The organism is Hymenobacter sp. R533113, from assembly GCF_056835965.1.
On the sequence record NZ_JAKWBD010000001.1, the window covers coordinates 980,418 to 1,095,760 of the forward strand.

98 protein-coding genes, 2 tRNA genes and 3 pseudogenes (2 of these 103 cut by a window edge) are annotated in these 115,343 nt (G+C 54.4%); 55 read left to right on the forward strand and 48 right to left on the reverse strand.

The features are described 5' to 3' along the window. From MKZ35_RS04575 to MKZ35_RS04590, 4 genes are all read right to left on the reverse strand, one after another. Nucleotides 1-419, reverse strand: partial view of a universal stress protein gene (locus MKZ35_RS04575; RefSeq protein ID WP_482512021.1) — the 5' portion only. 400 nt of this gene lie to the left of the window's left edge; only the first 419 of its 819 coding nucleotides appear in the window; its start codon is at nucleotides 417-419; its stop codon lies off the left edge, out of view. Nucleotides 420-565: 146 nt separating this feature from the next. Beyond that, nucleotides 566-1,060, reverse strand: coding sequence for a GNAT family N-acetyltransferase (locus tag MKZ35_RS04580; protein WP_482512022.1), 495 nt, complete (start codon nucleotides 1,058-1,060; stop codon nucleotides 566-568). 280 nt (nucleotides 1,061-1,340) lie between these two features. Continuing rightward, nucleotides 1,341-1,574, reverse strand: a complete 234-nt coding sequence (locus tag MKZ35_RS04585; RefSeq protein WP_482512023.1) for a hypothetical protein — start codon at nucleotides 1,572-1,574, stop codon at nucleotides 1,341-1,343. A gap of 81 nt (nucleotides 1,575-1,655) precedes the next feature. Further along, nucleotides 1,656-2,141 carry a hypothetical protein gene (locus MKZ35_RS04590; protein WP_482512024.1) on the reverse strand — a complete coding sequence of 162 codons (486 nt, stop codon included), beginning with the start codon at nucleotides 2,139-2,141 and terminating at the stop codon, nucleotides 1,656-1,658. Nucleotides 2,142-2,336: 195 nt separating this feature from the next. Between MKZ35_RS04590 and MKZ35_RS04595 the strand changes: the two genes are divergently transcribed. Further along, nucleotides 2,337-2,621, forward strand: a complete 285-nt coding sequence (locus tag MKZ35_RS04595) for a GNAT family N-acetyltransferase (protein ID WP_482512025.1) — start codon at nucleotides 2,337-2,339, stop codon at nucleotides 2,619-2,621. A gap of 70 nt (nucleotides 2,622-2,691) precedes the next feature. Here MKZ35_RS04595 and MKZ35_RS04600 read toward each other — a convergent pair whose 3' ends face one another. After that, a complete protein-coding gene (locus tag MKZ35_RS04600; protein ID WP_482512026.1) occupies nucleotides 2,692-3,063 on the reverse strand; it encodes a hypothetical protein in 372 nt (123 codons plus the stop codon). A 240-nt stretch (nucleotides 3,064-3,303) separates the two neighbouring features. Then, the gene (locus MKZ35_RS04605; protein ID WP_482512265.1) at nucleotides 3,304-3,804 is read right to left on the reverse strand and encodes a fasciclin domain-containing protein; all 501 of its coding nucleotides are present in this window, start codon (nucleotides 3,802-3,804) and stop codon (nucleotides 3,304-3,306) included. Between the two features lie 526 nt (nucleotides 3,805-4,330). On the opposite strand from MKZ35_RS04605, the gene MKZ35_RS04610 reads away from it, so the two are divergent. Next, a complete protein-coding gene (locus MKZ35_RS04610; protein WP_482512027.1) occupies nucleotides 4,331-4,810 on the forward strand; it encodes a hypothetical protein in 480 nt (159 codons plus the stop codon). A gap of 4 nt (nucleotides 4,811-4,814) precedes the next feature. Here MKZ35_RS04610 and MKZ35_RS04615 read toward each other — a convergent pair whose 3' ends face one another. After that, a complete protein-coding gene (locus tag MKZ35_RS04615; protein ID WP_482512028.1) occupies nucleotides 4,815-5,219 on the reverse strand; it encodes a hypothetical protein in 405 nt (134 codons plus the stop codon). A 322-nt stretch (nucleotides 5,220-5,541) separates the two neighbouring features. Between MKZ35_RS04615 and MKZ35_RS04620 the strand changes: the two genes are divergently transcribed. Further along, nucleotides 5,542-6,096: an NUDIX hydrolase gene (locus MKZ35_RS04620; protein ID WP_482512029.1), complete on the forward strand. Its 555-nt coding sequence runs from the start codon at nucleotides 5,542-5,544 to the stop codon at nucleotides 6,094-6,096. Nucleotides 6,097-6,195: 99 nt separating this feature from the next. Here the strand turns inward: MKZ35_RS04620 and MKZ35_RS04625 are convergent, their stop codons facing one another. Continuing rightward, complete coding sequence (locus tag MKZ35_RS04625) at nucleotides 6,196-6,681, reverse strand: phosphoribosyltransferase family protein (protein ID WP_482512030.1); 486 nt, start codon at nucleotides 6,679-6,681, stop codon at nucleotides 6,196-6,198. A 285-nt stretch (nucleotides 6,682-6,966) separates the two neighbouring features. On the opposite strand from MKZ35_RS04625, the gene MKZ35_RS04630 reads away from it, so the two are divergent. Further along, nucleotides 6,967-7,608 carry a response regulator gene (locus tag MKZ35_RS04630; RefSeq protein WP_482512031.1) on the forward strand — a complete coding sequence of 214 codons (642 nt, stop codon included), beginning with the start codon at nucleotides 6,967-6,969 and terminating at the stop codon, nucleotides 7,606-7,608. 220 nt (nucleotides 7,609-7,828) lie between these two features. Next, nucleotides 7,829-10,198: a sensor histidine kinase gene (locus tag MKZ35_RS04635; protein ID WP_482512032.1), complete on the forward strand. Its 2,370-nt coding sequence runs from the start codon at nucleotides 7,829-7,831 to the stop codon at nucleotides 10,196-10,198. Nucleotides 10,199-10,470: 272 nt separating this feature from the next. Here the strand turns inward: MKZ35_RS04635 and MKZ35_RS04640 are convergent, their stop codons facing one another. The 3 genes from MKZ35_RS04640 to MKZ35_RS04650 all read right to left on the reverse strand — a co-directional run bounded on the left by MKZ35_RS04640 (nucleotide 10,471) and on the right by MKZ35_RS04650 (nucleotide 12,624). Beyond that, complete coding sequence (locus MKZ35_RS04640) at nucleotides 10,471-10,701, reverse strand: hypothetical protein (protein ID WP_482512033.1); 231 nt, start codon at nucleotides 10,699-10,701, stop codon at nucleotides 10,471-10,473. A 1,242-nt stretch (nucleotides 10,702-11,943) separates the two neighbouring features. Beyond that, on the reverse strand, nucleotides 11,944-12,282 hold the full coding sequence (locus MKZ35_RS04645; RefSeq protein ID WP_482512034.1) for a hypothetical protein: 339 nt from the start codon (nucleotides 12,280-12,282) through the stop codon (nucleotides 11,944-11,946). A gap of 270 nt (nucleotides 12,283-12,552) precedes the next feature. After that, nucleotides 12,553-12,624, reverse strand: a tRNA-Arg gene (locus MKZ35_RS04650). Between the two features lie 134 nt (nucleotides 12,625-12,758). Here MKZ35_RS04650 and MKZ35_RS04655 point away from each other — a divergent pair. Further along, on the forward strand, nucleotides 12,759-13,295 hold the full coding sequence (locus MKZ35_RS04655) for an Ohr family peroxiredoxin (protein ID WP_482512035.1): 537 nt from the start codon (nucleotides 12,759-12,761) through the stop codon (nucleotides 13,293-13,295). Nucleotides 13,296-13,378: 83 nt separating this feature from the next. On the opposite strand, the gene sucC is transcribed toward MKZ35_RS04655, so the two are convergent. Together sucC and MKZ35_RS04665 are read right to left on the reverse strand one after the other, a co-directional pair. Next, nucleotides 13,379-14,581, reverse strand: a complete 1,203-nt coding sequence (gene sucC / locus MKZ35_RS04660; protein ID WP_482512036.1) for an ADP-forming succinate--CoA ligase subunit beta — start codon at nucleotides 14,579-14,581, stop codon at nucleotides 13,379-13,381. A gap of 87 nt (nucleotides 14,582-14,668) precedes the next feature. Further along, entirely contained in the window at nucleotides 14,669-15,781 is a 1,113-nt protein-coding gene (locus MKZ35_RS04665; protein ID WP_482512037.1) for a glycoside hydrolase family 113, read from the reverse strand. Nucleotides 15,782-15,965: 184 nt separating this feature from the next. On the opposite strand from MKZ35_RS04665, the gene MKZ35_RS04670 reads away from it, so the two are divergent. Together MKZ35_RS04670 and MKZ35_RS04675 are read left to right on the forward strand one after the other, a co-directional pair. After that, on the forward strand, nucleotides 15,966-16,619 hold the full coding sequence (locus MKZ35_RS04670) for an ABC transporter ATP-binding protein (RefSeq protein WP_482512266.1): 654 nt from the start codon (nucleotides 15,966-15,968) through the stop codon (nucleotides 16,617-16,619). A 407-nt stretch (nucleotides 16,620-17,026) separates the two neighbouring features. Then, entirely contained in the window at nucleotides 17,027-17,836 is an 810-nt protein-coding gene (locus MKZ35_RS04675) for a hypothetical protein (RefSeq protein ID WP_482512038.1), read from the forward strand. A gap of 82 nt (nucleotides 17,837-17,918) precedes the next feature. On the opposite strand, the gene MKZ35_RS04680 is transcribed toward MKZ35_RS04675, so the two are convergent. Both MKZ35_RS04680 and MKZ35_RS04685 read right to left on the reverse strand, forming a co-directional pair. After that, a complete protein-coding gene (locus MKZ35_RS04680) occupies nucleotides 17,919-18,251 on the reverse strand; it encodes a type II toxin-antitoxin system PemK/MazF family toxin (protein ID WP_482512039.1) in 333 nt (110 codons plus the stop codon). Beyond that, nucleotides 18,239-18,499 (reverse strand): AbrB/MazE/SpoVT family DNA-binding domain-containing protein, encoded by a 261-nt coding sequence (locus tag MKZ35_RS04685; protein WP_482512040.1) that lies wholly within the window; start codon nucleotides 18,497-18,499, stop codon nucleotides 18,239-18,241. Before MKZ35_RS04685 ends, MKZ35_RS04680 begins: the two co-directional genes overlap by 13 nt. 909 nt (nucleotides 18,500-19,408) lie before the next feature. Between MKZ35_RS04685 and MKZ35_RS04690 the strand changes: the two genes are divergently transcribed. Next, the gene (locus tag MKZ35_RS04690) at nucleotides 19,409-21,256 is read left to right on the forward strand and encodes a RecQ family ATP-dependent DNA helicase (RefSeq protein WP_482512041.1); all 1,848 of its coding nucleotides are present in this window, start codon (nucleotides 19,409-19,411) and stop codon (nucleotides 21,254-21,256) included. A 133-nt stretch (nucleotides 21,257-21,389) separates the two neighbouring features. On the opposite strand, the gene MKZ35_RS04695 is transcribed toward MKZ35_RS04690, so the two are convergent. The 5 genes from MKZ35_RS04695 to MKZ35_RS04715 form a co-directional block, all read right to left on the reverse strand. Further along, nucleotides 21,390-21,821, reverse strand: a complete 432-nt coding sequence (locus MKZ35_RS04695; RefSeq protein ID WP_482512042.1) for an organic hydroperoxide resistance protein — start codon at nucleotides 21,819-21,821, stop codon at nucleotides 21,390-21,392. Between the two features lie 209 nt (nucleotides 21,822-22,030). Further along, entirely contained in the window at nucleotides 22,031-22,327 is a 297-nt protein-coding gene (locus MKZ35_RS04700; protein ID WP_482512043.1) for a rhodanese-like domain-containing protein, read from the reverse strand. A gap of 107 nt (nucleotides 22,328-22,434) precedes the next feature. After that, the gene (locus tag MKZ35_RS04705) at nucleotides 22,435-24,246 is read right to left on the reverse strand and encodes a T9SS type A sorting domain-containing protein (protein ID WP_482512044.1); all 1,812 of its coding nucleotides are present in this window, start codon (nucleotides 24,244-24,246) and stop codon (nucleotides 22,435-22,437) included. A 109-nt stretch (nucleotides 24,247-24,355) separates the two neighbouring features. Further along, entirely contained in the window at nucleotides 24,356-25,141 is a 786-nt protein-coding gene (locus MKZ35_RS04710; protein WP_482512045.1) for a PASTA domain-containing protein, read from the reverse strand. A gap of 56 nt (nucleotides 25,142-25,197) precedes the next feature. Continuing rightward, nucleotides 25,198-27,912, reverse strand: a complete 2,715-nt coding sequence (locus MKZ35_RS04715) for a D-alanine--D-alanine ligase family protein (protein WP_482512046.1) — start codon at nucleotides 27,910-27,912, stop codon at nucleotides 25,198-25,200. A gap of 299 nt (nucleotides 27,913-28,211) precedes the next feature. On the opposite strand from MKZ35_RS04715, the gene MKZ35_RS04720 reads away from it, so the two are divergent. Beyond that, on the forward strand, nucleotides 28,212-29,408 hold the full coding sequence (locus MKZ35_RS04720) for a phosphoglycerate kinase (RefSeq protein WP_482512047.1): 1,197 nt from the start codon (nucleotides 28,212-28,214) through the stop codon (nucleotides 29,406-29,408). Nucleotides 29,409-29,583: 175 nt separating this feature from the next. Here MKZ35_RS04720 and MKZ35_RS04725 read toward each other — a convergent pair whose 3' ends face one another. The 3 genes from MKZ35_RS04725 to MKZ35_RS04735 are packed head-to-tail and all read right to left on the reverse strand — an operon-like array spanning nucleotide 29,584 to nucleotide 32,226. After that, nucleotides 29,584-30,207, reverse strand: coding sequence for a hypothetical protein (locus tag MKZ35_RS04725; protein ID WP_482512048.1), 624 nt, complete (start codon nucleotides 30,205-30,207; stop codon nucleotides 29,584-29,586). A 32-nt stretch (nucleotides 30,208-30,239) separates the two neighbouring features. After that, nucleotides 30,240-31,490 (reverse strand): site-2 protease family protein, encoded by a 1,251-nt coding sequence (locus MKZ35_RS04730; RefSeq protein ID WP_482512049.1) that lies wholly within the window; start codon nucleotides 31,488-31,490, stop codon nucleotides 30,240-30,242. Then, nucleotides 31,468-32,226, reverse strand: a complete 759-nt coding sequence (locus tag MKZ35_RS04735; protein WP_482512050.1) for an HAD family hydrolase — start codon at nucleotides 32,224-32,226, stop codon at nucleotides 31,468-31,470. Before MKZ35_RS04735 ends, MKZ35_RS04730 begins: the two co-directional genes overlap by 23 nt. Here MKZ35_RS04735 and MKZ35_RS04740 point away from each other — a divergent pair. The 5 genes from MKZ35_RS04740 to MKZ35_RS04760 all read left to right on the forward strand — a co-directional run bounded on the left by MKZ35_RS04740 (nucleotide 32,219) and on the right by MKZ35_RS04760 (nucleotide 35,456). Further along, a tRNA-Ile gene (locus tag MKZ35_RS04740) sits at nucleotides 32,219-32,292 on the forward strand. The two genes, MKZ35_RS04735 and MKZ35_RS04740, sit on opposite strands and share 8 nt — an antisense overlap. 181 nt (nucleotides 32,293-32,473) lie before the next feature. After that, complete coding sequence (locus MKZ35_RS04745) at nucleotides 32,474-32,926, forward strand: hypothetical protein (RefSeq protein WP_482512051.1); 453 nt, start codon at nucleotides 32,474-32,476, stop codon at nucleotides 32,924-32,926. A 215-nt stretch (nucleotides 32,927-33,141) separates the two neighbouring features. Further along, on the forward strand, nucleotides 33,142-33,318 hold the full coding sequence (locus MKZ35_RS04750) for an SEC-C metal-binding domain-containing protein (RefSeq protein WP_482512052.1): 177 nt from the start codon (nucleotides 33,142-33,144) through the stop codon (nucleotides 33,316-33,318). Between the two features lie 492 nt (nucleotides 33,319-33,810). Next, nucleotides 33,811-34,176: a hypothetical protein gene (locus tag MKZ35_RS04755; RefSeq protein ID WP_482512053.1), complete on the forward strand. Its 366-nt coding sequence runs from the start codon at nucleotides 33,811-33,813 to the stop codon at nucleotides 34,174-34,176. Nucleotides 34,177-34,316: 140 nt separating this feature from the next. Further along, nucleotides 34,317-35,456, forward strand: coding sequence for a DUF6268 family outer membrane beta-barrel protein (locus MKZ35_RS04760; RefSeq protein WP_482512054.1), 1,140 nt, complete (start codon nucleotides 34,317-34,319; stop codon nucleotides 35,454-35,456). A 148-nt stretch (nucleotides 35,457-35,604) separates the two neighbouring features. Here MKZ35_RS04760 and MKZ35_RS04765 read toward each other — a convergent pair whose 3' ends face one another. Next, complete coding sequence (locus MKZ35_RS04765) at nucleotides 35,605-37,308, reverse strand: ArnT family glycosyltransferase (protein WP_482512055.1); 1,704 nt, start codon at nucleotides 37,306-37,308, stop codon at nucleotides 35,605-35,607. Nucleotides 37,309-37,373: 65 nt separating this feature from the next. Continuing rightward, nucleotides 37,374-38,336 (reverse strand): GDP-mannose 4,6-dehydratase, encoded by a 963-nt coding sequence (locus tag MKZ35_RS04770; RefSeq protein ID WP_482512056.1) that lies wholly within the window; start codon nucleotides 38,334-38,336, stop codon nucleotides 37,374-37,376. Nucleotides 38,337-38,964: 628 nt separating this feature from the next. Here MKZ35_RS04770 and MKZ35_RS04775 point away from each other — a divergent pair. The 5 genes from MKZ35_RS04775 (at nucleotide 38,965) to MKZ35_RS04795 (ending at nucleotide 43,311) form a co-directional block, all read left to right on the forward strand. Next, nucleotides 38,965-39,642: a response regulator transcription factor gene (locus tag MKZ35_RS04775; RefSeq protein WP_482512057.1), complete on the forward strand. Its 678-nt coding sequence runs from the start codon at nucleotides 38,965-38,967 to the stop codon at nucleotides 39,640-39,642. Beyond that, a complete protein-coding gene (locus tag MKZ35_RS04780) occupies nucleotides 39,639-40,892 on the forward strand; it encodes a sensor histidine kinase (RefSeq protein WP_482512058.1) in 1,254 nt (417 codons plus the stop codon). The genes MKZ35_RS04775 and MKZ35_RS04780 overlap by 4 nt, the downstream gene beginning before the upstream one ends. A 77-nt stretch (nucleotides 40,893-40,969) precedes the next feature. After that, complete coding sequence (locus MKZ35_RS04785; protein WP_482512059.1) at nucleotides 40,970-41,779, forward strand: phosphatase PAP2 family protein; 810 nt, start codon at nucleotides 40,970-40,972, stop codon at nucleotides 41,777-41,779. Between the two features lie 206 nt (nucleotides 41,780-41,985). Beyond that, nucleotides 41,986-42,798: a phosphatase PAP2 family protein gene (locus MKZ35_RS04790; RefSeq protein WP_482512060.1), complete on the forward strand. Its 813-nt coding sequence runs from the start codon at nucleotides 41,986-41,988 to the stop codon at nucleotides 42,796-42,798. Between the two features lie 99 nt (nucleotides 42,799-42,897). Further along, entirely contained in the window at nucleotides 42,898-43,311 is a 414-nt protein-coding gene (locus tag MKZ35_RS04795; protein WP_482512061.1) for a hypothetical protein, read from the forward strand. Here the strand turns inward: MKZ35_RS04795 and MKZ35_RS04800 are convergent. Beyond that, nucleotides 43,265-44,392: an IS110 family transposase gene (locus MKZ35_RS04800; protein WP_482512062.1), complete on the reverse strand. Its 1,128-nt coding sequence runs from the start codon at nucleotides 44,390-44,392 to the stop codon at nucleotides 43,265-43,267. The genes MKZ35_RS04795 and MKZ35_RS04800 overlap by 47 nt on opposite strands. 67 nt (nucleotides 44,393-44,459) lie before the next feature. Here MKZ35_RS04800 and MKZ35_RS04805 point away from each other — a divergent pair, with 67 nt between their 5' ends. The 15 genes from MKZ35_RS04805 to MKZ35_RS04875 all read left to right on the forward strand — a co-directional run bounded on the left by MKZ35_RS04805 (nucleotide 44,460) and on the right by MKZ35_RS04875 (nucleotide 61,288). Then, nucleotides 44,460-45,035 carry a phosphatase PAP2 family protein gene (locus MKZ35_RS04805; protein ID WP_482512063.1) on the forward strand — a complete coding sequence of 192 codons (576 nt, stop codon included), beginning with the start codon at nucleotides 44,460-44,462 and terminating at the stop codon, nucleotides 45,033-45,035. 207 nt (nucleotides 45,036-45,242) lie between these two features. Then, the gene (locus tag MKZ35_RS04810) at nucleotides 45,243-45,926 is read left to right on the forward strand and encodes a hypothetical protein (protein WP_482512064.1); all 684 of its coding nucleotides are present in this window, start codon (nucleotides 45,243-45,245) and stop codon (nucleotides 45,924-45,926) included. Next, nucleotides 45,899-47,185, forward strand: coding sequence for a TolC family protein (locus MKZ35_RS04815; protein ID WP_482512065.1), 1,287 nt, complete (start codon nucleotides 45,899-45,901; stop codon nucleotides 47,183-47,185). Before MKZ35_RS04810 ends, MKZ35_RS04815 begins: the two co-directional genes overlap by 28 nt. A gap of 78 nt (nucleotides 47,186-47,263) precedes the next feature. After that, entirely contained in the window at nucleotides 47,264-48,463 is a 1,200-nt protein-coding gene (locus MKZ35_RS04820; protein ID WP_482512066.1) for an efflux RND transporter periplasmic adaptor subunit, read from the forward strand. 162 nt (nucleotides 48,464-48,625) lie between these two features. Further along, complete coding sequence (locus MKZ35_RS04825; protein ID WP_482512067.1) at nucleotides 48,626-51,724, forward strand: efflux RND transporter permease subunit; 3,099 nt, start codon at nucleotides 48,626-48,628, stop codon at nucleotides 51,722-51,724. Nucleotides 51,725-51,848: 124 nt separating this feature from the next. Next, nucleotides 51,849-52,262 carry an EamA family transporter gene (locus MKZ35_RS04830; RefSeq protein ID WP_482512068.1) on the forward strand — a complete coding sequence of 138 codons (414 nt, stop codon included), beginning with the start codon at nucleotides 51,849-51,851 and terminating at the stop codon, nucleotides 52,260-52,262. Nucleotides 52,263-52,568: 306 nt separating this feature from the next. Continuing rightward, complete coding sequence (locus MKZ35_RS04835) at nucleotides 52,569-52,715, forward strand: hypothetical protein (RefSeq protein ID WP_482512069.1); 147 nt, start codon at nucleotides 52,569-52,571, stop codon at nucleotides 52,713-52,715. 198 nt (nucleotides 52,716-52,913) lie between these two features. Then, nucleotides 52,914-53,852: a VIT1/CCC1 transporter family protein gene (locus tag MKZ35_RS04840; RefSeq protein WP_482512070.1), complete on the forward strand. Its 939-nt coding sequence runs from the start codon at nucleotides 52,914-52,916 to the stop codon at nucleotides 53,850-53,852. A 186-nt stretch (nucleotides 53,853-54,038) separates the two neighbouring features. Then, nucleotides 54,039-55,535: a GH3 auxin-responsive promoter family protein gene (locus MKZ35_RS04845; protein WP_482512267.1), complete on the forward strand. Its 1,497-nt coding sequence runs from the start codon at nucleotides 54,039-54,041 to the stop codon at nucleotides 55,533-55,535. 82 nt (nucleotides 55,536-55,617) lie between these two features. Continuing rightward, entirely contained in the window at nucleotides 55,618-56,295 is a 678-nt protein-coding gene (locus MKZ35_RS04850; RefSeq protein WP_482512268.1) for an SGNH/GDSL hydrolase family protein, read from the forward strand. Further along, a complete protein-coding gene (locus MKZ35_RS04855) occupies nucleotides 56,225-56,734 on the forward strand; it encodes a hypothetical protein (RefSeq protein WP_482512071.1) in 510 nt (169 codons plus the stop codon). Before MKZ35_RS04850 ends, MKZ35_RS04855 begins: the two co-directional genes overlap by 71 nt. Nucleotides 56,735-57,496: 762 nt before the next feature. Then, entirely contained in the window at nucleotides 57,497-59,002 is a 1,506-nt protein-coding gene (gene gndA, locus MKZ35_RS04860) for an NADP-dependent phosphogluconate dehydrogenase (protein ID WP_482512072.1), read from the forward strand. Nucleotides 59,003-59,041: 39 nt separating this feature from the next. Then, nucleotides 59,042-60,556 (forward strand): glucose-6-phosphate dehydrogenase, encoded by a 1,515-nt coding sequence (zwf, locus tag MKZ35_RS04865; RefSeq protein WP_482512073.1) that lies wholly within the window; start codon nucleotides 59,042-59,044, stop codon nucleotides 60,554-60,556. Then, nucleotides 60,543-60,965 (forward strand): 6-phosphogluconolactonase, encoded by a 423-nt coding sequence (locus MKZ35_RS04870; protein WP_482512074.1) that lies wholly within the window; start codon nucleotides 60,543-60,545, stop codon nucleotides 60,963-60,965. The genes zwf and MKZ35_RS04870 overlap by 14 nt, the downstream gene beginning before the upstream one ends. Continuing rightward, complete coding sequence (locus MKZ35_RS04875; RefSeq protein ID WP_482512270.1) at nucleotides 60,923-61,288, forward strand: 6-phosphogluconolactonase; 366 nt, start codon at nucleotides 60,923-60,925, stop codon at nucleotides 61,286-61,288. Before MKZ35_RS04870 ends, MKZ35_RS04875 begins: the two co-directional genes overlap by 43 nt. On the opposite strand, the gene rpiA is transcribed toward MKZ35_RS04875, so the two are convergent. Both rpiA and MKZ35_RS04885 read right to left on the reverse strand, forming a co-directional pair. After that, nucleotides 61,274-62,038 (reverse strand): ribose-5-phosphate isomerase RpiA, encoded by a 765-nt coding sequence (gene rpiA / locus MKZ35_RS04880; RefSeq protein ID WP_482512075.1) that lies wholly within the window; start codon nucleotides 62,036-62,038, stop codon nucleotides 61,274-61,276. The genes MKZ35_RS04875 and rpiA overlap by 15 nt on opposite strands. Nucleotides 62,039-62,180: 142 nt before the next feature. Then, a complete protein-coding gene (locus MKZ35_RS04885; protein ID WP_482512076.1) occupies nucleotides 62,181-62,516 on the reverse strand; it encodes a hypothetical protein in 336 nt (111 codons plus the stop codon). A 595-nt stretch (nucleotides 62,517-63,111) separates the two neighbouring features. Here MKZ35_RS04885 and MKZ35_RS04890 point away from each other — a divergent pair. The 10 genes and pseudogenes from MKZ35_RS04890 to MKZ35_RS04935 all read left to right on the forward strand — a co-directional run bounded on the left by MKZ35_RS04890 (nucleotide 63,112) and on the right by MKZ35_RS04935 (nucleotide 74,557). Beyond that, nucleotides 63,112-64,509 (forward strand): undecaprenyl-phosphate glucose phosphotransferase, encoded by a 1,398-nt coding sequence (locus tag MKZ35_RS04890; RefSeq protein ID WP_482512077.1) that lies wholly within the window; start codon nucleotides 63,112-63,114, stop codon nucleotides 64,507-64,509. A gap of 390 nt (nucleotides 64,510-64,899) precedes the next feature. After that, nucleotides 64,900-65,757: a glucose-1-phosphate cytidylyltransferase gene (gene rfbF, locus MKZ35_RS04895; protein WP_482512078.1), complete on the forward strand. Its 858-nt coding sequence runs from the start codon at nucleotides 64,900-64,902 to the stop codon at nucleotides 65,755-65,757. Between the two features lie 80 nt (nucleotides 65,758-65,837). Next, nucleotides 65,838-66,923, forward strand: a complete 1,086-nt coding sequence (locus tag MKZ35_RS04900; RefSeq protein WP_482512079.1) for an NAD-dependent epimerase/dehydratase family protein — start codon at nucleotides 65,838-65,840, stop codon at nucleotides 66,921-66,923. Nucleotides 66,924-67,032: 109 nt separating this feature from the next. Continuing rightward, nucleotides 67,033-67,529 (forward strand): annotated as a pseudogene (gene rfbC / locus MKZ35_RS04905) (dTDP-4-dehydrorhamnose 3,5-epimerase). 127 nt (nucleotides 67,530-67,656) lie between these two features. Beyond that, nucleotides 67,657-68,937: a methyltransferase domain-containing protein gene (locus MKZ35_RS04910; RefSeq protein ID WP_482512080.1), complete on the forward strand. Its 1,281-nt coding sequence runs from the start codon at nucleotides 67,657-67,659 to the stop codon at nucleotides 68,935-68,937. Nucleotides 68,938-69,044: 107 nt separating this feature from the next. Then, nucleotides 69,045-69,860 carry a glucose-1-phosphate cytidylyltransferase gene (locus MKZ35_RS04915; RefSeq protein ID WP_482512081.1) on the forward strand — a complete coding sequence of 272 codons (816 nt, stop codon included), beginning with the start codon at nucleotides 69,045-69,047 and terminating at the stop codon, nucleotides 69,858-69,860. 45 nt (nucleotides 69,861-69,905) lie between these two features. Then, nucleotides 69,906-70,502 (forward strand): PIG-L deacetylase family protein, encoded by a 597-nt coding sequence (locus MKZ35_RS04920; protein ID WP_482512082.1) that lies wholly within the window; start codon nucleotides 69,906-69,908, stop codon nucleotides 70,500-70,502. Between the two features lie 81 nt (nucleotides 70,503-70,583). Further along, the gene (locus MKZ35_RS04925; RefSeq protein WP_482512083.1) at nucleotides 70,584-71,924 is read left to right on the forward strand and encodes a DUF4910 domain-containing protein; all 1,341 of its coding nucleotides are present in this window, start codon (nucleotides 70,584-70,586) and stop codon (nucleotides 71,922-71,924) included. Between the two features lie 56 nt (nucleotides 71,925-71,980). Continuing rightward, on the forward strand, nucleotides 71,981-73,345 hold the full coding sequence (locus tag MKZ35_RS04930) for a glutamate-1-semialdehyde 2,1-aminomutase (RefSeq protein WP_482512084.1): 1,365 nt from the start codon (nucleotides 71,981-71,983) through the stop codon (nucleotides 73,343-73,345). 6 nt (nucleotides 73,346-73,351) lie between these two features. Further along, entirely contained in the window at nucleotides 73,352-74,557 is a 1,206-nt protein-coding gene (locus MKZ35_RS04935; protein ID WP_482512085.1) for a glycosyltransferase family 4 protein, read from the forward strand. An 88-nt stretch (nucleotides 74,558-74,645) separates the two neighbouring features. Here the strand turns inward: MKZ35_RS04935 and MKZ35_RS04940 are convergent. From MKZ35_RS04940 to MKZ35_RS04995, 12 genes and pseudogenes are all read right to left on the reverse strand, one after another. Continuing rightward, nucleotides 74,646-75,594, reverse strand: a pseudogene (locus MKZ35_RS04940) (GDP-L-fucose synthase family protein). Nucleotides 75,595-75,659: 65 nt separating this feature from the next. Then, nucleotides 75,660-76,778, reverse strand: a complete 1,119-nt coding sequence (locus tag MKZ35_RS04945; RefSeq protein ID WP_482512086.1) for a GDP-mannose 4,6-dehydratase — start codon at nucleotides 76,776-76,778, stop codon at nucleotides 75,660-75,662. Between the two features lie 392 nt (nucleotides 76,779-77,170). Next, nucleotides 77,171-79,879, reverse strand: coding sequence for an Ig-like domain-containing protein (locus tag MKZ35_RS04950; protein ID WP_482512087.1), 2,709 nt, complete (start codon nucleotides 79,877-79,879; stop codon nucleotides 77,171-77,173). Between the two features lie 1,028 nt (nucleotides 79,880-80,907). Continuing rightward, nucleotides 80,908-81,744, reverse strand: a complete 837-nt coding sequence (locus MKZ35_RS04955; protein WP_482512088.1) for a glycosyltransferase family 2 protein — start codon at nucleotides 81,742-81,744, stop codon at nucleotides 80,908-80,910. A gap of 27 nt (nucleotides 81,745-81,771) precedes the next feature. Beyond that, on the reverse strand, nucleotides 81,772-82,866 hold the full coding sequence (locus MKZ35_RS04960; protein ID WP_482512089.1) for a glycosyltransferase: 1,095 nt from the start codon (nucleotides 82,864-82,866) through the stop codon (nucleotides 81,772-81,774). A gap of 232 nt (nucleotides 82,867-83,098) precedes the next feature. Next, entirely contained in the window at nucleotides 83,099-84,052 is a 954-nt protein-coding gene (locus MKZ35_RS04965) for a nucleotide-diphospho-sugar transferase (RefSeq protein WP_482512090.1), read from the reverse strand. 4 nt (nucleotides 84,053-84,056) lie between these two features. Beyond that, nucleotides 84,057-85,382, reverse strand: a complete 1,326-nt coding sequence (locus MKZ35_RS04970; protein WP_482512091.1) for an O-antigen ligase family protein — start codon at nucleotides 85,380-85,382, stop codon at nucleotides 84,057-84,059. After that, on the reverse strand, nucleotides 85,379-86,599 hold the full coding sequence (locus tag MKZ35_RS04975) for a glycosyltransferase family 4 protein (RefSeq protein ID WP_482512092.1): 1,221 nt from the start codon (nucleotides 86,597-86,599) through the stop codon (nucleotides 85,379-85,381). The genes MKZ35_RS04970 and MKZ35_RS04975 overlap by 4 nt, the downstream gene beginning before the upstream one ends. Before the next feature lie 305 nt (nucleotides 86,600-86,904). After that, nucleotides 86,905-87,594, reverse strand: coding sequence for a hypothetical protein (locus MKZ35_RS04980; protein WP_482512093.1), 690 nt, complete (start codon nucleotides 87,592-87,594; stop codon nucleotides 86,905-86,907). Nucleotides 87,595-87,760: 166 nt separating this feature from the next. Next, nucleotides 87,761-90,409: an oligosaccharide flippase family protein gene (locus MKZ35_RS04985; protein ID WP_482512094.1), complete on the reverse strand. Its 2,649-nt coding sequence runs from the start codon at nucleotides 90,407-90,409 to the stop codon at nucleotides 87,761-87,763. 56 nt (nucleotides 90,410-90,465) lie between these two features. Next, complete coding sequence (locus MKZ35_RS04990; protein ID WP_482512095.1) at nucleotides 90,466-92,850, reverse strand: GumC family protein; 2,385 nt, start codon at nucleotides 92,848-92,850, stop codon at nucleotides 90,466-90,468. A gap of 102 nt (nucleotides 92,851-92,952) precedes the next feature. Beyond that, the gene (locus MKZ35_RS04995; protein WP_482512096.1) at nucleotides 92,953-93,735 is read right to left on the reverse strand and encodes a polysaccharide biosynthesis/export family protein; all 783 of its coding nucleotides are present in this window, start codon (nucleotides 93,733-93,735) and stop codon (nucleotides 92,953-92,955) included. Nucleotides 93,736-94,064: 329 nt separating this feature from the next. Here MKZ35_RS04995 and MKZ35_RS05000 point away from each other — a divergent pair, with 329 nt between their 5' ends. The 5 genes from MKZ35_RS05000 (at nucleotide 94,065) to MKZ35_RS05020 (ending at nucleotide 100,293) form a co-directional block, all read left to right on the forward strand. After that, nucleotides 94,065-94,742 carry a response regulator transcription factor gene (locus MKZ35_RS05000; protein ID WP_482512097.1) on the forward strand — a complete coding sequence of 226 codons (678 nt, stop codon included), beginning with the start codon at nucleotides 94,065-94,067 and terminating at the stop codon, nucleotides 94,740-94,742. Nucleotides 94,743-94,840: 98 nt separating this feature from the next. Next, a complete protein-coding gene (locus MKZ35_RS05005; protein ID WP_482512098.1) occupies nucleotides 94,841-96,244 on the forward strand; it encodes a sensor histidine kinase in 1,404 nt (467 codons plus the stop codon). A gap of 177 nt (nucleotides 96,245-96,421) precedes the next feature. Next, nucleotides 96,422-98,020, forward strand: a complete 1,599-nt coding sequence (locus tag MKZ35_RS05010) for a SulP family inorganic anion transporter (RefSeq protein ID WP_482512099.1) — start codon at nucleotides 96,422-96,424, stop codon at nucleotides 98,018-98,020. 82 nt (nucleotides 98,021-98,102) lie between these two features. After that, nucleotides 98,103-98,855, forward strand: a complete 753-nt coding sequence (locus MKZ35_RS05015) for a carbonic anhydrase (protein WP_482512100.1) — start codon at nucleotides 98,103-98,105, stop codon at nucleotides 98,853-98,855. Nucleotides 98,856-99,219: 364 nt separating this feature from the next. Then, nucleotides 99,220-100,293, forward strand: a complete 1,074-nt coding sequence (locus MKZ35_RS05020) for an SDR family oxidoreductase (RefSeq protein ID WP_482512101.1) — start codon at nucleotides 99,220-99,222, stop codon at nucleotides 100,291-100,293. Between the two features lie 165 nt (nucleotides 100,294-100,458). On the opposite strand, the pseudogene MKZ35_RS05025 reads toward MKZ35_RS05020, so the two are convergent. Both MKZ35_RS05025 and MKZ35_RS05030 read right to left on the reverse strand, forming a co-directional pair. Continuing rightward, nucleotides 100,459-100,722: pseudogene (locus tag MKZ35_RS05025) on the reverse strand (NADP-dependent isocitrate dehydrogenase); the annotation flags it as partial. A gap of 41 nt (nucleotides 100,723-100,763) precedes the next feature. Continuing rightward, nucleotides 100,764-101,156, reverse strand: coding sequence for a hypothetical protein (locus MKZ35_RS05030; protein WP_482512102.1), 393 nt, complete (start codon nucleotides 101,154-101,156; stop codon nucleotides 100,764-100,766). 24 nt (nucleotides 101,157-101,180) lie between these two features. On the opposite strand from MKZ35_RS05030, the gene MKZ35_RS05035 reads away from it, so the two are divergent. Next, on the forward strand, nucleotides 101,181-101,747 hold the full coding sequence (locus MKZ35_RS05035; RefSeq protein WP_482512104.1) for an IS630 family transposase: 567 nt from the start codon (nucleotides 101,181-101,183) through the stop codon (nucleotides 101,745-101,747). Here the strand turns inward: MKZ35_RS05035 and MKZ35_RS05040 are convergent. Then, nucleotides 101,744-102,988 carry an NADP-dependent isocitrate dehydrogenase gene (locus MKZ35_RS05040; protein ID WP_482512105.1) on the reverse strand — a complete coding sequence of 415 codons (1,245 nt, stop codon included), beginning with the start codon at nucleotides 102,986-102,988 and terminating at the stop codon, nucleotides 101,744-101,746. The two genes, MKZ35_RS05035 and MKZ35_RS05040, sit on opposite strands and share 4 nt — an antisense overlap. Nucleotides 102,989-103,272: 284 nt before the next feature. Next, entirely contained in the window at nucleotides 103,273-104,352 is a 1,080-nt protein-coding gene (locus tag MKZ35_RS05045) for an NAD(P)-dependent alcohol dehydrogenase (protein ID WP_482512106.1), read from the reverse strand. A gap of 238 nt (nucleotides 104,353-104,590) precedes the next feature. Here MKZ35_RS05045 and MKZ35_RS05050 point away from each other — a divergent pair, with 238 nt between their 5' ends. Together MKZ35_RS05050 and MKZ35_RS05055 are read left to right on the forward strand one after the other, a co-directional pair. Continuing rightward, complete coding sequence (locus MKZ35_RS05050; RefSeq protein ID WP_482512107.1) at nucleotides 104,591-107,140, forward strand: type IA DNA topoisomerase; 2,550 nt, start codon at nucleotides 104,591-104,593, stop codon at nucleotides 107,138-107,140. Between the two features lie 48 nt (nucleotides 107,141-107,188). Then, the gene (locus tag MKZ35_RS05055) at nucleotides 107,189-107,413 is read left to right on the forward strand and encodes a DUF2905 domain-containing protein (RefSeq protein WP_482512108.1); all 225 of its coding nucleotides are present in this window, start codon (nucleotides 107,189-107,191) and stop codon (nucleotides 107,411-107,413) included. Nucleotides 107,414-107,555: 142 nt separating this feature from the next. Here MKZ35_RS05055 and MKZ35_RS05060 read toward each other — a convergent pair whose 3' ends face one another. Then, the gene (locus tag MKZ35_RS05060; protein ID WP_482512109.1) at nucleotides 107,556-109,049 is read right to left on the reverse strand and encodes an SDR family oxidoreductase; all 1,494 of its coding nucleotides are present in this window, start codon (nucleotides 109,047-109,049) and stop codon (nucleotides 107,556-107,558) included. Nucleotides 109,050-109,255: 206 nt separating this feature from the next. Here MKZ35_RS05060 and MKZ35_RS05065 point away from each other — a divergent pair, with 206 nt between their 5' ends. Next, on the forward strand, nucleotides 109,256-110,827 hold the full coding sequence (locus tag MKZ35_RS05065) for an ArnT family glycosyltransferase (protein WP_482512271.1): 1,572 nt from the start codon (nucleotides 109,256-109,258) through the stop codon (nucleotides 110,825-110,827). 291 nt (nucleotides 110,828-111,118) lie between these two features. Here the strand turns inward: MKZ35_RS05065 and lysA are convergent, their stop codons facing one another. Both lysA and MKZ35_RS05075 read right to left on the reverse strand, forming a co-directional pair. Continuing rightward, complete coding sequence (lysA, locus tag MKZ35_RS05070; protein ID WP_482512110.1) at nucleotides 111,119-112,261, reverse strand: diaminopimelate decarboxylase; 1,143 nt, start codon at nucleotides 112,259-112,261, stop codon at nucleotides 111,119-111,121. A 195-nt stretch (nucleotides 112,262-112,456) separates the two neighbouring features. Beyond that, nucleotides 112,457-113,776, reverse strand: a complete 1,320-nt coding sequence (locus tag MKZ35_RS05075) for an aspartate kinase (RefSeq protein WP_482512111.1) — start codon at nucleotides 113,774-113,776, stop codon at nucleotides 112,457-112,459. Between the two features lie 376 nt (nucleotides 113,777-114,152). Here MKZ35_RS05075 and MKZ35_RS05080 point away from each other — a divergent pair, with 376 nt between their 5' ends. After that, nucleotides 114,153-115,028 (forward strand): DUF2911 domain-containing protein, encoded by an 876-nt coding sequence (locus MKZ35_RS05080; protein WP_482512112.1) that lies wholly within the window; start codon nucleotides 114,153-114,155, stop codon nucleotides 115,026-115,028. A gap of 109 nt (nucleotides 115,029-115,137) precedes the next feature. On the opposite strand, the gene MKZ35_RS05085 is transcribed toward MKZ35_RS05080, so the two are convergent. Then, nucleotides 115,138-115,343, reverse strand: partial view of a monovalent cation:proton antiporter-2 (CPA2) family protein gene (locus MKZ35_RS05085; RefSeq protein WP_482512113.1) — the end only. It continues 1,711 nt past the right edge of the window; only the last 206 of its 1,917 coding nucleotides appear in the window; its start codon lies off the right edge, out of view — the gene reads right to left on this strand; the stop codon is at nucleotides 115,138-115,140.

The window sequence follows — 115,343 nt, forward strand, 5'->3', positions numbered from 1 at the left end:
TTGGCTGGCGCCGTAACGGGTACTACCAGCAGCGGCACGGGCGTATGACGCAACAGGTTCAACGAAGTAGTATCAATTAGCTCATCGGGCTTGTTGTAGTCGGGGCGGCCCAGCACGATAAGCTGGGGCCGATGCTGAGCTACGGCCGCCGCTACCGCATCTTCCAGTAAATCATTGGAAATATCCACCGTGACCGGCACCATCAGGCCTGCCGTGCGACTACTCAGCTCCGTAGCAATTTCGCCCTCACTTCGATGCGGAATGCGGCCGGTCAACGCCTCCGGATCGAGCAGGGAAGTGCGGCGCACGTGCAGCAGTATTATGGGCGCCTGCAACTCCGTGGCAATAGCGGCGGCGTACGTCAGGCCGCGGTCGGCGGCGGGCGTAAAATCGGTGAGGAGTAGGAGGGGAGCGGACATACTAGGCGCGTAAGGAATCGGAGATATCTACTGCTATACGTCGCCGCTGTAGTCAGGATGCTTACCGGAGGCAGGCGGGGAGCAGTTTGAGCAGGAAAGCGCGTTAAGCTTCTGAGCAAGTAAGACAAAGAAACTCAAACGCGGTATTAAGTGCCCACCACGGCGCTGCGGCGCTCCAGCAGCACCGTGTTGCGCCACACGCCGGCCAGCTTGCCGATACGCTCGCGTTTCCCCACAACCCGAAAACCATTTGCTTCATGGAGCCGAATACTAGCCGTGTTTTCGGGAAAAATACCTGCTTGTAAGGTCCAGATGCCATTCTTCTCTGACTCATCTATCAGCGCGCTCAATAGCTGCCGACCCACGCCCTGCCCGCGGGCGGCATCGGCTACGTACACGCTTACCTCGGCCACGCCCCCGTACACGCACCGCCCCGATACCGCCGACAAAGCCGCCCAACCCAGCACTTTGCCCGCCGCATCGGTGGCCACCAGCCGGCTATGCGCCAGATGTCCGGCGTTCCAGGTTTCCCAGGTCGGGCTTTGGGTTTCAAAAGTGGCGTTGCCGGTAGCAATGCCTTGATTATAAATAGCTTCTACCGCAGGCCAGTGAGCGGCCGTGAGGGGTGACAGTGTCGGCATGGGCGTGGGAGTGGGAGTAGGCAGACAGCTAGCGGGCTTTTATGCGCTGTTGCTTGAGCAAAGTGTTGGGAGCAATGCGTAATCGGCACAAGTATACTTAGGACTTCAGACAGTGTGGTTTTTCCTCAACAACCTTTAAAATTCAGCTTGCTTACATGTGTATTATAAGCTGCGCCGACAGGCAAAGTTGGTTAGCAGCTTTAAGATTAAACTAGTATCGTGCACTCACAAAAAAGCCCCCCAGCATATGTCTGGGGGGCTTTTTTGTGAGTGCACGATACTAGTCTTCGTCTGACACCTGCTCCGCGCCGGGGTTCATGCGCTCATCGGTCATGTCGGAAGTGTCGGGGTCAGGGGTGGTGCCATCCAACACCTGACCGTGCGTGGCGGCGTCCAGCATGGCGGCTGAGCCGGCGCTTTCGTCGGAGGCGGCATCTACGCGGGGTGCGTCGGTGGGCTGAGTGGCGGCGGGGTTAATCTGTTGCTTACTGGCTTTTTCTTCGGGCGTTTTCATCGGAGTGCAAATTCAAAGTGAAAGAAAAAGCCGGGCCTCGCAGCTCGCGACGCCCGGCTTTTTCCAAAAAACAGAATCAGCTTAGTTGGCAGCGGGCCGATATTCTTCGTCCGTATCAATGTCAGCTTGGGTGGTACGGTTGGCGGGCTCAGCAGTTTCCCAGTTGCGGGTGCCGCTGCCGTAGCGCGGATCGTCGAGCTTGGCGGCCTCGCGCCGGTCGTCGGCTTCGTCGTTCATGGTAGCCTGCACGACCTCATTGTTTAGGTTTTGAGGAACCGAGCCACGCTGGTCGGGGGCTGGCGTACTCGGCGCAGCGGCACCGGCACCGTCGGGGTTCGTGCCGGCGGCCACCGGGCCATTCATTTCCTCATCCGAGAGGGGCGCGTGGCCAAAGTCGCCGTAGTTGGGCGTATCCCGCGAGGTCTGGGGCACGGCGTTTTTGCCAGCTGTTCTTCCGGTAGTGTTCTCCGGATTTTCATGGGCTAGCTTAGCGCCTAACTTCTCGTTTTCGGCCAGCGAACGGTTGTTATTGTCGTCCGTATCTGGCTTATCTTCTTGTGTTTTCATAGGGCAGGTGGTATGAAGTGTGAGAGTGAAGCAAGACACTTGGTATCAAGCAACTAGTTGGCTAGTACGCAAAAGGATGGTTTAAGGGTCAACAAAATTCCACCCATTTGGCCCCGGCCGCGTAATGAATAGCAGCCCGATCTGCTTGTTAGTCACGGCCAGGCTTACTTTTCTACAGTTACTATTCTTACGCACATGGCCATTTCCGTCACTCATAATGAGCAAGACCAGTCATTTTACGCTACCGTGCACGGCTATGAGGCGGAGCTGGCGTACAGCAAACCCACTGCCGACAGCATTGATTTCAATCATACGTTCGTAGATGAAAACCTGCGCGGCCAGGGCGTGGGTGAAGAAATGGCCCGCACTGCGTTGCAATACGCCCGCGACCAACACTTCAAGGTGCATACCAGCTGCCATTTTGTGGCGGCCTTCGTTGAACGCCATCAAGCCGAATACCAAGACTTAGTGTCAAAGTAAAGCCTGCCGGCAGCGCGAACTCCAGAGTTCGCGTTGCCGGCAGGCTTTATCCAACGGTAAGAAAAGCGGTTTACTCGCCGCGGTTATTGTCTTCGAGGCGGCTCGACTGCGCAATAAGCGGGTTGATTACGCTGTCGCTGATACCGGACTTGCCATCCGGCGCCGGCTCGTCGAGGAGCTGACCGTGGGTTTCGCGGTCCAGCATCGACGTTTGGGCATCGGCAGGCTCACTAGCCGGCGTATCCTGCGGCTTCGAGGGGTTGCGGGGCTGTGGCTCCTGCATCTCAGGCAGCGTATAGAGGTTTTCGCCGGGCCGATGCTCATCGGACGTTCCGGGAAATGCGGCGTTCGGGTCAGCGGTAGTGGCCGGCTGGTTCTGCGTAGTCCGACGTGGGGGCTTCTCGTCGGGGTTCTGGGGGGCGTTTTTCGAAGAATCTTTCATAGGTAGGTAGAGGTTGACAGCCTGTTTGGGACAGTATCCTCTTTCTACGCAAAACGCTTACTCAACAACTGTTGCCGCCCTAAAAAATATTTTGTTCGAGGGTAGGCTAGCAGAAACTTTCAACATGAAGCTAACCTTACAATAGCCTGGCTTGCCGCTGCATTGCCCCAAGCCGACTGATCACAAAAAAAGCCCCCCAGACTACTCTGGGGGGCTTTTTTGTAAATTACTAGCAGCAGACTATTTGGTCGGCATCAACACGCTGTCGATAACGTGGGTCACGCCATTACTGGAAATCACATCGGCGGTGGTCACGGTGGCCATGCCGCCTTTCGCGTCCTTCAGCATTACACTGGTGCCGCTTTTCATCACCGTCAGGGTTTCGCCCTGCACGGTGGTTAAGGTTTGGCCATTTTGCAGGTCTGCGGCGCGTACGGCGCCGGGCACTACATGATACGTTAGAATGGTGGTGAGCTTGGCTTTGTTTTCGGGCATTACCAAGGTGTTTACCGTACCAGCGGGCAGCTTGTCGAAGGCAGCGTTGGTAGGGGCAAAAACGGTAAAAGGTCCGGCGCTTTTCAGCGTTTCCACCAAGCCAGCCGCCTTTACAGCCGCCACCAGCGTGCCGTGTTCCGACGACATCACGGCGTTGTCGACAATGTCTTTGCTCGGCACCATCATGGCGCCGCCCACCATCACACCTTCGGCGCTGCTCATGGGCAGGTCGGCGGCGTTTACCATCGTTTCGGCGGCTTTGCCGGGCTTGCCCTTGGCTTTCATTTTGTCGCCGGCGGCCGTCTTCCCCTTCATTTTCATCTTCCCATCGTCGGCCATCTTGGTCTTCGACATGTTGCCGTCTTCCTTGGTTTTAATCTTGTCGGCGTCCGACTTGGTTTTGGCGTTGGTTTGGGCTAGGACCGGCGTAATCAGGCTTACAGTTAAAGCGAACGTGAGGGTAGTCAGCAAAGACTTTTTCATTACAATTGAATTAGGAAAAAAAGGATTTAGCCTTCTATACGGTAACTCGATAATATTGGATTATAAAAACAAGCTGAACGGATAGTAAAAAAGCGAACTAAAAGTAATAGCTAGTTGCTAAACGACTACTAAAACCTCTTATAGTAGCTTTTAAGTCAATTTTAGTCACTACTATAGTAAGTAATCGACTGCCTGATTTGTATTAGTTAACATTTGCTGCGACCCATAAAAATTATATATTTGCCCTTGCAAGACTGTCGTTCCTACCTATAATAACAGTAAAGAAGTAATGGTAGGCAGCACGCGCTATCTTGATCAGCAGAATGGCTTTCGTGAGGTTCGGTTTGGACAGAAAGTAAACGACCTGAGCGGGCTGGTGCTCGTATCGGTGCTACATGACCCGCGCATAGCCACTTATGCCCGTGAGCTGGAGGAGCCGCTGTACTTAAACTATCCGCTTCGGCAGATTCACTACCGCTTTTTCGACCAGCAGCTCTACCGCATCGACTTACTGGCCACCGGCAATGATGTAATAGCCGGTCTGCGGCAAGAATTTATTCGGCTCTACGGCTCACCTGCCAGCGGCCCGTTGGGGGAGGAGTGGGTAGGGCAGCAGGTAACGGCTTCTATTCTTCCGTTTCGCACCCGCACTGAGAATGCGTATTTTACCCTGAGCAGTCAGGCGCTTATGGCTAGCGTCACTGAATACGTGTATCATCGGGGCCTGGCGGCGGACGAGCAGAGCGAGGAAAGTTTGGGTATCAGTTAGTTTACTAGGCTTTTTGTAGCCATTCGGCCGCTTCCTGTACTGTTGAAAAAAAGTTGTAGCGCAACTTATGTGTCAGGCCATTGCCAACGGAGCGAGCCGCGAGCCTGCTTAGGGGCGCTTCGGCTTCTACTATGGCGCATCTGTCGTAGCCAGCCTCCGTAATAGCCCGCGGCACCCACTGAATGGTAAGCCACTCCTGAGTCTGCGTTGGCATAGGTGGCCGCTTCCCGTGCACACTCATAAGCTGCGTGGTGCTATAATAATGCATAGCTCGTAGTACGTGCTCATATATCGCCTGCAAATCGGCCATTGATATAGGCGTTGGTTGCCACGTAACACGCAGATAGCCCGGCGCGTGGTAGGTGATGGCGGCGGCAGCGTTGTGGAAATACTGAGTAGCGATGCTCACAAATTGGGAAGATAATAACAAGCAAAGAAGTAGCGGGCGTCAGCGCATCTACTGCCCGCTGGAGAAAGTTATACTTGAGGTTAATAGTCTGAAAGGCTCCGGACAAGCGCCAACAAGAACAACAATTCAATATACTTAGTTAGTCGCCATTGTTGCAGTAATCTAGCCAAAACGCCTGCGGATACAGCGTCGATTGGTGCTGCCTGGAGTCATCTGCACCAGAAGCAACGGAAAGAAATTGTCAATACAACTGATAGCGCTTCCTAATGCAGAGCTACAAACTCGTTTAGTACCTTGCCATTTGTTTTATAACAAACCCAACATGACCAAAAAGATTGAGCCTTGGAAGACGCTTAAATCGGAGCTGATCTTTGATCATCCGTGGTATAAAGTTCGTCGCGACCATGTAGAACTGCCCGATGGACAACAGCTTGACGATTATTATGTGAGTGTGCGCCATAACGTGGTGCTGATATTTGCCGTAACCGAGGACGAGCAAGTCGTATTGGTTCGCCAGTACAAGCACGGCATCGGCCAGATACTCATTGAAGTACCCGGTGGGGTGATAGACGATGATGAAAATGCCCCCCTGGAAGCGGCCAAGCGCGAGCTATTGGAAGAAACCGGCTATGCCTCCGACGAGGTAGAGCTGTTGCTGGAAGTAAATGACAACCCCACCAAAGACACGAACACTACTTCCTTCTTTCTGGCCCGCAACGTGCGCCTGGTAGCCCCGCAGCACCTGGACCCAACCGAAAACATTGAAGTACTGACCGCGCCACTCGCAGAAATAGAAAGTATGATTCTTAGCGGCCAGATCCGGGTGGCGGGCTCAGTGGCCTTGTGTCTGTTGGCCCTCCGTAAGCTCCAGCGCTAAAGTAGTGTGGCTGGTGTATAAAGCAGCGGATACGAATGGCTATAAAGGCTAACGCTCAGGAGTTAGCCACGCGCAATGCCTCGGCCACCTCGGCATCCGTCACCGGAAGAAACTTCTCATAAAATTCCCGCATCGCCTGGGCGTGCGGGGGCTTTGCAGATAGATCACCGCGTCGACCATAGTCCGTAGGCGCGCGGTAGTAGCGGGCGTCGCCGCGGGCAGAGCTACTACCAACAGCGCTGGCTTGCGGGCTCGGGCAATACGTAAAGCCGCTACCAGCTGCGTTTCAGCCGCCATGCCGTCGCCCACCACGATTAGCGTTTGGCCCTTATGTGATGAGGGCTGCGTAGGCGCGCCCGCAAGTAGCCCATTTGAAGCAGTATTCTCCTCCATTGTTTCACTACTTAAGCTATCCATAGTAGAAAGAAACTCCAGCGGGAAGCCCAGTAAGCGCGCGAGCACGGAGCCGATTGCAACGCCGCCCCGGTCAACGGCCAGCAGTAGGGCGTCGTCGCCGCGCAAGTGCCAGAGGCGGTCCGTTAAGTGTAAGGCGGCCGATAGTCGGTCAGATAAAATAGTAGTCATCGTTACGGAGTGCAGAGTGTCGGATAATACTGGGCTAAAGTGATATAGGTCAATCTTGCAGGTCTCCGGCCCGGTTACTTTAGTGCTGCCTATACTCGTTTTGAAAAGGGTGGGGGTGCTTATTTTAGTAACTTCAATCACTCTGATCTTTTAAATTGCCTACTGCTACGAATTGTTTTTTAGCTCATTCGCAATTAGTTATATTCATGTAGAAATGCGGGAGAAAAGGGTGGCTTAGCTAGCTGCTCTGTAGGGTGGTTCGGAAGTTTACTTACATTCCCTCCCATGATTCGCCTGTTCTTAGTCGACGACCACTCGCTTATTCGGGATGGAATGAGAGCCCTGCTAACGGGCGCTCCCGAACTGCTTGTAGTAGGCGATGCCAGCAATGGGCAAGAGCTACTAGACCGCCTAGCTACTACTTCCGCCGATATTGTGCTGATGGACCTGCAAATGCCGGTGCTTGATGGGTTCGTTACGTTGCCTTTGCTGCGGCAGCGGTTTCCGGAGGTGCGCGTGCTGATACTCACGATGCTGGCGCATGAGCGGTACGTGGGGCAGGTAATGGAGGCCGGCGCATCGGGCTACATGCTCAAAAGCGCGGATCAGGCCGAAATAATCGCGGCCATTCGCGCTGTTGCGGCCGGTAAGCGCTTTCTGTGCAGCGACATTGGTCTTGCACTGCTGCAAAAAGTCCTTCACCCGGAAGTTTCGACAGATACTAAGAAAGTTGATGGTTTGTCTTACCGGGAGCTGGAGGTTCTCAGGCTTATCGCGGAAGGACTCACCAACAATGCTATTGCTGAAAAGCTATTCGTCAGCAGGCGTACGGTGGAAACGCACCGCCAGAATATCCTGGAAAAGACGCAAGTAAAAAACACGGCGGCTTTAGTTAAATATGCCGTTGAGCACGGCCTGCTTGAATAATCGCAGCCTTACCTGGGTTTGGAAATAATTCTCAACTTAACTGCTTCATAAACCTGGAAATCAAGCCACTGTACGGTGTGCACTGACTACTTCAACAACTGTTATAACCCAGACTTGGACCTCAGCAGGTTCCCTTGCTGTAAACCTTGGGGGGCAAATTTGCCCGTACTTTAACTGTTTGGCTAATAATGGCCGCCGGCTGTAGCAAGTCGTTCCGATCATGGGTAGATTATTTCCTTCTCCATTATCCGCGGAGCTGAGCGCATTGCGCCAGCAAGCATTGCAGCGCTTGTCCGCTGCCAATCCCGCCGGTTTGGCTGAAAAGCTACCGGAAGAGCTTCTGTACCAAACCATGCTGACTTTGCAGCAGGAGGAGCTACACCGAGCTCAGGCGCAGATAAAGGCCCTACAACAAGCTGCCGCAGTGGCCGCCGCCCAATTAACAGCCGCCGCTGACCCCCATGCTGACAAGTTCCGCCGCCTGTTTGAGCACAGTAGCGACGCCGTATTTCTGCTGCTCGATAACTACTTTGTTGACTGCAATGCGGCTATGCTGGCACTGGTCGGAGCCACCAATAAACAGCAGATCCTGGGCCGACATATTGCTGAGCTAGCTCCCCCGCACCAACCCGATGGCCGCCCCAGCCGCGAGCTCGCCGACGAATATTGCCGCCTGGCCGTAGCCCAGGGACGCTATCGCTACGAGTGGTGTGGCCAGCGCTGTACGGGAGAAGAGTTTTGGGGCGAAATCCTGCTCACGCCGGTCCAGATGGATACCCACACGCTCCTGCATGCCGTGTGGCGTGATATTACTCCACTCAAAACAGCCGAGCAGCAACGCCGCGAGAGTGAGGAAGACCGTCGAAGGGCGTTGGAAGCTGCCGGCGTGGGCACCATCATATACTCGTTAGACAGTAAAGAAATAGTGCTCGATGAGCGTGCCCGGACCTTATTAGGCTTACCCCCCGGATCAGGACCTCTGCCCAGTAAGGAGGTTATCAGGCACATATACCCCGAGGATTTGGCCCCTGCTGGCGAGGCTCTGGCGCAGGCTCAACAAACCGGCCAACCCTTGGTATTGGAGTTTCGGGTGGTGCGGTCCGATAACTCAGTGCGGTATATCCGGTTTCGTGGGGAGGTAGAGAGGACTAAAGGCCAATTGGGGCAACTATTGGGAGTAGTACGAGATATAAGCGCCAAACGGGAAGCCCAACAAGAGTTAAGCTATAAAAACCGCCTTTTGGAGCGCGTACTGCATAATATGCCGGTAATAATGGGCAGGCTTACCCATACAGGAGTCTTTCTGGAACTGGTTGGGTTGGGCCTGCGCCGCTTAGATATCCAGGATAATCAGATGCAGGAGGTTAGCATGTATGCTGTCTTTCCCGCGCAGGCCGAGTTCATTGACCGCCTTCTGGCAGGCGAGGCGGTTAATTTTGTAAGCTTTTTTCTTAATCAAGGCGAGCGGGTATACTACCAGAGCTACGGCTTCTTCGACCAGGAAAAGCAGGAAGCTGTCATCTTCTCAATCGATGTTGCCGAGTCGGAACAGATGAAGGAAAGGCTCCGGGCCGAAAAGGTTTTTACCAAGCAAGTACTTGACCACAGCCTTGATGCCCTTATAGCGCTAGACCTGAACCTGCGCGTGACGGCGTGGAACCAGACGGTCGCTCAGTATTCTTCCATACCTGAAGATCAGGCGTTAGGGCATTCGTTTTTCGAACTCCTACCGCACTACCTCGAAACGGCTGAAATGCGCAATCTGCTGAAGCAGGTAAGTGAAGGCAAGCCAATTAATTTGTTTAACCAGCCTCTGAGGCAGCGACCCGGCAGCTACGATATTTACTTCATGCCCCTGCAGAATCCTGACAGGAGCGAGGTGACTGGCATTCTGGTTACCATTCGTGATATAACGGAGCGCACCCGCATGCTCACCGATGCTGTTCATCTTCAGCGCCAGCAGCAGCAAACAGTCGTGCAGGCTGTTTTTGCCGCCCAGGAAGCAGAGCGTAAGCGTATTGCTGAAGCGCTGCACAATGGCGTAGGGCAACTGCTTTATGTTACCAAGCTCAACCTGGAAAACGGAGGGCAGTCCGCTACGGATCCGGCTGTGCTACAAGTGCTGAACGAGGCCATTCAAGCTACCCGCAACGTCTCGCACCAGCTGACGCCCGGCATCTTAGAGGACTTTGGACTACAGGTTGCCTTACAGGAGCTGGTGAAGCACATTCCACCGGGTAAGCTCAACGTTTACCTGCATCTGACTGGCTTGCAGCAGCCCCGCCCGCTGCTCCTCGAACTAGCTGTATACCGCATTATTCAGGAGCTGCTGAGCAACGTCATCAAACACGCTCATGCCCAAGAGGTCCACATTCAGGTAGAGCACGAGGATAAGCAGGTTGTTCTCAGCGTACAGGACAATGGCCAGGGGATGCCCGAATCTCCAGTTCCCACCTCCGATCCGGGGATGGGCATCATAAGCATTCGCAATCGTGCAGAGCTTCTTGGGGGGCGTTTTTCGCTGGAATCACACCCCGAGCGCGGTACCACCGTGCGTGTAGCATTGCCCGTACCTGAGAGTAGCCAATAGATTCACTCTGGCTTTTATGCGTATAAAAACGCCACTTCTTTTGACCAGCTAAGAATTGGCTGTCCCCGGTACTTAGCATCGACCTTCGGGGCCACTGTATGCGAACAGCAGTATGCGCATCGTTGGCTGCACTGCTAAGCCAAGGTAACACGTGCCGCCAAAATCTGGCTTGTTTGTGAGCAGTTGGCTACCGTTGATACCAAATTTAAAGACTATTGAGCGTAACCAGGGGCATAACATAAAGCGCCCAGTAGCTAATCTCTAATCTGCTTTCAAACTGTAATTCGCTTAGTATCAGTTATAAAATTCGTTATTTCTACCTTTATAACTGAGATTGTGCGCTTATCTCCGGTAAAAGATAAAGTATTTGGCTTGCCCTGAATTGGATAGGCTCTATCCTTATCGCGGCCAGTCAAAACCCAAAAAATAAGTGCGGCTGTAACAGCAAAACAAGGTACAGCTATACCTAGCCAGTCTCTGTTTTCAATTAACCACTCAGTCATACTCTATAGGAAAAATACTAACCGTTATAAATATATGTCAAGTTAAGAAGGTTATAAGTGATTATCAAAAAAATATTGTATTAGTTATAAAGGAATATAAAATAAAGAAGTCATTTGCATATTTCCAACCTTTAAAAATAAAGCTATCAAGTGCAGATAAAAACGAATTCTATAAGGCTTGTTCACAAGCTTCAACCTACCACAGCCGGGGCTATAGCTGCCTAGCAGCAAACCCCGAGACATTACTATTGGTGCTGTACTTGTCCAGATTCAATGCTGCTTTAACAACTAGTGCCATATACCAAGCAAAAACCCCTTGAGAACGCAACATATCTGCCTGTTAGCTAAAGTGATAGGGCTAACTTCAGGGCAGCGCTTGAAGGATGGTTAATGCGCTGTTTACTCTGCCTTAACTGCCTTTCTTGTCCCAAGATTAGCTATCAGGACATCACCGTTCGGACGGAAAATATACTTGACTCTGCGAGCTGTCTCATTGTCCGTCACTATCCAATGTTGACTGGTTTGAGCAGATTTGTCCTCCGGATTCTTACTTAAGGGTTGCGAATCGGAGGTGATGTTTAGTAGAGATATTACCATAAAGTCAGTAAAATAAATAGGCTAGTTACAACGCTATTTGCAGACCTCCTAGCTAGTAAGCGCCGATTCAAAAATAATTCCCACTACCACCTTACTAGCCAATTAACCCAAGTTGCGGACTAGTAGCCACCTCGGTCAAGGGTATGGACTTTATCCCCTGTGACTTCGCTTTGTGGGGTCCCGACGATATGCCGCAGGGGAGACTATATTCTAAGGTTTAAGAGCTAATGTGGTAAGCAAGAGCACTTGCCCTGAAGGGCAAGTGCAGCAATGATTTATTGGTATTGAGCGTTGCTTGAAGGCAATGCCGCTTCAAAAAGCAGGATATAGGACAACGGTATTCTTTACCTTGGAAATCAATAAATATTACGCGGCACCCTAGCCGAAAAAGGCCCTGCACAAGCCTTCCTTGCGCTACGCTTGAACTGACTGGTGGTCCTTGCTCGGACGGAGTTTACTAGACCTTTGTACTTTAAGATAAAATGTAAGCTGAGTCGATCATCTTGATTAGTTATAAGAGTTACCTGATTAGGCAAGAGGAGTTTTTATTCCTTCCGTGCCATAAAAATTCCTCTTGCTATGCTCTTAAAAGATGACTAGGAGGCTTGTCGCCAATATGGTGCCAAGGCCAGCAAGTAGGGTTGGTCAGCAGGCCGATTGCCCGCGAGCGTAGCCATCCACTGATCCCGATGCTAGCCAGCAATCCATAGTACCCAATAGGAAGCCCAGCACCGTTAAGACTCGGGCTCCTGCCACCGGAGTGTGGCTGACATTAGCCGGCGCCTGAGGATGAAGGATAATACCGAGCTTCGTGGTGGCAACAGTGGTCACAATAAACGCCACGGCCGCGAAGGCGGCCGTGGCGATGGCCCAGGTAGTAAGGCGGCGCGGGGAGGTAAGCGTGAGCAACGTTCCTAGGAAGGCGGCAGCAAACCCACCGAGAAAGGCGTTGAGCGACCCTAATTGATGGGCAATTTCAGCCAAGTATTCCGGAGCAAGAGACTACATCAAATAGGGACTAGAGTAGGCCAGCAAAATAATAAACTCTCTGGTAAGTGCACCTTCCAACCCTAGAGCAACGAACTGGTACTTGGCCTATACATAGCCGGCTGCCGCGTTGACAGAGGCCTTCTACCTACTAGGTATTAATTCATCTGATGCTATCCGTAAACTTCTATTTGAAGCCACACTTACAAGTGTACTAAGTAAAAACCCTCTGTAAATGGTTTATTTACAGAGGGTTTTTGCTATAAGTGGTCACGCTAGGAATCGAACCTAGATCAAGAGCTTCGGAAACTCTCATACTATCCGTTGTACGACGTGACCGGAAGGTGGGCAAAAGTAGAGAGAAAAATACGCCTGGCCAAACGTGGTGGGCATTTTGCGCGGCTGGGTAGTAGGGTATAACCTTCGAGCGCTAAAATCAGTTAATTCAAACACACAACCCGAACCCTTACCTTATGTCTACTAACGAGAAAAAAACACTGTATACGGCCGATGCTGCGGCCATTGGTGGCCGCAGTGGCCACGTACGCTCCGCTACGGGCATCATTGACCTGGATATGTCGGTGCCCGAGGGCCTGGGGGGCAAAAAAGGTGCTACCAACCCAGAGGAGCTGTTTGCGGCTGGCTATGCTTCCTGCTTTCAGCAGGCGCTATTGGTAATAGCGCAGCGTAACGGCGACCGACTCGACTCACAAAGTGAGGTGAAATGCTCTGTAACTTTGTTTCAGGAAGGCAAAGCCTATGGCCTTAGCGCCATCTTGGACGTTGATTTAAAGATATTCGACGAGCAAAAGACTATCGATATGGTGCGTGAGGCCCACACCATTTGCCCATACTCGGTAGGAACGCGCGGCAATATGGAAGTGGAACTGCGCGTGATGGGCAAAGCCATTCCGGTGGAAGCGGAAGAAAATGCAGGTGTAGCGCAAAACGGCGGCGTAGAGGGCGGAAACCAAAACTCTACCACTGAAAATACGAGCGTTACTGCCTAACTATTGATTTGTAATCCTTCAAGCACAAAAAAGCCCCCCAGAATAGTTCTGGGGGGCTTTTTTGTAAACTAGTTGAGCTAGAACTACGCGTTCTGCGACTCCAGTACTTCCTTCACTTTCTGAGCGGCATCCTTCAGCAGCACGGCCGAAAATACTTTCAGGCCTGACTCGTCGATGATGCGGGCACCTTCCTCGGCGTTGGTGCCTTGCAGGCGCACGATGATGGGCACGCGAATGTCGCCGATGTTTTTGTAGGCTTCCACCACGCCGTTGGCTACCCGGTCGCAACGCACGATACCACCGAATATGTTGATGAGGATGGCCTTCACGTTCGGGTCCTTCAGGATGATGCGGAAGCCAGCTTCTACGGTTTGGGCGTTGGCCCCACCCCCTACGTCGAGGAAGTTGGCAGGCTCACCGCCCGACAGCTTGATAATGTCCATGGTGGCCATGGCCAAGCCGGCACCGTTCACCATGCAGCCCACGTTGCCGTCGAGCTTCACGTAGTTCAGGTTCGACTCAGAGGCTTCTACTTCCAAGGGGTCCTCCTCGTTGGTGTCGCGCAGGGCGGCGAAGTCCTTATGACGGTACAGGGCGTTCTCGTCGAGGGTTACTTTGGCGTCAACGGCCAGGATTTTGTTGTCCGAAGTCTTCAACACGGGGTTGATTTCGAACATAGCCGAGTCGGTCTCGTCGTAGGCTTTGTATAGCGCCGTCACGAACTTCACCATCTCTTTTTGCGCCTCGCCGGTGAGGCCGAGGTTGAAAGCGATTTTGCGGGCCTGGAAGCCCTGCAAGCCGACGCGAGGGTCGATGCGCTCACGGTGAATTTTCTCGGGATGCTGCTCAGCAACTTCCTCGATGTCCATGCCGCCCTCGGTGGTATAGATAATCACGTTCTGGCCCGTGGAGCGGTCCAGCAGTACACTCATGTAGTATTCTTTGGGCTCCGAGTCGCCGGGGTAATACACGTCCTGGGCAATGAGCACCTTGTGTACTTTGCGACCTTCGGCACCTGTTTGCTTGGTAACCAGCTGCATGCCAATGATCTGGCCAGCTATGTCCTTCACTTGCTCGAGGTTCTTGGCCAGCTTTACGCCGCCTCCTTTGCCCCGCCCGCCGGCGTGAATCTGCGCTTTGATAACGTACCAGCTGGTGCCGGTTTCCTCCGTCAAGCGCTTGGCGGCGGCTACGGCTTCCTCGGGCGTATCGGCCACGACGCCTTCCTGAATGCGTACGCCGTAGCTTTTGAGAATTTCTTTACCCTGATACTCGTGAATGTTCATAGAGGTCAGTTCAATGGGGATGATGGGGTGGTGTTCAGTGCACGAAAGTAGGCAAAAATGCGACGCGGGGTGTTACTAATCCCCAACCTACTTGCCAAACCACTGGGCCATTACCTGCGCGGCCTCTTTGTGCTGGGGCGTAAAGTCGGCGTGGCGCCGAGCGGGGCCATCGGCGGCCAGGCTGGGGTACCACTTCCAGACAAAAAGCCCCCCAAACCATTTCCTGGGCCAAAAGGTCTCGAACATGGCCGCGTAGCAGGCAGCTTGCGTGGCCTCATCGGGCTGGAGAAAGGCGGCTGTGCGGTCGGGCCACGCCCAAGGTTCTACGGCCGCATCGGGGGTACATTTATAGCCCATTTCGGTAAACACAACGGGCTTGTTGAAGCGTTTTTGGATTCGCTCAATGGCTTTTAAGTGTGGTTGCCAACCGGCCAGTAGCTCGGCTTTGGTAGGCTTGCTTTTTTTGGTGAGGGGAAAATAGGCCTGAATCCCAATGTAGTCTAGCGCGTCCCAGAAGCGGATATGCTCATACTCGCCGCTCCAGTTGGCGGCGTAAGTGAGCGGGCCGTGGTATACCTGACGAATTTGGCGGATGAGAGTGCGCCATTCAGCCTCGTGGGCTGCAGTGGTGGTTTGCTCCAGCTCGGTACCAATGCAGAGACCGTTGAGTTTCTGTTGCTCCGCGAGCTCCGCGTAGTGCAGAATAAAGGTAGAATAGCTTTGAAACCAAGCTTCCCAGTCGGCGTCGGAAGTCATGCGGATGTCGCCAGGCCAGCTGCCTTCGCCGCGCACCCAGAGGTGGGGTTTGAGCAGAATTTTTTGGCCGCGCTGGCGAGCGAGCTTCGCAGTCTGGATAAGACCCGCGTCGCTCTCGCCCCAGTACACGCGGCCGCGGCCGGTGTTCATGCCGATGGTGGGAGAGGTAGCGCCGCGCTGCCAGCCAAAGGGCGTTTGAGCCAGCCAATTAACATTATGCTGCTTTAGCGGCGCCAGCTCCGCATCAGTCACGGAGTCGCCGCCTACCCAGCTTACGCCCCGCATGCGGTTACCCAAGTTGGCCGCGACGGTAAAGCTGGCCGCTGTGGTGGAGGGTGGGTAGGAGGGAGCCATACGCGGCCACCACCAGCCGGCCGCCAGCACCGTTGCCAGGCCCAGAATGGTTAGCAGGGGCACAAAGGCCCACCAGCGGCGTAACTGCATGGAACTTGGCATAATAGATTATCAATCAATTATAAGCCTGCGGAAGCTAAAATGGTAACAGCAGAACGGAAATTTGCCCCCCGGCACTCCCTGGCAAGCTACAGATTACAAACCAGTGCTATCTATCTGCGATTCATCCGTAGCTTTGCTTGTTCCCAACTTGCTCACCCAATCCGCTTATCGTTTGCTGCAGGCCATCAATATTCGCAAAAGCTACAACACGCTGGAAGTGCTCAAGGGCATCGACCTGACGATTGAAAAGTCGGAAATCGTGTCCATCGTTGGTTCGTCGGGGGCGGGCAAAAGTACCTTGCTGCACATTCTGGGCACCTTGGATAACCCTGATACGGGGGAGGTGCTGTTTGATGGTCAGTCGGTTAGCTCCCTGGGGCGCTCCGACCTAGCGCGCTTCCGCAACCGGCACATTGGCTTCATCTTTCAGTTTCATAACCTACTGCCGGAATTCACGGCGCTGGAAAATGTGTGTTTGCCGGCGTATCTGGCGGGCCGTTCAGAGAAGGAAGTGCGCGTACGAGCCCGCGAACTGCTTGGCATGTTGAACCTGGAGCGCCGCGCCGACCATAAGCCCTCGGAAATGTCGGGCGGGGAGCAGCAGCGCACGGCCGTAGCGCGGGCGCTTATCAACTCGCCCGAAATCATCTTCGCCGACGAGCCCAGCGGCAACCTCGATTCGCAGAACGCCCAGGAGCTGCACCAGATCTTTTTTCTGCTGCGCAAAGAGCTGGGGCAAACCTTCGTTATCGTTACTCACAACGACCAACTCGCCGACATGGCCGACCGCACCATCACGATGAAGGACGGCTACATTACGGGGTAGATCTCATATAATTGAGGAATTGAGGTGTTCCTTTCAGGCGGTCATGCTGAGCGGAGTCGAAGCATCTCTACCGCTTCGCCTGCAGGATTACTCAGGCGAAGCAGTAGAGATGCTTCGACTCCGCTCGGCATGACGTTCTAAATATTTGCATAGCTTCAAAAAAGCCCCCGGAAAGCGCTTCTGGGGGGCTTTCTTATGCCGCGAAATCTTGCTTTATCACCTCGAAAAAGGAGTGATTCGAGGTCTACGAAAGATCATTTTTTTAGTTTTCTAATATTTTTGGGAAATTGATTCGTAACTATCTGATAATCAAATAGAAAAATTACATAGAAAAATGACGCTTCTTGCACCTTTCGTGCGGCTACGTAGTTATATACCCAAATAACAAAACGTATCACAGGACACTTATGGAAACCGCCATGAACGAAGTAACCAAAACCGCCAAAGACCAGGCTCGCAAGAGCAAGATTGAGAGCTACGACATTTCGCGCTCCGATGAGACGTTGCACTTGGCTACTGATCTGGCGAAGTTTATCAAAGAAAACAAGCTCTCGACGACTGTGCAGGGCAAGGAGTTTGTGAACGTGGAAGGCTGGCAGTACGCCGGCTCGCGCTTAGGCATCGTGCCTATTGTGGACCACGTCATCAACGTCAGCACTGAGACGGAGTTAAAATATCAAGCCAAGGTGACCTTGTTCGACCTGCGTTCGGGTCATACGGTAGGCGCTGGCTTTGCAGTATGCTCCAATAAAGAGTCGGGCAAGAAGTTCTACCAGGAGTTTGCCATCATGAGCATGGCGCAGACGCGCGCTATCGGCAAGGCCTACCGTAATATCCTCGCCTGGATCATTCGCGCGGCCGGCTATGAGCCAACGCCTGCTGAGGAAATGGATTACGGCGGCAATCAGCCTGAAGCAAAGCCTGCGCTAACTGTAATCCCGACTGCTGCTCCCGCCGTTGTAGCTGCTGAGGCTACGCCTATGAAGGCCGTACCCGCTGAGCCAGCCGAGGCCCCAACTCCCGCAATTGCGTACGCTACGGCTGCGCAGAAGGAAGAAATCATCCGTCTGCTCAACCACCCGGTGATTACGCGCCAGGAGAAGACCAAGATGTTGCTCAACATCAACCGTCTGGACGAGGAGCGTGCCAACCAAGCCGTAGCTAAGCTGCGCAAAGCCATCGAAGACCGTGAGAACGGCGAGTCGGCTGCCGCTTAAGGTTTAGCTCACTACATATATAGAAAGCCCGGTTCCGTTTGGAACCGGGCTTTTTTGTGTTGGTAAGGCCTGCTGTATATCGTTAGTATTGAAACATCTCCTGCAATCGGTCACAGACTTCTTGCGCCGTGATGTTGGGCAGCACGCCTAAGCGACGAACCAAGCGAGATTTATCTACCGAACGGATATGATCCAGGGCTATCTGTCCATCCCTGCCTTGGAAAACGCAATCCGCTCGGGAAGGGTAGTCGCGCCGGGTACTGGTCAGGGCAGCAATGGTGACGGTGCGCAGATAACGGTTCATCTCATCAGGTGAGATGATTACGCAGGGGCGGGTTTTATTGATTTCGCTGCCTTGGGTTGGGTCGAGGTTCACCAGCCACACCTCGAAGCGCTGCATGGTTACCACTGCCATTCGTTTTCTTCAAAGGCTTCAGCAGAAAAGCCCCCCAGCAACTCGCTCTCCGGGTCTTGACCCTGACTGATGGCCTGCTGAAATTGCTCATCCCAGCTCTCACGACGGAATTTTACAACCGGCTTGATGAGCAGACCTTCGGCCGTGGGCTGCAAGTCAACTTCGCCGGTGATGTTATATTGTTGTAGTAGTTTCTTGGGTAGCACAATTCCTTGGGAATTGCCCACCCGAATCAGGCGCGTGTTCATGAAAGCAAATGTACGTACAATGTACTTACATTTTGCTTAGCGATATTGGTTTCAGTTATCTAGAAGCTAGCATAGGTAGAGTTGATTTTAGTAAATTTAATATAAGGTACTGTCCCCTTCTGCCTACTATATGGGGTCGATTCACTCCTTTACCCAATTTAAACTACGTAGTGCTTAAGCAGTAGCCAGCGGGCTTATTAGCTATGATAAGTTGTTCATTCTATGCCGAAAAAAGGGTATTTGCCCGATTAACAGGGGGCTAATGACGAGGGATATACAAGTCACAGTGAACATAGTTCCTTCGGCCGGAAGAGGTACATTCCTCCAAATTAGCTCGCTTACGCATGACAACCCTACATAGACGAGTAAGTTAACCACTGACAAAAGAAGGAGACGGTAGTTGATACTTAATGAGGAGCTATAACGATAGAACACCTAGAAAATGGCAACTGAGGGCGCTCCATAGAAAAGTGCCCTCCAGTAGGTCCACAGGAGAAACCCGTTAACATTCGCTCTATAGTTGAATGAATCAAAAAGAAGAAAACAGAAACCAACAATCATTTCCAGCAGCAGCAGGGCTAGATAGAAAATAGAAAAGTGTAGTAGCTTATGCATGGGGTGATTAAGTCAGGCGTCAGGATGCTGATACAGATCACAAAGCCAGTATGATGTACAATGTGAGGAAGCTTAGCGACAATATATGAACCGCTGCTGCGACCCTGAATAGGCTGTCGATAGATAGGATTTTAGAAGCAGTGAGCAGAGGCAAGATAGGACAAATCCTATCTCAGTTTTATTTTTTAATACAGTGTCCGTTGTAAGCTGAGTCGTGGAGTAATTGAGTCAAATCTCTTACTCCAATCGTGAGTTGAGGCATGGCCCACTATCCCTACCTACCTTTGCCGGCCTATGCCTCTACCCACCGATGACATCCTGCACTTGCTGCGCCAGCACTGGGGCCACACGGCTTTTCGGCCTTTGCAGGAGGATATTATTCGCTCGGTGCTGGCGGGGCATGATACACTGGCGCTGCTGCCGACGGGGGGCAAAAGCGTGTGCTTTCAGGTGCCAGCGCTGGCGCGGGACGGCATTTGCGTGGTAGTATCGCCGCTGATTGCGTTGATGAAGGACCAGGTGGAGCAGCTGCGGGCGCGGGGCATCAAGGCTAAGGCGGTGTACGCGGGCATGAGCCACCAGGAAATCGACCAGACGCTGGATAACTGCGTGTACGGGCCGGTAAAGTTTCTGTACGTATCGCCGGAGCGGCTGCTGACGGAGCTGTTTCGGGTGCGGGTGGCTAAGATGAAAGTGAACCTGCTGGCCGTAGATGAAGCGCATTGCCTGTCGCAGTGGGGCTACGACTTTCGGCCGCCTTACCTCCAGATTGCCGAGCTGCGCGAGCTGCTGCCCCAGGTGCCGGTCATTGCCCTCACAGCCACGGCGACCAAGCCCGTGAAGCAGGATATCATTGAAAGACTGCGCTTTGGAGCTACTCATCAGGTTTTTCAGCAAAGCTTTGCTAGGCCTAACTTGTCCTATTCCGTCTTGCAGACCGAGGATAAACTGCGGCGCCTGCAGGAGGTTTTGCGCGGCGTAGGCGCGGATAAAACCGCCATTGTGTACGGCCGCACGCGGCGGCAGGTGGAGGATGCGGCGGCGTTTTTGCAGCACCATAAAGTGTCGGCGGCGGCTTACCACGCCGGCTTGCCCAGCGAGCAGCGCCACCGTACCCAGCAAGACTGGATGCAGAACAAAACCCGCGTCATTGTCGCGACCAACGCCTTCGGTATGGGCATCGATAAGCCCGATGTGCGCTTAGTCGTGCACCTCGACGCGCCCGATACGCTGGAGGCCTACTACCAGGAAGCCGGCCGCGCCGGGCGCGACGAGAAGTATGCTTTTGCTGTGCTTCTTGCCGGTCCTAACGAAGCGGCCGACCAGCGCCGCCGCGCCGAGCTGGCTCACCCGCCACTAGACACGGTGCGGCGGGTGTATCAGGCGCTGGCTAACTTCTCGCGCACGGCCGTGGGTGGCGGCGAATTGGTGGCCTTCGACTTTGACATTCAGCAGTTTGCCGAAACCTACCGTCTCAAAGCACTTGACGCTCACAATGCCCTGAAAGCCTTAGCGCGGCAAGGCTTGGTGCAGATAAATGAGGCGGTCAACAACCCGGCCCGCGTGCACATTCCCATCGACCACACCGACCTGTACCGCTTTCAGGTCGCCAACGCGGCCCACGATAAGCTGATTAAATCGTTGCTGCGGCTGAATGGGGGCGAGATCTTCGCGGGCTTTCAGAAAATATCCGAGAATAGCCTGGCTCAGCACCTGCGCCTGAGTGTACTGGAGGTGCGCAAAATGCTGCTGTTTTTGCATCGTTCGGGCATTATTCAGTATCAGCCCCAGCATAATGCCCCCCAGGCTTTGTTCACTACACCCCGCCACGACGTAGATAAGCTGCCCCTGAATCAGCCGACCCTGCGCGCTGCCCGCGAGTTAGCGCAGCACCAAACCGAAGCCGTCATTCAGTACAGCCTGGGTGGCCGCTGCCGGCAGCAACTATTGCTGGAGTATTTTGGCGAAATGGATGCGCCCGCCTGCCGGGTCTGCGACTTTTGCCTGGCTAAAAAAAGGCGGCGCAACCTGCTGCGCCTTCTCCAACGATCCGCGCTCAACTCGTGGAATTGCTGCAAAATGCCCCCCAGACACCGCGCGAGCTGCTCACCAAATTTGCCCCCCAGCAAGCCGAAATGGTAACGCAGCTACTACGAGAACTGGTTGATACCCAAGTGCTCCGGTATGAGGCGAACGGCCAGTTGCGAGCCTAGAAATACGCCATAAAAAGAGGGTGCAGCCAACCGGCTACACTCTCTTTTTATGTAGCAAGCACTTAAGCGTGCGTCGTAGTGGTCAGGTTTACTTCGATGTTGCCGCGAGTGGCGCGGGAGTACGGGCAGATTTGGTGCGCTTTAGCTACCAGCTCCTCGGCCCGTGCCTGCTCCAGGCCGGGAATATTCACTGCCAGATCTACGGCGATGTCGTATTTATCGCCTACGTGGCCCAGGCTGACATCGGCGGCAACGGAACTACCCGCAATAGGCTGATTTTCGAAACGCGCTACCAGGTTGAGGGCGCTATCGAAGCAGGCCGCATAGCCAGCGGCAAACAACTGCTCAGGGTTGGTGGCACCTTCCTTACCAGGCCCACCCATTTCTTTGGGGGTAGTCAGCGCCAGGTCAATCACATTGTCGGACGAAATAGCGCGACCGTCGCGGCCACCGGTAGCTTTCGCTTTAGCGGTGTACAATTTTTGATAACTCATAGACGTATTAAAAAGAAAATGGAATAGGAAGGAAAAGGGATTTTAAAGTCGCTTACAACGTAAACAAGAGTAGAGAGAAAAAAGCCCCCCAGCCACATACTATGTGGCTGGGGGGCTTTTTCTCTCTGATGCTTATTACTAATAGCATAGCGCAGCCTCAGCAAAGCTTAAGACTTTGAAAGCTGATTGAACTTCAGATCTAGAGTCTGTTACTGCTGATATGCTGTAATGCCACCAATCAGGTTGCGCACGTTGCGAAAGCCATTCTGCGCCAGGAAAGCTTTGGCTGAATTAGCTCGGCTGCCGCCCTTGCAGTGCACAATGACTTCACCTTCTTTCAGGTCTTCCAGTTCCTCCACGCGTTGGGGTAAAGAGCCCAATGGAATGTGCTGGCTGCCTTCAATACGCGATTCTTCATATTCCCAGCCTTCGCGCACGTCCAGAATAACCAGTTTTTCACCAGCGGCCTGCCGCTTCTTCAACTCTTCGGAAGTAATATCGCTCATAATCTTGCGGATTGTTTGTGGTAGAGAGGCCTCGGTTTGGAAGCGTAGTTTAGGAAGAAAAATTAACTCATCCATTGCAAAGTCTTTCTTTGCTGTGTCCAAAGATATTAATTTAGTACTAAACGCTTCGTAACTACTTGCCCCTGAGGGAGTAAAAAACGCGCCATATATACCCCGGAAAGCAGATCTCGCAAGTCAAGTTCGGGCTGGCCAGCTTGCGCCTCCGGTTGTTCCCAAGCAACTCGACCCAACGCATCGAGCACGGTAACGCGCAGATAGTGGCCCTGCACCCGCACCAAACCAGCGCTTGGGTTCGGATACACGCTGATGCTGGCCGCCAGGGTCGGATTGGCACCAGCCGTAACCGTGCTGCCCACCATGACAGGCCGAATCAAGGGCGCGCCCGCGGGCGTTGTTGAGGTCACGGTCCAGGCGTTGGCCGCGTTGGTAAGCAGGTAGCCTTCCGGAGCGGTACTGTTCAAATCGATGCCAAAGGGGATAAAAAAACCTAACGATGCCTGACCATAGCCTGCATAAAAAGTGCCGCTCACGTTTACGGGCTGCGGGAAGGCAATATCGACAAATGCCTGCCCAGCGGGCAAACTGGCCGGAATGGTAAAGGTCTGGGAGGCTTTTGGCTCAGCCGTGGGCAAATTAGTTTGCGGGTCCTGATCCCACACGTTCATCGTTATCACCCGGCTCACTCCAGTCGGCGATGGATAGATACGCACGCTGCGAACCCGGTCGGGGCGGTTCAGGTCGAAGCGGTAGGCGAGGTAGCTGGCGGGGCCAGTAGACAGGGCCGGCAAGCTTACGGTAGCTTCGGCCGAGCCATCATCATAGGCGTAATAATCGGCCAGCTCCGTGATGCGCGAAATGGTGTCGTTGGATAGGGTAAGCGGATTGGTTTCGTTGGTTTGAATGGCAATACGATGCGTTATGCGCTTGGCTTCAGGCGTATTGGGTAGAGGTGAAGTGCGCACATCACCCGCAATCACATCCTGCTGCTGCCGCGCCGACAGCGACTTGTTGCCAGTTAGGAAGGTGGCCCTCGGACCGGCTGGCAGCACTTGCAGCGTGCCAGTCCAGGCAATGGGTGTCGGCGCGGGGCCCACATCAAAGTTGTTGATGGTGGTAAACGTATTGGGGTTTAGCTCGCCGGCGGCATTGGCATTAAACTGCTCTATGGGCATCGCCGCGAAGCGCCGCAGCAGGCTGGTGAGCGGGGCGCTGGTGGCAATGTCGCGGTAAGAATTGTCGGTGGCGGAGCGGCCGCGGTTAAGCAGGATATAATCGAGGCTCCAGGCATCGCGGGTGTTGGCAAGGTTGCCCGTTGCCCGCCACCGAAACTGGAAGGCCGAATGCAGGTACCGGGCTTGATCGACGGCAATGAGCTGCTGCTGAAAATTGGTGCGTACTCCCGTGCTGAGCTGTACCCACACCTGCTGCCACAGGCCGGCATTGTCCAGTATTTCCAGTTCCAGGCGCACAGGCTGACTACCCGTGTTTGCCTTAGGCGGACCAACGATACTACCTGCTTGCCAGAAAAAACTCAGGTACACGCCACTGGCGGCCGTGAGGCCACTCAAATCAATAGGCTGAGAAGTTAGCGTATCCGTATCGTTATAAGCCGATGAGCTACCGTAAGGCTGACCACTGGCCGAAAGCCCGTCGAAGGTGACTACCCCCCGCGATGGTGGCGCTACCGGAAAACGATTGTTCACCAACGTGCCCCCGCCGGGCTTCCAGAAAAGAGAGTTAGGTAAACCTTCGCCCTGGGGGGCAAAATCATCGAATAAAGGCAACGTTACCGCTGTGCCGCGTCGGGCTACGGGAGGCGTACGAATAGTAGATTGGCGGCTTGGGTCAGCGTCGAGTGGCGTAGCTACTTGCGCCTGTCCGGTTAAAGGTGCCAGCAAGCCAACCGCTAATAATGAAAGTAGAAGTTTCGGGTAGATCATAGACAGCAATTTACGCAAGGTAAACGGCTGCGGATGGGAGAAATTTTGCGACAAGCCTGCAAGCTTTTTACTGCACTGCCTTTAAGGGCTCGTTGCCCGCTACCCACAAATCAACCAGTTGCCCCATGCGAATGGTAGCGCCGGGCGCCGCCACCGGGCGTTGCTTCACAATGGTTCCTTCCACCTGGCCTTCCTCGGCAGGCTGGTAGAAAATCTCTCCTACCTGTAAGCCTTGGCCTACGAGTAGAGTAGAGGCCTCATCAGCCGGCATATTGACGACATTGGGCACCGGAAACTCCTGGTTGCCCTGCCCGTCACCGACTACTAAATCTACGCGGGTACCTTTGGCAATGGGGGAGCCTGGCGCTATTTCCTTGCCGTTCACCAGCTGCTTCAATACCGAGTTTTGGGCCAAATCCGGCACCTTTTTAATCTCGCCAACTACCAGGTCATAGCTAGCCAGAATCATCTGCGCATTCTTTACGGAGCCTTCCGTGAGCTTGGGCATCTTGATTACCGGCGGGTTTTTCATGCTCACCGAGATATAAATCTTGCGGTCTTCCTTTACCTGCTGGCCGGGCGCGGGATCCTGCGTAAGCACCGTGTACGCCGGGATGTTGGGGCTGTAGCTGGAGTCGTCGACGAAGTAGCGCAGGTTGCGCTCATCGAGGTAGTCTTCCAGGTCGCTTTGCCGCATCCCGGTCACCTTCGGTACCACAATGGTTTCGCCGTGGTTAGTGGTCATGGGTAGGTACACAAAGAAGAAACCGAACAGCAGCAAGGCCACTGCCAAGCCAATTACCACCAAGTGCTTTAGTACGTCGAAGGGAGTATCGGATTTAAGAAAAGCCATTGTGGTGTGCTGATGTGCTATGTATTGTATGTGCTGACTTTAAAACAAGGCGCAAATTAGCTTTTCGCTTCTATCTCAAGCTTACGCTGCCGCTCTTTGCCAAATTCCAGAATCCGATCAATGAAATCGTAGGGCGTGTAGCCGTTGAGGGCCGTTTGGTGAAAGATGCAGGTGGCGGGCGTCATACCAGGTAACGAGTTTACCTCGATAATCAGTACCTCCACCGCTCCCGTTTCGCGCACTCGCACGAAAGCATCGATGCGGGCATAGCCCTGAATGTTCAGCACTTCGGCTACGTGGCGCAGCTCTTTTTTCACTTCCTCCGAAATGCGCTGCCGCTCGGCAGAGTCGGGGGCGTAGCGGGCGGGCGTAATGTTCTGACCTTCGCCGGCCAGAAATTTTTCTTCCAGACTCAACACCTCGCCCGTAGCCAAGGCCTCGGAGGCTTCAAATACCTCGATGTTCAAGGTGCCATCCGGGCGCCAGTGGGTGAGCAGGCCGCCAGTAACTTCGAGGAAGTGTTGGGCGCCATCACGACTAATCAGGGTTTCGACCAGGAAAGCGTCTTTCTGCGGAAACTCTTCTTTGAAGCCAAGATGCAGCGTGTGGGCGGCGTCGGGCAGCAAATCTTCCTGGTCGCGGAAGATGAGTTGACTGAAAGCTTCCAACTCCTGCCGGTTCTTGATTTTCTTCACGGCCGAAGAGCAGCCGTCGTCGGCGGGCTTGGCGATGAAGGGATAGTGGAACTGCGTTTCCAGCGAGCAGTAGAAGCTCTCAGCGTCGGCCTGCCACTCCAGGCGGTTGGCCATGCGGTGCTCGGCTACGCGCAAACCGGCTTCACGCAGGCGGCGGTTCGTCTCAAACTTGTTAATGGTAATGCTGCTGGATTCGACCCCAGAGCCATTATAGGGCAAGCCAAAGTGCTCCAACTCTTTCTGCAACGCGCCATCCTCACCAGGACGGCCGTGCAGGGCAATGAACACCTCATCCGCCATCTGGGCCAAGTCCTCGAAAGAGATTCGTCGGGGCTGAGCTGTGGGCTGACCAGCATAGGTGCCAGTAATGGCTTCCGCTTCGCGACGGATGCGGGCTAGCACAGGGTGTAATTCATGACCGGCTTCGGCGTACTCGATTTTCTCGCGGATGTCGTCGGCGTTGTCCTTGAGCATCACGTTGATAGGCAGCACATAAAGCTTGTGCTCCTGCGCCGAGCCCGTCAGGAAAACCGGAATGGGCTCGTACTTCACCGAGGAGCTGAGCTTCTCATAGATATTGCGGCCGCTTTCCACCGAAATATGACGCTCGGAGGAGTAGCCGCCCATAATTACCGCTACTTTGGTACGCTGCTGCTCCTGCTGCTGGCGCGAGGCCACAGCCGCATCCAGCTGCGCCAAAATGCCCCCCAGCCGCACGGGCTGCATACCAGCACGGCGCCGCGCCGCGAGGGAAGTGCGAATCAGATAGGTAAGAAACTGAGAAGGATTCAGCCCGATTTCGGCGGCCTGATGAAAGAAGAAGGACGCCGGCAACATGCCCGACGTGGTGTTCGGGTCGTTCAGGAACAGGCTGCCGTCGGTGGCTTGAATGAAGCCGTCCAAGCGGGCGTATACCTGAAAGCCGAAGGTGCGGAACATCTCCTGGCAAGCCTCGCGGATTTCCTGAATCTTGTCTTCCGGCAGGTCGATGGGCGTAATTTTGCGACTCAGGCCGGGCAGGTACTTGGAGCGATAATCGAACATCTCCTCGCCCTTCACAATCTCGGTGGGGGGCAAAGCCAGCGGCTCGCCGTTTGGATCTTCCACCACGATGCACGAAAACTCGCGTCCCGCCACGAAGCTTTCCACCAGCACCTGCGACTCGCCGTCTACATTGGTCAAGAGCACCTGCTCAACCGTTTCAAACTGCTCGTTGAGGGTGTGCAGCAGCTTCTCAGGATGATAAATTAACGCTGCGCTTAATGAAGAATCAGGAGTGAGGAATGAAGAATTAGAGGACGACAACTCCTCATTCTTCATTCCTGATTCTTCATTAAGCGTCAGCGTAACCGGCAGCCCGATGCCTTCCCGAATGTCGGTGAGCTGCTGTAGCCACAGGATTTTCTGCTCGTCACTTTTGCCCTGCCACTCGGTGCGGGTCAGGGTTTTGCGGAATAAGCTGCGCTCAACGGCGGCCACGAACTGGGGGGCATTTTTCTCGCGTAAAATTGAAACGCCGATACTTGAACCCTGGCGCGGCGCTTTAAACACCAATGGCAAGCCTAATTCGCGCACTAAGTACTCAAGTGTGGCTTCCGGATCAGCGGCGTCCCAGTCTTCGGTGCTGATGACGCGAAAAGCGGGCGTAGGCCGGTTCAGGGCGTGCAACAGCTTTTTCTGGGCAATTTTATCGATGCCAAAAGCCGAAGGCAGAATACCGGAACCGGAGTACGGAATGCCGTACCATTCCAATAAGCCTTGGATGGCGCCATCTTCGCCGCCCGGCCCGTGCAGCGCCAGGAAGGCGAAGTCCATGAGCTCACGTAGCTCATGAGGCTGCACGCGCCGGCCGACTTCCGCGATGATGCGGTCCTGTTCCTCCTGACTTAGCTCGCCCAGGCTTTCCAAATACACCTGCAAACGGTGCTCAGAAGGCGGCAGCGCCGATACGGGCGGGAAAAAGTCCCGGATGGTGCCTTTATAGATATAATGCCAGTCGAGCAAAATGAAGTTGCCCCGGCTGTCCACGAATATGGGCACGGCCTGAAACAAGCCTTTGTCCAGATTATCGTACACAGTGCGGCCGCCCGCAAGGATATTTCCCGCTCACGCGACGGGCCACCGAAGAAGATGCCTATTTTCATACGTAGCGCAAAGGTACGGGAAAGGTGAAATGGTGAGTGGTGAAATGGTGAGATAGTGAAATGGTGAGTGGTGAAATGGTGAGTTTGCTATTATTGCGGCGCATTCTACGCAGATGACGCAAACAGAACGTCAAACTCACCATTTCACCACTCACCATTTCACCACTCACCATTTCACCACTCACCATTTCACCTTCCCCGTATAAGGCCTACCAAACCCTACAAACTACTATGCAAACCCTCGATCAGTACAACTTCGCCGGCAAAAGAGCCCTGGTGCGCGTCGATTTCAACGTGCCCCTCGACGACGAGCTGCACATCACCGACGACACCCGCATCCGGGCCGCGACGCCCACCATTCGCAAGATTTTGGCCGACGGCGGCGGCGTCATCCTGCTTTCCCACCTGGGCCGGCCCAAAGGCGGGCCCGAGAAGAAATTCTCCCTGCAAAGCATCGTGTCACGCTTGCAGGACGAATACGGTACGCAGGTCCTGTTTGCCCATGATGTGCTGAGCCCCGATGCCGCTAAAATGGCCGCTGAGCTGCAACCCGGCCAGATTCTGCTCTGCGAAAACGTACGCTTTTATAAAGAAGAAGAAGCCGGCGACACTGTCTTCGCCGAGAAACTGGCAAAGCTGGGCGACGTGTATGTGAACGATGCCTTCGGGGCCGCGCACCGCCGCCACGCTTCTACAGCCGTTGCTACCCAGTATTTTGCCCCCCAGGACCGCGTAGCTGGCTACCTCATGCAAAGTGAGCTGGAAAATGCTCACCGCGTACTCACCCAAGCCGAGCGTCCGTTTACGGCTATTATGGGCGGGGCAAAGATTTCGGATAAGATTCAACTCATTGAGCAGCTGCTGGATAAAGTAGATAACCTGCTAATCGGCGGTGGAATGGCCTACACGTTTTCCAAGGCCGAAGGCGGCGAAATTGGTGGCTCGTTGCTCGAAGCCGACAAGCTGGACCTGGCCCTGCACCTGATTCAAAAAGCCAAGGAGAAAGGCGTAAACCTGGTGCTGCCCAGCGACTCGCTCATTGCCGACCGCTTCGCCAACGACGCTAACGTAGAAACGGCCCCCAACCACCACATCCCGAACGGTTGGATGGGCCTGGACATCGGCCCGGAGTCGCGCGAAAACTTCGCCGACATCATTCGCCAGTCCCGCACCATTCTCTGGAATGGCCCGATGGGCGTGTTTGAGATGTCGAACTTCTCGGCCGGCACCGAGTTCGTGGCCGCCGCTATTGCTGACGCCACCGCCAACGGCGCCTTCAGCCTCATCGGTGGCGGCGACTCGGCCGCAGCCGTCAACCAGATGGGCTACGCCGACCGCGTAAGCTACATCAGCACCGGCGGCGGCGCCTTGCTGGAGTACATGGAAGGCAAAGAGCTGCCCGGCGTAGCGGCGCTGGAAGGGCGTTAGGTTTAGAACGAGAGTAGCGCGAAGCTTCCGCTTCGCGTTTCATTGAACGAGTTACATTGGAGCATTTCTATCAATGACCTCAACGATACGCGAAGCGGAAGCTTCGCGCTACTCTGTTTAAGGTAATACAAGTGACACAAAAAAGCCCCCCAGTACACTGCTGGGGGCTTTTTCATTAATTCGCATAAGGTGCTTCCAGTTCCTGCCCCATACTTAGCAACGGTGAATCTTCGATTCTGCCGGTGAGGCGGGTGGAGAGGGCGCGGGCTTCTTTATCGGTGAGAACTTCCAGCTTGTGCAGCCAGCGCAGGCGCTGTAACTGGGGCTCTATCAGGCCCAGCGGGTTGATGCTGCCGTAGTTCTCGCGCAAATAATCTTTGGTGCGCTGCTCCAGAGCCTCAGAAAAATGGTAAAGCTTATTAAGCTCTTGTGGGCGGTCGGTCAGCACGACGCGGGCGTGGGAGGTACTGATAACAAACTGGTTCCACCAATTGCGGCAACCATACCAATACACGGCCATTACTGTTAAGCTAACGCCAAAAGCAACTAGCGTGTACAATTCGTCTGCCTGCTTCAGGCTGTTGTTTAAGGCATGTAGTAAGAACACAAACCCTAGCACTTGCCATTGCGAAATGACCCGGTGCTGGTGCCGCTCTACGCGCACGGGCAGCACCTCCTCGTACGGCATCTCCACTTCCAGCGTAATCTGACCGCGCCGGTCTTTTCGACAGATATATAGCCCGTGGGGGCGAAGAGCCAACTGCGTGGTTTGCGTCAGCTGGCGTTGTTCAATCAGCATAGAATAAGAAAACAAGCAACGAGCACACTGACTTAGCCGAAGGGCGAAGGCGTGAAGCAGAGCACAAAAATAGCCAGCATTACCCAGCCCAGCACCTTGCGGCCCGCACTCAGCGGGCTTTCATCGGGGGCGGGCGGATGATAAATACCCATTACGCGGCCCAGCAGAAAGCCAAACACCAGCCAGCCCGGATTGCCGTCAATGCCCGGCACCGCCAGGCTCAGCGCCAGCTGCGCCGCTACCACACCCAGCACTAGCATCAACGCCCGGCGCGGCGTAGGTACGGCCCGCCGAAACACCGTGAACAGGTAAAACAGATAAATCGGCCCGCCATACAAAAGCGAGTCGTTTGAGCTATCAACCGTAAATAAACCCAGCCCGGCATAGAAGATAAAGCCGATAAAGAGTATGGCCGATACCTGGTTGGCGCGCTGAAAACCCAGCAAACCGTACAAAATATGCCCCCCATCGAGCTGCCCGATAGGCAATAGGTTGAGCGCCGTAAAGAACAAAGCCAACGAGCCCGCCAGCAGCACCGGGTAGTGCATCAGCTCATTCGGGTGGGGGAGGAGCGCCGGGTCCGCCAGCCACGATTCCAGAAACTGATAAATCAGCGACTTTCCCAAAACCAGACCACCACCGTCCGCATTTTTGTACACATACTGCGCATAATCGGCGCCATACGCACGATACTCCGGGTGAACCTGAAATATATATTCCAGCGGCGGCAAATGGGTAAAGCCGTACATCAGCACCGGAATGGCCACCAGAAAACCAGCCAGCGGCCCCGCCAGCCCAATATCAAAAAACTCTTTGCGGGAGAAAATCCGGTCTTTGATGCGAATAACCGCCCCAAACGTGCCGATGGTATTGAAGAACCCCGTAAAAAACGGAATGTAGTAAGGCAGCGTAGCCCGCACCTTGTAGTAGCGCGCCGTGAAATAGTGCCCAAACTCATGCACCGTGAGCACGCCCAGAAACGGCAGCGAAAACCACAGCCCATCCCGGATTTCGGCCCGCGAAAGCCAGACGCTCAGCGAGCCAACCGTGCGCGGATCAAAAAATGTACGGCCCGTCATCCACTCCGCCCCAGCTAGCGTGGTCGTAATCAGCGTGATGACGAACAGCAACAAATGCAGCGTGTACACGCGCCAGCGCGGCGTGGGAGGCTTATAGACATTGAACTCGCCGCGGTGGCGGCGGAAGTAGCCGCGGTAGCGGGGCCGCTGGGGGGCATTTTCGGGCGGGGGCGCCGGGGCGTCAGGCAGAGGGAGGGAAGGCACGGATAGCGGCAGGCAAGGCGTCGGTGAGCGTGAGCGGCGGGGCCAGGAAGAGCGTATGCAAGCCCAGGCGCTGCGCCGTTTCGATATGTTGAAAACTGTCTTCAATGAAAAGAGTTTCTTCGGCCTGCCAGTTCATTTCGCGCAGCACATGCTCAAAAATCTCCGGGCCGGGCTTACGCAACCCTACTTCCTGGGAATAAAATACACGGTCCAGCACATCGGCAATCCCGTGCTCAAAGCCATACGCAACCTTGAGGCGCCGATTTACTTCCTCAATATGAATTACGTTGGTGTTGCTGAGCAGCGCCATCTGGTGGCCTTGCGCGCGCAGCTCGGCCAGCAGCGCCAGCCGGTTGGCGGGCACATCCAGCAGAATAGAATTCCAGGCCGCGTCCAGTTCCTCATCGGTGGCCGTGAGCTGGTAGCCGGTGCGCAGTCCTTCTCGAAACTCGGCCGGCGTAATGCGCCCGGTTTCCAGCAGGTCAAACAACTCCGACTGATTTTTTTGGCTGTACTCAATGGTACTGCCGGCGCTGGTAAGGCGGCGCATAGCCTCGATGGGGCGCTGGTAATCGATGTTGATCAGCACGCCGCCAAAGTCGAAAAGCAGATTGGGCAGGCGGCGCGAAGTAGGGCTGGGGGCATTTTTAGAGAATAGCGTTGCAAATTGACGGGCAAAAGTCGTAGTTTGCACCGCCGAAACCAACCTATACGGTTGCGAACGCGCCGGGCCCATAGCTCAATCGGTTAGAGCAACTGACTCATAATCAGTAGGTCCTTGGTTCGATTCCAAGTGGGCCCACTAGAACCCTGTTTACGCACTGTAAATGGGGTTTTTATTTTTCTGCTAACACTTTTGGCAACAAGTGGCACTAGAAACCGCCTGAACAATGGTGGGCGCTGGGGCGGACACTGAGTGTGGAGCAGTTAGGGTAATCACGACTTGAGTTCTATTTCTTCTTTTTGGCTCTTATCTCCCTTTTATGCATGAATTAATGGCTGCCTGCACTAATCCTGCATGCGGGTCCATTTTTCCAGTGCTTACTGGTGTATATGGCGGCACAGTTATAATAGAAGACACTACGATGACGTGTCGGCAATGTGGTCACCTTGCATGGGTTAGTGACGGAACTTATGTCGACCGGGGTAATGCCTTACGTTTGTTGTCAGGTCCAAAAGAATCCTTTGACGCACTCCGTAAGGTTAAACTACTCCTTGAACAGGCAAAGCAGACAGAAACAACTAAGGAAGAGGTTATAAATGAAGTAGCTAAAATATCTCCTTATTTAGCTAGCTTTTTTTCAACTATAAACGGTGAAAACTTTCATCGTTGGATCAACACTATACTTGGAATCTTGACGCTCGCAATGAGCTATCAGATGAATTCAAGTGCCAGTGATGCTGAGATTGCCAATAAGCGTCATATTACTCACTGATGTTACGCGGCATATTAGTCGATTGCTTGGAAAGGATGTTTCCTGAAGCAGCAATAGCTTCTTTCTGAGGCAGAGGTGCAGTTGCCGCGTAACATCAGTTACTCACTGATGTTACGCGGCATATTAGTCGATTGCTTGGAAAGGATGTTTCCTGAAGCAGCAATAGCTTCTTTCTGAGGCAGAGGTGCAGTTGCCGCGTAACATCAGTTACTCACTTGACCGAAGATATTCGCGAACTAAAAGCCGCTTCACAATCAGCAAAGAAGCGTGAGCCACCGAGAGTAAATCAGAAACCAGAGCGTAACGACGCCTGCCCTTGCGGAAGTGGCCGGAAGTTTAAAAAATGCCACGGTTTTTATACTCCACCAGCGGCCATTGGGCCAGCTAGGTAGCAGTTGAGGTCAACGGCAATACTTGTCTTACCCTACCTTGTATCTTCGTTTCATGCACAAACACCTTCTCGTAAATATTTTACTGATGCTTACTGGGTTAGTTCGACACTAGCGTCAACTCCAGCCAGGTATTCGTTCATGCTCATGCCGCCCGCAAAAGGGCCTCCTTTTCACGCTCTGAAGACGTTCTCTTATAGGACGGTGCCAGCCATGACCGGACTACTTGTAGCCGTTCCCAATCGGAAAAAGACCCACTTCGGATTTTTGACGCAGCAGCACAGATTTACTACAGAATTGAACTGTAATATGGCAGTTCCTCGGCGCCTGCTTTCGCACCATGTGCTTCGTTAACGATCCCCGGTCTTGCTAAAGCTTTCTTGTTTTACCACTTCCCTCGCTCTAGGACTGACAAGTATAGCGGCTGGGTTGACCGGGTGCGACGCGGATCCGCCGTCTACCCAGCAGCCGTCGCCCACCCAAGAATCCGTACTCGTGACGGAGACTGCCCAACAGGCCTTGCATAACCGGTTTCCTGGGCCGCTGGAGAAGCTGCACTGGCAGCCCGCACCCACGGGCCTGATCGCCACCTTCCGCTGGCGAACCATTGCGATGCGGAGCCAGGTTACGCTCGGCGGGGTGATAGCGGAAACGGAACTGGAAATAGAGGACATCGATGTTCCCCAAGCCTTACGGGCTTCGCTGCAGCAACAGTATCCAACCTATCAGGTCCGGCTGATGCGCTTGGTAGAAACCGGCAACAAGCGCTTCTTCCGGCTGCACCTAACGAGCTCCAGGGGCGAAACGCGCGCCTATTCCTTCACCCGAGATAGCGGGTTAATTACCGGCCCTACTTCGTGATCGATTGCTCATCAAGGACGAAGCCACCAGCGCGCCTACCAAGGTGATAACTGTTCTGATAGGCTCGGCGTAGCCCTGATGAGCCTGTTTATGCTTTCGCGGACAGGCCTTGCTATTCTTCCACCTCCTTTATCCCGACTATGCGACACCTAGCTATTCCTGTTCGCTGCGGGCGGCTTGCTGTGACCAGCATCGTCTGCCTACTAAGTCTGACTGCCCGCGCGCAAGTCGAGCCGCCGCGCACCCCGGTGTACCCGCCGCCCGCTCCCCTCGCCTCCGATACGGCGGCGGCCAACCAGGTCGGGCAAAGTCAGGAATTCGCGGTCCCTTCGGTCTTGGGCAGCGGCCCTAGCAAGGGCGTAGTGGCGCACTACGAACGGCTCAGTAACTTCTCCATCAACACGAAGCTGCGGGACCAGGACCCCGAAGCCCGGGCCAATACCACCGTGACAAAGAACGCCCGAGCTTTTATTAAGGCCTACGCACCGCTGATCAATCACCCGCACCTAAAGCTGATTCTGGGGGTAAACTACGACCGGGAGGAGTTCCAATTCAAGAGCCCTAATGCCTCCACGTTTTACCGAGACCTGGAGGATAAGGGCTTAAAGGTACTGGGGGCGCAGTTGGCCGCTATTCGGCCGGTCGATCAGGTCCACTGGTACATCGCGCGGGTGAAGGGCGAGTTAAATGGTGACTATACCTCCGGCGAGCTGTCGGTACCGGACTATCTGAAGGTGTCGGCTGAGTTTATCTACGGCTGGAAACGCTCGCCCACCTTCGCCTGGGGCGTGGGTGCCCAGCTAGGCTACACGTTTGGTCGGCAGAGCATCTACCCCGTGATCTTGTACAACCGTACGTGGAACAACCGGTGGGGGGTAGAATCCTTGTTTCCGGCGCGCGTGTCGTTGCGCTACAATGTGTCGCCCACCACCCTGCTTTTCGCGGGCTATACCGTGGACGGCTATAACTACAATATTAAGCTGCGCGAACCACTGCAGAATGGGCTGCAAACCCTCATTCTGCGCCAGACCGAGCTGAAGCCCCGGGTGCGGCTGGAGCGGGAAATCTACGATTTCGTGTGGTTGGGTCTGGAAGCTGGCTACCGCTACAATGCCTCTTTCAACGCGCTGGACGAAAATGGAAACAAAGGCCTGAGTCTGTTTCGCGGTAGCGCCCGCCCGCGTATCATCGATAACACGCTGGGCGGCGCCCCTTACGCCAGCGTGGAAATATTCCTGGTGCCCCCGCGTAAGTTCTTGAAGAAAACAACCAACAAATAAGCCCCCCAGGCCCCGTTAGTTGCGTGGTGGGTAGGGTAGCTGGGGTCGTCTCGGGAAAGCCATGCCCGGTTTTTAAGGTGTCCGTCAGGCACCCTGTATTAGCAAACTAGCCAGTAGTAAGAAGCGCATAGCCGCTCATCGAGGGCTGCTATTTTTGGGGCTTAAGTGATTTAGTAGGTAGGGTAGCTTTGGGCCGCACAATGGACACCAGCCAGCGCCCGGCTTCCCGGGAACGGCCCGTGTAGAAACTATCTACCTGCTGTACGTGCACATGCGGTTGCCAGGCCAGCGGCAGCTGGGGAGCGCCCGGCGACAGCGAGAACACCACGATCGGGTGCTGGGGAACAGCCCGCCCTTGCGGCTGTAAAAGGGGAACGGCGCGCCCGGCCTGCCAAACCTGCTTAATGGGCACCTCATTGAGGCTATACCAAGGCAGCTGGTGCAGGTCTGGCTGCTGGCGTACCTGCTCTAACCGCCGTAGGTTGGCCTTGTCCCGTAGTTCCCACACCGGGTAAGCGGGCATGAGCAGGGTGACCACCAGCGCCAGCAGCGTTACCGACAGCCCACTCAATCGGCCGGGCTGGGGTCGGCGAAACCCATAGAAAATCGCCACGCCCCCCAGTAACCCGAAAGCGGGCACGGCTACCCAGAAGCGGACGCTGCGCCAGTCGAAGCCTGCTAGCGGGAAGAACGCCATGGCTACGGGGACCAGCCCGCATACCAAGGCCAGAGAGCCCGCCCACGTTCGGATCCCTATGCGGTCGGCCTGGGGTACGAACTGCTCGCGAAACAGCACCTCCCAGTACCGGAGCAGCCCCCCCATCAGCAACACCAGCGGCAGCAGCAGGGGCAGCATGTAGCGCGTTTTCTTTTCGGGCACGACGCTCAGCAGTACCAACGCGGTGACGAGCCAGCCCAGCGTGAAGGCATACGGCACGTAGCGCGTGAGGCGGGGCCGGGCATACGGTACGACCAGCGCCGCTAACGCCACAACCACCCATAGGCCCGTAAACACCGGCAACTGGCCATAGTACCAGAACGGCTTCATGTGGCGCTCAGCCCACGCCGACAGCTCCGTTTGGGCGACGCCCAAGGCCACCGGGGCTACGTGGTACAATACGTACAAAGGCCATCCGACTCCGACCAGCCCCGCTATACCGGCCGCCAATAGGCTTCCACGCCCCTGGGCACGCACAGACTTTCGCCAGGAGCCAAGTGGGGATAGGATGCATCCCAAAAAGGGCAATAAGATGCTGTAGAGGGCTACAGGACCTTTGCTCAGTATACTTAGCCCGATCAAAAAGCCCCCCACAGCAAACCATCCATAACTCGCCGCTGGCTGCCGCCAGCCCCGGACCAGTGCCCACAAAGCGCCTACCATAAAACTATTGGAAAAGATATCCCACTGTCCATCGCGCCCCACCGTGAGTAGCAATAGGCTGCTAGCCAGCACGAGCGCCGCCAGCCAGGCCGTGCGCCCCGGCGCTTCCGCTTCGCCGGGCAACTCAGCGGTTAGCTCCTCAGCGAGCTTCCAGAAGAAGAAAACCAGGAGAGTGGCCATGAGAGCCGCCGGGAGACGTAAAAGGGCGAGGTTGCCCGTAGGGCCAGCCAAGCGCATGACCACCGCAACGGCCCAGGTCGGCAGCGGCGGCTTTGCGAGGCGCAATTCACCGTTCATGGTGGGCAACAGCCACGAGCCCCCGGCGGCCATCTCGCGGGCGGCCGTGAAATTGCGCGCCTCCATCAGGCTGGCCTCAGGCGCCCCCAGGTGTATAAAGCAACTAAACAGACACACCAGGAGCAGCGACGCCGGGCGAAGCCAGCGAAGCAGAGACGGGGAAGCAGAAACCACGGATAGAAAGCGCAAGTCACGGACAGCGCCGCGCGGCCGCGGAGGAAGCAGATGCCTTGTGCGCTTCATCTGGTCAGCCAGCTTACAAACTGACGAAGTCCCTGGGCCAGGGAAGTTTGGGGAGCGTAGCCCAGCAGCGTCCGGGCCTTGCTGATGTCGGCGTAGGTAACATCGACGTCACCGGCCTGCATGGGCTGGAACACCAGCTGGGGGGCAATTCCGACCGCTTCGCCCACGGCCTGAATCAGGTCCAGCAGCGTAACCGGGTGGCTGTTGCCCAGGTTGAGGGTATGAAAGCCAGTGGGCTGGGATAATAAATACGCCACGCCACGGGCCACACCATCCACCGTATCCCCCACAAAGGTATAGTCGCGGGCCGTGGTGCCGTCCCCAAAGACCGGGATCGGCTGGCCCGCCCGCAGCAGGCGCACAAACTTGTGAATGGCCAGATCGGGGCGTTGGCGGGGGCCAAAGACGGTAAAGAAGCGGGCATTCAGCACGCTCAGGCCATAGAGGTGGTAGTAGGTGTAGGTCAGCTGCTCGCCGGCCAGCTTCGAGGCCGCGTAGGGCGAGATGCACGCCTGCCGTAAGTCCTGATCTTCGCGGAACGGCCGCTGGAGCGTGTTGCCGTACACCGAGGAGGACGAGGCAAAAAACAGCTTACCAACGCCGCGCCGCCGCATCCATTCCAGCAGGTGCGTGGTACCCAGCGCATTGTTCTCCAGGTAAGCGGCCGGCTCGCGCACCGACGGCCCGACGCCGGCTTTGGCCGCCAAATGCACTACTACGTCGATAGGCGTATCACCCAGGGCGTGCGTCAGGGCTTCAGTGCCGACGCGTAGGTCCAGCTCGTGAAAACGAAAGCTCGAATGCTGCAAAAAGCCCCCCAGGTTGGCCTGCTTCAGGGCGCGGGCATAAAAGGGGTCAAAATTGTCCAGGCCCACGACCTCGTGTCCATCGGCCAGGAGCCGCTCACACAGGTGGGACCCAATAAAGCCGGCGCAACCCGTAACCAGAACCGATGGCATAAACAAAAAAGCAAAGGCTCAGCTGCGTGAAAACGCACTGAATCATGGAGTAAACCGGAGCCAACCTATCCGATTCGACGCCATAGTCGAGCGGAGGAGCGCCAGTATTTTAGCCAAGGTGGCGGCCAATTCTGAAGATCATCTGTAGATCCAACACCACGTTATTTATCTGAGCGGAATGGGGCGGCTTACGTCCTCGGGGTTTTTAGGAGCTGTTTGAGTTAACTAAAGCGCGGTAGAGACGCAATACTTTGCGTCTCGTCGTCTGCAGCGTTCGAGCTTCGTTCCGGCAGTTTGTGCAACGAGGAGACGCAAAGTATTGCGTCTCTACCGCGTTCTGACAGTCTAAAACCTAATTCAAACAGCTTCTTAGGATCTGGCTTAATGGTGTAATACACTGCCAGCCAGCCCATAAATACCGTATATCAGAGGCATCAGACAGGGCGCAGGCAGTAGGCGAAGGTATCTGGCTTGCCCGTGGCACTGCCCAGCTATATGATAACAGCTGGGTCGGGCGTTACTTTCTGCCACCCTTGGTAGCGACTCAACAAGGCAGCGCCCGGCTACTATTCAGAATGTCTTCAGATTCACCCACTATTTTCAACCTTTCCTCCAAAGCCCCGCTGTTTTGAAAGTTCTGATTGTGGAAGATGAAGCGGCCCTGCGTGCTTCCCTAGCCGAATATTTGCGGCAGGACGGGTACGTGATTGAGCTTGCCGCTACCTACGAGCAGGCGTACGAGAAGATCAAGCTTTACCAGTACGATTGCGTGCTGCTCGACCTAACCCTGCCCGATGGCAACGGCTTGGATCTGCTGCGCACGCTCAAGGCCGATAGCTCCCCCGCCGGCGTGTTGGTTATATCCGCCCGCGATGCGCTGGACGACAAAGTGCTCGGCTTAGAGCTAGGCGCGGATGATTACTTAGCGAAGCCGTTTCACCTTTCCGAGCTTAGCGCCCGCCTTAAAGCCATCATCCGGCGACGGCATTTTCAGGGCAACCGGCATCTCGTGTTTCAGGAATTAACCGTAATCCCTGACCAGAGCCGGGTGCTGATAAACGATGAGCCCGTCGCCCTGACGCGCAAGGAGTATGATCTGCTGCTCTACCTGCTGGCCCACCCCGGCCGTGTCCTGACCAAGGAGTCGATTGCCGAGCACGTGTGGGGCGACGCGGCCGATGCAGCCGACTCCTTTGATTTTATTTACACGCACTTAAAGAATCTGCGCAGAAAGTTGCAGGAAAAAGGCGCGGGGGACTATATCCGCACTATTTACGGAGTGGGCTACAAGTTGAGCGTCGAATGAAGCTACTGGCCGCAACTAACCGCTATTATCTGGTGCTGGCGGCACTGCTGTTCACCGTCGGCAGTATGCTGCTGTACTTCGGCGTGCTATGGGCGTTGCAGGGCGAGGTGGAAGAACGCCTGTTCCAGCAGCGCGACTACCTCCTAAAGGCGGTGCAACGCACGGGAAAGCTGCCAGCTACCCCCTTTGAAGGCCGTATGAGCCTTAGCCCCGCGCCGCAGCCCGAAGGCCTGCGCGACGTGCTGCTGTTCGAGCCACTGGAAAGCGAGCTGGAACCTTACCGGCAGCTTACTTTCCCGCTCACGCTTGATGGGCGCACCCAATGGGTGGCCTTGAGCAAATCGCTGCTGGAAACAGAAGACGTGAGACGCATCATTCTGTACTTACTAGTAGGCGTGCTCGGCTCCCTGCTGGCGGGCCTGGTGGGACTGAACCGCTGGCTGGCACGCCGCCTGTGGGCTCCCTTCGAGCATACGCTTCACCTGTTGCATAGCTATGACGTGCGGCAGCACCAAGCACTCAGCCTACCTGATACGCCGGTAGAAGAATTCACCCAGCTCAATCGTACGCTGACCAGTATGAGCCAGCGGGTAGCTTCCGACTACATTACGCTCAAGGAGTTTACTGAAAACGCCGCCCACGAGACGCGCACGCCACTAGCCATCATGCAGGCCAAATTAGAGCAACTATTACAGCTGCCGGATTTGCCCGCCCCGGCCGCGCCGCTGGTCAGTGACCTGTATGCGGCCACGCAGCGCCTCACCCGCCTGCACCAGGGCCTGTCGCTACTAAGCAAAATTGAAAACCGGCAATTTGCCGACACCGTACCGGTACGCCTTGACGAGCTGCTGCAAGAGAAGCTGTGGCTGCTGGAAGAGTTTATTCAGGCCAAGCGCTTGCGCCTGGAATTGTCGATCGACTCCGTTCCGGCCCTTCGGCTGCACCCGGCCCTGGTCGATTCCCTGGTGAGCAACCTCCTGCACAATGCCATCCGCCACAACTGCGAAGGAGGCCTGCTGCGCGTGGCGCTAACCAAAACGGAGCTAACAATCACCAACACAGGCCCGAAGCTTTCCTCAAACGAGAAGCCCGAGCAGTTTTTTGAGCGATTCCGCAAGCATAATCCCAGCTCTGACTCGCCGGGCCTGGGGCTCTCCATCGTGCAGCGCATTGGTGAGTTTTACGGTTTTTATATCCACTACGAATACGCCGCAAGTCAGACCCTGCATACGCTGCGGGTTATTTTTTAGGCAAAAGCGCTTCGTAACTACTTCAGGTTTTCCTCAGAATTGAATGGGAGCTTCCTCCCTCCACCTTCCCATTCAGCGTGTTACGACTCTTCGTCCTTGTCCTCACCTGCCTGCTGCCGTTGCCGGTGCTGTTGGCGCAGGCTCCAACGGCGCCTGCCCCTATCCGCCCGGATTCCATAGGCAGTGCCCCACCGATGCTCGCCAAACGTCTGCCCGTAGCTACGCGGCCCCAGCGACCCGTCATGCGGGCACTGCTGGCACCCGTACTACTTCTTAGTGTCGGGGCCCTGACCACGGAAAAAGTAGAGCTGTTCGAAACGGACGAGGGAGTACGCGAGGAAATACGGGAACATTGGGTGCGTCCCCTCACTCAGATCGATAACCAGCTGCGCTACCTGCCAGGGGTGGTCACGGTAGGGTTGGGGTTAGCGGGCGTACGCGGTCGGCACACCCCCGTCAATCAGGTGCTGCTCGGAGCCTTGGCTTTTACTCTGAATGACGCGCTGACCAGTAACGTAAAAAAGCTCACGCAGGTGGAGCGGCCCGACCACTCCAATTTTCACTCGTTTCCGAGCCAGCATACCAGTGTAGCCTTCGCCGCCGCTACCTTTTTACACAAGGAGTACGGGCAACGTAGCGTGTGGTATAGCATAGGGGGCTATTCGGTCGCGGCGGCTACCGGCAGCCTACGCATGGCCAAAGATGTGCACTGGCTCTCCGACGTACTTGCGGGCGCGGGGGCAGGCATTCTTTCTACCGAAGTCGCGTATTGGCTGTACCCACGCGTGCAGCGCCAGCTACAAAAAATAACCGGCAACCAGCGGCTGATAGTGCTGCCCAGCTATCAGGGTGGCGCGGCGGGCGCGACCATGGTCCTGGTCTTATAGCTCCCATTCGTCTCGCCTGCGCAGGCGAGACGCAGCGTCCGCGCCGCGCACGGGTCATATTTGCCCCCCAATAAGCCACAACGGCTTGCACCTACATTAATTTTCTGGCGTTCGTTTTTTTCACAAGACTACCTATTTGCTTCAGACATACCCCCTACAATTATCCTTTGCTACCCGCCCCTGTCTCATTAAACCTTCCTACCCCTATGCGCTCCTTCCTGCTTAGCCGCACCGCTGCCCTGCTGCTGCTGTTCAACTCTTTAGGACCGGCTTACGCGCAGGTGCTGCCCCCCGTGCCACCCGCCGCCGACACCTTGCACAAGTATGAGAAGCCGGTCCCGGCTACTCCTTTAGTTAAAAAACCGTGGTACCGGGGCAAGCTGGTGAAAGCGACTATTGTGCCGGCGCTGCTCATCGGTTACGGCATCAGCACGATCAATGACCACGGGTTCTACAGTAGCTATGACGCCAAGCGCGACGTGCAAAAGGCCTTTCCCACCTTTCATACCCGTGTGGATGACGTCTTGATTTTTGCCCCCTATCTGGAACTGGGGGCCGTAGCGCTGGCCGGTATTGAAGCACGCGATGACCGCCTTAATACCTTGCTTATTATCGGCAAAGCGGAGGCTATCATGCTCGCTAGCGTGTACGCCCTCAAGTACACGACCGACATCGACCGGCCCAACAACGAGTCCTATGCTTTTCCGTCGGGCCACACGGCGCAGGCATTCTTGGCGGCTAGCATTGTACACACGGAGTTTCGGGATAAGAGCCAATGGTACGGCATTGGGGCCTACACCATTGCCACCGGAGTGGGCGTCTTACGAATGCTGAACAACAAACACTGGCAAAGCGACGTGTTTGCCGGGGCCGGCATGGGTATTCTCTCGGCGCATCTGGCATATCTGTCCCACCGCAACCGCTGGGGCCGCAAGCCCACGCTGGTGGGCCTCAACGTGGCCCCGGCCTACTTGGGTGGCGGTACCCCCGGCCTTACGCTGACCTGGCGCGCCCACTAAGCGCCTAGCAGGGCAGGCCCCGACCGGAGCCTTTTTGGCTGCCCTGATGAGCTTCCTGACCGGGTTTCGCTTACTTCAAACGTCATTTGCCGTGGTCCTATGGTCCTGCTTCATTCTCTTTGGGGCTTTCTTCAACTGCTGTGGCAGCAGCACCGCAAGCTGCTGCTTGGGCTGTTACTGGGATTTGTCGGTCCCTGGCTGGTATTCGTCAAAGTGGGTCAGGAAGTGTGGGAGGACAAAGGCTTTCCCCTTGACCAGGCCATCCTGGAATTGCTCCACCAGTTAGGCAACCCCAACCAGGACGCCCTTGCGGTGTGGATGGCGCGGGCTGGCGGCACGTTCTGGACGCCTCTCCTGGAAGCAGCCGTGCTCGTGGGCTTGCTGCTGGCCCGACAGCGCCGGGCAGCGCTGTTTTTTGTCTTATCAGATACTGTGATGAAAAACAAGCCGGAGGGCCAATTTTTTGTTAGATTTGGGCTGTCAAAGGAGCGCCGTTTGGTGCATCCTGTGTAGCCTCGGCCCCGGTGGTCGGGGCTACTTTTTGCGGCAGGACCGTCGCCGGGTGATAGTGGGGGTTGTAGTCTTGGTCGTTTTTCCAGAGCGAGTAGCTGAGCAGGAGCAGTTTGCGCATGACGGCAATCACGCCGACCTTGCCGTTGGGGGAGCGGGCGCGTAGCCGGGCATAAAAGGCTTTTTGCTGTTCGTTGTAGCGCAGGCTGCTGACGGCCGGCAGGTAGAGGGCCGTGCGCAGGCGGGCGTTGCCGCGCCGGGAAATGGCCGTGGGCCGGGCCAGGTTGCCGCTCTGGCGCTGCACCACGTCCAGGCCGGCATAGCTGGCCAATTGCCGCTCGTTTTCAACCAGGGCGAAGCCACTGGTTTCGGCCACGATGGTCACGGCCGTGGTTAGGCCGATGCCCGGCACGCTCGTGAGCTGGGCCAGCTTGCGGGCCAGCGCGGGCGTGGCGTCCACCACGGCCGCGGTTTGGGCGTCAATCTCGGCCATTTGGGCTTCGAACAGGGCCTGGCGCTGCTGCAAGCGTTGCAGGGCCAGCGGGTCGGGCTCGTAGCTATGGGCGTAGGCGTGGGCCCGGTTCTTGGCCTGAGCGGCCTGGGTGCGCAACGCGGCCCGCTCGCGGGTGAGCGAACGCAGCTGGCGCATGGCGGGGGTGAGCGGCTGCCAGGCCGGCAGCTGGCGCTCCAGCCCCAGGCGGCAGAGCAGGCGCGCGTCCAGCGCGTCGGTCTTGCTTTTCTGCTCCGTGCTGCGGGCAAAGTGCTTGACCTTGTTGGGCAAGAGCACGCTCAAGGCCTGCTGCTGGGCGCTGAGGTAGTAGGCCAGTTCTTCGTAGTACACGCCCGTGGCCTCGACCACGAACCAGAGCGGGCGCTCGGGTTCGGCTTGGCCGGCGGCCACCCAGCGGCGCAGGGCCTCGAAGCCGGCGGCGTTGTTGGGGAATTCGACCACTTTGCCCAGGCGCAGGCGCTGGGCGGCGTCGATGCTGCCCAGGCAGGCGGCAAACGTGGCCTTGGCGATGTCGATGCCGACAACATACTTGAGCAAGACGGGCGGCGGGGCGGCCGGGGCTGTGGCAAGCATAACAAAAGGGAATAAAAGGTGGAAAACAGGCCACCCGCAAGGTTTTCACCGCAACTTTCCTCGTTTCATGCGGGATGCCGCCGCTGCCGGGGCTCCCTTTATACTGTCCAGTCTTCGGGCAAAAACAGAAGGCGGGGCACAGTCTCTGTCGCCCAGCATCACCGCCGAATGGCGGCGTGCTTATGGATGGGTGGTGACCCCGCCTTCCTTGCCGGTAACGCCGATAATTTACGGCAGCACAATCATACGAGTGGGTGGGGCTGGGGCGCTGAACCTGTTTGCCAAGCTGTTGCTGGCCCGTGCCCGGCCCACGCTCTGGGTATCCATCGCCCCGGAAACCTCTTTCAGCTTCCCTAGTGGGCACGCTATGGGCGCGGCCGCCCTGGCACTAGCGCTGGGCGTGCTGCTTTGGCCTACCCGGGCGCGGTGGGCGGCGGTGGTGCTGGGCACGGCCTGGGCACTGCTCATGGGCTGGTCGCGCGTGTACCTGGGCGTGCATTTCCCCTCCGACGTGCTGGCGGCCGGCTGGGTGGGCTCCGTGGGCTGGGTGGGGGGCATGCACCTGCTCTTCGACCGTTCGGCGCTGGACCTGCGCCGCCTGTGGAGCGACACGCGCACCTACTGGCTGGCGCGGCGCAGCTAAGCAACCGGGCGCCCAAGCCTTCCTCCTCATTGCCTGGCCGTAGCGTCACCGTTTTATTGAATAATAGCCGCGTTCAACGTGCCGCTAAGCCTCATTCAGAATTGCTTCAGAATTCGCCCGTAAACTGCGGGCCTCACCGACAGAACGTCGGCCGCTGCCCGGCTTGGCAGACACTCCGGAGGCTTTGCTGACTGTTATTTCAAGCGTATGAAAAAGATTGTTGTGGCGATGGTGGTGGTGGCCCTGCTGACCTATCTCTGGTTTCGGGTGGCCGCGCCGGCGCAGCCCCGGTCCGAGGTATCTATCCCGGCCGCTGTTTCGGAAGCATTGCGCAAGGCATACCCGGCAGCCCAGGCGGTGCGCTGGACCAAGGAACGAGGCCAGTACGAAGCTGAATTTCAGGACGCTGCCACCCAGGCCACCATGTCGCTGATGCTCCGGGCCGATGGCCAGGTGATGGAAGTGGAACGGGGAATTGCCCCCCACCAGCTGCCGGTCCCGGTTGCCAAGCGTCTGGCCGAGGACTACCGCGGCTATAAACTGACCGAAGCGGCCCTCATCCTGCCCACCGCCACCGGCGATACCATCTACGAAGCCGAGCTCACTCAGGCCGGAACGGCGCACGACGTATACCTGCGCGCTGACGGCACCGAGGTTCGCAACGCGGAAGCAAAAAAGCCGATGGCTCCGGGTACTAACCCCGGGGTCGGCCGCGTCCTGGCCACTGTTGGGGGTCGGGTCGGCTGGCACCACATAGTTTCCGTAGTGAAAATACTGACATTCCGCCTTAACGGCTCTTTTTTCGTCCGCTTTACGCCGCAGCTGGTCCGCGAGAAGGTAAGCGCCCGTGGCCCTGCCTCCTGGTGCCACTGCTGCTCGCGGGCTGCGTGAGCACCAAATCCATTTACACCCGCGACCAGGTGGCCCGGCGCCTCAAGGCGCGCAGTGGCTACGAGCTGGGCGCGGCCCGCCCGACCAACGCCCCGGCCCCCACACTGCCTAACCTGCAGGACGGCCTGAGCGAAGACGAAACTATCAACCTGGCCCTCACCCGCAACCCCGCCTTTCAGGCCGACCTGAGTACCCTCGCCCTGGCCCAAGCCGACTTGCAGGACGCTGGCCTGCTGGCCAACCCCGTGCTGACGGGCGTGACGGCCTACGGCAGCTCGCCCGTCTTCCTGGCCCTCAACTTTGCCTCCGACCTGCTCTGGCAGCGCCCCGGCCGGGTGGGCGCCGCCCAGCTCGAAACCCAGCGCGTGGCCGAAAGCCTGGTGAGCCGCGGCCTACTCGTGAGCCGCGACGCCCAAGTATCCTACACCGATATTACGCTGGCCGATGAGCGGCTGCGCATTGCCCGCGAGGCCATCACCATGCGGGCCGAGGTGGCGCGCATCGTGCGGGCCCGCTACCGGGTGGGCGAAGCCAGCGAGCTGGAAACCGTGGCCCCCAGTGCCGACTCGCTGCGCGCCGTGGACGACTTCTACCGCGCCCGGCGCGACGACCGGGTAGCCCGCCTGCGCCTGCTGGCCACCCTGGGCTTGGACTCGGTGAATGCCGATTCCTTGCGTTTCACGCCCGCGCCCGCCTCGGTGGTTCCCGTGCCGCCGCTGCGCACGCTGCTGGACTCGGCCTACGCCGCCCGGCCCGATTTGTGGGCCGCCCGCATCGGTATCGAGGGCATCGGCAAGAGGCTGAAGTGGGAACGGAGCCGGGTGTTTTCCTTCGTGCTGTCGCTCAATGCCCGCCTCAACGACCCCAACCCGGTGCATTTGGCGCCGGGCGCGGCCATCGGCTTGCCCATTTTCAACCGCAACCAGGGCCGTATCTCGCGGGTGAAAGCCGAGCTGGAACAGGCTTCGTGGCAGTACCTAGCACTGCGCCAAACCGTGAACCTCGACGTGCGTGAGGCCTACGCCCAGTATGAGCAGGCCACCCAGAGCGTGGCGCTGTGGGAGCGCAGCTACCTGCCCAGCCTGAGCGACGCGCTCCGCCGCTCCACCAAGGCCTTCATCAACGGCGACTTCCCCTACGTGCAGGTGGCCGAAACCACCCGCCAGCTGCTCGATGCCCGCCAGCGCGCCGCCGATGCCCGCGCCGACCAGCGCCGCGCCCTGGCCCGGCTGCGCTACGCCGTGGGCGGCCGCTTTTAGTTGGTAATCAACTATTCAGAACAAAAAGAACGTCATGCTGAGCTTGCCGAAGCATGACGTTCTAAAATTCCAGCAACCATGCCTATTCATAGTGTCATACCATTGGTTCGACTCTTCCCGCTGGCTAGCCTACTCTGCCTGGCCGCCTGCGGCAAAGAAGAAAAGCCTAAAGCCATCAGCCCCGCCGAGGTTAACAACCCCGTCAAGGAGTCGGAGTTGACTACCGTAACCATTACCGCCGACGCGGAAAAGCGGCTGGGCATCAAAACCGTTGCTATCAAAACCGACAACGTGCAGGCCACGCGGGAAGTGGGCGGCGAAATTCAGGCCGTGCCGGGCCAGGCCGTGACCATTGTGGCGCCGGTGCAGGGCACCTTGCGTGGCGGGGCCGGCATCACGGCCGGCCAGCGCGTGCGCCAGGGCCAGACGCTGTACAGCCTGGTGCCGCTCCCCGCCGAGCGCGACCTGCTCACCCTCAACCAGGGCACGGCCCAGGCCCGCACCCAGCTGCAGGTGGCGCAGGCCCGCTTAGGCCGCGCCGAGGAGCTGCTGGCCGACCGCGCGGGCAGCGTGCGCGCCCGCGACGACGCCCGCGCCGACGTGGCCCTGGCCCAACGCGCCTTGGCCGACGCCCGCGCCCGCCAGGGCGCCCTGAACGGCAACACCGGCGGCGGCCAGGCCCTGCCCATCAAGGCCCCGCTCAGCGGGGTGGTGCAGCGCGTCACCGTGGCCCCCGGCTCGGTGGTGACGGCCAACACGGTGCTGGTGGAACTGGCCGCGCTCAACAAGGTATGGGTGCGCGTGCCCCTGTTCGTGGGCGACTTGCGGCGTTTGGGCCAGGACCAGGCGGTAACCGTGCGCCCACTCGACGGCGGGGCATCGCGCCAGGGCCGGCCGGTAGAAGCGCCCCTGCTCGGTGCCACCGCCGGCACGGGTACGGCCGATGTATTCTACGAAATCGACAACGCCGACGAGGCCTTCCGCCCCGGCGAGCGGGTGGCTGTGGACGTGACCCTGACCAACGCTGCGGGCGGCACCGGCAGCGCGGCCGGCACCCCGGCCCTCACCATCCCGGCCGCGGCGCTGCTCTACGATGCCACGGGTGGGCAGTGGGTGTACGTGCGCACCGCGCCCCGGCAATACACCCGCCAGCGGGTGGAAGTGCAGTGGGCGGTGGGCGACCAAATCGTTATTTCCCGGGGCGTAAAAGCCGGCGCAGAAGTCGTGACGGACGGCGCGGCGGAGTTATTCGGCACTGAATTCGGCGGCAGTCATTAACGGTGAGATTGTGAGGTGGTGAAATGGTGAAATAGTGAAATGGTGAGTTAGTGAGCTGTCGTTCGATTCGCGCAAGCCGCGCAGTTCGCGCCATCAAAACATCAAACTCACAATATCACTACCTCATCATTTCACCACCTCACCACCTCACAATCTCACCTTATGAAATGGATAATTGAATCGGCGCTGCGGCTGCGGCTGGTGGTTGTCATCTTATTTGGGGTACTGCTGGTGGTGGGCCTGCAGGTGGTGCGCAACACGCCTTTGGACGTATTCCCGGAGTTTGCCCCGCCCTACGTGGAGGTGCAGACCGAGGCGCCCGGCCTGAGCACCGCCGAGGTGGAAGCCCTGGTGAGCGTGCCGCTGGAAAACGCCTTGAACGGCACGCCGGAGGTGAAGAAAATTCGCTCCAAATCGGTGCTGGGCCTCTCGTCGGTGGTGCTGTACTTTCCGCAGGGCATCGACATCAACAACGCCCGGCAGGCGGTGCAGGAGCGGCTGGCGCGGGTGGCGCCCACGCTGCCCGGCGTCGCCCGGCCGCCCGTCATGCTTTCCCCGCTCTCGTCCACGAGCCGGGTGCTGAAAATCGGCATTACCTCGGATAGTCTCACGCAGGTGGAAATGACCACCCTGGCCCGCTGGAGCATCCGTCCGCGGCTGATGGCGGTGCCCGGCGTGGCCAACGTAGCCATCTGGGGCCAGCGCGACCGGCAGCTGCAAGTATTGGTGAACCCCGAGCAGCTGCGCACGCTGGGCCTCACGCTGGCCGAGGTGGAAAAGGCCGCGGCCGACGCCACCACCCTGGCCGGCGGCGGATTTATCGACTCGCCCAACCAGCGCCTGGCCGTGTCGCAAAGTTCCGCTATTCAGTCGGCGGCCGACCTGGCCCAGATGCCCGTTACGTTTCGCAACGGCGTGAGTTTGAAGCTGGGCGAGGTGGCGCAGGTGGTGGAGGGCTTCCCCGCGCCCATCGGCGACGCCGTGATTAACGACGTTCCCGGCCTGCTGCTCATCGTGGAAAAGCAGCCGGGTGCCAATACTCTGGAAGTAACCCGGCAGGTGGAAGCGGCCCTGAACGCCATGCGGCCCGGCCTGAAAGGGCTGGAAATCGACTCGACCATCTTCCGACCCGCGACCTTTATTGAAATGTCGCTCAGCAATCTGAACAAGTCCCTGCTCATCGGCTGCGTGCTGGTGGTGCTGGTGCTGCTGTTCTTCCTCTACGAGTGGCGCACGGCCCTGATTAGCGCGCTGGCGCTGCCTACTTCCCTCATCGCGGCGGCCCTGGCGCTGCGCTACTCCGGCAAAACCATTGATACGATGGTGCTGGCCGGCCTCATCATTGCCTTGGGCGAGGTAGTGGACGACGCCATCATCGACGTGGAGAACATCATGCGCCGGCTGCGGCTTAACAAGGAAGCGGGCTCGCCCAAAACGGCGTTTGCGGTGGTGTACGAAGCCTCAATGGAAGTGCGCTCGGCCGTGATTTACGGCTCGGTTATCGTGGCGCTAGTGCTGCTGCCCATTTTCCTGCTGCCGGGCCTGTCGGGGGCATTTTTCCAGCCGCTGGCCTTTGCCTACGTACTGGCCATTCTGGCCTCGCTGTTCGTGGCTCTCACGCTGACGCCCGCGCTGGCGCTGATGCTGCTGCCCAAAGCGGCCGAAAAGGCATCGAAGGATGCGCCGGTGGTGGCCTGGCTCAAGCGCCACTACGCCCGGCTGCTGCCCGGCCTGCTGACCCGGCCCAAGCGCGTGGCCTGGTCGCTGACCGGCGTGGCGGTGGTGTCGATGCTGCTGGTGCCGTTTCTTGGTCAGGAGTTCCTGCCTAACTTTAAGGAATACGACTTTCTGATGCACTGGGTGGAGAAGCCTGGTACGTCCTTGCAGGCCATGTCGCGCATCACCATCCGGGCCAGCAAGGAACTGCGCGCCATTCCGGGCGTGCGCAACTTCGGGGCCCACATCGGCCGGGCGGAGGTAGCCGATGAGGTGGTCGGGCCGAACTTCACGGAGCTGTGGATTTCCGTCGACCCCAAGGTGGACTACGAAGCTACGGTGGCCAAAATCCAGACCGTGGTGGACGGCTACCCCGGTCTTTACCGCGACCTACTTACCTACCTGCGCGAGCGCATCAAGGAGGTGCTCACCGGCACCTCGGCCACCATCGTGGTGCGCATCTTCGGTCCCGACCTCGACCAGCTCTACACCAAGGCGAAGGAAGTGGGGGGCAAATTGGAGGGCGTGGAGGGCGTGGTCGACCTGAAAGTGCAGCAGCAAACCCTGGTGCCCCAGATTCAGGTGAAAATTAAGCCCGAGGCTGCCGCCCGTTTCGGCCTGAGTCCGGGCACTGTGCTCCAGGCCATCAGCACGCTGGTGAAGGGCCGCAAGGTGGGCGAAATCTATCAGGAGCAGAAGATTTTCGACGTGGCCGTGTGGGGCCAGCCAGCGGTGCGGTCCGACTTTGGAGCTGTGCGCGAGCTGCTCATCGGCCTGCCCGGCGGCGGGGCCGTGCCACTCAAGGAAGTGGCCGATGTGCGCATCGTGCCCACGCCCAACGAAATCACCCGCGAAGCCTCCTCCCGCCGCATCGACGTGACGCTGAACGTGCGCGGCCGCGACCTGGGCTCCGTGGCCCGCGACGTGCAGGCGCAGGTAGACGGCGTGGCGTTCGGCAACGGCTACCACCCCGAAATCCTGGGCGAATACGCCGAGCGGCAGGCCTCCCAGGACCGCATGGCGCTGCTGGTGCTGCTCTCGCTCGTCGGCATTTTCCTGGTGCTCTACACCGATTTTGGCACCGTGCGGCTGGCCACGCTGGGGCTGCTGAGCTTGTTCTTTGCCGTGTCGGGCTGTTTGCTGGCGGCATTTCTCACGGGTGGGGTGCTGTCGCTGGGCTCCATCGTGGGCTTTATCACGGTGCTCGGCGTGGCGGCCCGCAACAGCATCATGCTCGTCAGTCATTACCAGCACCTGGAGCGCGAAGAGGGCATGCCTTTTGGCAAAGAACTGATTATTCGCGGCTCGCTGGAGCGGGTGTCGCCCATCATTATGACGGCCCTGACCTCGGTGCTGGCCCTGCTGCCCATCATCCTGGCCGGCAACGAGCCGGGCTCGGAAATCGAGCACCCCATGTCGGTGGTGATTCTGGGCGGCGTGGTCACCTCCACGGTGCTTAACCTGCTGGGCATGCCGGCGCTGTACTGGGCCTTTGGGCGCAAGCCGGGTGATGGGCCGGTGGCGGCTGAGCCAGCTATTTCTTAGCTGTACTGGTGGCTGTTGCGCCGCCTCCTGTAGCAGCGAAAAGGAATGGTTTAGTAGGTTGCACGCCGGCCGGAGAAAGCACTAGCCCCGTTAAACAGCTTCGTTCCCCTTATTCTCCCGTACCATGTGGTGGCACTACGCCTTACTTTCTGCCCTGTTTGCCGCCCTGACCGCCGTACTGGCCAAGGTTGGTATAAAGGGGGTGGACTCCAACCTGGCCACGGCCATCCGCACGGTGGTGCTGGTGTTGGCCTGGGGCATTGTATACTTTCGGGGCGGGCTGGCCGACTTGCATACCCTCACCCGCACCAACCTGGTGTTTCTGGGTTTGTCGGGCCTGGCAACTGGTATGTCGTGGATATTCTATTTCAAGGCCCTGCAGCTGGGCACAGTTTCCCAGGTAGCCCCAGTGGACAAGCTTAGCGTGGCCCTAGTCATTGGCTTGTCGGTGGTATTTCTGGGCGAGCGGCTGACCTGGCAGACCGGCGTGGGCGCGGGGCTCATCGTCACTGGCACGCTGGTGCTTCTCTGGAAATGAAGCACCAGCCCGCGCACTGGTGGTGGCGGCAAGGTATAAAGAGCACCCACCCAGAATTTCTACAGAGTCTAGTGGCTTCTTTATTTTCTAGAGCGCATCAAAAAGTGTGGGGCAATCGAGGGACAGGTTAAGCTGCAAATTGCTTCGTTTGCGTCTGGACCAACTAATGGAATTGCCTCATACTTTTTGATGCGCTCAAGGAGGATTGGATAAGAGGATGAATCCAGCCACAAAATCACTAAAAGAATAGGTTAAGAATGCCCTTTCTCGGCCAACAAGCTCGGGCTGGGGCTGCGCTACTCGCCGGTGTACGGCATTGGTCGGTTCAAAGTGCCGTTTGGAGGCCGCGTGGCCAAGTTCAAGGCCCTCAATATTCGCTATGCCTACTACCGCCAAAGCACCGGCCTGACCGCCAGCCTCCTCAGCGCCGACCTATCTTTTACCCTGCCTTAATCAGGCATTTCTCCGCTGTGGTCGGCCGGCCGTATCACAATCGTCAGCGGCTACTGCGTAGCTGCTGCAGGCATCCGGGAATCTGAAAGCACATCCCGTCCTGCGGGACAACCATCCTGAACAGCTGCTCCGTTGTAGCTACATTGGGTGCCCAGCCACGTAGTGTAGCCTGCCATAATCCGTAACCCGCATCCTGGTATGAGGCATATCGAACAACACCGCACTCACCGCATCGGGTGGCTGCGCGCCGCCGTGCTGGGGGCCAACGACGGTATTATTTCCACGGCCAGCCTGGTGGTGGGCGTAGCTGCCGCCCACGCCTCGCGCGACAGTGTGCTGGTGGTCGGCATTGCCGGGCTGGTCGCCGGGGCCATCTCGATGGCCACGGGCGAGTACGTATCCGTCAGCTCCCAAGCTGATACCGAGCAGGCCGACCTGGCCCGCGAGCAGGCCGGGCTACTCACCCAGCCCGAGGCGGAGCTGGTCGAACTGGCCGCCATTTACGTGGAGCGTGGCCTGGAACCCGCCTTGGCCGACGAAGTAGCCCGGCAGCTGACGGCCCACGACGCGCTGGGCACCCACGCCCGCGACGAGCTGGGCATTTCCGAAACCGTTTCGGCCAACCCCGTACAGGCGGCGCTGGCGTCGGCGGCCACCTTCACCGTGGGCGTGGCCCTGCCGCTGCTCGTTATCCTGGTTTCGCCCGAACGCTGGCTGGTCTGGACCGTGTCGCTCACCTCCCTGCTGTTTCTGGCGGCGCTGGACTGCCTGGGCCAACTCCCCGCCGTGGATCCGGCCAGTATCACCCACTTGGTCACAGTCAGTTGCACGGGCATGTATGCCCTGGACCTCGACATTGAGCTGGTTCAGGCCTTAGGCCTGAACCGGAGCGTGCAGCGCACCTGCATCAACTTTATGGGCTGCTACGCCGCCATGAACGCCCTGAAGCTCGCCGACGTGTTCTGCCGGGCCGACGCTGCGGCGCGGGCACTCATTGTCTGCACCGAGCTGGGTACGCTGCACTTTCAGAAAAGCGCCGCCAAAGACGACCTGGTATCCAATTCCTTGTTTGGCGACGGCTCAGCCGCCGCGCTGGTGCAGGCGCGCCCGGCGACATCCGGCCCCACCTGGCCCTGACAGCGTTTCACTGAACAAACCAGCCCTAATGGCCTTTGGATGCACTATTTTAAAGCGTGAGTGCCGCCTTTGGAAGCAATCTGCTTACCCTTTGGACCAAATTTTTAACCAAGGTCGATTTTGCACGACGAGGCGGCTGTTTACCTTCCCTACTCACCACCTACCTATTTCACCACCTCCCAGCCCATGGGTTTAAAGTCGTTCCTCAGCCGCCCGGCCGCCGCTTACATCTACCACCACTACCAGCAGTGGCAGCGCAACCCTGTGGCTACTCAGCAGCGGGTGCTAACCCGGATTACTGGGACGGCGGCCCCCACGGCTTTTGGGCGCGACCATGCGTTTGAGGCCATCAAAACCCCGGCCGACCTGGCCCGCCTGGTGCCGGTGCGCGACTATGAGGGGCTGGCACCCTATTTCAGGCGGCTCAAGCAGGGCGAAGCCAACGTGTTCTGGCCCGGCAAGCCCCTGTACCTGGCCAAGTCCAGCGGCACCACCTCGGGCGCCAAGTACATTCCCATCACGACCGACAGCATCTCAAACCACATCAACGGGGCCCGCGACGCGCTGCTGCACTACGTGCACGCCACCGGCCGCAGCCGCTTTATCGATGGAAAGCTGATTTTTCTGAGCGGCTCCCCGGTGCTGGAGCAGGTCGGCGGTATTCCCACGGGCCGCCTCTCGGGCATCATCAATCATCACGTGCCCGCCTACCTGCGCCGCAACCAGCTGCCCAGCTACGCTACCAACTGCATCGACGATTGGGAAACGAAGCTGGACCGCATTGCCGACGAGATGCTGGGCCAGCACCTGACGCTCATTTCCGGTATTCCGCCCTGGGTGCAGATGTACTTCGACCGGCTGGTGGCCCGCACCGGCCGGCCGGTGGGGGAGCTTTTTCCGGACTTCGACCTGTTCGTGTACGGGGGCGTCAACTTCGAGCCTTACCGCAAAAAGCTGTTCGAAACCATCGGCCGGCCGATTAACAGCATCGAGTTGTTTCCGGCTTCCGAAGGCTTTCTGGCGTTTCAGGACGAGCCCGGCAACCCCGGCCTACTGCTGCTGCTCGACGCGGGTATCTTCTACGAGTTCATCCCCGCCGAGCGGATGTTCGACCCCAACCCGCCCCGCCTCACCATCGGCGAGGTGGAGCTGGACCGGCAGTACGCCCTGGTGCTCAACTCCAACGCCGGCCTCTGGGGCTACAGCATCGGCGACACCATACGGTTCGTGAGTCTGAATCCGCCCCGGGTGGTGGTCACCGGCCGCATCAAGCACTACCTGTCGGCCTTCGGGGAGCACGTCATCGGGGAGGCAGTGGAGCAGGTGCTGCGCGGGGCCATGCAGCAGCATCCCGAGGTGGAGGTCGTGGAGTTCACCGTCGCTCCCCGCATCAGCGACAACCCGCCGGTGGACTCCTGTCACGAGTGGCTGTTCGAGTTTGCCCGCCCGCCCCACAACGTAGCCGGCTTTGCCGCCGCCCTGGACGCGGGTCTGTGCCAGCGCAACGCCTACTACGCTGACTTAATCAAGAGCAACATCCTCACTCCGCTGCGCATCACCAGCCTGCCCGCCGGAGCGTTTCAGCGCTACATGAAAAGCCAGGGCAAGCTGGGCGGACAGAACAAGGTGCCCCGGCTCAGCAACGACCGCAAGGTAGCGGATGGGCTTCTGGGACTGAATTGAGAAATAAAACTCAGCTGAATATGTCCGACGATACTCTCCCCCAACTGCCGCGCAAGTAAAGATTTGGCCCTTAGAAGATTCGATTACTCATGGGACCCAGGAGTACCCGTCCTACCGCCGATCCTTATGGCTCATGCTGCAAGAGGCCAAGTATGACGTGGGTTTCGTGGGTAAGAATCAAACGAACGTGGATGGCCCCAACACTAAGCGGGATTTTGATCTTCACCACAGCGGGGCGTGGGGTTTGCGGGCCGATCAGCTCCTAAGCTATATTCCGGAGTGGGTTACCGACTTGCAACCTGATATCGTGCTGCTGCACGCCGGCACCAATGATCTGCTTGGGGAGTCCAGTGCGGAGAACACCCGGGACGATATCGTTAGCCTCGTCGACGAGATTCGCCGGTATAAACCAGCCGTAACTGTGCTGGTAGCCCAAATCATTCCTGCTTCCTTTACCAACGGGCCGGCGAATGACAAGATCACGGCCTTTAATGCCCTGCTACTGGCTATGGCCCAGGATAAGTCAACTACGCAATCACCCGTACTCGTCGTCGACCAAAACACGGGTTTCAGTAATGCGGAAAGCGTCGATCTCTACGACGGGGTACATCCCAACGGCCGGGCAGAAGACAAGATAGCTGCCCGCTGGTACCAAGCCTTGCAAGAGGGTACTACCCAAACCCTTGCCCGTGAGCCTGGTATCCTTTCGCGCGACGCCCGTGCCGACCGGCGTGCAGGTACAGTGGGCCACGACCAGTAAGCGCGACAACGCCAGTTTTATAATCGAGCGCAGTGTGACGGATACGGCGTTTGCGCCCGTGGGGCGCGTCCGGGGGCAAGGTACCACGGTGCAGCGTCATACCTATTCCTTTCTGGATGCGAGTGCTCCGCTACAATCTGTGCTTTATTACCGCCTGCGCCAAACCGATACGGATAGCACGGCGACCTTTTCGGAGGTCGTTACGGTACACCCGCTCGCCGGGGCTACCCTCGAGGTAAGTCCCGTGCCTGCGGAAGAGACCGAAACCATCCGAGGAGTGCCCCTGCAGACCCTGGTGACGATCTGGAACCTGCGCGGGCGATTCGTTTACCAGCAGGCGGCACAAAAGACGCCGCTCGTGCTGCCCGTGGCCTCGTGGGCCGGCGGTATCTATCAGCTACAAGCGGGCTCCCAGCGGGTGCGCTTCCTCAAGCACTAGCGTTGGCGCTACGGCGGGCCAGCTAGTTGCTCTTCGTGAGAGGAAAACGAACGCGGCGCGGCTGGTAGCTATTGCCTCGCTATTTCCCTGGATAGCCGGTCCCCGATTTGCTCACGCACCGCGTCTGGCAGCCGGATTTTGCCCCCCAGTCTTGATTTGTTCGTTGGGAAACGAGGGTGGCTTGCTTGGCAAAGCAGCAGGAGTAAGCGCTCCTGCTATTTTCTCGGCTTCCCTTCTGCTGATTTGACAGCAGCGGTACTTAACAAGCCATCCGAGCCGCAATTGGCCGGGCGGTGTTCCATCTATATACTAACCTCTTCCTTATCCCCATCCGATAAGCTAAAGGCGACAGAGTACAGCCTGGTTACCAGCGTGATTCATAAGCCCCTGGACGGGCCAAAACTGCAAGCCATCCGTACGCAGGTACTGGAAGGAAAATCCTGATTATGTCGCTTAGGTTCGGGTACCTCAAGAAGCGTACCTTCTAGCGGCATAGCCTCTGTAGCTCAGGCTGGGGGGCAAATTTGAAGCGCCCAAACCTAGCTAAGCGCTGCGCTCATACTCGCGGGTACGCTGGTGCTGGTTTGGAAATAATCAGGTAATTACTGGTTGAGTTACAACGGCTCGACGCTAAGTACCGTTTGCTTTCTGTGGCTTAGCGTTTCAAACGCAAGAAGCACGATAACCCCCTGCTGATGGGTATCTTTCTTTAGCTTTCCATTACCTGCCCGCAGGATAAGCCCTAACTACGAAAAGCACCGAATGATGAGCGCAACACCGACTAAGTATTCGTTTGGAATGATTGGCCTGGGTACCATGGGCCGCAACCTGCTTCTGAACCTGGCTGACCACAATTTTGGTGTCGCCGGCTACGACAAGGACCCCGGCAAAATAACGCTGCTGGCCGACGAAGGAGCCGGCAAACCGGTGCAGGGCTTTACTGATCTGGCGCAGTTTATTGACAGCATTCAGACGCCCCGATCTATTATGCTGCTGGTGCCGGCCGGCAAAATCGTGGACAGCGTTATCGATGAGCTTAGCCCCCTGCTGGCCCCCGGCGACATTGTTATTGATGGGGGAAACTCCCATTTCTCGGACACCACGCGCCGCGCCGCTGCCCTAAAGGCGGCCGGATTCCACTTCTTCGGCATGGGTATTTCGGGCGGGGAGGAGGGTGCCCGCTTTGGCCCCAGTATGATGCCCGGCGGGGATAAGCAGGCGTATCAGGTAATGCAGCCCATGTTTGAAGCCATTGCCGCCCGCGTAAATGGTGAGCCCTGCGTGACTTATATCGGGCCCGGCGCTGCCGGCCACTTCGTGAAGATGGTGCACAATGGCATCGAGTACGGCCTGATGCAACTCATTGCTGAAACCTACGAGGTAATGAAACGGGGTGCGGGCCTCGATAACGCCGCCATCGGGCAGGTGTTCGCGCAGTGGAATGCAGGTCGCCTACAATCCTTTCTGCTCGATATTACCAAAGATATTTTCGCCTTTCGTGCGCCCCACACCGACCATTTGCTGCTCGACGATATCAAGGACGAAGCGCGCTCCAAAGGTACCGGTATGTGGACCTCGCAGGTAGCTATGGAGCTGGAAGTACCTATTCCGACCATCGATACGGCCGTTGCTATGCGCAACTTATCCAAATACAAAGCCCTGCGGGAGCAGTTGGCCACTTCATATAGTAGTCCAGCGCCAGCTACACCGGAGGTAAATACCGAAGCTTTTCTCAGCAACCTGGAGCAGGCCTTTTATTTTAGCATGGTGGTCACATATGCTCAGGGTATGCATTTGCTGGCCAAGGCTTCCAAGACCTATGAATATGGCTTGCAGCTAGCCGACATAGCCAAGATATGGCGGGGAGGCTGCATCATTCGGTCAAGCTTCCTGAACGATATCTTCAATGCGTACCAGCAAAACCCGGCGCTGGAACATTTGCTGCTGGATGCGCAGGTAGCCACCGTAGTAAGCCAGGCAGTGCCTGGCACCCGCGAAATAGTAGCGGCAGCGGTTCTGGGGGGCATTTCTTTGCCGGCGTATACTGCTTCGCTGAGCTACTTCGAGGCTTTCCGCAGCGCCCGCCTGCCCACCAACCTGATTCAGGCCCAGCGCGATTATTTTGGCGCGCACACCTACGAGCTGATCGGTCATGAAGGCGTGTTTCATACCCAATGGACGCCGTTGCACGAGGACGCGGCCAACAAAAAGTCGGTTCAGGAATATCCGGAGAAAAAGAGCGAGGAGAAGGTGATTCCTAATAAGTAGGGCGCCGCCATTTATTAAACCATTCGCTAAAACCTACGCATGACCTCCAGCAAGAAAAGTCAGCCCACCATCTTCGTCATCTTTGGTGGCACCGGAGATTTGAATGCCCGCAAACTCACGCCGGCGCTTTATCATCTGTTTTTGGATGGCTGGCTACCCGAGCACTTTGCCATTATCGGCAGTGGCCGCACGCCCTTAACGGATGAGGAGTTCCGCAGCAAGCTGCTGGATGGCATCAACCAGTTCTCGCGCAGCGGCGAAGCCGATAAGGATAAGTGGAAGGAGTTTTCTCAATACATTGTCTATCAGGCGGCTGATGTGAAGGATGCTGCTACCTATAAGAAGTTTGGCCAGCGCATTGAGGACTACGAGAAGGAGTGGAGCGTGCAAGCCAACGTGATTTATTACCTGGCCGTGGCGCCCGAGTTCTTCCCCACCATCGCCTCGAACCTGGCTAAAAGCAAGCTTGCCTCCGACGCTACTTGCACGCGCATTGTGATCGAAAAGCCCTTCGGCCACGATCTGGAGTCGTCGCGGGAGCTGAACCGGCTGCTGTCCCAGATTTTTGACGAGCGGCAGATTTACCGCATTGATCATTACCTGGGCAAGGAAACCGTGCAGAACATCATGGCTTTCCGCTTTGCCAATGCCCTTTTTGAGCCACTCTGGAATCGTAACTACATCGAGCATGTGCAGATTTCCGTGACTGAGCAGCTAGGCGTGGGCGAGCGAAGCGGTTACTACGACGGCGCGGGCGCTATGCGCGACATGATTCAGAATCATTTGCTGCAATTGCTTTGCCTGGTGGCCATGGAGCCCCCCGTCAACTTTACCGCCGATGAAGTGCGCAACCGCAAAGTGGATGTGCTGCGAGCCATGCGCCCGTTTACGCCCGAAGACATTCGGGAATCGGCGGTGCGCGGGCAGTATGGGGCGGGCTGGATGAAGGGTGAGCAAGTGCCGGGCTATCGGGAAGAACCAGGCGCAGATCCAAAATCGAATACCGAAACCTTTGCGGCCATAAAGTTCTTCGTAGACAATTGGCGCTGGCAGGATGTGCCTTTTTATATGCGCACCGGCAAGCGCATGCACCGCTCAGCGTCCAGCATCACCATACAGTTCAAGGACGTTCCTCACTTTGTTTTTCCGCCCGAAACCGCGGAAAGCTGGCAGCAGAACCGGCTGGTTATCAGTATTCAGCCCGAGATGAGCATTCGCTTACAGGTTCAGGCCAAACGCCCCGGCCTCGATATGATGCTCAACACCGTGGATATGGTGTTCGACTACAAGGGTACTTACACCAGCCAGGCCCCGGAAGCCTACGAAACCTTGCTGCTGGATACCATGCTGGGCGACCAGACCTTATTCATGCGCGGCGACCAGGTAGAAGCCGCCTGGGATTTGCTCATGCCCATTCTGAACTCGTGGCAGGGCCGGGCCAGCCAGAGCTTCCCCAACTATTCAGCCGACTCATGGGGACCGGAGGTAGCCGAGGCGCTCATTGCCCGCGACGGATTCCATTGGTTTACGCTTCCCCTCAATGGCACTGAATAACAACCCCCAACTGCACATTTATCCCACGCCCGATGAAGTGCTAATCGGCCTTGCTGGCTACTTTGTTGAGTTGGCAAACCGGGCCGTGGCTACGCATGGGCGGTTTTCCGTGGCGCTGTCGGGGGGCAATTCTCCTAAGAAACTTTACGAGCTGTTGGCGTCTTCCCCATACCGGACTCAAGTAGACTGGAGCAAGGTTTATTTCTTCTTCGGGGATGAGCGCTACGTGCCGCACACCGACCCCGAAAGCAATTACCTGCTGGCTAAAAACGCCCTCCTTGACCCTGTGGGTATAGCGCCGGCTCAGGTCTTTGCGGTTGATACTGCAATTCCCCCGCTGAGGCCGCCCAGCACTATACTCAAACCATTGAGCAGTACTTTGGTACGAATGAAGCACGCTTTGATTTAGTACTTCTGGGCCTGGGTGATAATTCGCACACCGCTTCTTTATTTCCACATACTCCTGTGTTGCAAAAAACTGAAGTAGGGGCGAAGGAGGTTTTCGTGGAAGAAAAGCAAGCTTATCGAATTACGCTCACCGCGCCCTTACTCAATCAGGCTCAGGCTGTTGCTTTTCTGGTGTATGGTGCCGATAAAGCCGCCGCCGTGCAGCGCGTATTAACCGCAGAGCGCAACGTAGAGGAGTTTCCAGCCCAGCTTATTGCCCCGGCCTCAGGCGAGCTGCACTGGTTTCTGGATGCTGAAGCCGCTGAACTACTAGGTTCGAAGTAATTGGGGTAACTCCTTGAGGCTTGCTACATCTGTGGGCTCAGTGCCAGCCCGTAGCAAAAGCAATTGTTCATCCTGTGCCACAATTGCCGCGCTTGCTAAGCCCAGAAACAAGCCATGCTCAACAACGCCCGGAATGGCCTGAAGCTGAAGAGCAAGCTGAGCCGGCTCAGGCAAGGCATTGAAATGACAGTCCACCAGTAAGTTGCCTTGGTCGGAGCGAACATACTGGGGGGCATTTTTCTTGTCCATCCGCACAGTAGGATCACCTCCGAGCAGCGCCACCGCATCCAGCACCCAGGGCAGCGCAAAAGGCACCACTTCAAGGGGCAGCGGGAACTTACCCAACTGCGGCACCAGCTTCGAGGAGTCGGCAATGATCAGCAGATAACCCGAGGCCGTTGCCAGCACCTTCTCGCGCAGTAAAGCACCGCCGCCCCCTTTTATAAGCTTTAATTGCGGGTCGATCTCATCCGCTCCATCTACGGTCAGGTCGAAGCGCGTTCCGCGTTGGGGCTCTACAAGGGGAATGCCCACACTGCGCGCCAATGCCTCACTGGCCAATGACGTAGCCGTAGCCTGAATCTGTAGTTGTCCGGCCTGTAGTGCTTCGCCGAGCAATTGAATGAAGTATGCAGCCGTACTACCGCTGCCTAATCCTACAAGCATGCCATCGCGCACCCAGCGCAAAGCTTGCGCCGCCGCACGTTGCTTTTCCTTATCTAGCCTGTCTTGCTTCCCGGATTCTGCCATAGTGACTAGTCTAAAGTTGACACCTCTACCTATCGCTACGCGCTAAACCAATTTAGATCCAGATCCGATTGAGCATTGGGAGCAGGATATGATATACTTTCCTAAAGCATTGATCTTAGCTTCTGGGGGGCATTTTTACTGATTACTTCACACGCAAAGCCGTGACTTGACCCGTCTGCTTATCAACTTCAAAGGCAGCAGAATTGGGCATGCGCTGGGCCCAGTCGGTACGCGGTACCAGCACCTGCCAATGCGTACTTACGTCTACCACTCGCGCCGAGTCAGGTTGATAGAGGTCCGCTTCCGGCTGTCCGCGTAAATACAGGGCAACCGCCGCCCGTGCCTCTGCCTGGGTGGAAATGCCACTGGCCACTAAAGTAGTCTCAACGGATTGGGCGTCTTGGTCAGGTGCGGATCGGCAACCAGTTAAGCTACCCATCATGACAGCTACTACTAATGTAAAGGGTAAGGTTCTCATTGCAGCTAGCTAGTGGGATTCGTGTCGTTAAGCTAAAGGAAGGTCAAAGCAACAGTCATTTTAGGTTAATAATATAGGGTAGGAGAGGCAAAGAAGAAAGATTTTGAGTTGTTTATGCCCTAATCGCGCCCAGGCAAGATTTATTTTGGGTCTGAATAGCGTTAGGTATTAAGGTCAAAGCAGTATATATTCCATATGTATTTATGGTGCTATAAATCAAGCCTTTGGATCGCATATCCATGTTTGCCTGAGCCGAATTTGGCTTATAACTACAGCTTTTATTCTCGCATTAACCAATAAAATAAGGGCAGAAATGGCTTGGTGGTATCAATTTTGACAGAAATAATATGAAACCTTATAGGTAGTTGTGAGTAAAAGGACATAAAATCACTGAATAATGTAGTAAAATCTGGTTTTTACTGGATTTACCAAAGTTGAAGCACGGAATATTATAGTTATGTTAACAAAATATTATCTTTTTACATTAAAAAGTCATAAAAAATATTGTATTAACTACAGAATGCTTTTACTTTGCATGCGTACAACACCACTGATTACAGCCTACTCACTGCCTACTGCCTACTTGTACTAACTTATGGAACGCTACAAACACTACACCGATGCTTCACGCATCGTCTTGCCCGTGGTGGACGTACTCATCATCTTTGGCGCTTTTCGTCTCACCGGTTTCTTTTTATTCGACAGCTGGGAGTTTAATAGCTATTATCCTTTCTTCTTCGCCATTTTTGGGCTGTTGTGGTGGATTCTATCTAAGGAGTATGCCAATATCTACCGGATAGACCGGCTGATTACGTACCCTGAGAAGCTTCTTTACCTGATTCGTACCTTCCTGATTCACGCAGGCCTCGTGCTGGCGGGCGCCATGCTGTTCGATACTGATTGGTTGATGGTGCGTTACTTAGTATTAGTGTACGGCCTATCGATAGTAGGTGTAGCCCTGGGTCGCTTTCTGCTGGCTTTCAGTTATCGTCTGTACTGTACTCGTATTGCCCGGGCTCACACGAACTTTATCATTGTAGGCGCTGGCAACAGTGGCCAAGAGTTGCATCGCTTTCTGGAGTCACATGACCCAATTGGCAATAAATTCTTAGGTTTCTTTACGGATGAGCAGGTTTCTGATAATCTGAAATCGTTGGTAAAAGGCTCAGTTGCAGACTTGAAAGAGTTTTGCTCCAAAACGCAGGTAGACGAAATCTACTTCGCTATGCCCCTCGACCAGCGCGATCTTATCGAGGACATATCCCGCTTCGCTGACGACCATTTCCTTTCATTCCGCATCGTGCCCGATTTTAGTGGTACCGTTCGGCAGGATGTGAATGTATACTTCTACGACCATATGCCCATTCTCACTATCCGGAATGAGCCTTTGGGAATGCGCACCAATCAGGCAATGAAGCGCCTGTTTGATCTCTTCTTCTCCTTGACAATTATCGTTACTGTGTTTCCGGTAGTAATGGGAATTTTGGGATTGTTGATCAAACTGGACTCACCAGGCCCCATTTTCTTTAAGCAGCTGCGGCCCGGTAAGCGCAATCAGCTTTTCCCTTGCTACAAGCTGCGTACCATGCAGGCCAATCACGGACAGACGGAGTTGCAGGCTACCAAAAACGACATGCGCATTACTCGCGTTGGTAAATACCTACGCAAGTACAACCTCGATGAATTGCCTCAGTTCTTCAATGTGCTGATGGGTCAGATGTCGGTAGTAGGTCCTCGGCCAAATATGCTGTCTCAATTAGAGGAATACTCCAAGCACATCCGTACCTATCAGATGCGCCACGCTGTAACCCCTGGTATCACGGGCTATGCTCAAGTAAATGGCTACCGCGGCGAGACCCGCGAGGCTGGCACCATGGAGAAGCGGGTTGAGTACGACCTGAAGTATGTGCAGAACTGGTCATTCGGTCTGGACATGAAGATTATCTTCCAAACTGTTTGGAATATGGTTCGCGGCGAGAAAAACGCTTATTAAACCATCGCTGGGGGGCAAATTTGGCCCATGCATCCAAGTACTGTTACATTACGCAAAGGCCTCTATCACGTGCTTACGACCATCGTCGGCAATCGTGACAGGGGCCTTTCTTGTGTAACCTCTGATCCTTGTTCCTACCGGATGCCTTCGCGCTATATTTCGCGCAGAAATTAGCATGGAGGCCGTTTCATAGTAGCAGGCAGTGCCCAAATCCCGGTATATGTAAACCCTTACTCAGGTAATTTTAGCGGGATATCAAATTAAAATGCAAATAATTAGATTATTAATATAAGTATGTCAGCTATGCATAAGTAAAGTGGTGATGGTGCTCCGGGCTGGAGTAATATTTGCTGATTTCCTCCTTTATCTTTCTTTCTTACTCTATTTCTCATGCAAGCAGTTATACTCGCAGGTGGCTATGGTACTCGTATCAGCGAGGAAAGCGGCGTCCGACCAAAGCCTATGGTTGAAGTAGGCGGTAAGCCGATTCTGTGGCACATTATGAAGATTTATGCTCATCATGGCATTACAGACTTCGTTGTGTGCTGTGGCTATAAGGGCCATATGATCAAACAGTATTTCGCCGATTATTTTTTGCACAATGCCGACGTAACATTTCGTTTGGACCGCAATGAGATGATGGTGCACCGCAACCGGGCTGAGCCCTGGACCGTGACTTTGGTCGATACGGGTGAGGAAACAATGACCGGGGGGCGTTTGCGCCGCGTACGTGACTACCTAGACGGTAATACTTTCTGCCTTACCTACGGCGACGGGGTAAGCGACGTGAATATTGGTGAAAGTATAGCTTATCATCAGCAACAGGGGGCCTTAGCTACGCTTACTGCCGTGCGCCCGCCCGGTCGATTTGGTGTCTTCAACCTTACTGATGACAGTAATCTGGTTTCAAACTTTACCGAAAAGCCGGACGGCAGCGAGTCGCCGTGGATTAACGGGGGATTTTTTGTCCTGGAGCCACAAGTCCTGGATTACATTCAAACTGATTCAACAGTGTGGGAAAAAGGCCCCCTAGAGCAGTTGGCGGCCGATAATCAGCTGGTAGCGTATCGTCATACCGGCTTCTGGCAACCCATGGATACCCTGCGCGACCGTAACCTATTGGAGGAAATGTGGGCTGCTGGCAAAGCCAAATGGAAAGTATGGAATGATCAGCCGTCAATCAGCCAACCCGCTGCTACTCAAGCGCAAGAGTCATATGTAGCGCAGCCTCCTGTCCTAATTAAATAAGTTATCGTAACCATCTGGTATGAGAAGGCCTAAGGTATAAATGCCTTCAATACTGGATAGTGAGCAATTTCGAAACTGATATGAAACCGCAACGCATTCTCATCACTGGTAATATGGGCTATGTAGGGCCCGGCGTCGTGCGCCACCTGCGGCAGGAGTTTCCCACGGCTGAGCTGATTGGATTTGATACGGGCTTTTTTGCCCATTGTCTTACGGGTGCTGCTCGCTTGCCTGAGTCTCGCCTTGACCGCCAGCATTTTGGTGACGTACGCGATTTGCCCACGGAGCTTCTGCAAGGTGTCGATGCCATTGTGCATCTGGCGGCTATTTCCAATGACCCTATGGGCTTGGCTTATGAGGATGTAACCTTAGCCGTAAACTATCAGGCGGGCATCGGGCTGGCACAAAGGGCCAAAGAGGCTGGTGTGCACGCTTTTGTATTCGCCAGCAGCTGTAGCATGTATGGAGCCGGGGGCGAAGGCGCCAAAACGGAGACTTCCACCCTAAACCCACTTACGGCCTATGCTCGCTCTAAAGTGTTAAGCGAGCAAGCTCTGGCTCCTCTGGCCGATGCGAATTTTTGCGTGACCTGCTTGCGTTTTGCTACTGCCTGCGGGTGGAGCGACCGTTTGCGATTAGATCTGGTGGTCAATGACTTCGTAGCTGGCGCGGTAGCTACGGGAGAGATTAATATTCTTAGCGATGGTACGCCGTGGCGCCCACTTATTCATGTGCAGGATATGGCGCGGGCTATTGAGTGGGCCATCAGCCGCGAGGCTGATAACGGTGGCGATTTTCTGGCTATAAACGCTGGCTCTGACCACTGGAACTACCAAGTGCGTGAGTTGGCGGAGGCGGTAGCGACGGTCATTCCGGGCACCACGGTAAGTTTGAATACTGCCGCGCCACCTGATAAGCGTTCTTACCGCGTCGACTTCAGCTTATTTCGACAATTAGCCCCCCAGCACCAACCGCAGCGCACCTTGATAGATACTATAGCCGAACTGCGCGATGGTTTGGTGAGTATAGACTTCCGCGATGCCAGCTTCCGCTCTTCGCAACTTATGCGCCTACAAGTGCTTGCTGCTCTACGCGAAAGCGGGCAATTAACAGCCGATCTGGAGTGGGCTGATGCGTCGGTTGCCGCCGACGCTATAAGCGCTTAGCGTTTTATGTACCGAGGCGCCAAGCAATATGATTTGCGTTTGGGTGCTTTTATTTGATTAGGCAATGATTTTTACTGAAACTAAGCTAGCCGGCGCTTTTATCATCGATATGGAGCGGTTATCGGATGAGCGAGGTTTTTTTGCTCGTGCGTGGTGCGAGGATGAGTTTGCCGCACACGGCATTCAGCAGCCGCCCGTCCAGGCAAGTATATCCTCGAATCCCCGGCGTGGTACGTTGCGGGGCATGCACTATCAAATTGCCCCCCACGGCGAAAGTAAGCTTGTGCGTTGCACTCGGGGGGCATTTACGATGTGATTGTGGATATGCGTGAGCAATCGCCAACGTACGGGCAGTGGTTGGGAGTAGAGCTAACCGCCGACAACTTTCGCATGCTGTTTGTCCCTGCGTACTTTGCGCACGGCTTTATCACGCTGCAAGACAACACCGACGTAGCGTATCAGATATCAGCTAAATATACGCCTAATGCTCAGCGGGCCCTACGCTGGAACGATCCGAATATTGGAATCGAATGGCCTTTTGAACCCGTGCTGCTTTCTGAAAAAGACCGTAATCATCCGGATGTCCAGATGTCAATCAGGCTGTAAAAGGAGGAGCTTTAGTAATAAGCTTTACCCAAAGTTGTAGGGCGTCTCTCAAGTTGTAGTCAAACTGGGGTATATGCCGCTGATTTGCTTTTCTAGCTTTTAAACCAAATTTTTCTTGCCCTGCATTATGGGAATATCTACTTCATCGTCTGTCTCATCTACGCCTGTTAGTTCGGTTGAGGATGCACACCCAGAATTCGGACCGCCGCCTGCTAGTCCATGCCGTTTCTGTGGCACACCACTTACCACCACTTTTGTTAATCTAGGTACATCGCCCCTGTGTCAGAACCATGTGCGGCCATCTGAGTTTAATCTGGCCGAGCCCTTTTACCCACTGCACGCACGCGTGTGCAACGAGTGCTTTTTGGTGCAGCTGGATGAGTTTGTGAGTCCTATGGAGGTTTTCAACGACTATGCTTACTTTTCTTCCTATTCGGTTTCGTGGCTGCGCCATGCCCAGCGCTACACCGATATGGCTACCGAGCGGTTTGCTCTTAATGCTGATAGCCTGGTAGTAGAAATCGCCAGCAATGATGGCTATCTGCTCCAGTATTTCGTAGAAAAAGGCATTCCAGTACTAGGAGTGGAGCCCGCCGCCAACGTAGCCGAGCACGCTCAGGCCAAAGGCATTAACACGATGGTCCGCTTTTTCGGGCGCGATACGGCACAGCACATTGCAACAACGGTAGGCCAGGCTGATTTGCTGTTGGGCAACAACGTGCTGGCCCACGTACCTGATATCAATGACTTTGTGGGTGGAATGCAGGTGTTGCTGAAGCCCGAAGGCGTAATCACCATGGAGTTTCCGCACCTGCTGCGCTTGATTGAGGGAAATCAGTTTGATACGATCTACCACGAACACTTCTCCTATTTGTCGTTCAATACGGTAGAGCGCATTTTTGCGCATCATGGTCTCACGCTGTTCGATGTGGAGGAGGTGCCTACTCACGGTGGGTCGCTACGCATCTTTGCCCGCCACACAGCCCATGAGGCTCAGCCGGTAACGGAGCGCGTTACCGAGCTGCGGACGCGGGAAGTAGAGGCCGGAATCCTTGATTTAGCGTTATATGCTGCCTTTGAGGAAAAAACCAAGGAAACAAAGCGTAAGCTTCTGGATTTTCTGATTGAGGCGGCCCGCGAGGGCAAAAAAGTAGCCGGCTACGGCGCGCCCGGCAAAGGCAATACCCTGCTTAACTACTGTGGCGTCCGCACCGACTTTATGGAATATACCGTCGATTTGAGCCCCCACAAGCAGGGTAACTTCCTGCCCGGCACGCGTATTCCTATTCTCCATCCCAATCATATCAAGGAAACCAAACCTGACTATGTACTGATTCTGCCTTGGAATCTAAGGGAGGAAATTATGGAGCAAATGGCAGAGGTTCGCAGTTGGGGGGCAAATTTGTAGTGCCTATTCCAGAAGTGAAGATATATTCATAAAATCTATATTATGGATTGAAAATTGATTATTTGACGACATACTTCATTGTTGATTGTGAAATATATAAACATTTCATGAAAGTCGTCCTCTTCTGCGGTGGTTTCGGAATGCGCTTACGCGAATTCTCCGAAAATACCCCCAAGCCAATGGTGCCCCTGGGCTACCGGCCCATCCTCTGGCACCTGATGCGCTATTATGCGCACTATGGCCACAAAGACTTCATCCTGTGTCTGGGATACAAAGCTGACATGGTGAAGCAGTATTTCATGAACTACAATGAGTGCTTGTCCAACAATTTTGTGTACTCAAAGGGCGGCAAGCAGGTAGAGCTGCTCAATTCAGACATTGACGACTGGAATATCACGTTCGTGGATACCGGAATCAATGCCAACATTGGGCAGCGCCTACTGGCTGTGCAGCCCTTTCTGGCGGGCGAAACCGAGTTTTTGGCAAACTACGCTGATGCCCTCACCGACCTGCCCCTAGACATGATGCTCAACGATTTTCACGCTCACGGTCGAGTAGCCAGCTTCATGGCGTATCAACCCACGCAAAGCTTTCATATGGTAACGCTGGGCCCGGGTGAGGTAGTGCAAAGCATTAGCCCCATTGCGCAGTCAGGATTATATATAAATGCTGGTTTTTTTGCCTTCCGACAGGAAATCTTTAATTACATCGTACCCGGTGAAGAGCTGGTAAACGAGCCTTTCCAGCGACTTATCCAAGAGGAGCAGCTCAAGGCATATCGCCACACCGGCTTCTGGGCCGCGATGGATACCTTTAAAGATAAGCAAGTGCTCGACGAACTGCATGCCAAGGGTAACGCACCCTGGGAAGTGTGGCGCGCAGCTCCTCAACTGCGGCCTGCTTCCCGCTTACAGTTGGCATGAGGCGGCTGGCTTTGACTCTGAGACTGGGGGCAAAAACTGCTGTGCTTGGGTGCTCATTGTGATGACATTGAAATCGGGGCTGGCGGCACAGTATTGCACTGGCTGCGGGAAGGGCGCGTGGCGGCCGTGCGCTGGGTAGTATTTGCGGCCACCGAGGAGAGAGCCCGTGAGGCCCAGACCAGTGCCGAGCTGTTTTTGCGGGCCGCGCCGACTGGTACGACGGTTATCACCATTCACCGCTTCCGTGACGGCCACTTGCCGCTGGCCGCCGAAGCTATCAAAATGGAGTTCGAACGCTTAAAAGACTTTCAGCCGGATATCATCTTTACTCACTATCAGCACGATTTGCACCAAGACCACCGCCTCATCTCAGAATTGACTTGGAACACCTTTCGCAGCCACTTCATTCTGGAGTATGAAATTCCGAAATACGACGGCGACCTAGGTAATCCTGCCTGCTTCGTGGCCTTACCGGAGGAGATAACCAATCAAAAGCTAGCTTTATTGCGCGAAGGCTTTCCTACTCAAAGCACGAAGCACTGGTATGACGACGAAACCTTTCGCGCTTTACCGCGCCTACGGGGTATTCAATGCGCTAGTCGCTATGCAGAAGCCTTTTACGTCCGTAAATTCGTGCTCTAGCTGGTTAAACAAAGCGATTTACAATTCACTCGCGTATAAGTCACGCTCACCCGAGCCTTGCCTTTAACCGCCGCCTATTTTATGAATTCGTTGCCGTCGCAAAATGCCCCCCAGACCATCTACTCAAGGCCGCTAAACGGCGAGCAGTCGGATATGCCGTTCGGGCTTATGGAGCGGTTGTTTCCCATATGCCGTAGCATTACCGGCAACGGAGTGCGCGAAACATTGACTATTCTGCAGGAATATCTGCCCGAGCTAATAATCCATGAAGTGCCCAGTGGTACGCCCGCGCTCGACTGGATAGTGCCTGCTGAATGGAACATTCGGGATGCGTGGGTGAAGAACGAGCAAGGGCAGCGGGTTATTGATTTTCAACAGCATAACCTGCATGTACTCAACTATAGTACGCCCGTGCAGGGTTGGTTCACGCGGGCTGAGCTCGATGAGCACTTGTTTTCACTGCCTGATCAGCCCGACCTTGTTCCATATCGCACTTCGTATTATCAACCTAACTGGGGCTTTTGTCTGGCTCATCACGACCGCTTAGCTCTCCCGGAAGGCCGGTATGAAGTCTGCATCGACAGCACGTTGGATTCTGCGGGTGCTTTGACCTATGGAGAGCTGTTGCTGCCCGGAAGCAGTGAGAATGAGGTGTTAATCTCTTGCCATTGCTGTCATCCCTCGCTGGCCAATGATAATCTGTCAGGTATTGCGGTGGCTACATTTTTGGCTCGTCACTTAGCTGAGAAGCCACACTGTTACTCATACAGGTTCGTGTTTATTCCTGGCACTATTGGCTCGATTACGTGGCTCAGCCGAAACACAGAAACTGTACAGCAAATACAGCATGGGTTAGTTGCCACGCTCTTGGGTGGCCCTGGCAATTTTACCTACAAGAAATCGCGCCGGGGTGCTGCCGATGTCGACCGGGCCGTAGCCATAGTATTGCGCGATACGAGCTTACCACATGAAATACGCCCCTTTTCACCCTATGGCTACGATGAGCGGCAATATTGCTCACCAGGTTTTAACCTGCCTGTCGGTTGTCTTTCGCGCACGCCTTTTGGCGAGTTTGCCGAATACCACACCTCTGCCGATAACCTCGATTTTGTTCGCCCCGAGCACCTGAGCCAAGCTATAGAAGTGTTCAGCCAGGTGTGTAACGTGCTCGAAACCAATATACGCTACCGCAACCTCAGTCCTTATGGCGAGCCTCAGTTAGGCCGGCGTGGGCTCTACAAAGGCGTTGGCGGCGGTACGGAAGGCGCCGATTGGCAGATGGCGTTACTTTGGGTGCTAAACCTCTCCGACGAAGAACATTCTCTGCTTGATATAGCCGAGCAATCTGCCTTGCCCTACGGCCTAATAGAGCGAGCCGCCGCTGCTTTATTGGTTTGTGACCTGCTCGCATGCGTCGCGTAGAGCAGGCACAGGTCAGGTTTACTAAATTATTTGCTTGTCGTTAAGTATCATCTGCCATGAACCTATCCGCCAATCCTGCTACTGTGGCTGTGAGCAGTGGCCACCCCGAGCCGAGCTTCGCTGCCTCTCAAGCGCTACAGGAACGCTTTCACGCTGTAATTCCTGGTGGCAGTCATACCTATGCAAAGGGCGATGACCAGTTTCCGGAACACATGGCGCCTTACATCGAACGGGGCGAGGGCTGCCGGGTGTGGGATGTGGATGGCAATGAGTTTATTGAATATGGTATGGGCCTGCGTTCCGTCACGCTAGGCCATGCCTTTGCTCCGATTGTCATTGCGGCTCAGGCAGAGATGACGCGGGGCGTGAACTTTGGGCGGCCCGCCACTCTTGAGCTGGCAACAGCCGAGGAGTTTCTGGACCTGACCCAGGCCGGCGACATGGTTAAGTTTACCAAGAATGGCTCCGATGCTACCAGCGCTGCTGTCAAACTGGCTCGTGCCTACACAGGCCGCGACCTGATAGCCGTCTGTGCTGACCACCCGTTTTTCTCGGTTGATGATTGGTTTATTGGCACCACAGCTGTTAGTGCGGGTATTCCACAAGCCGTTCGCGAACAGTCACTGCATTTTCGCTATAATGATATTGATTCCTTAGCTACCTTGTTTGCTGCCCATCCTAATAAAATAGCGGCGGCTATAATGGAAGTAGAGCGCGACGTGCCACCGCTTCCAGGCTACCTACAGGCTGTTCGTGACCTCTGCACCCAAAACGGAGTAATTCTGATATTCGACGAAATAGTGTCGGGTTTTCGCTCGCATGTGAGCGGCGGGCAGGGTGTACACGGGGTCAGCCCTGATCTGAGTGCTTTTGGCAAAGCTCTCGGTAATGGATTTTCTATTGCCGCTCTGACTGGCCGTCGTGAATTGATGGAGCTAGGTGGGCTGCGGCAGAAAGATCGGGACCGGGTATTCCTGCTTTCCACTACATATGGCGCCGAGTCACACTCATTAGCAGCCGCTCGGGCGGTTATGCAGGTGTATAGGCAGGAGCCAGTAATAGCGCATCTAAATGAACAAGGCAAACGGTTGCGGCAAGGCTTACTAGCGGCCGTACGAGACCATAACTTAGAAGACAATGTCCCGATTTTCGGGCAAAGCTGCTGCCTTTTTTATGGCTCACGCGATGCGCAGGGACAACCGTCTCAGGCTTTCCGGACCCTCTTCTTACAAGAAACCTTGCGTCGTGGATTGTTGCTGCCATCATTTGTGATCAGTTATTCCCATACACCAGCCGTAGTAGATACTACCATTGAGCGCGTGCATGATGCCTTGGGAGTTTATCGCCGAGCTCTGGACGAAGGAATTGATAAATATCTGGTAGGCCGCCCAGTTCAATCGGTGTATCGTGCACGCAATTAAACAGGTATGCGAATTTTATTGATTCATAACAGGTATCAACAGGCCGGCGGTGAGGATATGGTGTTTAAGGCTGAGCTAGAGCTGCTTCGGGCTCACGGTCATGCGGTTGATACCTTAGAGTTCGATAACGACCACATACAATCCGCGTGGGACAAACTGCTTATTGGCGTACAAAGTCTGTACAATCCAGTCAGTGCCCGCTTGCTGAAAAAGAAAATCGAGTCTTATCAGCCAGAGATTATTCATTTGCATAATTTCTTTCCAGTTGGGTCGCCTTCTTTGCTCTATGCTGCCGCTGCTGCTGGCGTGCCCGTAGTAACCACGTTGCACAATTATCGTCTGGTCTGCCCCAGCGCTATTCTATATACTGGTGGTCAGATCTATGAGCAAAGCGTAAATAAAATACTGCCCTGGGATGCTATCAGACGAGGTGTTTATCGAAATTCTCGCGCTCAGACTGCTTCAGTTGCTATTATGACCGGCGTTCATAAGCTACTAGGAACCTGGCGTGAGAAAGTTGACAGGTATTTGGTACTCACCGACTTTGCTCGCAATATTATCATTAATTCCTCCCTTAAACTGAGGCCAGAGCAAGTAGTTATAAAGGTAAATTCGGTGCCTGATTGTGGCATCGGTCCGGCCCAACGCCAAGAGCAGTTGCTGTTTATTGGTCGATTGACACCCGAAAAAGGGATCGAGGTTTTACTGAGCGCTGCAGAAAAGGGAAAGTTTCCCTTGCATATCATTGGTGATGGTCCCTTGCGCTCTGAAGTGGAAGAGCGGGCCGCTAAGTGCCCTTTCATCACTTATACCGGTTTTAGTACACGCGAAACGGTGGCAGCAGCACTCCAACACGCTCGCGCCTTAATTGTGGCGTCAACGTGGTATGAAGGAATGCCACTAGTGGTATTGGAAGCATTCGCCGCTGGTACTCCCGTGATAGCTTCGCGGCTGGGTGGGCTAGAGGAAATAATTCAGCATCAGGTGAATGGCTTGCATTTTGAGCCTGGCAATGCGCAAGACCTAATCGTACAAGCTAAGCGATTGGGCTGTGACCCCGAACTCGCGGGCAAGCTTGGTCAGAATGCGCGCAAGTCGTATGATACGCGCTACTCTCCCGAGCAGAATTACCAGCAGTTAATTACTATTTACCAATCTGTATTGGCTGAACGGGCTGCCGCAGGTAAGCTTAAAAAGGCTTTATATTCTTAGCTCTTCGTAATACCCAAGTATAACCAAAAAAGCCCCCCAGCACATATATGGGGGGCTTTTTTGCTGTATCAATAGTTAGTCTTCTACCTCATGTAGCAGGTACAGATTGGGGCTCTGACTCCCATTCTGCCAGAGCATATACTGCCGCCAAGCCTTTATCTAAAGGAGTGGAAGCACGCCATCCCATTGATGCTAATTTGCTGACATCCAAAATCTTACGGGGTGTGCCGTCAGGCATCAGTGCATTAAAGCGCAACTTGCCTCGATAGCCAATTATACGCTGAATTAAGCGGGCTAAGTCGGCAATGGAAATGTCTTCACCGGTACCTACGTTAATGGGTTCTGAGCCATCATAGCGTAGCATGAGATGCAGGCAGGCATCGGCTAAATCATCAACGTGCAGAAATTCGCGGCGGGGCGTGCCTGTGCCCCACACCTCTACCGTCGGTGACTCGTTCATGCGGGCTTCGTGAAACTTGCGTAGCAACGCGGGCAATACATGCGAGTTCTGAGCGTGGTAGTTGTCGTGAGGGCCGTAGATATTCGTGGGGATAGCCGAGATAAACGAACAGCCATGCTGACGGCGATAGGCTTGGCACTGCTTCACACCGGCAATCTTAGCTATTGCATATGGCTCATTTGTTTGCTCCAATGAACCGGTGAGCAGGTATTCTTCACGCAAGGGCTGCGATGCCAAGCGTGGGTAAATGCACGATGAACCTAAAAAAGAAGCTTCTGAACATGATGAACATAGCTCTGTTGTAATACGTTAGCCTGAATCATCAGATTGTCATAAAGAAAATCGGATGGGTAAGTGCTATTAGCATAAATGCCCCCACATGCGCGGCAGCCAGGAAAACGTATTCTGGTCGTTCGGTAGCAAAAAAGTCTGCAACTGCAGCTTGGTCGCGTAGGTCTAACTCTTGAGAAGTACGCGTCACCAGATTTTGGTAGCTCGCAGCTCGCAGGCGGCGTTCAATGGCTGAGCCAACCATGCCGCGGTGACCGGCAATATATATTTTGGCAGATAACTCCATCGGAAAAATGTAAAGCGAAAGAAAAGAACGGTAAGGTGGGGTAGGAAAGCGGCGTATTAGGGGTATTAGCTGGGTTGAAGCAACGCTTGCTGCCCAGATTTAATCAAGGAAGTCTGACGACTAAAGAGGCGTAAGTCGTGTTGAACCATCTCTTGTACTAATGAATGAAGGTTGTGGCGAGGCTTCCAGCCTAATTGACGCCGGGATTTGCTGGCTGCTGCCAACGAGGGTTCTACGGTTTGTGAACGGTAATGGGTTGAATCTATAGCAACAACAGTTTGACCTGGCATAAGAGCAAAATCATGGTTGTGACATGCCATCACATAACCAACCTCCCTTGCACCGTCGCCCTGAAACACAAGGTCGATTCCTAATTCGGCAAAAACCAATCGTACAAATTCACGAATAGTAGTATTCGCGGCCGTAGCAATAACATAATCCTCGGGTGCTTCTTGCTGCAAGACACGCCAAATAGCTTCCGCATATTCCTGGGTATGACCCCAGTCGTGGCGCGCTTCAAATGAATCTACGTACAAGGTACCCAGTAAGCCCAACGCAATACAAACCGCTCCCTGAGTTATTTTATGAATCAAAATCGTTTCGCCATGACGAGGGGACTCACAATTGAACAAAGACCCATTGCAGGCATACATCTTATAGGCTGCACGGTACTTGGTTATGAGTTCGTGACTGAAAAGTTTATTGCCAGTGTGAGGGAAAAATGTGTGTTGAGGTTTGGTCTTTGTCTTAGCGCCCGCTAATTGCTGTAAGGTAGTATTCGCTTGTGGTGTGGCAGTTTGATAGATACGAACTCTGTCGACGAGGTTAGTAGAGCAAACAGCTTCTAAAATTCGTAACGTGCAAAGGCCGTTTACTTCCATGGTGTACTCAGGCGTCTCGAAAGGTGCGTTCATGTACAATACAGCCCCGAGATTATAAATCTCATCTGGCTGAATCTCTTGCATAAGTCGAATGAACGTAGCAGCATCAGTCAGATCTGCATAATGCAAGTTGAAGCTGACATTGGTTAGGCAACCAGCCTGATACGATACATCTGCTCGCCCGTAGTTGAACAGAGAAGCATGTCTTTTGATTCCGTGCACTTCATAGCCTTTTTCTAGTAGTAACTCGGCCAAGGCAAAGCCATCCTGCCCCATTATGCCAGTTATTAAAGCCCTTTTCATGTGCAAATGAAGAAACTATATAGCCCTACAGCAATTATTTGTCAATAAATGTACTTGCAATATTTTATAGTGCAATAAATTAATGTAAAAATTAAATCATTCACTTTGTTAAGTAATCATTTTGTGTTAGTTAATTATCTAATAAATAGAGGATTATGCTGAAATATGTCCAATCAAATATGGTTCAGTATTCTGCTCTTATCTTGCTAAAGTGCATAGTGCAACTTGCTTATCTTGACCTAGTCATAGGTAGTAAAAATTGTCCCCTATTCGCATGCTGTTACTCATCCCGTAAGTAGAATGTAACTCTCGTCTTAGATAGGGACAAAATAAAAGCCCGACCAATTTGGCCGGGCTTTTTACTAGAATATAAAAATGGAAGGTGAAAGATATTACTTAGTTAGTTTGATTGTTTTACCCACTAAAGAGCCTGATATAAACATTAAGTAGTACCGACCTGAGGGTAGGTTCAGAGTGCTCATATCGATGCTGCTTTGGGCAATACCAGCGCTGAAGCTAATACTACGTTTCTGTATCAGGCGACCAACTTGATTGAAGAGGGCTACATTCATCGTTTCAGCCGATTTTAGCTGTGTCTGAATAGTTACAACGTCCTCGAAAGGGTTAGGGAATGATTGCGTAGAAACTGAGTTCGTAGTAACTATAGAAGTTGGTGTGCTGCTAGGAATCGGTGCACTACCGGGGGCAGTCCAAACTTCGACGCCTGAAATGTTGGCATCGCCACCAGTGCTCGTTAATCGGAGGGTTCCGTCCGTGACTGTAACTGCCAGAGGACCTATCTTATCCCAGTTGCCAGTCGCACCGCTATTATAGTTTGTAAGAACAGTCTTATTGTTTAGTGCTAGGCTGAAACGCTCTGGTTTGTTATCTTCCCACACATACACATATACGTTGTAGACACCGTTGGGCACATTTGCGAGTTGCACCTTTACGCTACGTCCGCTCACCGATGAGCGAATCATCTGCGCACGTGTGGCATCAGGGTTTGAGCGCAGCTTAACTTTCTCATTGGTGAATAAGGTGCCGCTAAGTTGCAAATTGGCGGCGCTACTGCTGGCTTCCCACTTGTTGCCATCCAAAGTAATAGCCCCTCCATTAACGTTGATTGCCCGATATAGCTGCGCCAGAATAGGAGCAGGAGTAGGCGTTGGTGTAGGATTCGGGGCGGGCGCAGGCGCCGGAGTTGGAACCGGACTAACGGTAATGGTGACAGGGGCAGAGGTGGCGGTAGCGCCGGCGTTGTCGGTGGCACGGGCCGTGAAGGCGACGGGGCCGGCCGTGGTGGCGGTCCAGCTCAGCTGATAAGGAGCCGTGCTCACTTCGCCCAGCTTGGTGCTGCCCTGGAAGAACTCTACTTTCTGCACGGAGCCATCCGCGTCACTGGCCGTAGCCGTCAGCACCTGGCTTTGGCCCACGGTCAAGGCCACAGTAGTGGTCGGAGCGGTCAGGGCAATGCTGGGCGCTACGTTCGGGGCCGGTGCGGGAGCAATAGTAGATTTCCATATTTCTACCCCGGAGATGTTTGCGTTGTCATTACCGGTAGCACCAATGCTCAACTGACCGTTGGTAACAGCCGCCGCGAATGGTCCTAGTCGAGTCCAGCTACCAGCTGAGCCGCTAATGACATTGCTCTGAACTAATTGACCCTGCACGCTAACATTAAAACGCATTGAGAAATTATCCTCCCATATGTATAGATATACGAAATAGTTGCCGTTGGAAACATTAGAGAACTCAATGCCTGCATTCTGACTTCCTATTGATGAGCGGATCATTTGAGTGCGAACTGCGTCAGTGCTTGGATTAAGTGTGACGTTTTGGTTGGAGTAGGGCTCGCCATCAATACGTACATTAACGGCGCTGCTGTTGGCTTCCCACTTGTTGCCATCCAAAGTAATAGCCCCTCCATTGATGTTGATTGCCCGGTAGAAGGCCGCATTGCTTGGAGCAACGGGCACAGGCGCGAAAACAGGAGTTGGAACCGGACTAACGGTAATGGTGACAGGGGCAGAGGTGGCGGTAGCGCCGGCGTTGTCGGTGGCACGGGCCGTGAAGGCGACGGGGCCGGCCGTGGCGGCGGTCCAGCTCAGCTGATAAGGAGCCGTGCTCACTTCGCCCAGCTTGGTGCTGCCCTGGAAGAACTCTACTTTCTGCACGGAGCCATCCGCGTCACTGGCCGTAGCCGTCAGCACCTGGCTTTGGCCCACGGTCAAGGCCACAGTAGTGGTCGGAGCGGTCAAGGCAATGCTGGGTGCTACGTTCGGGGCCGGTGCAGGGGCTGCTACTATCAAACCAGGAGTAATATTCTGGTTCTTGGTTTTCTCTAACCAAGAAGTCCATTCTGCTTGTTCTGTCTCAGCGGTAATAGGGTTAGGAAGGGCAGTATTATTCTTATTGTGGTGGATGTTGCGAAACCAGGAGTCATTTCTGCTTTGCCATCCTCCTTTGTTTACATAGCCAATTTGGTTGTCGTGGACCGAGATGTTAAAGAAATGAGCATCGGTATCAACGCTGCCGCCTCCACTATTCCAGGTGAACATACCTACGTTAGCACCATTATTATACTGGCCATCAACATAGCTACTGGTAACAACACGATTGTTGTAGATTTCTATATCATGACCGTTTGATACTGCAATACCGTAGTTTGACACGCCTACTACTTGATTATTATAGCATTTCATAAAGGCGCTGGCTTCCTCTAGGTAGCCTGGATCTCCATCACCTAGCATTATTCCTCCTCCTGAGTAACCGGCTTCTATTGCAGGTATAGGATGAGCGCCCTTGATAAAGTTGTCATGTATTAGGAAGGGGCTGTCAGCAGTGCCGTTCGACTTATAAAAGTTAAAGTTGTCTTCAACGGTACTGTTATTAGGCGTATTAATTATCTCGTTCCAAGCAATTTCAACTCCGCGCAGGCCGTGTAAGCCATTGAATTGCACAAATTGAACTTGCTCTTTACCTCCGTTGCGGTAGCGTCCATCAATATTACGTGCTTGATTGTAGAGCACCTTGATCGTTTGGTTAGCACTCTTGTCACCTACGTAGGCAGCTAGGTAGATACCAGAGGTTTGCTCCATATAGTTGTGCTCTAAACGCACATTTTTGAAATTATTCGCATCAATGAAGCGTCCCTGTCTCACATTATCCAACGAAGGTCGGAGAGCGAGGCCACGTGTATTGCGAACGGTAACGTCGTTATTCCGATAATGCGCTTTTATGAGAATAGTTGCGCTCTGAATATTCGAATTCTCAATAATTACCGGTTCCGCTGTCTCAATTGAGATGGCGGGTATTCTAGAGTCGAGACTCTGCCAGTTACCAGTGTATGTTCCGCCTTTGGTAATAGAGATGGGCCCATTGTAAATGATACCTGTTGACTGTGCCAGGGATAATAGTGCCCCTGGACCTAGCATAAATAGGAGCACAAATGCAGATGACAGCCAGTGGATGAAATTTCTAGAGTAGAACTGCTTCATTGGTTTGAGTTTAAATTACTACTATATGGATTTGCGTGAAATGTAAGTTAGAGAGGATATGAACCCCTTTTCTAAGTACTGATTACTTGCCAAAATGCATTGTAAACCAAATTAAGTAATTGTACATAATACAGCTGCTGCGTACGGATCTGCAATGACCGAACCATATTTCAGAAACAAACAAGTGGAATATTTCTTATTTGCCATTGTTGACTTTAACATTACTTCTATAAATATAAGAGATAAAAACATCGTTTAGCAACAATAAAGGGGATTATTTTTGAACAATTTTACTATCCAAAGCCTTAAATTGCACATATAGACTTAGAAATATTAAAATTAATTGTCGCTTTAGGGTTTGTTTATTAGCTATACCGGATAAGTGCAAAAATATTAAATATAATTTTTAAAGGATAAGGCTGTACTTGGTACCACTTTATAAGATAATAGAGGTCATGCATGAACAGTATGATTATAGCTTGGTAGACGCACAGTAATTAGATTTGCTCTGACAGAACTTCCACGTAGCCCCATCATAGAAAAAGCCCCCCACCAGTCCCGTCGTACGATATCGTACGACGGGACTGGTGGGGGCTTTTTCTATGATGGGGTTATACGAGACCCAGCGCTTATCGCCAGTATCCGATAATTCGACGCATATAGCCAGTTGCTAGGAACAGCGGAAGATAAATAGGTGGGCAGTTACGACGGGCAAACTGAGTGAAGTCGCGAAGGTTAGCTCCGCCTCTTATGCTGAACAGGTGATTATAGTAATTGCGTAAGCTCTTTCGCTGACGATTGTGTTGGTCGCCACTTTCGTCCGGATATGTGCCAAGGCGAGCGTCGAAATTCATATACACCTCGAAGCCAGCTAAGCGGGCTTGATGTGTAAAATCGTAATCAGCATAGTAATGTGGGAGAATATCGGCCGCAAACAAGCCGATCCGATCAAATACAACGCGAGGAATCATCAAACCTCGACCAGGTAAGTTTTGGCTGGGCCATTGCCCCCGACGCTGATCTGGTGCCAGATCATCTAATAGCCGTTTAAAGCTACCTGTGGCCCAATTGCTCCAGCCGCCGCTGTAAATGGGCTCTTGCGTAACAGCATCTAATTCGTAAGCGCCGTAAAGTGCAGGTGGACGGCTATCGGCCGCCTTTTTCATGTTAGCGACAAAATCAGGATAGGCGATAACATCGTTGTTCATGGTCATCAGCCAATCGGCCCCTTGGTCTAAGGCGTAGCGTAAGCCCAAGTTTACACCTGCAGTCCAAAACAAAGAGCCAGTGCCGAAGAGTACTGTTACCTCAGGGTACTTTGCCGCTAAGGCAGCAGCGGTACCATCTGTAGAGCCGTCGTCTACTATTACCACTTTAAAATCTTGATTAGTCTGCTTACGCAATGAGTCCAGGCAGGCTAAAGTAAAGGAGAGGCGATTGAAAACCGGAATGACAATGTAGAGCATAATAAAAGCTTAGTAACTCAACTAAATTTATATAGTTGGTTGAACTGCTGAAACATCTTTTTCAACTGAAGTTTCATAGAGACGCAGTAGTTTGGAAAGAGAATCATGCATAGAATAGTGCTGTTGAACAAATGCACGGCCGGCTTTGCCATAACGTTGGCGTAGGATAGGTTGCTCAATCAATTCCTGCAAGGCATCTGTAAATGCTTCGGTAGTTGTTGGGACACAGCGGCCAGTTTGACCTTCAATTACTAAGTCGCGCTGCCCGTATACATCAAATACCACTGCGGGCACGCCGCAACTCAACGCTTCAAGGAGCGAGATGCTTAATCCCTCAAACAAGGAGGGCATTGCGTAAATATCAGCGGCTAATAAAGCTTGACGCACATTATGCGTTTGTCCCACAAACTTTACAGTATTGCTTATTCCCAGCTGGTGTGCTTGTTGCTGCTCCGCTGCGTGAGTAATCCCTTCGCCTACATGTAGATAAATCAATTGGTGGACCACCCTCGATTGTAAGACTGTCAATGCCTCCAAAATGACTTTATGATTCTTAATAGGAGAGCAGCCTCCTACTGAGATTACGACCACGGCATCATCGGGAATAGCGAAATGCTGACGTGCTTCTGCTCGTTCTGTTGCGTTACGGGCAGGTATGAAGTGTTGCTCGTCAAGCCAATTAGGCACCAGAACAGTAGGGTTATAATAAGTGTGGGCTTCGACTTGAGCTACTGAAGGTCCGATAGCGGTGAAAGTTGCTCCGAATAACCGTCGTGCTATCCAGCGGTAAGTGCCACGACGCCAGCGCACTTGCCCACGAAAGACAAAGTTATTGTGTATCGTAGACACAAGGCGAGGAACACGCGCGAATCGTGCTACTAGCAAATACCAAAAAAAATTTTGTTCAGTATGATTATGGACTACCGTAAACTGGTGCTGCCTTAAAAAGCAGTATAAGCGCCATAAATGCAGTATTGACCAATTTCTATAAGGCCGATGATGTACTATGAATCCGGCTTCTTGCAAAGTAGGAGCATAGTCACCGACTACAGCGCCGTCGGCCAGCATATGCTGTTCAAAACCTTGAGCTTGTATCGTGGGAGCAGCCAACCGAAGCATCACTTCAGCACCACTGAAGCATAGAGAATGTAGGATATGGAGTATTTTCGGCGCAGGTAGAGTCGGGGGGAGCATGTTATGCAGTAGGCTAAACGCTCAAAACAATAAGGAGCTGGAAACAAAAATTATCATAATCGTAGGACATATTATACTAATCACCTTCTTGCTCTAATCAAGAGTAATTATTTTGTTTAGCATAACAGTAGTCTTATAGTGATATACAACATCATCATGCTTATAGCAGGGTAGCTACAGAACGCAGACGGGCCATTATTTTATCGCGAAGAGTACCACGTAGCTCTCGGTAGTCAGAAACGGTGTCGCGAATCACGAAGCTTGGGTGACGTAAGGGTCTTGATACTGGCTCAGCAGGTAGGTTAGCCCAAGGATGAGAGGTGTTAAAAGTGTGCGTGGCTGCGCTCCCAAAGCCAATGTTGCTTATAAGATTAACATTAGGCATAATACTCAGGCCTGATTGCACAAGCATTGTGAAAGACCACTGATAATCCCAAGTATCCAACTGGCCATTATGCGTAGCCCAAAGTGGACGGAGTAGCATACGGGCATCCAACGGGTTAAAAAACCGGCGCCACAAATAGTTTTTCCGCTGGATTTCAGGGAGTAATGGTGTGGCCGCATCGTAATGCTGCCACGCCCGACGCCAAGTTGCCCAGCCCCAGATAGCAGTATGATGAGAGAAATAATAAGAGTAGTCGGAATCGTGAACCCAGCCCCGCATGATATTGCTGCCACTTATGTGCATCACCCGCGTATCGTCGCGATAACGGTGAAGCAGGTCTTCGCAGTAAGTGAAGAAAGAGGGGTGAGGTAAGCAGTCATCTTCTAGAATAATACCAGCTTCTTCATACTGAAAAAACCAATCTATGGCGGTACTGACCGCATTTCGGCAACCGAGATTTTGTTCGCGAAAAAGGGTGTGAACAGTACAGGGCCAATCTACTCCAGTTTCTACTAAGCGCCGTACTGTTTCACAAGCTGCTGCCTCATCTGGCCGGTTTGGGCGAGCACCATCAGCTGCCACGTATAGGCGGGGCGGTTGCGCAACACGAATGGCAGCAAATACGCGCTCCGTAACATCGGGACGATTGAATACCAAAAACAAAACCGCCGAGCGAGGTGTTGAACCGTTCGTCGCGTCGGCGAGATGAGAAGAGGAATTGACGAGCATGGAATCAGGTGGAATAATGAATGGCTGGTTCACTCTGGGGTGTACCATTGCCAACAGAGATAGGAACCTTGTTTTCTACTAAATGAGTAGAAGCGAGAGTCGCTAAGGTTTTTATCCGGTAGAAACCAAAACCTACCAAGCCATAAAAATAAGGCGGCAAGGCGTACGAGTAGCTGTATACCAAGCTAGTAGCGGTGAAGATACACCACGTCAGCGTTTCGGCATCCATAGCAGGACGTCTTAGCAACTGAAGTATTGCATATAGCTGAGGCATAGACAAAAGTATCAATCCGATTATGCCGAAATAGAACAAAGAGTCAATATAAAAGCTATGTAAGAAGTGCCCATTACCATCGGGGAAAACGACTAACGTTGGTTGGTCAGGATCATAAAATTGGATGGGTAGTTCGAATCCTCTGAATCTCATACCTGCTATTGGATTATCGACAATGAAAGGCCAATAAGACCGTGCCTGTTCAGCGCGCCACCCTCCGGTTCCCTGCTTATCGTAATTTTCAATGTCAGATATATTATTAGATATTTTGGTTAAGATCTTAGGATTTGACACTGCTAACGTTGTCAGCGTTAAGATCAGGAATAGAACAGGAATGGCGAATAGAGGTAGTAGCGCCTTAAAACTTAGACGCTGTCTGGCTGCACCGGATAACAGCACAACGTTAATTGTTAAAGAAATTACAGATACTACCCACACTGTACGGTGCTGAAAAAACAGAATAGTTATCGCAGCCACAAAAAAAAGTGCGAGTTGAATCTGTTTGCGCGTTTGCAGGTAGTTATTAAAATGAAAGAGCAATGGCAAAACAAGTAGATAGACGGACGATGCCACCAATCCCCGTTCGTGGTTGACAAAGGCCCCCATGCTAAGGGCTTTAGGATTAATAATGCTTACATTGAGAACTAAGGCTACCCAGATCATTCCTATGAGATCGGGGAGTGTAATACGCCCAATTATTCTATAGATCCCATAAATGGCAGGTAGGGTAAAGAGGACCATGATCTTCTGAAACACATGCGGATAAACAGCAGGTACATCATAGTGCAAGTATGAATCGGCTATAAGAAAGCCTATACCCGCTAGGGCACACCAGAATATATAGCGTGCTATTCCACTTAGGTGTTTATATAAAAGTATGCTCAAGGGTATGCTACCCACAATGACCATAGGAGGGTAGCCATCAAGTGGCGATGGTCCCGCGTTCCCCATCGCATCCACCGCTATAGGACCAGTGATAAGTGAAGAGAACAGAAGGTCCAATATCAATATGGTCAGCAGGGGAAGTGCATATAAAAACCGATAACGTAGCTTCATGGCAGTAATCGTAAGAAGCGCAGATTAGTAAGACAAGGTGGATATAGTCTGGGGGTAATTTGACCGAGTATTCGGCGATATTGCTGCTCATAGGCCGCAGTGACGATGGGAATCGAAAACCTTTCCTGCACGCTGATAATTCCTTGTTTGCTTAGTTGCTCATACAGTTGGGGCTGAGTCAGCAAATGACACAAAGCCTTAGCTATTGCTGCAGGAGAGTTAATATCGGTAAGCACCCCATACTTTCCATTATCGAGTACCCAAGGAACTGCTCCAGATTTGGCTCCGGCCACCACAGGCACGCCAGCCTGCATTGCTTCCACCAAGGTCATTCCAAATGATTCTTCACGTGATGGATGAAGCATTACGTCAAAATGGGGCAAAAGAGTAACCATTTCGGTGTGTGTAGCTTGCCCTGCAAAGTGAACGCCATCAGCTACACCATGTGTCTCAGCCCAGTGCTGAGCTGGCCCATTAGGGCCATAGTCGGCGCCATATAGCCAGTATTCAACGTCTGAACCCAGACGTTGGCGCACTTCGCGAAATGCCAGCAGAGCTGACTTTACATTCTTTAGTGACGACCACTCTGCCAGCATTGAAATAATGCGACGTCGAGAGACAGTTGGAAATGAGTGAGGAGCACCTGGAGCTGGCCGAACCGCATTGGGCACTACTACTGGATGGCGAGTCTTACTCTGCAATGCCTCAGCTAGATACGGTGAGACAGCAGTAAAGTGCTTCCCCCAACGTAAAATCCGTAGTTTGAGCAAGAGACGAACCACGCGATAAGCATCAGGGACATACCTTAAAACCAGCCACGGATTGTCATGAAGAGTGATCAGATGAGGATAACCACTCATCAGAGCACCTAATGCGAATTCATAACCCCAGTGGGCATGAACAATTTCTGGCTTATCCTGATGAATAAACCGAGCTAATTCTTTTCCTTCCTGCCTAAACAGATCTGGGCAACGGTGACGCGCATGTGGCCGAAAATGGCCCAGATAAATTGTCAGTTGAGAACCGCGTAGTATTACTGGGGTTGTGACCTTTGGATCTAATGAATAAATAGACACTTGGTGACCAGCCTCGAGTAATCCTTGAACTAATGGAGTGATGGCACTGCCCCCCATACCACTAGGAATAACAGCATCAGCGACATCTAGGTAAGGACGTAATGCATTGACATCTATAGGGGTGGAAAGTCCAATTTTCATAGCAGGACGCGTCAATAGGAAAGGGTACGGCTAGCAGGAGCGGATCGATGGAGTAACCGCTTAGCAATTATCAATAGCCGTGGAGGTTTAAAAGACGACGTGGCCGCCAAACTGAGTGCGAAACCTCCAAGTAGCTGCCTAAGTAATCTGCCAGCGCTTCCGAGCGGGCAATTTTCAGAATTGGGAATCACGGTTCACTACTCTGCGACTAAGTACAGACAGGAGCGCTTATATTAAGTAATTGTGGATACAGCGAGTTTGGCGTGTTGGTATCGTCTATGCAAAGACTAGAGTAACAATATTCATCATATTCTAGACTTAACAATCGATATTAGCTTTCTATATGAGAGCTCCTTTGGGGGGTCCACGTCATCAGTGCCTGGCGTGTAAAACCCTCGAAGAGAATAGTCCACCTCTATTCCTTCTGCCGTGAACAATTCTACTACTGCATCTCGGTGCCATTTTCCCCTGTAAATACCGGTGATTGGAGCAAATGGAATGATAGCGTGATTGGGATAAGAATAAAGATCACGATTAATGGTGTAGAAGCGTTCTTTAGTAGGTTTCACCCGACGGTTGATGTAAAACTCTGTTTGCCATGGATTCTCATGAGGGCGAAAGTAACGTGCTATGCGTCTTATATTCCACATGGATGCCATTGCACTAAATAAGTACGAATCAGAATGATCAACCTCCCATAAATCAGGAAAATCACTTGGATGAAATGGCCCTTGATTTCCACTTTCCACCAAACCTACATAAGTCATTTGATGCCCAAGCATGGTATCTGCCAACTGTTGTACCTTTTCTTTAGGTACGTAGTGGTCTAGAAACATATCCTCATGCAAATACACCACAATATCGGTATCAATTTGCTTGAAGGCTTCTAATAAGCGTTCTCCATGAGGGGTGTTGGCACTTCCTGTAAAGCGTGCTACCTGCGTACACGTAATATCGAGGCCCGGAAAGGAGAAGTCTTTAGTTTCAGTACTCAAAAAGATTCTCCCTTGGTAATTTGGCCAGTATTTTTTGAATAGTGTAAAAAAAGGCACCCAACAATCAGAGTAGCTATCAGTGCTGCTAACTAGGATAGAGTAATTAGGTTTCATCAAGTGCAAAAATTGAGATTATAGTCCTGCATACAATTGTGTGTGTACAAGCTTACTGAAAAACAGGTGCCAGCCCTACTGCTTGAGGTGCTATAATCGGTAGTCGAGCTACTACATCTGCCACTGAAATCGTGCCGGAGGCATTTTTGCCCTGAACTTGCCCACATGTATCATAACTATACTCAAACCCTAGTTGAACGGCTAAGCGTGCATAACAGTCATTAAAATAACCACTTGGAAACACTTCCAGCACCCGTAGTCCCTTGGGGGACCATGTTATGTTACTAAGACCTGCACCATGAAGAGCAACAACTGTTCTAGCTTGGCTAAACAGGTTTATTTGTTCTGCAAAGCTTAATTTCTCGCAGTAGACTATTTCGAAACCTCGTTCACGTAGGGCATTTTCAAGCTCTACCTCGTTGGCCATAGCCCTTCTAGGTGCATAACGCCGTGATATATAAATATCACGATGGCCGGTGGGTAATTGTTCGTAGTTGGGAATGTAAGTTGTGCGTAATATATCTATTGCTACAGGAGGCACAAAGCCTGCATCAATCTCGGTCTGTAAAAGAAGTAAATTAGGGATGCGCAGAGGCTCCTCAGCTATAATAATCTTCTGATCAAAGCTGTCGCCTAAGCGTAGCTCTAAGGCTTGGTGTACAAACGCAGGATAGTGTTTAGGGATCAAAATTCGCACCTCAGGAGCTAGCTCTAATGCGGTAAGCAAGTTGGGTAAGGTCTCAAAAAGCCAGTGAAAAAATGGCGAAGGTGCAGCTGCTACCACTAAGCTAGTCTCGGCAAGTTGAGTAGGACGGCGTGTATGGAGCAAGTGTAAGTGTGGCATTATGTTGCCCCAGCCCATAAGCCGGCGCACGTCACCTATACTTTCAGATAACACATAATCAGCATTTGGAAGCCATGTTAGCCCGTTGGCGGGAGCCACGCACACATCACAAAGCCAATATGCTAGCCTTGCTTCAAAGGATTTATGGCGTCGGAAGTAAGGTGGATAATGTTCAGGAAAACCATAGTACTGAGTGGTGGGCGCTGACAAGGTGCGCATTGTGCGTACATGGGGTTTAACTACCTCCCAACCCCATACTTCTTCTAAGGAGCGCAAAGCGGTACCAGGCAAGTTGCCTACCATAGAGCCCAAAAGCTTGCGCTGAATTACTTGAGCTAACCGTAACCGTATTTTAGCCACTGTCAGACGCATCTGTCTCAAGGGGCGCGACTGCTGTAAAAAGCTGAGTTTGCTCAATACGTGCTCATCTAGCTGCATGCGGATAGGGCGGGTAATACTAACGGTTAGCATACCAATCAGTAAAACTCCGCAGAGCAATATATGAGCCAGCAATTGTACCAAAGCTGGCATTTGTGAACCAGAGAATAACTTTGTTAATCCGTAGGAAGCCAAACCAACAACTGTAGCTGTTACAATGGCTGGCAGGTAAGTGGATACGATATCAAAAAATGAATAGCTCAGGAGACGTCTACCAGCTATAAGATATGCTAAGTGACGCAACACTTCACCCACCAGCATAGCCTTAGTCAAACCTATTAGTCCAAACCGACTGGCATAGATCATAAGTAGAGCTTGTATAATCACGTATCCTCCTTGCAGGCCCAGCTTGAAGTTAAGATCTGCTAGTGATTCAAATAAAATGCCGCCAAAAGTAGATAGCATGTTTAGCCCTACAACAAAGGCTACAATCTGAACTATAGGAATTGCCTCCAGCCATTGGTCACCAAGCATTACCTGCACCAGAGGCTCGGCCGTAGTGGCTATTCCCAGGCAAGTAGGCAACACCACGTAGCTAGTAAGGGAAAGAGTAGTGAGATATGCCTGGCTTAAGCGCTTACGATCATTTTGCAACGTGCTGAAGGCTGGGAGCAGTACCCGCGCTATACTAGTTGTCATGTTGTGTACGGGTAAATACACAAGCATAAAAGCCCGGTTATAGATACCTACCATTCGTACACCCAACAGACGACCAATAAATAATTGGTCTAGGTTGGCTCCCAGAAATTCTAAGAAGCTGATGACGGATACCCGACCACCAAAAGCAAACAGGGGCTTAAATATCTCCCAGCTAAAGAGTGGTCGTATGCTGTGGCGGACATTCCAGTAAGCTAATACACCCAATAATATACCTTGGGTAATCGTGGCCCCTAACAAGCTCCAGACGCCGTGGCCCCGAAAAGCCATTCCTAATCCTACACCTCCGTAAGCAATTATATAGGAGGCTACTTCTATTTTGCTTAGTGTATCAAAGGCCATGCGGCGCTTGAGCAGGCTAATAGACGTAGCCGACAAGCCTGTGATCATTAAGCTAACCGCCATTACTTGTAGTATAGGTACTACATGAGGGTTATTGAAGTAAAGCGGAACTAAGGGAGCTATAAACCAAAGTATGGTGGTGCAGGTCACTCCCAGAAGTACTGAAACTGTAAAGGCTACACGTACATCCTCATCGCTCAATTCAGTACGCTGTATCAGGGCTTGCTCCAAGCCCATTTGAGCGAAGTAACCCCCAAAACTTAAAACAACCCCAGCCATAGCGACTAAGCCAAAATCTGCCGGAGTAAGCAAGCGCGACATTAAGGCACTATAGCCTACCTGCATCGCGGCAATCGCGAAGGTGGCCGTCGTAGTCCATTTAATGCTGTGCAGGATACGCGAGGATAGATTCTGACTCATTGACACTGAAAATCTGGGAGCAAAACCGTCAGGTTTGACAGCTACGCAAGGCGAATCTAAGCTGTGTAATAAGCCGATTCGCGCTTATAGCGGTACTCGTAAGTAGATGAGAAGTTAACGCCGTTTAACAGTACGTAGAGCTGCTGGTTGCCAGTCTGGCGTTGAGCCAACTCCTGTACTTGCGACAGCATATTACGCTGCGTGTAGCGATGACGAACCACAAAGATGGTTACATCAGTGTATTGATTAAGAATATAATATTCTGATACTAAGCCCAGTGGCGGAGCATCCACAATTACATAATCATAGGATTTACGCAGCTCAGCTATAAGAGTAGCCATGCGTGGCATTTCCAGCAGTTCCAGAGCGTTCTCCGGAATTGGGCCGGCCGCCAGGATCGTTAAGTTAGGGATATCAGTCTGCTGTATGGCTTCTGTCAAGTTGCATTCCCCATTCAAATACGATGACAAACCGGCATGACGAGAATCGAAACCGAAATAACCGGCTACCGTTGGCTTACGCATATCTGTTTCTATTAGAATAGTGCGTCGTCCGGAAAGAGCTAATTCAGCAGCTAGATTAGTGCAGCAAAATGTCTTGCCTTCGCCAGAGGTTGAGGAAGTGAAGCCGATGACACGTCGGTCGGGGCCGGCTGCTACGTATTGCAGATTTACGCGTACCGTACGGAAGGATTCAGTAACGGCGGAGCGTGGCATTTCCATACGAGCCAACCGAATTTTGCGACCAGCATCAGCTATCAGCCCCAGAAATGGAGCATTTGTAACACGCTTAAGCTCATCAGCACTTTGCACCGTCTGAGCGGTACGGTCGCGCAATAAAAGAAACCCAGCAGGAAGCATTAACCCCGCCAATACGGCAAACATATACATTTGTTTGCCTTTAGGACTTTCTGGTGCGTTATCAGACTGTTGGGCGCGGTCTACAATTTTCTTGTCGCTCACATTGGTTGCCAACATCAAGGCTGCCTCCGTTCTTTTCTGCATCAGGAAGTTGTAGTTCTGGTCATTCAGAGTGGTCTGGGTACGCAAGCGAGCCTCTTGACGCTGGTTTTCCGGCATCTGATTAATGGCAGTTTTAATGGTGGCCAGACGATTGGTTATATCGGCCAACGTTGCATCAGAGGAGCGTATTAAACCAGTAAGGCTGCGCTGGAGCGACCCCCGACGGCTCTCTATTCGGCTATCGAGTGCCTGCAATACCGGATTATCATCATTAGCACTTACTGCTAATCCAGCCCGCTGGCTGGTGAGCTGGGCCAGGTCACTCAACTGGGTATCGAGCACCGGATCGTTAACACCCGCGCTTGCCCATGTACTTACGGCCGCTTCACTCGAATTAGTACGAAGCGCACTCAAAACGCTCTCATACGTGCGACGGGTCGTCAGAAGCTGAGCCTTCTGGTTCTCCAGTTCGCTAATCTTGCCTATGCCCGAGCTAGATTGAGCACCAACGTCCACCATACCGCGCGAAGCCCGAAAGGAAGCAAGGGCAGCTTCCGAACGGCGCAAAGAGTCGGCAACCTTCGTTATCTGTGACTCGATGAACTCAAAGGTTTTGCTGCCTTTGCGGTTTTTATCAATAAGATCATTTAAGACATACGTTTCCATGAGTGTATTAAGGAAACGAGTCTCTTTGGCAGCGACAGAGCCTTTAACCGTAAGCCTGAGCACATGGGCGAATCGCTCGGCCGGCTCTACTACCAACTTGCCTTGATATTCACCTAGCAAGCCTTGCGGGTGGTTGAGCACGAAATAACGCTTAGCAACTTCAGGTAAGGCCTTCGCTGAATCGGTTGGTGTGATGGTGAGCGTAAGATGTCGCGTGCGCAAAACCTGGCCCGGGCGTACTACTTCATTAAAGGTGAAGTTGTCGATGGTTTCTAAGGTAGCGCCTGTGCGCATATCGGTCAGGTAAGCTTTATCTGCCTCCCCCTGTACGTGGTAAAGCCCATCAGGGCGCAACTCTATATATAAAGGCACTCCAGTTACCTGGGGGGCAATTGTGTCAGGCTTTACCGTGTAACCAGCATCTTGATAATGCTCCTGAACTTTCAGGTCGCCAAGCTTATTAACAAAGGAGTCACTGACGTCAAAATATGACACTCCGAAGTCGAGCTTATCAAGCGCCTGTTGTACCAACGCGGTAGAAGTGAGTACACTAATTTCATCCTCTACGCTGGTAAGCTCATTGCGGCTTTCATTAGGCGTAAGCACTTCCTGCGCCTGACGTGAACCTGGTGTTGCACGATCAGCCAACTGAATGGTAGAATGAAAACGGTACACTGGAGCCGTGGTTTGAACTTTGAGCCAAGTGGTAGCCAGCAACACGATTGGTATGATGACAAAAAGATACCAATAGTGTTTGAATTTAAAGAGCAAAGTGCTCAGGTTCAGCTCATCCGAAGATTCTTGCTTGTTCATCTGGGTAACTAGAAAGAGAAAAGCCTGCGTTTATATACAAGTTACAAACCATGAATTTATGCTGCTGTAAATCAGCTCTATATGAGTTATTTGCAGCTTATATTATCTGTTTGCAGTTAGAATTAAGTTTGCTATTACGGCTATTGTAGTTAAGCCCGCAAAAACGATGCTTAGGTTATTAATGTTCGCACGCTGAGTCAAAGCAGACTCCGGCTCTACATATATAGCATCGTTGGGCTGTAAGTAGTAATAAGGTGAGGAAAGTAAATTAGGTTTCGTCAGATCCAGTAGTACTACTTCAGAGCCAGTTGGGGTTTGGCGTATCAATTTTACATTCCGACGGTTACCGAGCGGGGTAAGGTCACCAGCCAGTCCCAAGCCTTCCAATAGGGTAGCCTGCGGGTTTTGGATGAAGAAGTAGCCTGGGTTTCTAACCTCGCCCAGAACCGTAATTTTAAAGCTAACCAGTTTGACTGAGGCCGTAGCTCCCCGGACATAATTATTTACAGCATTCTGAATAGAGCGTTGGGCCTCCGACACGGTAAGCCCCCGAACGGGGAGACGACCAGCAGTAGGCAACGTGATATTGCCCCCCGCATCAATAACATAGCCATTAGTATACTGAGACCCTGGGTCACCGCTAACAAAGTTTCCTTGACCGCTATTCAGATTAAAAACCTGAGTCAACTCGGGCTGTGCGCTTTGAACCGTGATATTTAATACATCATTTGTCGCAAGCTTGTACTCTTGACGCTCATTGGTCACTGCTTTTGCCTGCGTTCTGGAATAGTCAGAGTCTTGCAGGTAGCTGATATCCTTAGTCGAGACACAGGAGGCAAGGCCGCTAAGTGCTAGTAAGGCCAATGCGTAGAGGGGACGGATCATATAAAAGTGGTGTGTTCAGGAAGGGGGTAGAATAAGGAAGAAGCAAAGGCTAAAGCAAAAAGCAAGCGAAACTGTAAAAATGACAAGCTTATTTAGTACTATATAGTAAAAGTAGTCTGATATTTTATGATTATCAAGAAATAATTAAATATTTATTATAGTTTTTTGGATTTAACAATTCCTTATGGTTACGGATTTATAAGACTCAAGGTTTCTGAGCTTAACAGTAGGGCTACCTATTGCCAAGGCTGTAACAGCCTTTCAACCATTCACCGAATTCACTTGGGGGGCAAATCTCGGTTCCTGAAAGACGGTTCGTATACTTGTCTATGAAAATTTTGTTGGTAGAAGATGAGCCCAAAGTTGCGGCCTTCTTACAAAAAGGCTTAACCGAACAGCAGCACACCGTAGAGGTGGCAGCCGATGGCCCCACTGGTTTGCGGCGGGCCCTGGCTGAGCCTTTTGATCTGCTGATTCTGGATAATCTGCTGCCTGGGCTCAACGGCTTGGATGTATGTCGGCAGGTCCGCACCCAAAACTCAGCGGTTCCCATCCTGATGCTCACTGCTTTAGGCGAGACAGATGACAAGATTCGAGGGCTTGATGCAGGGGCCGATGACTACCTGGTGAAGCCCTTTGCTTTTCAGGAGCTGCTGGCGCGGATTCGGGCCTTGGTGCGGCGGCGGCACGAAAGCCCATCGCCTGAAATCATTCTGCGCTTAGCCGACCTGACGTTGGACTCCGGCCGCAAACTGGTTCAGCGCGCTAATCAAACTATTCAGCTAACCGCCCGTGAGTTTGCGCTGCTTGAATATCTACTTCGCAATCAGGAGCGGGTAGTGTCGCGGGTTGATATTCTGGAACAGGTTTGGGAAACATCCTTTGATACCGGCTCCAATGTTATTGATGTGTATATCAACTTCTTGCGAAAGAAAATTGACAAAGATTTTTCCCCTAAGCTTATTCATACCTTGGTAGGCATGGGTTACGTGATGAAGGAAGAGTAGGGGGCATTTTTTGGTGCTGCCTACTCTCGTATCCTTCGCTATATCGTGAAAGGTATTCCTCACGCAACATAGCAGTCGCGTATCATTAGTATTCGTTTATGACCATACGGACGCGTCTGGCACTACAATTTGCGGCCATTCTGGCCATTACGTTGTTGGTGTTTTCCCTGGTGATTTATTATTTTACCTACCAATCCCGCCAGGAGTTTTTTACAGCTAACCTACTGGCTCGCACCCGTGTGGTAGCCCACGTCTATCTGGACGGCACCAACCGGAGCAATGAAGCTAGCCGAGCTTCTTACCGGCGCTATCTGCGCCAGTTTTATCGTACACTACCCGAGGAAGAAGCCCGCGTGTACAATGATGCAAACGAGGTGGTATTTCAAGAAGGTGAGGGACGCCTCAAACCAATACCGCTTGAAATGCTAGCCGAAGTGCGTGCAAAGCGGCAGGTTGTCATCAAGGATGAAGACTTGCGCCAGACCATCGGCGTTCTTTACCATGATGCCCAGCGTGGGGATTTTGTAGTAGTGGCCTCCTCCCTAGATGCGGACAGTCAGCGGCAGTTGCGCAGCTTGCGGCGCCGGTTGCTGGGGGGCTTTTTGGCCTCGTTAAGTGTGGTTGGCATTGGAGGCTGGTTTTTTGCCCGCCAGGCACTGCGGCCTATGCAGCGGATTGTCCAGGAAGTAGATGCCATTACTGCCTCCGATCTACACCGTCGCTTGTCGCAGGTGGATGGTCAGGATGAAGTGTCACATTTGGCTCAGCGCTTTAATAGCCTGCTTAATCGGCTCGAAACAGCTTTTGCTGGTCAGCGTACTTTTGTCCGTGATGCTTCTCATGAGCTACGCACGCCTCTGGCAGCCCTCATGGGTGAGCTGGAGGTTGCTCTGCTTCAGGAGCGGACTCCCGATGAGTATCGGCGCACATTACGCAGCACCCTCGATGCGGCCCGCTTGCTGAGCAACCTCACCAATGGCCTGCTTCAGATAGCGCGCGCCTCCGACGACCCGTCGCAAATCACCCTTAGCTTAGTCCGGCTGGATGAGCTGCTGCTGCAGGCCCACGAAGAAATGCAGCGACGCCAGCCTATCTGCCGCATCGATTTAGCTTTCAACGAGAACTCTAAAGATGGGCAAGCCACGCCCTTCGAAGTGCGCGGCAACGAAGCTTTGTTGCTGGCCGCTATCCTCAACGTATTAGAAAACGCCTGTAAGTTCTCCCGCAGCTCCAATAAGCCCATTATAGCAACGCTCAGCACCACCGAAAATCGGGTTATACTCGAGGTGCTTGACTTCGGTCTGGGTATGAATGAAGCCGATCGTCAGCAAGTATTTGTACCATTCTTTCGGGCCGAAACGGTGCGTAATGTTCCGGGGCATGGCATTGGGTTGCCCCTCACTGCCAAAATTATGGGTTTGCATGGCGGTTTGGTTGAGGTGGAGAGCCAGCTACACATCGGAACGCGGGTTCGCCTGACTTGGCCAATAGCCACCGTGTAGTACACTCCTTGTAGTTGTGCTTACTCACCTAACGTGGGAGACATCCTGTTTTAATTTGGTTTTAATATGATTTTAATCAGATCTTAACGACTGGAGGCTAGGTTTGTATCGTATGAAAGTGTTGTATCAGTAATAGGTGCTGATAGCTACTGTTGTACTTACGATGCATCTCCCTCCATGCCAAAAGTTGCTTCATCTACGCCTCCAACCGATTTGAAGGCCCCTACCACTAACTATTTAAGTACCCTATCCAGAGACGCGCCCGCCGGCTTGGTTGTGTTTTTGGTCGCCTTGCCCTTATGCCTGGGTATCTCGCTTGCTTCGGGTGCGCCTTTGCTTTCGGGTGTTATCACCGGCATTGTGGGGGGCGTTTTGGTCTCTTTGCTAAGCGGCTCGCAGCTGAGTGTAAGCGGTCCAGCAGCTGGTCTTACGGCCATCATCGTGTCTGCCCTCAGCACGCTGGGTTCTTTTGAGGCGGTGCTCACAGCGACTGTGCTGGCTGGTATTCTTCAGTTGGTACTAGGCTTCGCCAAAGCTGGTATCATCGGCATGTACTTTCCTTCGTCCGTCATTCGCGGCATGTTGGCTGCCATTGGTATGATTCTGATTCTGAAGCAGATACCTCACTTTCTAGGGGCTGATAGCGACTACTTCGAGGACATGAACTTTTTGCAGTTCAATGGTGAAAATACTTTCAGTGCTATTGGAGCGGCATGGCGCTCTATTCAGCCCGGTTCGGCAATAATCGGAGCCGTTTCGATATTCATCCTATTAGCCTGGGATTCCAAATTTGTTCGCCGGTTGTCCTTTGTACGGCTGGTACCAGGTGCTTTAGTAGTGGTAATGTTATCTATTATAATGAATAAGCTGCTTGGACTGGCAGCACCTAGCTTACAGTTACAGTTTGAGCACTTAGTAAAGCTGCCTACTATCTCGTCGTTCGGTGACTTAGTGGCGGAGCTAAACTTCCCGGATTGGAGCTTCCTTACCAAGGGCTCTACTTACGTGGTAGCCTTTACCATTGGCATTGTGGCTTCGCTGGAAACCTTGCTTAGCGTAGAAGCGGTTGATAAGCTCGATCCACACAAGCGTCATACCCCCCAAAATCGGGAGCTTCTGGCTCAAGGTGTTGGCAACGTAATAAGTGGTCTTATCGGTGGCTTGCCCCTTACGGCCGTTATCGTACGTAGCTCAGCCAACATTAATGCTGGGGGGCAAACTAAAGTCTCCGCCTTCATTCATGGTCTGCTCTTATTGGGAAGCCTGCTGTTCCTGGCTGGTTTCCTAAATCAGATTCCGCTCTCGGCTTTGGCAGCCATACTGTTAATTGTCGGTTTTAAGCTCACCAAGCCTGCGCTGTATAGCAGCCAGTGGCGTTTGGGTTGGCCCCAATTTCTGCCCTTCGTTGTTACGGTGGTCGCCATTCTATTCACTGATTTGCTCAAAGGCGTCTGCTTTGGGTTAGCAGTCGGCATATTTTACATCCTGAAAGCCAATCTGGAGTCGGCTTACTACTTCCACGACGAGCCAAGCCAAGATACCAACACGGTTCATATCAAGTTATCGGAGCATGTTACCTTCCTCAATAAGGCTAGCATCGTTACCACTCTCGACCGAATTCCCAACGGAAAGCATGTTATTCTGGATGGGTCCGACTCCGAGTATATTGATTATGATGTGCTGGAAGCTATTCAAAATTATCGGATTACGGCTTCCGAACGCGACATCAACCTGGAAGTGCGCAACATCACCGAAGTACCGATACTCGGTCATTGATTAGTAACTTCAATAGCTTGTATGACCCAAGTAAGGTCAGGTCTTACAAGTAACCTCTACTTACGTTTTAACATACCCTCTGATGAAAGAGATTCTCGAAAAAAATCGCCGTTGGGTGGAGCAAATGCGGAGTCAAGACCCGCAATTTTTTGAAAAGCTTTCTAAAGGACAAAAGCCGCGCTATTTGTTTATTGGCTGTTCCGATTCGCGCGTTCCTGCCAGTGCCATTACGGGTTCGGGCCCCGGCGAAATGTTCGTGCATCGCAACATTGCCAACATGGTCGTGAATACCGATATGAACCTGCTGTCGGTGCTTCAGTACGCGGTGGAAGTATTGAAAGTAAAAGACATTATGGTGTGTGGTCACTATGGCTGCGGCGGAGTAGCAGCGGCGGCGGCAGGTAAACAATATGGTCTTATTGATAACTGGCTCACTAACATCCGCGACGTTATTCGGCTGCACGAAGCCGAGTTTTTGGATATCAAGGATGAGGAGCAACAACTCCAGCGTCTGGTAGAGCTAAATGTAATTGAGCAGGTACGCAACCTGAGCAAAACCAACATCATTCAGAATGCCATGAAAGGTGAGAATCCTCCGCGACTGCACGGCTTGGTATATGATATCAAGGTTGGTTTGCTGAAAGATCTGGAGGTAAATGACGAAATGATAGCTGACTTAAAGCATATCTATGGCACCGAAGCCATGAAGCACGCCGAGGAAGTGCTTGAGGAACAAGTGGAGGCTAAAGAGGATTTGGGCTCTAATGAGCCCGCCGGGGTAAAGGGCGAAAAGGAAGGTCGTGACAATAAAGCCCCAATGCAAAAGATGGCTTAACTGCCACAATAGCTGTAAAGCTTTTAGCTCTCATCACCAGAATAGAAGTCATTTCTATTGTTGGTGCTTATTGCTACCACTGGTTGGCGTAAACTGAGGGGGATACGTCGGCAGTTGGGAAACCTCCGTGGCTACTTAGTCGCGGAGGTTTTTTTATGTCCAAAAAGCCCCCCAACCCCCTGCTGGCTTACCTACAGTTGGGTAGCAATGATAATTATCAGTCTGGCCTGCTACTTCCCCTGTTAGCCATCCGGAAAGTAGCCCTCAAAGAAATAGGTGGGTCGGGCAGATAGATCTTGATCAAGGCGCAACACTAGTCCGTGGCAATACCGTAAGAGAATGGAATACACTGAAACCTAACGCTATGAAAACCAAACTAAAGAAGCTCTCTGATCAAGTAATCGTAATTACGGGCGCCTCATCGGGTATTGGCCTCGTTACGGCTCGGATGGCCGCCGAAAAAGGCGCCCGCCTGGTGCTGGCAGCCCGCAGCGAAGATGCCTTGCAGCAACTCACCAATGAGATTGAAAAGGCTGGTGGTCAAGCCATTTATGTAGTGGCCGATGTAAGCAAACAGGATGACATTCGCCGCATTGCGCAAGCGGCAGCGGTTACGTTCGGTGGCTTCGATACCTGGGTTAACGACGCGGGGGTATCCATTTATGGCAAGATCGAAGAGGTACCCACTGAGGATATGCGCAAGCTGTTCGACACCAACTTCTGGGGGCTGATTTATGGCTCCTTGGAAGCCACGAAGCACCTGAAGCAGAAGGGTGGCGCTATCATCAACATCGGTAGTATATTATCCGAAACCACCGCCATTCTGCAAACCATCTATAGCGCCAGCAAGCACGCCGTGAAAGGCTTCACCGATGGCTTGCGCATGGAGCTGGAAATGGATGAGGCGCCGGTAGTTGTCACCCTCATCAAGCCCGCCGCCATCGACACGCCCTACCCGCTGCACGCCAAAAACTACATGGAGCGCGAGGCCCAGCACGCGCCGCCCGCCTACGCCCCCGAAACGGTAGCCCGCGCCATTCTGCACTGCTGCGAAACTCCCGAGCGCGAAATAACCGTGGGCGGTGGCGGCCGTGCTATCACGGCCATGAACAACTGGGTACCCAGCCTGCTCGATAAGTTTATGGAGAACGTGTTTGCCAAGCAGGAAAAAGCTGATTATCCGCCCCAGTCCCAGGATTATAATGGGCTTGACGGCCCTATCGGCTCCCTGGAAGAGCGCGGCAACTACCCCGGCTATACCCGCGAAACCAGCTTCTACACCGCTGCTACCACGCATCCACTAGCGGCCGCGGCGCTGATTGGCGCGGGCGTAGCTATTACGGCTGCTTTGTTGAGTTCTTCGCGAAACGGCAATTCAGCTAAGCTCTCCAAACACGGCACTACCACCTATCCCGACGGCACCCGCGAAGTGCACTAAGCAAGTGTATAGGCAGTCGGGTTTTTGAGTAGCGTAGGGCATCAGCTTTTCGTCAGCTACAAATACCAAAAAAGCCCCCAGCCTCTCCTTGCGGAGAGTTGGGGGGCTCTTTTGTGCGCGCATTCAAGAATAGGTTTGGGTTGTGGAAGGGTTGGTTATGACTTCTTACTCACCTTGTCCCAGCGAGAAGCCGCGCTGTCCATCGAACAGATACAGGTTTTCCGTTTTGATGATGGTGAGGCCAGCGACGGTAAGGCGGTTCATTAGCGCTAACACCTGTGGGTAATCAATAACCCGATAGGGCGACTCGGGACCAGCCACAGCGGCATCCACGAAGCGGCAGCGCCAGTGGTCGGTGCAGAACGTTTCGGCATGACCCTGCGGGTACACTTTCACGCCCCGGTTAGTGATTATTTTTAGCTTTAAATCAGGCCCGGCCAGCTCTGTCAACTGCTGACCTAGAGCGATTCTTAGGTTGATGTATGGGTTTGGGCGTATCTTTTGGATATGAAAGCGTATTCGAATGATTTACGGGAGCGGGTGGCGGCGGCGTGCGCCGCGCCCGGTGCCACGCAAACCGCCGTCGCCGCCCGGTTCTGCGTTTCGGTCTCGTTTGTCGAAAAGCTGCGCCAGCGCCAGCGGGCGAGTGGGTCGGTGGCCGCGCTGCCCCACCGCAGCGGCCCCGCGCCGTTGCTGGACGCGGCAGCCCGCGCCGAGTTGGCGGCCTGCTTGCGCCAGCAGCCCGACGCGACCCTGGACGAGTTGCGCGTGTGGGTGGCCGCGCTGGGCGGCCCGAGTGTGAGCCCAGCCACGATGGGCCGCGCCGTGCAGGCGCTGGACTGGCGGCGAAAAAGAGCGTCCACGCCGCCGAGCGTGATACCGAGCGCGTGAGGGCCTTGCGGGCGGCCTTTCTCGAAGACGTGCAAGCCGAAGAGTTTGCCTGTTTCAAATTTGTGGACGAAACCAGCACCAACCTGACCTACTGCCGCCGCTACGCCCGCGCCGAAGGCGGGCAGCGCGCCCCGCAAGCCACGCCCCTGCACGGCGGACCGAACGTGACGCTCGTGGCGGCGCTGACTCCGAACGGGTTGCAAGCGGCCATGACCGTGAGCGGGGCCCTCAACGGCGACGTGTTTGCCGCCTATCTCGACCAGGTGCTCGGCCCCACGCTCGTGCCCGGCGACGTGGTCGTGCTCGACAACCTGCCGGCCCACAAAGTGGCTGGCCTGGCCGAACGCGTCGAAGCCCGCGGGGCCCGCCTGTTGTATTTGCCGCCGTACTCACCCGATTTCAACCCCATTGAGCTCGCCTTCAGCAAGCTCAAAACCTGGCTCCGCACGGCCCAGGCCCGCACCCGCGACGCCTTGGAGACGGTCATCCAAACGGCCATCGAATGGGTGACCGAAGCCGACGCGAAAAACTGGTTTGACCATTGTGGCTACCACGTACACTAACCTGAAAATTGCTCTAACTCGTCGGGCACGGCTTTATCGGCTAGCAGGAATATATCACAGCCCACCAGGTCCTGCTGCGGGCGGGGGCGAGGGGTAGAGGCGGCGGGTAGCTTGGCCGCCGCCTGACCCGAGGCAGTTTCCGGCTGGGTAGCAGTGCGAAGTTGGTTCGGCTGCCGGCCCAGACGAGCAATAACGGCGTCGGCGAAGGCAGCAGTACCCACCCGCACCTGACTAACCCCAGCACGGTAAATATCTGCCGTGTGCAAGCCGTCCTCAAGAGTACACAGCCAGGCGTTTTCTACCAGTTGAGCTACCTCATGTTGACCAAGGTGGCGTAGCATCATGAGAGCGGCTTGCAGCAGGCCCGAAGGATTCGCGATGTCCTGGCCTGCAATGTCGGGAGCCGAGCCATGAATGGCTTCAAACAAAGCCCCGCTCTCGCCGATATTGGCCGAGCCAGCCAAGCCCACGGAACCAGCAATCTGCGCCACGACGTCCGAAATAATGTCGCCGTATAGGTTCATCGTCACGACCACGTCATAGCGCTCGGGCGTATCGGCCAGCCGTGCCGTGCCAATATCAATGATCTGGTGCTCCTGCTCAATATCGGGGTACTCTTTGCCTATTTCCGTGAACACCCGATGAAACAACCCATCGGTTAGCTTCATGATGTTGTCTTTGGTCATGCACGTCACCTTGCGCCGCCCCTGCCGCCGGGCGTACTCAAAGGCGTAGCGGACAATCTTTTCGCAGCCCGGCCGCGACACCAGCTTGAGGCACTGCACTACCTCAGGCGTTTGCTGGTGCTCGATGCCGGCATACAGGTCCTCCTCGTTTTCCCGAATAATAACCACGTCCAGGGTAGGAAACCGTGTTGCCACAGCCGGGTGCAAAGAGCGATTGGGGCGCACATTGGCATACAGCCCCAGTGTCTTGCGCAGCGTCACGTTCAGGCTCTTATAGCCTCCGCCCAGGGGAGTGGTAATAGGGGCTTTCAATAGTACGCCCGTCCGCCGCAAAGAGTCCCAGGCCTCAGGAGCAATGCCCGAGCTGTGGCCGGCCCGGTACTGCTGCTCGCCTACCTCAATAAACTCAGGTGCCAGCTGCGCGCCGCCTGCTTCCAGAATTCGTAGCGTTTGCGCCATTATCTCAGGGCCAATTCCATCACCAGTGGCAACGGTGATAGGCGCAGGGGCATATTTAGTGGGTGCAACCGGGGCTGCTGAAAGCAGGGCTTCCATACAAGTAGAGAAGTAGGGTGAGGAGGTAAATCAACAATCGAAGGCAAATGTAAGTATTGCTTTGGTATCTGAAAGTATTACTATCAAAATTCAACAAGCTTGTTGCTCAAAACACCTATTATTTAATTGTCGGCCTCACTCAGTGCTGGCGCTTTGCCGTGCCTCGAAAGTCAGCTGACAATAATTTCTCTACTGAAACCAATCATTGGTGAAAGCCAAAAAAGCCCCCTAGAAGCTATTCAAATGCTTCTGGGGGGCTTTTTTGACTTCGTATAAAAAAGCGCTTACTCCGCGTCCTTCAACGACTGCATGTCAATGACATAGCGGTAGTGTACTTCCTTGTCCATCATTTTGTCGAAGGCTTTGTTAATATCCTGCATCCGAATCATTTCTACGTCGGGCAGAATGTTGTGCTGGGCGCAAAAGTCCAGCACCTCCTGGGTTTCGGCAATGCCCCCGATAATAGAGCCCGCCACGGTACGCCTGAACTTGGCTACCTCCATGTTGTTGAGCGGCTTCTTATACTCGCCCAGCAGCCCCACCGCTACCACTGCACCATCCAGATTGAGCAGGCTCACGTAGTCGTTGATATCGTACTTGTCGGGGATGGTATTGAGGATGAAGCTGAAGGAGGCTTCGTGCTGCTTCATGGCATCTGCATCCGTCGAGAACAGCACTTTGTCGGCGCCCATTGCTTCGGCATCCGCCTGCTTGTCTTTGGAAGTGGTAATGGCGGTTACGTTAGCTCCCAATGCTTTAGCCAGCTTCACGGCCATGTGGCCCAGGCCGCCCAGGCCCACTACGCCTACCTGGTCGCCGGCTTTCACCTTCCAGTGCTTCATGGGCGAATAGGTAGTAATGCCAGCACACAGAATCGGCGCTACCGCACTGACATCAAGCCCCTTCGGAATGCGCAGCAAAAACGATTCCTTCACGGTCATGTTAGTCGAGTAGCCGCCGAACGTATTGGCGCCGCTGCCATCCGGCTTCATGGGGCCGTTGTAAGTGGCCGTCCAGCTGACGGGGCCCTGGCAATAGTTTTCCTCGCCGTGCTGGCAGGGTTGGCACTGTCCGCACGAGTCAATCATGCAGCCCACACCCACCATGTCGCCGGCTTTGAACTTGGTAACAGCGCTGCCCACATCCGTCACGCGACCCACTACTTCGTGGCCGGGCACGCAAGGATATACTGTGTTGCCCCAGTCGTTTTTTACCTGGTGTAAGTCGGAATGGCACACGCCGCAATAAAGAATGTCGATATGTACTTCGTCGGCTTGGGGTGGATGCCGCTCTATTTCCATGGGCGCGAGGCCGTTAAAAATCGAATTGGTGGCCCCGTAGGCTTTGGTCTTGATGGCTTCCATAGGATAGAAAGAGGTTGGTTTTGGAGGTGGAAAAAGAGCGGCGCAAAGCCCAGTAGCTTGAGTAGCCAGGCTACCGATAAGTTACGGCTGCAACTAGGTGGGGTTTGGTAAGATTTAGATCTCTTAAATCGTCGGCTTTAAGGAGACGCTGTCAGCGACCTTTTACCGCGTTATCTTTGTTGATTCTTCGCTGCCTTTACTCAGCGAAATCAGTGTATAATCAGCGAACATCTGCGATTTGAAAGTCTGTATAGCCGAAAAGCCCAGCGTAGCCCGCGAAATAGCCAACGTACTCGGCGCCAACCGGCGCATGGATGGCTACTATGAGGGCAATGGCTATCAAGTCACCTGGACGTTTGGCCACTTTTGCCAATTGCGCGAGCCCGAGGACTACCGCCCCGAGTGGAAGCGTTGGAGCATCCACGATTTGCCCATGCTGCCCGACTCGTTTGGTATCAAGCTCATGCGCCGCGACGATGGCGTAGTGCGCCAGTTCAACGTGATTAAAAACCTGCTGGCCAACGCTGAAGAAGTAATAAACTGCGGCGACGCGGGGCAGGAGGGAGAGGTCATTCAACGCTGGGTACTCACGGAGGCCAAATACCGCAAGCCCTTCAAGCGCCTCTGGATTTCATCGCTCACGGAAGAAGCTATCCGTCAGGGGTTTGCCAACCTGCGCGAGGGCTCCGAGTTCGACCGGCTCTATCAGGCTGGCAAGAGCCGCGCCGTGGGCGACTGGCTGCTGGGCCTGAACGCCACGCGCCTGTTTACGCTCAAATACGCCGCCGGCCAGAAGCAAGTGCTTAGCATCGGGCGGGTACAAACGCCTACGCTGGCCCTGCTCGTGGACCGTTACCACGAGATTCAAAACTTCAAGCCCGAGCCCTATTGGGTGCTGCGCACGGAGTACCGCGGCACCATGTTCAGCCACGTCGCGCCACCCAAAAAGGATAAGGCCGACGACGATGAGCCCGACGAAAAAGCCCGCCTGAAAGCCCGTGGCTACTTTGTGAGCCAGGAAGAAGCCGACGCGGCGCTGGCGGCGGTGCGGGGGGCAATTTTCACCGTCACCAACGTGGAAATCAAGAAGGCCCTCGAAACGCCACCGTCCTTATTCGACCTGACCTCGCTGCAGGTGCAGTGCAACAACCAGCTGGGGCTCTCGGCCGAGGACACGCTCAAAACCGTGCAGAGCCTCTACGAGAAGAAAGTAGTGAGCTATCCGCGCGTCGATACCACGTTTCTGCCTGACGACCAGTACCCCAAAATTGCCGGTATCATGCGCGGTCTGGGGGGCTATTCTGGTCTGACTGCGCCATTGCTGGAGGGTAAAATTCGCAAGTCGACCAAGGTTTTTAATAACAACAAAGTCACCGACCACCATGCCATTATCCCAACCGGCGCGAGTGCCGGCGGCCTGGGCGGCTCCGAAAGCAGCGTGTATGACATCATCGTGCGCCGCTTCCTGGCGGCATTTTATCCCGATTGCGAAGTCAGTAACACGACTGTGACGGGTGAGGCCGCCGCGCACCCTTTCCGCGTACGGGGCCGGCAGATTCTGAATCCCGGCTGGCGCATCGTGTACGGCGACCCGGAAAAGCAGCAGGCTCCATCGGCCCCCAAAGCCGCTGGCGAGGGCGACGACGATGTGGTGAGCACTGTGCTGCCCTCGTTTACCCAAGGCGAAAATGGCCCCCACAAGCCCCGCCTGGATCAAAAAGTAACCCAGCCGCCGCGCGAATACTCCGAGGCGATGCTGCTCCGCGGCATGGAAACCGCCGGCCGCAACGTGGACGACGACGAGCTGCGCCAAGCCATGAAGGAAAACGGTATTGGTCGCCCCAGTACCCGCGCCGCCATCATCGAGACCTTATTCAAGCGCGGCTACATCCGTCGTGATAAAAAGAAAATTCTGCCCACGCCCACCGGCGTCGAGCTAATCGGTCTCATCCGCAATCCCACCCTGAAATCGGCGGAGCTAACGGGCCAGTGGGAGCAGAAGCTGCGCCAGATCGAAGCCGGCAACCTTGACTCTGATCAATTTCTAGGCGAGCTGAAAACGTTGGTGCGCGAGATGGTGCTGGAAGTAAAAGCCGATGGCTCCGGTCGCGGTATCAGCATCAGTACGCCGGGCATTGTGGCTGCTGGGGGGCAAAAATCAAATGCACCCGTAAGAAATATGTCCCCCACGGCGGCCAAGTCCACTGCGCCAGCCGTGCCCGGCAGCTTAGGCGAGTGTCCGGCTTGCGGGCAAGGGCATGTACTGCGGGGCAAATCGGCCTTCGGCTGCTCACGCTGGCGCGAGGGCTGCACTATGCGCCTACCCGGTCAGTTTGAAGGCAAAAACCTGACGGATAAGCAAATATCGGCCTTACTTACGAAGGGTCGTACGCCGGTTATCAAAGGCTTCATCGACGACTTAGGCCAGAAGTTTGACGCGGCCGTGCGCCTCACACCTCAGTACACGCTGGAACTGGTGCGCGCCGCCGAAAGCAAGCCCGCCTCTGCCGAATCGCCCCAGCAAATTCCGTGTCCAGTATGTCGATTAGGCACCATGCTACGCGGCAAAGCGGCTTACGGCTGCTCCCGTTTCCGCGAAGACTGCCAGTTTCGGGTGCCGTTGGAGCTATGTGGTCGACTGCTTACCGAAGCGCAAATTGCTCAGCTCCTGCGGCGGGGCAAAACGGGCGTTATCCGTGGCTTCACCTCCCAGCGCACCGGCCAGAAGTTTGAGGCCGCGTTGCAGTTGGCGGAAGGGAAGGTAGAATTCGTGTTTGAGAAGAAGTAAGTAGCTCGGCTTTAGCAACTCACAACTCGCAATTGAAGTACTTCAACTATGCCTATCGGTAAACTTCTCGTACTTCTCGGCCTCGGCCTGGCGTTGCTGGGGGGCTTTTTGTGGCTCGGTGGCGGCAGCTGGTTTAGCTGGTTCGGCCGCCTGCCCGGCGACGTGCGCGTGGAGCGGCCGGGCTTCCGGCTGTATATGCCCTTCGTGTCGATGCTGTTGTTGAGCGTATTATTTAGCCTGATTATGTGGCTGGTACGGCGGTTGGGAAGTTAATTGGGGTGCTTTTTTGAAAGGAGAAATTTAGAAAGCGGTCATGCAGAGCGCAGCATCTCGCGTGCTGATGTTAGGTTACTAATCCAGCTAAACACGCGAGATGCTTCACTGCGTTCTGCATGACGGACTTTATATAAACCGATCAGCCGCGCGCTGGCGTCGGCACTGCCGTCATGCCCGGAACGGCGCCATACTGAGCAATATTCTCTACCATTCCTTTAAAAATGATGAAGTGGAAGGGCACCAGCGAGTACCAGTACAAACGCCCAGCTAAGCCTTCAGGTCGGAAGGCAGCCAGCTGCTCTAAGCGGTGGCCGCCGCTGACTTCATCAGGCACGATGCGAAACTGTAGCCACGCTTCGCCGGGTAGCTTCATTTCAGCATAGAGCAGCAGGCGACGGCCGGGGCGGTCCGCAACGAGCACGCGCCAGAAGTCGAGCTGGTCGCCGGCCCGCAGGTCAGTGGGGGAGCGACGACCCCGGCGCAAACCCACGCCGCCCACGAACTTATCGAGCAGGCCGCGTACCCGCCACAGCCAATCCACTTTGTACCAGCCTCTTTCGCCGCCGATGCTCCACACGTTTTGCAGCACTTCGTCGGGGTCGCGGGTGAAGGCCATTTCCTGCCGGTCGAAGAGCATACCGTTCTGCGGAATCTGCACGAAGTCCATGTAGTTGCGCTCCATCACGCCGCTGCTCAGCGCATCGGTCCAGCTGCTGATTACCTCGTTCTGCTCAATGCGGGTGAAGGCTAGCTTCAACGCTTCGGCGTAGCCCATACACTCGTGCCGGATAACCTGCGAAATGCTGCGCTTGGTGGCAACAATCGTGTCATTGCGCAGGCTTTCTACCAGGCTTTGCGCCAGCGAAAACGTGGTGCTGGTAACCAAAAACAGCCAAAGCGACGATAGCCGCGGCGTGAGTACCGGCACGGTGAGAATATAGCGGCGGTAGCCACGCACTTCGGCCAACCCCAGCAGCATCTGCTTGTAAGTCAGCACATCAGGTCCACCAATATCGAAGCTCTGCCCCAGGCAATCGGGGTTGTCGAGCACGGAAGTCAGGTAAAACATCACGTCGCGCACCCCGATGGGCTGGCAGCGGGAGTTCAGCCAACGCGGCGTAATCATCACCGGCAGCTTCTCTACCAAATCCCGAATAATCTCAAACGACGCGGACCCCGACCCGATGATAATACTGGCCCGAAGCACGGTAAGCTTAGCTTTCTCAGTCTTTTGTAGCACTCTCTCCACTGCCCGGCGCGAGCGCAAATGCGCCGATAAAGCCCGGTCATTGGCAATGCCGCTAAGGTAAATGACCTGCCGCGCCGAGGTGCGGTTGATATACTGCGTAAAATGCTCCGCCGATTGACGCTCCGCCCGTACAAAATCCCGGTCGTCGCCACTCATGGAGTGCACTAGGTAATAGGCCACGTCAATATCGAGCGGTAACTCCTGTAGCGACGCCGGCTGGAGTAAGTCGCCTTGGGCTACGGTGACTTGCTCCCGCAGGCGCTCGGGCAGCGTGAAGCGGCGTGGGTCGCGCACCAGGCACACCACCGCATGGCCTGCCTCTACCAGGAGGGGAAGCAGGCGCTGGCCGATGTAGCCATTGGCGCCGGTAAGCAGAATCTTCATGGGCGGAGGTGTGAAGTGAGATAAAAGAAGAACCGCTGAGTTACTCGTTAGTTGTAAGGCCAGTCTTACCCCACATTTTGGCTAACATTGCAGCCGCTTTCCAAATCATGCTCCTATGGCCGCTCCCCTTACTTCCCGTTCCTGGCTTTGGCTGTGGCTCTTAGTCCTCGGGGGGCTTTTTTGTAGGTCTGGGTGCCTGGGGGCCGCTGGAAAGCAGTGAGGCCCGCTACGCCGAAATCGGGCGCGAAATGCTGGCTACCGGCGACTGGCTGCACCCGCGGCTGCTGGGTATTCAGCACTTCCATAAGCCACCCTTCACCTACTGGCTCACGGCCGCCAGCCTCACCATTTTTGGCCCCCACGCGGCCGGCGTGCGTATTTTGCCGGTGCTGGCCGTGCTGCTGCAAGTGCTGCTCGTGTACAAGCTGGGCGAGCTGCTTTTTCGCGGCGACCGGGCCCGTGCCCTGGCGGCGTCCGTCATCTATGGCTCTTTACCCGTGGTGCTTATTTCAGCCCTCAACGTGACTACCGATGCTTACCTGGCTACGCTGGAGCTGGCGGCTACCTACGGTATTCTGTGCTACTATGCCGGGGGGCAAACTCGGTGGCTGTACCTGTTCTGGCTGGGGCTGGGGCTGGCTTTTCTGACCAAAGGACCCGTCGGATTTGTATTGCCACTTATGGCAGTCATTAGCCATTACTTCAGACAGGATGCCGAGCAAAAGCAAGCCCGTCGCCCTTTCACGGTGCACCACGCCCTCGGGTTTGGGCTGTTTGTCCTCGTTGGACTCAGCTGGTATCTATACCTGATAGCCGAGAATAAGGCGTTTATACGCTACTTCTTATTCGAGCATACTGTCGAGCGCTTTGCGAATGCGAACACCTTCAATCGAGCTAAGCCGTGGTGGTTTTACCTGGTATTAGCTCCCGCTACCAGCCTGCCCTGGTCGGCGGCGCTAGTAGCGCAGGCGGTGCGCATTCGTTGGGCTGAGGTGCCGCAGCTTTGGCGCAACGTGCTCATTTTCTGGGTGCTGGTGCCTTTGGTGTTTTTCTCGCTGTCCAGCTCCAAGCTGCTCCTGTATGTGCTGCCAGTATTTCCCGGCGTGGCCCTGCTCACGGTGTATTATCTGGGGCGCTGCACCGAGGCACAGCTGTTTCGCTGGTACGTCGGAATCGTGGCTTTTTTTGGCTTTTTGCTGGGCGTGCTGTGTCTGGCGCCCGTGCTGGCGGCGTCCTTTAATCTGCCCTTTGTGTTGCGCCCGCTTATGGCGGCGGTGCCGGCGGCTGGCGTCGTGGTACTGGTGATTGTGCTCACGCTCTGGGAGCAGGTGCGCGTCGCGCCCCGTTTGCTGGCGGCGGCTGTTATGTTTACCGTTACGTTGCTGCTGGCCGCTAAGCCCATCCTGCACCAAAATGAACTGGCCGCCAACGGCACGCGCCCGTTGGCCAATTTGCTGCGTGAGCGCAAGCTTACGGCGCGGCCCGTGCTGGTGTACAATGAGTTGCTACCTTCCCTGGCCTTCGAGCTTGGTAAACTGCCTGTTTCACTGAATGATGGCAACCACAGCCTCAACCGAGAAACGCAGTTTGAAACTGATACGCGGTGGCAGCGAAACCTGATTTATCTAAGTGATGCTACCCAGAGGTCTACTCTGGACTGGATGCTCCAGCAGCGGCCCGTGCTCATCGTAAAAGGCGAGCTAAACCCTGAGCGACAGTGGCTGCTGGCCAATTTTAAGCAGCACGAGAAGCTGGGAAAATGGACGGTGTGGTATTAGAATGACCTAGGGCGTATGGACGGTAGCGCGGGAATCCGTTTCGCGTCGCGCCCCGCGCGAAGCCACGCGGTAGCGGATGAATGCATACGTCTGATTCGCGCTGGGCGCGACGCGGAACGGATTTCCGCGCTACTATTTTCCCAATATCCACACACTCTGGGTGGAATAACCAAGTGGTACTACGACTCCAAGGTCGTAGTATCACTATCGATGCTGATGTTCGTACCTGTGCCGGGTCCTACAACGATAGTGGTAGTACGACTTTGGAGTCGTACTACCACCCGCGGCGGGCTACGCGTACACTGCTTCCGCTTTCTCCCGTAAGTTGTACGCCGAACTCATCACCTCCCCATACGCTCCCGCCGAACGCAGCACAACTAAGTCACCGCGTTTCGTCTCGGGCAAAGGCACTGCGCGGCCAAAGGTATCCGACGACTCACAAATGGGCCCTACCACGTCGTACGGCTGAATGGTGCCCTGGCTGCTTAGGTTTTGAATATGGTGGTGGCTGCCATATAAAGCCGGTCGAATCAGCTCCGTAAGGCCCGCATCGAGGATGGCGAACTGCGTTTGCTGACTGCGTTTCACGAACAATACCCGACTTACCAGCGTCCCGCTCTGGGCTACAATGGCGCGGCCTAGCTCCATGTGTACCTGCTGGCCCGGCCGCCGAATCAGGTGCTGCTCGAAGGTGCGGAAGTAAGCCTCAAAATCGGGAATGGGGTTCGTGTCGGGGTCATTGTAATCAATACCCAGGCCGCCGCCTACGTTGAGGTGGGGCAGCTGGTGGCCTTGCTCTTCCAGCCAGGATTGCAGCTCGTTTAGCTTCTGGCTAAGCTCCGCAAATACTGCCAAATCTGTGATTTGCGAACCGATATGGGCATGCAAGCCCACTAGCTCCAGGTGAGGAAGTGAAGCAAGTTGCTCCACTACGGCTGGCAAGTCGTTCAGCCCAATTCCGAATTTATTAGCCTCCAGTCCCGTCGTGATGTAGTGGTGCGTCTGCGCGTCCACATTCGGGTTCACCCGCAGCGCCACCCGCGCCCGCCGATTTTGCCCCCCAGCTAACTCATTGAGCACCAACAGCTCCTCCGCCGACTCCGCGTTGAAGCACCAGATATCCGCCGCCAGCGCCCGCTTGATTTCCGCGTCGGTTTTGCCCACCCCCGCAAACACAATGTCCTGGGGGGCAAATCCGGTGTCGAGGGCCCGCTGTACTTCGTTGCCGCTTACACAGTCGGCCCCGAGGCCGTGCGCTTGAATAAGTCGCAGGATAGGTTCATTAACGTTGGCTTTCAGGGCATAATGCACATGAAAACCTCTGGGCCGAGCCGCTTGCTGCACTGCTTCCAGCGTGCGCGTCAGCAGGCTGAGGTCGTAGTGGTAGAAAGGAGTAGGGCGGGAGAGAAGCTCGCCGGAAAGTGAGAAAGACATTCTTTTAGAGTAATAAGCAACGTGGGCCTCAACCCCTAGCCCCTTCTCCTAGGGAAGAAGGGGACTAGCTTTTAGTTGTTTTAGAAAACTAGTATTGACTAGCAGGCTAGTAATTAGAGTTAGTTCCCCTTCTCCCCTAGGAGAAGAAGGGGCTAGAGGTTGAGGCCAATCGTTAGAAGTATCCGAGAGGAAAATCTACCGCTGAAACAGCCCCGCGTTTAACGCCTTCAGCGTCTGTGACTTATCCGCGGTGTGCACCAGTAAGCTGATATTATTCGGCGAGCCGCCATAGGAAATCATCCGCAGCGGAATATCGCCTAACGCATTGAACACCAGCCGAGCCGAGCCGTGGTTTTCCTGAATCAGATTACCAACCAAACAGATGATGGTCTGGTTCTCATCAATCTCCACGTTGCCGAAATCACGCAGCTCCGTCAGGATTTCCGTTAAGTGCGTGGCATCATCGATGGTCAGCGACACGGCAACTTCCGAGGTCGTAATCATGTCTATAGGCGTACGGTAGCGCTCAAATACTTCGAACACGCTGCGCAGAAAGCCGTGGGCCAGCAGCATGCGGCTCGACTTGATTTTGATAGCTACCAAACCGTCTTTAGCAGCCACTGCTTTAATGGCCTCAGAGCCGGTTTTGCTGGAAATAAGCGTACCGGGCGCTTCGGGCTGCATGGTATTGAGCAGGCGCACCGGAATATTGTACTGGCGCGCCGGCAATACGGAGCTGGGGTGCAGAATCTTAGCTCCAAAGTAAGCCAGCTCGGCCGCTTCATCAAACGACAGCTCTCGAATAGGGTAGGTGCCCTCCACCACGCGCGGGTCGTTGTTGTGCAGGCCGTCGATGTCCGTCCAGATCTGGATTTCGTCGGCGCCGGCCGCTGCCCCGATGAGCGAAGCGGAGTAGTCGGAGCCGCCGCGCTTAAGGTTGTCGATGTCGCCCTTGGCGTTGCGGCAGATGTAGCCCTGGGTAATAAACAGCTTCTGGCCCGCGTGGGGGGCTAATTGCTGGGCCAGATGCTCACGAATGTAGGCGTCATCAGGCTCGTCGCTGGCGTCGAGGCGCATAAACTCCAAAGCTGGCAGCAGAACCGCCTCTTGCCCGCGAATGGCTGTCAGGTAACGATGAAACAGCAGCGTACTCAGCAGTTCGCCTTGCGCCAGAATCACCCGCTCGCCCGAGGTCGACAGGGGCTGGCGCATCAGGTTGAAGATGGTTTTGAAGCAGGTATCGACGTGGCTGATGGCCTCGTCGGCTACGGCGGGCTCGGGCAGCAGCTCACGGGCCACTATCAGGTAGTGCTGACGCAGAATCTCGATCTGAGATGTAGCCGCCTGAATTTCTCCCTCAAACAGCAGCTTCGTAATGGAAACCAGGGAATTGGTAGTACCCGACATGGCCGACAAGACCACGATGCGCGGCTCGGAACTTTGAATGAGGTCGGCCACCGAATGCATCCGCGCCACCGACCCGACGGACGTGCCGCCAAACTTGAGAATTCTCATGAAAAGTATTGAGCGTAAGAGCCTCCAAGGTACGGCCCAGGCGTCAAGATGTGAAATGATGGGTTGCCTGGGGGGCTTTTTTGAAGATCTGAAGGCAATAGACACCGCCAAACCGGTGTGCGATGCAGGAGGCGAATTATTCTTACAAAAGTCGGAACGCGGTAGAGACGCAATATTTTGCGTCTCCTCGTTGCTGAGGTTATTTAATAAGCGCAGCTTCAGTCGTGCAACGACAAGACGCAAGATGTTGCGTCTCTACCGCGTTCAACTCCCTCCAACAACCTCCTTTTTGCTTGCCTAAGTCATTCGGCTTAAGCAACTCTTTCAACTCAGTGGTTACTATATTCAACCTGTTCCCACCCCAACTTCATTGCTCATGAAACCCCGTATTCTCCTTACTATTCCTTTCCTCAGTGTGGCCTATGGGCTGGCGGCCAGCACGCCCATTCTGGCTCAGCAGGCGCTTCGCATTCCAGTAGCTAGCCCTGCCGTGCGTCTCCGCCAGGATTTCTCCGTTTCGTTCGTGGAACTAAGCTACTCGCGCCCCTCCAAAAAAGGCCGTGAGATTTTCGGCAAGCTTGAGCCCTACGGCCAGGTGTGGCGCACAGGCGCTAATACCAACACTAAAATTCGCTTCGGGGAAGAAGTAAAATTTGGTGGCCAAACTGTACCAGCGGGCACCTACGCCTTGTTCAGCATTCCGGGGCCTAAGGAGTGGACTCTGATTCTGAATCGGGATACCGCGCAGTGGGGCGCTTATACCTATAAACCCGAGATGGACGTGGTGCGCGTAAAAGCCATTCCTGCCACTCTGCGCGACCCCGCCGAAACCATGAGCCTGACGCTGGAAAACCTGCGCCCATCTGCCGCCGACCTCACTCTGCGCTGGGACAAAACCCAGGTAAGCGTGCCCCTCACCGCCGACGCTGATACCCGCGTGGAAGCCCAGATTGCTCAGGCTATGCAGGGAGAGAAAAAGCCCTACATCAGCGCTGCTCAGTATTACTACAACAATAATAAAGACCTCAACCAAGCCCTCACCTGGCTGGACGCATCCATCAAACAGCAGCCCAGCTACTACGCTTATTACTGGAAGGCCCGCGTGCTGCACAAAGCCAAGCGCCCCGACGAGGCCACCGCTGCCGCCAAGCAGTCGTTGGAGCTGGTAAAAACGGAGAAAACCCCGTCAATTAAAGAAGAATACATTCGCCTGAATCAGCAGCTGCTAGCCGATATAGGTGGCAAGAAATAGGGCAACTGCGCCATCAGGCTTACTAGTCACTAATAACTAAAAAAGCCCCCCAGAATATTTCTGGGGGGCTTTTTTAGTACTGAAAGGCTTCCTGAAACGTGGCTTGCCGCTACGCTACAGGCGTTTGAGGGGCGGTGGAAGCCGACGAAGCGGGCGGTGCTTCCTGGCGCAAGGACTCATTATCCCAGCCCTCATCCACTTCCCGTAAATTTTCGTTGGCCGCGTCGAAGTGGAGCAGTTGTTCCAACTCCTGAATGCGCTGGCGGGCGGTGCTGAAGTAGGTTTTCCGGTCTTTGTGCACGGCCGCCAGCTCGC

Excerpts from the sequence above, each read along its gene's own strand:
- MKZ35_RS04580 (WP_482512022.1), bottom strand. The coding sequence starts at position 1,060 with ATGCCGACACTGTCACCCCTCACGGCCGCTCACTGGCCTGCGGTAGAA.
- MKZ35_RS04585 (WP_482512023.1), bottom strand. The coding sequence starts at position 1,574 with ATGAAAACGCCCGAAGAAAAAGCCAGTAAGCAACAGATTAACCCCGCC.
- MKZ35_RS04590 (WP_482512024.1), bottom strand. The coding sequence starts at position 2,141 with ATGAAAACACAAGAAGATAAGCCAGATACGGACGACAATAACAACCGT.
- MKZ35_RS04595 (WP_482512025.1), top strand. The coding sequence starts at position 2,337 with ATGGCCATTTCCGTCACTCATAATGAGCAAGACCAGTCATTTTACGCT.
- MKZ35_RS04600 (WP_482512026.1), bottom strand. The coding sequence starts at position 3,063 with ATGAAAGATTCTTCGAAAAACGCCCCCCAGAACCCCGACGAGAAGCCC.
- MKZ35_RS04605 (WP_482512265.1), bottom strand. The coding sequence starts at position 3,804 with ATGGTAAACGCCGCCGACCTGCCCATGAGCAGCGCCGAAGGTGTGATG.
- MKZ35_RS04610 (WP_482512027.1), top strand. The coding sequence starts at position 4,331 with ATGGTAGGCAGCACGCGCTATCTTGATCAGCAGAATGGCTTTCGTGAG.
- MKZ35_RS04620 (WP_482512029.1), top strand. The coding sequence starts at position 5,542 with ATGACCAAAAAGATTGAGCCTTGGAAGACGCTTAAATCGGAGCTGATC.
- MKZ35_RS04625 (WP_482512030.1), bottom strand. The coding sequence starts at position 6,681 with ATGACTACTATTTTATCTGACCGACTATCGGCCGCCTTACACTTAACG.
- MKZ35_RS04630 (WP_482512031.1), top strand. The coding sequence starts at position 6,967 with ATGATTCGCCTGTTCTTAGTCGACGACCACTCGCTTATTCGGGATGGA.
- MKZ35_RS04635 (WP_482512032.1), top strand. The coding sequence starts at position 7,829 with ATGGGTAGATTATTTCCTTCTCCATTATCCGCGGAGCTGAGCGCATTG.
- MKZ35_RS04640 (WP_482512033.1), bottom strand. The coding sequence starts at position 10,701 with ATGACTGAGTGGTTAATTGAAAACAGAGACTGGCTAGGTATAGCTGTA.
- MKZ35_RS04655 (WP_482512035.1), top strand. The coding sequence starts at position 12,759 with ATGTCTACTAACGAGAAAAAAACACTGTATACGGCCGATGCTGCGGCC.
- sucC (WP_482512036.1), bottom strand. The coding sequence starts at position 14,581 with ATGAACATTCACGAGTATCAGGGTAAAGAAATTCTCAAAAGCTACGGC.
- MKZ35_RS04665 (WP_482512037.1), bottom strand. The coding sequence starts at position 15,781 with ATGCAGTTACGCCGCTGGTGGGCCTTTGTGCCCCTGCTAACCATTCTG.
- MKZ35_RS04675 (WP_482512038.1), top strand. The coding sequence starts at position 17,027 with ATGGAAACCGCCATGAACGAAGTAACCAAAACCGCCAAAGACCAGGCT.
- MKZ35_RS04680 (WP_482512039.1), bottom strand. The coding sequence starts at position 18,251 with ATGGCAGTGGTAACCATGCAGCGCTTCGAGGTGTGGCTGGTGAACCTC.
- MKZ35_RS04685 (WP_482512040.1), bottom strand. The coding sequence starts at position 18,499 with ATGAACACGCGCCTGATTCGGGTGGGCAATTCCCAAGGAATTGTGCTA.
- MKZ35_RS04690 (WP_482512041.1), top strand. The coding sequence starts at position 19,409 with ATGCCTCTACCCACCGATGACATCCTGCACTTGCTGCGCCAGCACTGG.
- MKZ35_RS04695 (WP_482512042.1), bottom strand. The coding sequence starts at position 21,821 with ATGAGTTATCAAAAATTGTACACCGCTAAAGCGAAAGCTACCGGTGGC.
- MKZ35_RS04700 (WP_482512043.1), bottom strand. The coding sequence starts at position 22,327 with ATGAGCGATATTACTTCCGAAGAGTTGAAGAAGCGGCAGGCCGCTGGT.
- MKZ35_RS04710 (WP_482512045.1), bottom strand. The coding sequence starts at position 25,141 with ATGGCTTTTCTTAAATCCGATACTCCCTTCGACGTACTAAAGCACTTG.
- MKZ35_RS04720 (WP_482512047.1), top strand. The coding sequence starts at position 28,212 with ATGCAAACCCTCGATCAGTACAACTTCGCCGGCAAAAGAGCCCTGGTG.
- MKZ35_RS04725 (WP_482512048.1), bottom strand. The coding sequence starts at position 30,207 with ATGCTGATTGAACAACGCCAGCTGACGCAAACCACGCAGTTGGCTCTT.
- MKZ35_RS04735 (WP_482512050.1), bottom strand. The coding sequence starts at position 32,226 with ATGGGCCCGGCGCGTTCGCAACCGTATAGGTTGGTTTCGGCGGTGCAA.
- MKZ35_RS04745 (WP_482512051.1), top strand. The coding sequence starts at position 32,474 with ATGCATGAATTAATGGCTGCCTGCACTAATCCTGCATGCGGGTCCATT.
- MKZ35_RS04760 (WP_482512054.1), top strand. The coding sequence starts at position 34,317 with ATGCGACACCTAGCTATTCCTGTTCGCTGCGGGCGGCTTGCTGTGACC.
- MKZ35_RS04770 (WP_482512056.1), bottom strand. The coding sequence starts at position 38,336 with ATGCCATCGGTTCTGGTTACGGGTTGCGCCGGCTTTATTGGGTCCCAC.
- MKZ35_RS04780 (WP_482512058.1), top strand. The coding sequence starts at position 39,639 with ATGAAGCTACTGGCCGCAACTAACCGCTATTATCTGGTGCTGGCGGCA.
- MKZ35_RS04790 (WP_482512060.1), top strand. The coding sequence starts at position 41,986 with ATGCGCTCCTTCCTGCTTAGCCGCACCGCTGCCCTGCTGCTGCTGTTC.
- MKZ35_RS04795 (WP_482512061.1), top strand. The coding sequence starts at position 42,898 with ATGGTCCTGCTTCATTCTCTTTGGGGCTTTCTTCAACTGCTGTGGCAG.
- MKZ35_RS04800 (WP_482512062.1), bottom strand. The coding sequence starts at position 44,392 with ATGCTTGCCACAGCCCCGGCCGCCCCGCCGCCCGTCTTGCTCAAGTAT.
- MKZ35_RS04805 (WP_482512063.1), top strand. The coding sequence starts at position 44,460 with ATGCGGGATGCCGCCGCTGCCGGGGCTCCCTTTATACTGTCCAGTCTT.
- MKZ35_RS04810 (WP_482512064.1), top strand. The coding sequence starts at position 45,243 with ATGAAAAAGATTGTTGTGGCGATGGTGGTGGTGGCCCTGCTGACCTAT.
- MKZ35_RS04820 (WP_482512066.1), top strand. The coding sequence starts at position 47,264 with ATGCCTATTCATAGTGTCATACCATTGGTTCGACTCTTCCCGCTGGCT.
- MKZ35_RS04825 (WP_482512067.1), top strand. The coding sequence starts at position 48,626 with ATGAAATGGATAATTGAATCGGCGCTGCGGCTGCGGCTGGTGGTTGTC.
- MKZ35_RS04830 (WP_482512068.1), top strand. The coding sequence starts at position 51,849 with ATGTGGTGGCACTACGCCTTACTTTCTGCCCTGTTTGCCGCCCTGACC.
- MKZ35_RS04840 (WP_482512070.1), top strand. The coding sequence starts at position 52,914 with ATGAGGCATATCGAACAACACCGCACTCACCGCATCGGGTGGCTGCGC.
- MKZ35_RS04845 (WP_482512267.1), top strand. The coding sequence starts at position 54,039 with ATGGGTTTAAAGTCGTTCCTCAGCCGCCCGGCCGCCGCTTACATCTAC.
- gndA (WP_482512072.1), top strand. The coding sequence starts at position 57,497 with ATGATGAGCGCAACACCGACTAAGTATTCGTTTGGAATGATTGGCCTG.
- zwf (WP_482512073.1), top strand. The coding sequence starts at position 59,042 with ATGACCTCCAGCAAGAAAAGTCAGCCCACCATCTTCGTCATCTTTGGT.
- MKZ35_RS04870 (WP_482512074.1), top strand. The coding sequence starts at position 60,543 with ATGGCACTGAATAACAACCCCCAACTGCACATTTATCCCACGCCCGAT.
- rpiA (WP_482512075.1), bottom strand. The coding sequence starts at position 62,038 with ATGGCAGAATCCGGGAAGCAAGACAGGCTAGATAAGGAAAAGCAACGT.
- MKZ35_RS04885 (WP_482512076.1), bottom strand. The coding sequence starts at position 62,516 with ATGAGAACCTTACCCTTTACATTAGTAGTAGCTGTCATGATGGGTAGC.
- MKZ35_RS04890 (WP_482512077.1), top strand. The coding sequence starts at position 63,112 with ATGGAACGCTACAAACACTACACCGATGCTTCACGCATCGTCTTGCCC.
- rfbF (WP_482512078.1), top strand. The coding sequence starts at position 64,900 with ATGCAAGCAGTTATACTCGCAGGTGGCTATGGTACTCGTATCAGCGAG.
- MKZ35_RS04900 (WP_482512079.1), top strand. The coding sequence starts at position 65,838 with ATGAAACCGCAACGCATTCTCATCACTGGTAATATGGGCTATGTAGGG.
- MKZ35_RS04910 (WP_482512080.1), top strand. The coding sequence starts at position 67,657 with ATGGGAATATCTACTTCATCGTCTGTCTCATCTACGCCTGTTAGTTCG.
- MKZ35_RS04915 (WP_482512081.1), top strand. The coding sequence starts at position 69,045 with ATGAAAGTCGTCCTCTTCTGCGGTGGTTTCGGAATGCGCTTACGCGAA.
- MKZ35_RS04925 (WP_482512083.1), top strand. The coding sequence starts at position 70,584 with ATGAATTCGTTGCCGTCGCAAAATGCCCCCCAGACCATCTACTCAAGG.
- MKZ35_RS04930 (WP_482512084.1), top strand. The coding sequence starts at position 71,981 with ATGAACCTATCCGCCAATCCTGCTACTGTGGCTGTGAGCAGTGGCCAC.
- MKZ35_RS04935 (WP_482512085.1), top strand. The coding sequence starts at position 73,352 with ATGCGAATTTTATTGATTCATAACAGGTATCAACAGGCCGGCGGTGAG.
- MKZ35_RS04945 (WP_482512086.1), bottom strand. The coding sequence starts at position 76,778 with ATGAAAAGGGCTTTAATAACTGGCATAATGGGGCAGGATGGCTTTGCC.
- MKZ35_RS04950 (WP_482512087.1), bottom strand. The coding sequence starts at position 79,879 with ATGGAGCAAACCTCTGGTATCTACCTAGCTGCCTACGTAGGTGACAAG.
- MKZ35_RS04955 (WP_482512088.1), bottom strand. The coding sequence starts at position 81,744 with ATGCTCTACATTGTCATTCCGGTTTTCAATCGCCTCTCCTTTACTTTA.
- MKZ35_RS04965 (WP_482512090.1), bottom strand. The coding sequence starts at position 84,052 with ATGCTCGTCAATTCCTCTTCTCATCTCGCCGACGCGACGAACGGTTCA.
- MKZ35_RS04970 (WP_482512091.1), bottom strand. The coding sequence starts at position 85,382 with ATGAAGCTACGTTATCGGTTTTTATATGCACTTCCCCTGCTGACCATA.
- MKZ35_RS04975 (WP_482512092.1), bottom strand. The coding sequence starts at position 86,599 with ATGAAAATTGGACTTTCCACCCCTATAGATGTCAATGCATTACGTCCT.
- MKZ35_RS04985 (WP_482512094.1), bottom strand. The coding sequence starts at position 90,409 with ATGAGTCAGAATCTATCCTCGCGTATCCTGCACAGCATTAAATGGACT.
- MKZ35_RS04990 (WP_482512095.1), bottom strand. The coding sequence starts at position 92,850 with ATGAACAAGCAAGAATCTTCGGATGAGCTGAACCTGAGCACTTTGCTC.
- MKZ35_RS04995 (WP_482512096.1), bottom strand. The coding sequence starts at position 93,735 with ATGATCCGTCCCCTCTACGCATTGGCCTTACTAGCACTTAGCGGCCTT.
- MKZ35_RS05000 (WP_482512097.1), top strand. The coding sequence starts at position 94,065 with ATGAAAATTTTGTTGGTAGAAGATGAGCCCAAAGTTGCGGCCTTCTTA.
- MKZ35_RS05005 (WP_482512098.1), top strand. The coding sequence starts at position 94,841 with ATGACCATACGGACGCGTCTGGCACTACAATTTGCGGCCATTCTGGCC.
- MKZ35_RS05010 (WP_482512099.1), top strand. The coding sequence starts at position 96,422 with ATGCCAAAAGTTGCTTCATCTACGCCTCCAACCGATTTGAAGGCCCCT.
- MKZ35_RS05015 (WP_482512100.1), top strand. The coding sequence starts at position 98,103 with ATGAAAGAGATTCTCGAAAAAAATCGCCGTTGGGTGGAGCAAATGCGG.
- MKZ35_RS05020 (WP_482512101.1), top strand. The coding sequence starts at position 99,220 with ATGAAAACCAAACTAAAGAAGCTCTCTGATCAAGTAATCGTAATTACG.
- MKZ35_RS05040 (WP_482512105.1), bottom strand. The coding sequence starts at position 102,988 with ATGGAAGCCCTGCTTTCAGCAGCCCCGGTTGCACCCACTAAATATGCC.
- MKZ35_RS05045 (WP_482512106.1), bottom strand. The coding sequence starts at position 104,352 with ATGGAAGCCATCAAGACCAAAGCCTACGGGGCCACCAATTCGATTTTT.
- MKZ35_RS05055 (WP_482512108.1), top strand. The coding sequence starts at position 107,189 with ATGCCTATCGGTAAACTTCTCGTACTTCTCGGCCTCGGCCTGGCGTTG.
- MKZ35_RS05060 (WP_482512109.1), bottom strand. The coding sequence starts at position 109,049 with ATGAAGATTCTGCTTACCGGCGCCAATGGCTACATCGGCCAGCGCCTG.
- lysA (WP_482512110.1), bottom strand. The coding sequence starts at position 112,261 with ATGTCTTTCTCACTTTCCGGCGAGCTTCTCTCCCGCCCTACTCCTTTC.
- MKZ35_RS05075 (WP_482512111.1), bottom strand. The coding sequence starts at position 113,776 with ATGAGAATTCTCAAGTTTGGCGGCACGTCCGTCGGGTCGGTGGCGCGG.
- MKZ35_RS05080 (WP_482512112.1), top strand. The coding sequence starts at position 114,153 with ATGAAACCCCGTATTCTCCTTACTATTCCTTTCCTCAGTGTGGCCTAT.